Here is a 115,343-nt window from a genome sequence, read left to right as displayed (position 1 = left end):
TGGCCCGGCCCAGCTTCACCGCGGGCGCGCCCGCCCACCGCTGACCGGTCGTGACCTGCCCGGCGACCGCCGAACCCGGCGCCACCTCGGCGCGCTTGCCGACCCGGGCGCCGGGGAAGAGCGTGCTGCGCGTGCCGACGACGGCGTGCGCACCCACCTTGACCTGCCCTATCTCCAGCCGGTCCCCGTCCAGCCAGTACCCGGAGAGGTCCACCTCGGACTCCACGGCCGCGCCCCGCCCGAGCTTCAGCAGCCCGGTGACCGGCGGCAGCGCGTGCAGATCCACGTCGGGCCCGATCTTGGCGCCCAGGGCACGGGCGTAGCGCACCAGCCAGGAGCCGGTCAGCGAGGTCGCCCCGCTGAACTCGGCCAGCCGCTCCGCGGTCCACAGCCGCAGATGGACCGAGCCGCCCCGCGGATACCGGCCTGCCTTCACCCCGCGCAGCAGCAGCCGCGCCCCGCCCGCGCCCAGCGCGAGCCGCCCGGGCGGGCTGAAGAACAGCAGGGCCCCGGCGGCGACCAGCCACCAGGAGGCGGTCGGCAGCCAGCCGTAGGCGGGCAGGACGTTGCCCAGCGCGGCCAGCGCCACGCTCCAGCGCAGCCCGAGCAGCGTGAACAGGGGGAGGAGCAGAAGCAGCTGGATGATCTGCGCGCGCCGGGGAACCGGCGCGATCACACGGCTGCCGCCGTCGTCCTGCGCGGACTCCTCCAGCAGCCGGGCCAGCTTGCGCAGGGTCGGCTGCTGGTAGACGTCGAGGACGGCGGCGCTCGGGTAGCGGGTGCGCAGCCGGGTGGTGAGCTGGGCGGCGCCCAGGCTGCTGCCGCCGATCGCGAAGAAGTCGTCGGCGGCCGAGGCCACGGGGATGCCCAGGACCTCGGTCCACTGCTCGGCGAGCCAGGCCTCGGTGCCGTACAGCTGTTCGGTCTTGTGGCCGGTCTCCACGCCCTCCAGCGGCCAGGGCAGCGCGTTGCGGTCGACCTTCCCCGAGGTACGGGTCGGCAGGTCGTCCACCGGCGCGAGCAGCGGCACCAGCGCGGCCGGCAGCTCGGCGCGCAGCTTCTCCACGGCCGCCGCCTGGTCCCAGCCGTCCTGGGTGACGACGTACCCGACGAGCAGCTGATTGCCGCTGCGCGCCGTGCGCACGGCGGCCGCGGCCCCCGCCACGCCCGGCAGCGCCTGCAGCGCCGCGTCCACCTCGCCCAGCTCGATGCGCCGCCCGCCGAGCTTGATCTGCTCGTCGGCCCGCCCGAGGAAGACCAGCCCCTCGGCGTCGGCGCGCACCAGGTCACCGCTGCGGTACGCCCGCTCCCAGCCCAGGGACTCCAGCGGCGCGTACTTCTCCGCGTCCTTCTCGGCGTCGAGATACCGCGCGAGCCCCACGCCTCCGATGACCAGCTGGCCGCTGCCGCCCAGCGGCACCGGCTCCCCGGCCTCGTCCACGACGGCCAGCTCCCAGCCCCGCAGCGGCAGCCCGATCCGGATCGGCTCCTCGCCCGACATCAGCGAGGCACAGGCCACCACGGTCGCCTCGGTCGGCCCGTACGTGTTCCAGACCTCCCGCCCCTCCGTCACCAGCCGCTGCACCAGCTCGGGCGGACACGCCTCACCGCCGAAGATCAGCAGACGTACGTCGTTGAGGGTCTCGGGCTCCCAGAGCGCCGCCAGCGTCGGCACCGTGGAGACGACGCTGATGTCCTGCTCGACCAGCCAGGGCCCGAGGTCGGCGCCGCTCCTGACCTGCGAGCGCGGCACGGGCACCAGACAGGCGCCGTACCGCCAGGCCAGCCACATCTCCTCGCAGGACGCGTCGAAGGCCACCGACAGCCCGGCCAGCACCCGGTCGCCGGGCCCGATCGGGTCGTCGGTGAGGAACAGCGCGGCCTCGGCGTCCACGAACGCGGCGGCGCTGCGGTGACTGACCGCGACGCCCTTGGGCTTCCCGGTGGAGCCGGAGGTGAAGATGATCCACGCGTCGTGCTCCACACCGGGCCGGGCGGCGGGGCCGCCGCGCTCGCCGGGTACGGCGATCTCGTGCCCGGCGCCCACGACGGCCCGCACGTCCGCCTCGCCGAAGACCAGCTCGGCCCGCTCGTCGGGGTCCTCCGCGTCGACCGGGACATAGGCGGCGCCGGCCGCGAGGACGGCCAGGATCGCCACATAGAGGTCGTTGGTGCCGGACGGCACCCGCACGCCCACCCGGTCCCCGCGCCCCACCCCGGCGGCCGCCAGCCTGCGCCGCAGCCGCTCCACCTCGACGGCGAGGGCACGGTAGGTGAGAGGAGTCGCTCCGTCGTCCAGCGCGAGCTCGTCCGGGTACGACCGCACCGACGCGTCGAAGACGTCGACAAGGGTCCGTGGAGAGGCGGCGGCCCCGCCGGAGAAGCGTGCTCTGTCACCGAGTTGTACGCGGATTTCTTCGTCGAGCAGGCCGAGAGCGCTGCTCTCGTGTGTGGCTGCCATCGGTCCTCGCGTCTCGATCCGGAAGCCTCCGGGGAGCCGGCGGGCCCGCAGGTCTGCCTGGGGTTGTCCGGTCCAGCTCCGTAACAAGCCGGAAATTTTAGTACGACGCTATGGTCGTCCCCTTGCCTCGGCCACTGGGAAGGGCTGTTCAGGGGGGGGGCGGCGGACTCGGGGAGGGGCCGTGACCTGCGTGATCTTCGATCGGGGAGAGATGCCCCACACCACGAGCGAGGGCCGCGACCAGTGGTCGCGGCCCTCCCTTGTTACGCGTGTCCGAGGGGGGACTTGAACCCCCACGCCCGATAAAGGGCACTAGCACCTCAAGCTAGCGCGTCTGCCATTCCGCCACCCGGACAAGGTGTCTGTCGTGCGGGGTTTCCCCCGCGGCGACGACGTAAACATTACCAGGCTTTCCGGGGTGCCCGATCACGCCGCCGGTCCGCCTCGGGCCGTGACCGGCGTGAACGGCGTGTGACGGGCCGGGACCGGTCTTGGGCGGGGGCGGTGGGGCGAGGGAGGATGAACAGGACCCGGCCGCCCCGACCGCGCAGTGCGGGCCGCAGGGCCGGGAACCACCAGCAGTGACAGCGGGAGGAAGCAGCGTGAGCGCGACGGACACGGCCAGCAGCGTCACCGGCGAGGACGAGGTCGTGGACCTCTGCCGCGACCTGATCCGGATCGACACCAGCAACTACGGCGACCACTCGGGGCCCGGCGAGCGCAAGGCGGCCGAGTGGGTCGCCGAGAAGCTCGCCGAGGTCGGGCTCGAACCGAAGATCTTCGAGTCCCACCCGGGGCGCGCCTCCACGGTGGCCCGCATCGAGGGCGAGGACCCGTCCCGGCCCGCGCTGCTCATCCACGGCCACCTCGACGTCGTACCGGCCAACGCGGCCGACTGGACCCACGACCCGTTCTCCGGCGAGGTCGCCGACGGGTGTGTGTGGGGCCGGGGCGCGGTCGACATGAAGGACATGGACGCGATGACGCTGGCGGTCGTGCGCGACCGGCTGCGCAGCGGGCGCAGGCCCCCGCGCGACATCGTCCTCGCCTTCCTCGCCGACGAGGAGGCCGGCGGCCTCTACGGCGCCCGCCACCTCGTCGACCACCACCCCGACCTCTTCGAGGGCGTCACCGAGGCGATCAGCGAGGTGGGCGGCTTCTCGTTCACCGTGAGCGAGGAGCGGCGGCTCTATCTGATCCAGACGGCCGAGAAGGGCATGCACTGGATGAAGCTGACCGTCGCCGGCACCGCCGGGCACGGCTCGATGATCCACCGGGACAACGCGATCACCGAACTGTCCGAGGCCGTCGCCCGGCTCGGCCGGCACACCTTCCCCGTACGGGTCACCAAGACGACCCGGGCCTTCCTCGACGAGCTCGGCGACGCGCTCGGCACCCCGCTGGACCCCGAGGACATGCAGTCCACCCTCGCCCGGCTCGGCGGCATCGCCAAGCTCATCGGCGCGACCCTCAGCAACACCGCCAACCCCACCCAGCTCGGCGCCGGCTACAAGGTCAACGTCATCCCGGGCGAGGCCACCGCGCACGTCGACGGACGCTTCCTGCCGGGGCACGAGGAGGAGTTCCTCGCCGACCTCGACCGGATCCTCGGCCCGAAGGTGCGCCGTGAGGACGTGCACTCCGACAAGGCCCTGGAGACGTCCTTCGACGGCGCGCTGGTCGAGGCGATGCAGTCCTCGCTGCTCGCCGAGGACCCGACCGCGAAGGCGATCCCCTACATGCTCTCCGGCGGCACCGACGCCAAGTCCTTCGACGACCTCGGCATCCGCGGCTTCGGCTTCGCCCCGCTGAAGCTGCCGCCGGAGCTGGACTTCGCCGGCATGTTCCACGGCGTCGACGAGCGGGTGCCGGTGGACGGGCTGAAGTTCGGCGTGCGCGTGCTCGACCGGTTCATCGACGCGTCCTGAATTGTCCCGGTGAAACGAGGTCTCAGTAATCGGCCGCCTGTGCGGGCGCGACTGGGAAGAGTGAATGCGCCGATAAGCTCGTAGCCTCATTAATTCCCCCTCGTTACTGGTGATGCGATCCGCTGCTTGGGATCGCATTGCCAACAAGGAGGAATAATGATCAAGAAGGTCGTCGCTGCTGCGGCTGCCACTGGTGGGCTGGTTCTCGCGGGCGCGGGCCTGGCCGTCGCCGACGCCGGTGCCCAGGGTGCCGCGGTGCACTCCCCGGGCGTCGCGTCCGGCAACGTCATTCAGGTGCCCGTTCACGTCCCGGTGAACGTCTGCGGCAACACGATCTCGGTGATCGGGCTGCTGAACCCCGCCTTCGGCAACACCTGCATCAACAAGTGACGTCGACCCGCTGAGGGGTCGTCCACGCCGTCGGCCCCGGAGCGCACGCCATGCGCTCCGGGGCCGACCGGTCTTTTTCCGAAGGAATGCCCGAAGACATCGAGGAAAGCAGGGATTCAGTAATGCGACAGGTCACCCGCAAAGGCCTGATGACCGTGGCGGCGGCGACGGGCGTGATCGCCGCCGCGGGCGGCTACGCCCATGCCGACTCCGGCGCGTACGGGTCCGCCAAGGACTCGCCCGGCGTCCTGTCCGGCAACTCGGTGCAGGCGCCGGTGAACGTGCCGGTCAACGTCTGCGGCAACACCGTCGACGTCGTCGGCGTCCTCAACCCGGCGATCGGCAACTCCTGCGCCAACAAGGGCGGCGGCGCCCCGGCGGGCGGATACGGCGAGCACCGGGGCAACGGCGGGAGCCATGGCGGGAGTCACGGCGGGAGCCATGGCGGGAGTCACGGCGGGAGCCATGGCGGAAACCACAGCGGAACCCACAGCGGAAACCAGGGCGGCGGCCACGGCGGAAACCAGGGCGGCTCCGGCGAGCACGGGGGCCCCGGAGGCGCGCACGCGGGCGGGCACACCGGCGGTTCGCCCGGGGTCGGCTCCGGCAACCACGTCCAGGCGCCGATCGACGTGCCGGTGAACGTCTGCGGCAACAGCGTCGACGTCGTCGGGCTCCTCAACCCCACGACCGGCAACGACTGCGCCAACGACGACTCGGGCAGCCACTACGGCACGCCTCCGGGCCGCGGCCACGAGACGCCGGGCAAGCCCGGGCACCAGGGCCCCGGCAAGCCGGGCGAGCACGGACACTCCAGCCCCTCCGGACCCGAGGCCGCGCCGTCCGCCCCGGGTCGGGTGACGCCGGCCGGAGCCTCGTCCGTCCACCGGACCGGTTCCGCCTCCGCCGCGCAGCTCGCGCACACCGGCAGCGAACTGCCCATCGGGCTCGCCCTGCCGGTCGGCGCGGGCGCGCTGCTCGCGGGCGCGGTCCTCTACCGCAAGGCGCGCGCCACCGTGTGACGCACACCCCATGCGATGGAGCGGGCCCCGCCTATGCCCAGGCGGGGCCCGCTCCGTTTCCGTCGTCCCACCTCACCAGGTGGCCCGAACCTGGCGGATGATCCGCCGGCGCAGCCGCACCCTGCGACTGCCGTCGCGTAGGAGGCTCAGACGGTCCAACTCCCAGTGACCGTACTCGGCATGGTCCGTCAGCAGACGAGTCGCGTCCTTGCGGGAGACCCCGCGCGGTACGTACACGTCGACAAATTCGTATTCCGGCATCGCATCTATTGTGCGGGCTGGGGCCCGGTACGGATAGCGTCTGCACTATGTCTGATGCTGCGCAGCCCACCGCTGCCGAGGTACGCGCCGCCGCCGAGGCGGTCAAGACTGCGCTCGACCGCCACCTGGCGGCGGTCGAACGCAGGACTGGGGAGGACGACCCCGCCGTCTACGAGGCGTTCAACGAGCTGGCCGCGGCCGCCGAGGTCTACGACGAACTGCTCTACGACCGCTACGACGAGGTCACCCCTTTCGAGATTCCCGGCGCGGAGGACTCCCTGCCGCCGTACGAGGGCCCCGAGGAGCCGAACGCGCTGAGCGTGCTGATCCGTCGCGACTACGCCGTGGCGGAGCCGCAGCGGCTGCTGGCGCAGGCCCAGCGGGTCGAGGCGGCCGACGAGGAGAACGGGGGAGCGGGGATCTCCGGCACGGTGCACGGCGCGTTGGGCATCCTGTTCGGCGAGTTCGAAGCGGACGAGATCGCCTCCCGGCACAAGGAGTTCGGCCTGGAGGAGGGCGACTCCACGCTGTGGGTGCTGGCCGCCGACGAACCGGCCGACGCGGGCGAGTGGCTGGAGGCTCCGTTCGACCAGGCCGACCCGCAGCGGGTGGTGTGCCGCTTCGACGTCAGCGCGGTGTTCGACGAACTCGAGGACGGCGACGAGGACCTCGAGGACGACATCGAGGACGGTATCGAGGACGTCATCGAGGACGACGACCTGGAGCCGCTGGACGCGGACCGCTAGGTACTGTCCGGCGGCTCGGGCCGGCGGACGTCACGACGACGACGGCGGCGGTCACGGTGGGCTTCCCCACCGTGACCGCCGCCGTCGGCGTTCTCGCACTTCGGCGTGCGGCTATTCGGCCGCCGCGGGGACCTGGGTGCGCAGCAGGACCGGCAGCCGGGTCGTGCGGGGCTTCGCGGGGACCTCGGCGACGGCCCTCGGCAGCGCCTGCTCGACGCCGTGCACCACGGACAGATGCCGCTCCGCCCGGCCGAAGGCCGTGTACACCCAGGGGCGGGAGAGGGCCTGCGCCGCGTCGCCGGGCAGCACCACGACCGCCGCGGGCCACCGGCTGCCCACCGCCTGGTGCGCGGTCAACGCCCACCCGTGCCGCACGGACTGCTCCACCCGGTCCCTCGGTACGACGACGGAGGCGCCGGCGCAGGACAGGTGCAGCCCGTCCGCGTCGGCCGTCACCACCTGGCCCGGCGCCGTACGGCCCGGGGTGGGGGAGTACGCGATCCGGTCCCCGGGGTCGAAGCCGCCGAAGCGGCCGGGGCCGGGGTTGAGCCGCTCCTTGAGGGCGGCGTTCAGCGCGCGCGTGCCGGCCGCGCCGCCGTGGCCCGGGGTGATCACCACGGTCTGCCCGGGCGCGATGCCGAAGGCCCGCGGCACCGAGTCCGCGACGAGCTGCACGGTCCGGTGCACGGCCTCGCCCGCGTCCCGCACCGGCACGATCACCAGCTCCTTGCCGGGCGCCTCGACCTGGTTCAACTCGCCCACGCCGATTCCGGAGACGAGCTCGCCGAGCGGCCCGGGGTCGGGTGTGCGCGAGGCGATCTGCGGGCACACACGGGCCGCGAGCAGGTCGGCGAAGACCCGGCCCGGTCCGGCCGACCACAGCACCGCCGGGTCCCCGCAGAGCACCAGCCGGGCCCCGTCCGGCAGCGACTCCGCCACCATCGCGGCCGTCTCCACGTCGAGTTGCGGCGCGTCCGGAAGGACGAGCAGGTCGAGGGCCAGGGCGCCGTCGGCGTCCCGTCCGGGACCCTCGGCGCCGGCGAGGAGACCGGAGACGGTGACGACCCTCTCGTCCCTCTCGTCGCCTTCGGGTGTCTCCGTCCCTTCGGCCAGGAGCGCCGAGAAGCGGTCCCGTCCGTCCGGTGTGTGGCAGGCCGCCACCGTGCGCAGGCCCAGGGGCCGGGCGGCGGCGAGCAGGGCGGCCGGTTCGGCGCGGGCCGCCTCGCCGCCGGTGTGGAGCACCAGGCCGTGCCCGGCGACCGCGCGGATCAGCTCCGCCGCGCTGCCGGACGCCGAGGCCGCCGCCGGCTCCCAGGAGGGGGAGGCCTCCTTGGACAGGGAGTTCACGATCCGGGCCAGGGCGTCGGCGAAGCTCTCCTCCGCGAGCGCGTACCGCTCCAGACCGACGAGGACCCGGACCGGCCGCGCCTCTTCGCCGTCGCCCGCGTCCTCCTCTGATTCCCCGGATCCCCTGGGTTCCGCAGCCCGGCCCGCCCGCGCCGGGGCGGCTCCGGGCTCCTCCAGGGCGTCCTGGAAGACGAGGGCCTCGCCCTCCGCGAGCGTGCTCTGCACGGCCGCGTCCGGGTCCGGGACGGCACGCTGGGCGAGGGCCGCGGTGAGGGCGGTCAGCTCCAGGGCGGTGTGCCCGGCCAGGGCGGCCTGCTCCAGCAGCCAGACCGTCATCGCGCGGCCGCGCCGCTCGTCGTCCGGGGCGCACTCGGCGCCCAGCAGCGCCCGTGCGAAGCCGTCGGCCTGCTCGGGCCGCACACCGGCGACGCGCAGCAGCTGCCAGGGGTCCTCGCGCAGCAGCTCCTGCGCGCCCTCGCCGAGGGCGGCGGCGACCTGCGGCGCGAGCGCCTCGGGCGCACCGCCTTCGGCCAGCGCCCGCCGCACGGCCTCGACCGCGTCGGGCGCGGGCGCCGGGGGAGCGGCGGCCTCGGCGGCCACCGGCTGCGGGCGTCGGACGGGCTCGGGGGCCGGGCGGCGCGGGGCGGGCTCCGCAGGGCTGAACACGGCGGCCGCGGGCTTGGCGCCACTCTCCACGGCCCGTACGGCAGCAAGCAGGTCGGCCGCCTTCCCACTGAGCTTGGTCCCGCTGGCGATGGGCTCCGCCTTCTCGGCCTTCCGCCGCTCGATCCGCTCCCGCTCCACCTTCTGCGCGGCGAGCTCGGCCTCGGCCTCGGAAAGCTGCGCCGCCTTGCCGTCGCCGTCGGTCTCCGCGCCCGGCGTCCCGCCGTCGTCCCCGGATGCGGATGCGGACTCGTCCCCGGCCTCGGAGAGCCGGCCCGCGGTCTCGCTGTCGTCGTCGGTCTCCGCGCCCGGCGCACTGTCGGCGCCCTTCGCCGAGGGTGTCCCGGGGGCGTTCCCGACCTCCGAGTCGTCCCCGGAGGGGGAGGCTGCCGCGGGCGCCTGGCCTGAGGCGGTCTCCCCGCGAGGGGCGCCGACCCCGTCGTCGGAGGCGGTGTCGGCCGGGGCGGGGTCCGGTGTTCCCGGACCGGGGGTCTCCGGCTCCGTGCTCACAGCGTGCTCCAGTCGTGATCGGGATAGCGGTGCACGGGCGCCGACACATCGTCGAGGGCCCGGCAGATCTCGTCAGGAAGACTAAGGGCCTCCACTGACAATGCGGCCGTGAGCTGCTGCGCGTTGCGCGCGCCGACGATCGGGGCGGCCACCCCGGGTCGGTCGCGGATCCAGGCGAGGGCGACCTGGAGGGGGGTCACCGCCAGTCCGTCCGCCGCGGTCGCCACGGCGTCGACGATGCGGCTCGCCGTGTCGTCCAGGTACGGCTCGACGAAGGGCGCGAGGTGGTCCGAGGCCGCGCGCGAGTCGGGCGGCAGGGCGTCGCCCCGGTACTTGCCGGTGAGGACGCCCCGGCCCAGTGGAGAGGACGGCAGCAGGCCGATGCCCAGGTCCAGCGCGGCCGGCAGCACCTCGCGCTCCACCCCGCGCTGCAGCAGCGAGTACTCCAGCTGCGTCGACGCCAGCCGCGTACGCGTGCCGGGCGCGGCGAGCTGCCAGGTGGCGGCCTTGGCGAGCTGCCAGCCGCAGAAGTTGGAGACGCCGGCGTAGCGGGCGCGGCCGCTGGAGACCGCGATGTCGAGGGCCTGGAGGGTCTCCTCCAGCGGGGTGTCCGGGTCGAAGGCGTGGATGTGCCACACGTCGACGTAGTCCGTGCCGAGCCGGGCGAGCGAGGCGTCGAGGGCGGCGAGGAGATGGCCCCGCGAGCCGTCGAAGCGCCGGTCCGGATCGGGCACGCTGCCCGCCTTCGTGGAGATGATCAGATCCCGGCGCGGCACCAGGCCCTCGATGAGGCGTCCGAGCAGATACTCGGCCCCTCCGTCGCCGTACACGTCCGCCGTGTCGACGAGGGTGCCGCCCGCCTCCCAGAACGTCTTCATGAGGTCCGCGGCGTCGTGCTCGTCGGTGTCACGCCCCCAGGTCAGGGTGCCCAGCCCGATGCGGGACACGCGCAGGCCGGTGCGGCCGAGATGCCTCTGCTCCATGAACGCCGACATTACTGGCCAGAACTGAGCCGTGGGTTGCCTGTGGATAACCCAATCTCCGGCAAGCGCGGCCCGGTTCCCCGCAGGCCAAGAGCCCGGCGGAGGGACGCGACCCTCGCCACACCGCCCTCCCCGGACGGCGGCGCCCGCGCTACTGTCTCCGCAACAGCGTCGTTACTGATCAGTAAGGGGAATCGGCCATGCAGCTCGGTATCAACCTCGGCTACTGGGGCGCCGGAATGGACGGCGACAACCTCGCGGTGGCCCAGGAGGCCGACCGCCTCGGCTACTCCGTCTGCTGGGCCGCCGAGGCCTACGGGTCGGACGCCGCGACCGTGCTCACCTGGGTCGCCGCGAAGACCGAACGCATCGACGTCGGCTCGGCCATCTTCCAGATCCCGGCCCGTCAGCCCGCGATGACCGCGATGACCGCCGCCACCCTCGACTCCCTCTCCGGCGGCCGCTTCCGCCTGGGCCTCGGCGTCTCCGGACCGCAGGTCTCCGAGGGCTGGTACGGCGTCAAGTTCGACAAGCCGCTGGCACGCACACGTGAGTACGTCGAGATCGTCCGCAAGGCGATGACCCGGGAGCGGCTGTCCTACGAGGGCGAGCACTGGACGCTGCCGCTGCCGGGCGGCCCGGGCAAGCCGATCAAGCTCACCGTGCACCCGGAGCGCGAGCACATCCCGCTGTACATCGCCGCCATCGGGCCGAAGAACCTGGAGCAGACCGGCGAGATCGCCGACGGCGCGCTGCTGATCTTCCCGTCGGCCGACCACATCGAGGACACCGCGATCCAGTACCTGCGGGCCGGACGCGAGAAGGCCGGCAAGACGCTGGAGGGCTTCGACGTCTGCCCGACGCTGCCGCTGGCCGTGGGCGACGACAAGGACGTCGAGCGGCTCGCCGACACCTTCCGCCCCTACACCGCGCTGTACGTCGGCGGCATGGGCAGCCGTAAGCAGAACTTCTACAACCAGCTGGCCCGGCGCATGGGCTACGAGGAGGCGGCCGCCGAGATCCAGGACAAGTACCTGTCCGGCGACAAGCAGGGCGCCGCGGCCGCCGTACCGCACGAGCTGATCGACCGGACCACGCTGTTGGGCTCGGTGGAGCGGATCGCCGACCGGATGAAGGCCTACGCGGCCGCCGGGGTCACCACTCTGACCCTCGCCCCCGCGGGCTTCACCCTCGACGAGCGCCTCGCCTCGCTGCGGGCCGGTTCCGAGGCCCTGGAGCGCGCCGGCCTGGCGTGACGGGGGAGAGTGATTCCCGACGCGGATTCCCCACGCTGATTCTCAGCGCGGATTGACAGCGCGGGATTTCAGCGCCGAATTCCAGCCGGACACTTCAGCGGCCGTGGTGGGGGCTCGGGGGTCTTCCCCGCCACGGCCGTCACGCAGCACAACGCCCCGCACGCGCGCGGGTTACGCCTTTGCGGTGAGACGGCCCGTCCTTCGTTCGGCGGAGCCGTCCGGCACTGCTGTTGCGGCACTCCGCGTGTCGCATTTGACTCGTTCTCATGCTTTCGGCCAAGAGTCTGTTCCAGGAGATCCTCGACCACGACGCGTCGTTCGCGCTCTTCTGCTCCATCGCCGCCAGCGGGGAGTCGCAGGGTGGCTGGGAGAACGCCCGGATCGCGAGCCTCGTCCCGCACAGCGAACGCGACCTCGCGCCCAAGATCGCCCGTCACGGCGCCGACGAGGACAAGCACGGGCGGATCTTCAACGCCCTGCTGAGGAAGCGCGGCCTCCAGCCCGTCCCCGTGCCGGCCGACACCGACTACACGATGCTCCTGGAGCGGCACGGCATCGGCCTCGCCCACGCCAGGCTCAGGGTCGACCGGCCGCTGACCGTGCAGGACATCGTCACCTACCTCGCCCACAGCCGGGTCACCGAGCAGCGCGCCTCCGAGCAGATGGACCTGCTGCGCCGGCACTTCGCCGACCACCCCGACCTCGGCCGAGCGGTCAAGATGATCTCCCACGACGAGGACAACCACCTCGCCTACTGCCACGAGGAACTCCTGCGCTTCGCCCGCGCCGGCCACGGCCGCGCCATCCAGCGCACGCTGCGCGACTGCGCGCTCGCCGAGATCCGCGTCTACCGCGACGTCAGCCTCGCCGTCATGGCCCACATGGGCGACCTCCTCGGCTGGCCGAGGGCCAAGTCGGCCGTCCTCGCCGCCGGCATCCACGCCGTGTACGCGTGGGAGCGGTTCGCGGGCTGGCGGCGCATGGTGTCCCTGGAGCCTCCGGAGCGCCGCGACGCCCTGGGCGGATCACCCGCGCCGGCCCCCGAGTTCGCCTGAGCGCCACAGCCGACCCGCCGCCCCCCGGCCATCGTCACAGCCAGCCGCGCCGCTTGAACAGCCGGTACAGCAGCACCTCCAGTCCGGCCATCAGCGCGATCACCGCCGGGTACGACCACAGCCAGTGCAGCTCCGGCATGTGGTCGAAGTTCATGCCGTAGACGCCGGCGATCATCGTGGGGACGGCCGCCATCGCCGCCCACGCCGAGATCTTCCGCATGTCGTCGTTCTGCCGGACGCTCATCTGGGCCAGGTGCGCGGAGAGGATGTCGGAGACCAGCCGGTCCAGGCCCTCCACGGACTCGTTCACGCGCGCGAGATGGTCGTCGACGTCACGGAAGAAGGGCCGCGCGCTGTCGCTCACGAAGGGCACCTCCGAGCCGGGCATGCCGACGCCCGCCAGCCGGTTCACGGGCACCGCCAGCGGGCCGGTGGCCCGGCGGAACTCCAGGATCTGCCGCTTGAAGGCGTAGATCCGCGAGGCGGTGTGCCGTGAGCCGCCGCGGTCCGGCGAGAACACCTCCGCCTCCAGGCTCTCCAGGTCGGTCTGGAGCTCGGTCGCCACCTCCAGGTAGTGGTCCACGGTGGCGTCGGCGATCGCGTACACCACCGCCGTGGGCCCCTTCGCCAGCATCTCCGGCTCGTCCTCCAGCCGGTCGCGTACGGCCGTCAGCGGGGCGCCCTCGCCGTGCCGGACGGTGACCACGAAGCCGTCGCCGAGGAACACCATGACCTCCCCGGAGGAGACGGTGTCGCTCTCGGGCTCGTAGACGACCGGCTTGAGGACCAGGAACAGCGAGTCGTGGAAGATCTCCAGCTTGGGCCGCTGGTGGGCCTTGAGGGCGTCCTCCACCGCCAGCGGGTGCAGCCCGAACTCCCGGGTGACGAGGTCGAACTCCTTCTCGCTGGGCTCGTGCAGCCCGATCCAGACGAAGCCGCCCGCGGCGCGTGCCTCGTCCAGGGCGCCGGAGAAGTCCGCCGGGCCCTCGGTACGGCGCCCGTCACGGTAGACGGCGCAGTCGACGATCACGGAGCGCATTCTCCTCTCGGCGGCTGTCCGGCGCACGCGTGCGTACGCCTACGCTGGCCGCATGCCCACCCTGATTCTTCTTAGGCACGGCCGGTCCACCGCCAACACCTCCGGGGTGCTCGCCGGCTGGACGCCCGGCGTCGCCCTCGACGAGCGCGGCGTCTCCCAGGCGGCCGCGCTGCCCGGCAGACTGGAGGGTGTGCCGATCTCCGAGGTCGTCGCCAGCCCCCTGCAACGCTGCCAGGAGACGATCCGGCCGCTCCTGGACGCCCGCCCCGGCCTGTCCGTGCACACCGACGAACGGATCGGGGAGTGCCATTACGGCGACTGGTCCGGACGCAAGCTGGCAGAGCTGAAGGACGAGCCCCTGATGGAGGTCGTGCAGGCGCACCCCTCCGCGGCCGCCTTCCCCGGCGGGGAGTCCATGCGGGCCATGCAGACCCGTGCCGCCGAGGCGGTGCGCGAGTGGAACGCGCGCGTGGAGCGCGACCACGGCGCCGACGCCGTCTACCTGATGTGCTCGCACGGCGACATCGTCAAGTCGCTCGTGGCGGACGCCCTCGGACTTCATCTCGACCTCTTCCAGCGGATCTCCGTCGAGCCCTGTTCCGTCACCGTGATCCGGTACACCCGGCTGCGGCCCTTTCTCGTGCGCCTCGGGGACACCGGCGACTTCGCCTCTCTCACACCGCGCGAGGAGCCGCCGACCGGGGACGCCACGGTCGGGGGCGGTGCGGGCGCACCGTGATCGTCGGCCGCAGTAGGGTGAAGCGGTCCGCTCGCGCGCGCGTGCACGCATGGACGTTCCCCGACCCACGATGACCCACGACTCCCATGGAGACAGGACGTGTCCCGTCAGGTGTTCCTCTACGATCCACCGGACCGCTTCGTGGCCGGCACGGTCGGACTGCCCGGGCGCCGTACCTTCTTCCTCCAGGCCGTCGCCGGCGCCCGTGTGACCAGCGTGGCCCTGGAGAAGACCCAGGTCGCCGCGCTCGCCGAGCGTATGGACGAACTGCTGGACGAGGTCGTACGCCGTAGCGGCGGCAGCGCCTCCGTGCCCGCGATGTCACCCGCCGAGAACACCGACACGGCTCCCCTCGACAGTCCCGTCGAGGAGGAGTTCCGGGTCGGCACCATGGCCCTCGCCTGGGACGGCGAGGAGCAGCGCATGATCGTCGAGGCGCAGGCCCTCGTGGAGCTCGACGCCGACTCCGAGGAGGACCTGGCCGAGGCGGAGGAACGGCTCCTCCAGGACGAGGAGAACGGGCCCCCGATGCTGCGGGTCCGGCTCACCGGCGCGCAGGCGCGCGCCTTCGCCAAGCGGGCCCTCGACGTCGTCAACGCCGGCCGGCCCCCGTGCCCGTTGTGCAGTCTGCCGCTCGACCCGGAAGGACACGTATGTCCGCGCCAGAACGGATACCGCCGGGGGGCGTGACGACCACCGACCCGGCCTTCGCCGAGCTGCTCGCGCACGGTGAGCTGACCGTCCGCGGACGTATCCGCGACGCCTCCAACGCGGCCCTGTACTGCACCGTCGCGCACGAGGGCCGTGAGGCGGCCTGCGTCTACAAGCCCGTCGCCGGGGAGCGCCCCCTGTGGGACTTTCCCGACGGCACCCTCGCCCAGCGCGAGGTCGCCGCCTACGAGGTCTCCGCGGCGACCGGCTGGGGGTTCGTGCCGCCCACCGTGCTGCGGGAGGGCCCGTACGGCGAGGGCATGTGCCAGCTGTGGATCGAGGCGGCCCCGGAGGCGGAGCTGCTCGCCCTGGTCGACGCCGAGGAGCCGGAGCCGGGCTGGAAGGCGATCGGCTTCGCCGAGGTCGGCGAGGGCCGCACCGCGCTGCTGGTCCACGCCGACGACGAGCGACTGCGACGGCTCGCCGTCCTGGACGCGGTGATCAACAACGCCGACCGCAAGGGCGGCCACCTCCTGCCCACCGAGGACGGCCGCCTCTATGGCATCGATCACGGTGTCACCTTCAACGCCGAGAACAAGCTGCGCACGCTCCTGTGGGGCTGGGCGGGCGAGCCCCTGCCCCCGGAGGCGGTGGACGTCCTCAAGGCCCTCAGGACCCTCCTGGAGCCCGAAGGAGCCCTGTCAGCGACCCTCGCCCCCCTCATCACCCCCGCCGAACTCGCCGCCACCCGCACCCGCGTCGACGAGCTCCTCCGGTCCGGCAGACACCCGGACCCCAGCGGCGACTGGCCGGCCATCCCCTGGCCGCCGGTGTAGCCGGGGCAGGTCCTGCGAGCACACCGGCGGGGAGTGCGCAAGAGTGCCTTACCGGTCATCTGGCCTGCTCCGGTTCGTATACGCAAGTTCCGTCCGGTTAGGCTCATGACATGCATGCCTGGCCCGCTTCCGAGGTCCCCGCCCTGCCTGGTCAGGGCCGCGACCTGAGGATCCACGACACCGCGACCGGCGGCTTGGTCTCCCTCGACCCCGGTCCCGTCGCCCGTATCTACGTCTGTGGCATCACGCCGTACGACGCGACCCACATGGGGCACGCGGCCACCTACAACGCGTTCGACCTCGTGCAGCGCGTGTGGCTCGACACCAAGCGGCAGGTTCACTACGTCCAGAACGTCACCGACGTCGACGACCCGCTGCTGGAGCGGGCCGTGCGCGACGGCGTCGACTGGGTCGCCCTCGCCGAGAAGGAGACGGCCCTCTTCCGCGAGGACATGACCGCGCTGCGGATGCTTCCGCCGCGGCACTACATAGGCGCCGTCGAGGCCATACCCGGCATCGTCCCGCTCGTCGAACGGCTGCGCGACGCCGGCGCCGCCTACGAGCTCGAAGGGGACGTCTACTTCTCCGTCGGGTCCGACCCGAACTTCGGCAGGGTGTCCAACCTGGACGCCGCCGCCATGCGTCTGCTGTCCGCCGAGCGCGGCGGCGACCCCGACCGGGCGGGCAAGAAGAACCCGCTCGACCCGATGCTGTGGATGGCGGCCCGCGAGGGCGAGCCGAGCTGGGACGGCGGCTCGCTGGGCCGCGGCCGGCCCGGCTGGCACATCGAGTGCGTGGCCATCGCCCTGGACCATCTGGGCATGGGCTTCGACGTCCAGGGCGGCGGCTCCGACCTCGCCTTCCCGCACCACGAGATGGGCGCCTCCCACGCCCAGGTGCTGACCGGCGAGTTCCCCATGGCCAAGGCCTACGTCCACGCCGGCATGGTCGCTCTGGACGGCGAGAAGATGTCCAAGTCCAAGGGCAATCTCGTCTTCGTGTCCAGGCTCCGGCGCGACGGGGTCGACCCGGCCGCGATCCGGCTCACCCTGCTCGCCCACCACTACCGGGCCGACTGGGAGTGGACCGACCAGGTGCTGGCCGACGCCGTCGCCCGGCTCGGCCGCTGGCGCGCCGCCGTCTCCCGGCCCGACGGGCCGCCCGCCGAGGCCCTCGTCGAGGAGATCCGCGAGGCCCTCGCGCACGACCTCGACGCCCCCGCCGCCCTCGCCGCCGTGGACCGCTGGGCCGTGCTCCAGCAGGAGCGGGGCGGTACGGACATCGGCGCGCCCGGCGTCGTGTCACGGGCCGTGGACGCGCTGCTGGGCGTGGCCCTGTAGCCCACCGGGACCCATGAAAAGGGGCGGTACGTCTCCACGACGTACCGCCCCTTTTCGTGATGTACCGCCCCTTGTTCAGTCCTCCGACGAATCCTCGTCGTCCGTGCCGTCGGCGCTCTCGGCGCTCTCGGTGGTCCCGGTGCTCTCGGCGGTCGGCTTCTGCGGCTTGGGGGGCCGCGTCCGGTCGCCGGGGCTGTCGCGCAGATACGGCGGACCCTCGCCGCCGTCCGTCGCATGGCCGCCGCCGTCCCGGCGCCGCAGATAGCGCTCGAACTCACGGGCGATCGCCTCGCCCGACGCCTCCGGCAGCTCCGCGGTGTCGCGGGCCTCCTCCAGCGTCTGCACGTACTCGGCGACCTCGGTGTCCTCGGCGGCCAGCTGGTCCACGCCGACCTGCCAGGCGCGCGCGTCCTCGGGCAGCTCGCCCAGCGGGATGCGCACGTCGATCAGGTCCTCCAGCCGGTTGAGGAGGGCCAGCGTCGCCTTCGGGTTCGGCGGCTGCGAGACGTAGTGCGGCACGGCCGCCCAGAGGCTCACCGCGGGTACGCCCGCGTGCGTGCACGCCTCCTGGAGGACTCCGACGATGCCCGTGGGACCCTCGTACTTGGTCTCCTCCAGGTCCATCCGCTGGGCCAGGTCCGTGTCGGACGTCGTCCCGCTGATCGGCACCGGACGGGTGTGCGGGGTGTCGCCCAGCAGGGCGCCCAGGATGACCACCAGCTCCACGCCCAGCTCGTGCGCGAACCCCAGCAGCTCGTTGCAGAACGAGCGCCAGCGCATGGACGGTTCGATCCCCCGCACCAGCACCAGGTCGCGCGGCTTCTCGCCGCCGACCCGCACCACCGACAACCTTGTCGTCGGCCAGGTGATCTTGCGCACGCCGCCGTCCATGAACACCGTGGGGCGGTTCACCTGGAAGTCGTAGTAGTCCTCGGCGTCCAGCGCCGCGAACACATCGCCCTTCCACTCCCTCTCCAGATGCGCGACCGCGGTGGAGGCGGCGTCGCCGGCGTCGTTCCAGCCCTCGAACGCGGCCACCATGACCGGGTCGATCAGCTCGGGTACCCCCTCGAGCTCGATCACCCAGCGCCTCCTTCCGACGTGCCCTCGCTTGACCACCCAACCTTACGGCGTTCCGCAGGGGCGCCCGCAGCCCCCTTGCACGGGGGAGTGAACGGATCACTGCCCCGTTCGCCACCCCCGAACACCCCACGAGGGCCGCCGGTCAGAGAGTGGAGCGCAGCCACTGCTCCACGCTCGCGATGTGCACCGTCGCCCACGACCGGGCCGCCTCCGCGTCCCGGTCGCGCAGGGCCGCCAGGATCGCCCGGTGCTCGCGCAGGGTCCCGGAGACCGCGTCCTCCTGGGTCAGACCGCGCCAGATCCGGGCCCGGGTGGTGGGCCCGGACAGCCCGTCGAGCAGCGAGCACAGCACCGAGTTGCCGGCGCTCTGCACGATGCCCCGGTGGAACTCCAGGTCGCAGGCGACGAGTTCCTCCACCGACGGCGCCTCGCCCAGCTTGTCCAACTGGGCGTCCAACGCGTCCAGTTGCTGCTCGCTGATGCGCAGGGCGGCCATCGCGGTCGCGGCCGGCTCCAGGATCCGGCGCACGGCCAGGAACTCCAGGACCGTGTCGTCGCGGTGGAAGTCGACGACGAAACTCAGCGCCTCCAGCAGCAGTTGGGGATCGAGGCTCGTCACATACGTGCCGTCGCCCTGGCGCACGTCCAGGATCCGGATGAGCGACAGGGCCCGCACCGCCTCCCGCAGCGAGTTGCGGGACAGACCCAGCTCGGCGGCCAGCTCGCTCTCCTTGGGGAGCCGGTCCCCGGGGCGCAGCGCACCCGAGACGATCATGCCCTTGATCTTCTCGATCGCCTCGTCGGTGACTGCCATGACCGGCCTCCCTGTCGCTCTCGGACGCACCTGGACTCATGCGTGCTCAGCCACGCTCAGACATCCGATGTCTCAGGACATTATGAGCACCTGATCGCGTGGGTGGGGAGTGATCAGACGAGCGCGTCCAGCTCGGCGATCACCGCCGCCTCGTCCAGCGTCGTCAGCGTACGGCCGCGCATCAGCACCCGGCCCTCGACGACGGTGTCCCGCACGTCCGCCGAGTGCGCCGCGTAGGCGAGCGTCGCGTACGGGTCGTGCGCCGGCCGCAGATGCGGCGCGTTCAGGTCGAGCACGATCAGGTCGGCCCGCTTGCCCGCCTCCAGCGAGCCCAGCCGCTCCCCGAGGCCCAGCGCCCGCGCCCCCTCGATCGTCGCCATCCGTACGGCCTGCTCGGCGCCGACCGCCGTGGGGTCGCCGCCCGCCTTGTGCACCAGCGCCGCCTGCCGCACCGCCCCCAGCACGTCCAGCGAGTTGGAGCTGACGGCCCCGTCGGTGCCGAGGCCGACCGTCACGCCCGCGCTGAGCAGCCGCGGCACCGGCGCGATCCCGCAGCCCAGCTTCAGGTTCGACACCGGACAGTGGGCGACGGCCGTGCCCGTGCGGGCCAGCGCCGCGATCTCCGGCCCGGTGAGGTCGACGGCGTGCGCGAGCAGCACGTCGGGGCCGAGCAGCCCGAGGGAGTCCAGCAGCTCCACCGGACGCTTGCCGTACTTCACCTCCACCGTGGCGACCTCGGTGGCGTTCTCGGCCGCGTGGATGTGCACCAGCGCCCCGAACTCCCGGGCCAGCGCGAAGACCTCGGTGAGCTGCCCGGGGGAGAGGGTGTAGGCGGAGTGCGCGAAGACGACCGGCCGGGTGCCGTGCCGCGCCGTGCCGCGCGCCTCCAGGTCCCGCCGTGCCCACGCGAGCCGGTCCTCGTAGGCGATGCCGTCCGGCGGCTCGGGCACGTCCATGAAGGTCGGCCCGGTGTGCAGCCGCCAGCCCGCCTCGCGGGCCGCCTGCTCGGCCGCCTCGTGGAACCAGTACATGTCCAGCGCCGAGGTCACCCCGGCCCGTACGCTCTCCGCGACCGCCAGCCGCACCGCCGCCGCCACGTTCTTCGGCGCCAGCAGCTCCGCCTCCCACCTCAACACCCGCTCCAGGAAGCCCTGGAGGGTGACGTCGTCGGCGCGGCCGCGCAGCAGCGTCATCGCGAGGTGGGTGTGCGTGTTGATCAGCCCGGGCAGCACGAGACAGCCCTCGGCGTCGATCTCCTCGACGGCCGGGTAGCGCTCGCGCAGGTCGGCCGCGGGCCCCACGGCGAGGATCTCGCCCTCGTGGACCGCGACCGCCCCGTCCCGTACGACGGTCCCGGCGTCGTCGACCGTCAGGACGTCGCCGCCGTGCACCAACAGGTCGACGCTCACGCCTGCTCCTCCTCCGCCAGCAGCCGCAGCGCCTCCAGGGACACGACCGCGCCCCGTTCGACGCCGGCCGCGACGACGTCCCGGTGCGGGTCGTACCCGCCGGTGGCTTCCTGATCGACCAGCTCGTCGGCGTTCGCCCCGTCGATCACCAGCACCCCGCCCGCGACCAGTCCGCGCAGCGAGGCCGTCACCAGCAGCGCGGACAGCTCCATCTCGATGGCGGCGAGCCCGGCGCCGTCGTAGGAGAAGAGCGGGATCAGGCCGGGCTGGAAGGCCGCGCGGGTCCAGACGATGCCCCGGTGGTGCGGGGCGCCGGCCGTGCGGGCCGCCCGCTGGAGGGCGAGGACCGCCTCGGGCGCACAGACCGCCGGGTACTCCGGGGGCAGCAGCTGTTGGGTGACCCCGTCGTCGCGGACGGCCGCCTCCGCGATGACCAGGTCGCCGTCCCCGACGCCCGGCTTCATCGCGCCCGCCGTGCCGAACCGCACAAACGTGCGCACGCCCGCGTCCGCCAGCTCCTGGAACAGCAGGATCGCGCCCGGCCCGCCCACCCCGTGCGAGGCGACGACGACCGGCACCCCCTTCCAACTCCCGCTGAACACCCGGTACTCGCGGTGGTACGACACCTCCTGCGCGCCGTCCAGCAGCGCGGCGACGGCAGCGGCGCGCGCCGGGTCGCCGACGACCACGGCGTGCGCCGGCAGACCGGTGCGCGGGATACGGGTGACGGGCAGCAGGTCCTGGGTCAGGCCCTGGGCCAGGTCCTGGGTCATTGGACGGCTCCGGTGGTACGGGGGCGGCGACGGCGGCGGGCCGTCGTGAGGAACAGGGCGCCGAGGGTGACGACGTACGGCGCGGAGTCGGTCGCCTGCTGGGGCAGGCCGAGGCCCTGGAGGCGGAACCCGGCCGCCTCGGCGAGCCCGAACAGCAGCGCGGCGAGCAGCACGCCCAGGGGCGCGGCGCGGCCCAGCATGACGGCCACGACAGCGATCCAACCACGGCCCGCCGTCATGTTCTCCGTGAACAACGTGACGTTGCCCAGGGCGAGTTGGGCACCGGCGAGCCCGCACAGCACTCCGGACAGGAGGATCACGCCGTACTGGTACCTGGCCGGGCTGACCCCGAGCGTGGCCGCCGCGTCCGGGGCCTCGCCGACCCCGCGCAGCCGCAGCCCCCACACATGCCGGGACAGCAGCAGCGCGGCGACCGCGACCGCCGCCCACGAGAGATACGCGAGCGGCGAGAAGCCGCCGACCAGCGGGAGACCGGCGAGTGACGGGTCGTCGAACGTGCCCTGCACGCCGAAGACCGTGCGCAGCAGGAAGCTGGTCAGGCCGACGGCCAGGAGGTTCATGGCGATGCCGAGGACGACCGCGTCCCCGCGCAGGGTGACCGCGCCCACGGCCAGGATCAGCGAGTACGCGGCCGCCGCGAGGGCCGCCGCCAGAACGCCGAGCCAGGGGCTGCCGGTGAACCAGCTCGTGGCCACGGACGTGAAGCAGCCCATCAGCATCATGCCTTCGAGGCCGATGTTGAACACGCCCGCCCGCTCGCACAGGGCCCCGCCGAGGGCCGCCAGCAGGATCGGGGTCAGGGCCCGCAGCGCCGACATCAACAGGTCGGAGTCGAGGAACATCAGACCGTCTCCTTCTCCTTGCGGCGGATGGCCGAGCGGCCGAACCAGCGGCTCGGAAAGCGCAGTCGGGCCGCCAGGAACACGATCACGATCGCCTGCAGCACCTGCGTCAGCTCGCGCGGCACCTCGGTCGTGCGCTCCATCGCGAGGCCGCCGACCTGAAGGACGGCGAAGAAGAACGCGGCGATCACCGTGCCGAGCGGCGCGGCGGCGGCCAGCAGGGCCGCCGTCAGGCCGGTCCAGGTGTAGCCGGGCGCGGTGAGCGAGCCGTCCACGAAGCGGTAGGGAAAGCTCAACACCCCGATCGCGCCCACGAGTCCGGCGAGTCCTCCGGAGACGGACATCAACTTCAGGGTCAGGCCCCGGCGTTCGACGCCCGCGTACGCGGAGAAACGGGGGTTGAGGCCCGTCATGCGGATCTCGTACCCGACGGCGGTGCGCCGGTCGGTGAACCAGTACGCGGCGGCGGCGAGCGCGACGAGGACCAGCCCCAGGGTGACCGTCGAGTCGCCGAAGGCGGGCAGCGCCACCCCGTCCGGCAGCGCCCGGGTCTGCGGCAGGCTGGAGCCGGGCTCCTTGAGCGGGTAGCGCGCCAGATAGGAGGCGAGGGACACCGCCGGATAGCTCAGCAGCAGGCTGCTGACCAGCAGCGGGACCCCGAGGCGGTTCTCGCACAGGGCGGCGAGCACGGCGTACCCGGCGCCCGCCGCCATGCCGGCCAGCAGGGCCGCGGCGACGGTGAGGGGCGCGGGCAGCGGCGAGTAGAGACCGGTCACCGCGGCCGTGATCCCGCCGAGGACCATCTGTCCGTCGCCGCCGAGGTTGATCAGCCCGGCGCGCAGCGGGATCGCCAGGGCGAGCGCCAGACCGAGCACGCTGGTGGCGGTGGTCAGGGTCGAGCCGATGCCGTCGCCGCCGAGCGCGCCGGTCAGCACGGCCTCGTACGCGGTGACCGGGTCCGCGCCGGTGCCGAGCAGGATCAGGGCGCCGATGACCAGGCCCGCGAGCACGGAGAAGGCGAGGGGGGAGCGCAGGGCTCCGGATATGCGTGTCATGTCAGTGCGTGGCCTCCACCGGAGCGCCCGCCATGGCGAGGCCCAGCGTCCGTTCGTCCGCCTCGTCCTTCGTGTACGACGCCGCGAGGCGGCCCTCGTACATCACCAGGACCCGGTCCGCGAGCCCGCGGATCTCGCTCAGCTCGGCCGAGACGAGCAGCACGGCGTGACCGGCGTCGCGGTAGGCGATCAGCTGGTCGTGGATGTTCTGGATGGCACCGATGTCGACCCCGCGCGTCGGCTGCTCGACGAGCAACAGCGGTGCGTCATGGGCGAGTTCGCGGCCGATCAGCAGTTTCTGCAGGTTTCCGCCGGACAGCGCGGAGGCGGGCGTCTCGGGGGAGGACGCCTTGATGCCGAAGCGCTCCACGAGCCGTGCCGCGTGGGCGCGCACCGCCGCGGGCGGCAGCAGGCCGCGGGAGGAGAGGGAGGTGCGGTGATGTCCCATCGCCAGGTTGTCCGCGACCGACGCGGCGGGCGCCGTGCCGACGGCGTGCCGGTCCTCGGGGACGTACGCCAGCCCCCGCGCCCGGCGTTCGGTGGCCGAGGCGTGGGTGATGTCGTCGCCGGCGAGGGCGACCCGGCCCGCGGTGACCGGTCGCAGCCCGGCCAGCGCCTCGACCAGCTCGCTCTGTCCGTTTCCCGCGACGCCCGCGATGCCGACGATCTCGCCGGCGTGGACGGTGAGGTCCACGTCGTGGACGGAATCGGTGCTGAAACCGGTGACGCGCAGCACCGCCTCGCCGGGCGTGCCGGGTGCGTGGACCCGGTCCAGCTCCACCGCGCGACCGGTCATCGCGGCGGCGATCTCGTCGGCCGTGGTGTCGGCGGTCACCAGCCGGGCGACCACCCGGCCGTCCCGCAGGACCGTCACCCGGTCGCTGCCCTCCAGCACCTCGCGCAGCTTGTGCGTGACGAGGATCACCGCACGGCCCTGTCCGGCCAGCGACTTGAGGACGGCGAACAGGGCGTCCGCCTCGGCCGGCGTGAGCACGGCCGTCGGCTCGTCGAGGATGAACGTGCGGGCGCCCCGGTGCAGCAGCTTGAGGATCTCCACACGCTGCCGCAGACCCACCGGCAGGTCGCCGACCCGGGCGTCCGGGTCGACGGCCAGGCCGTGCTCCTCGGCCAGCTCACGCACCCGGCGACGGGCCGCGGCCCGGTCCACCAGGCCGAAGCGGCGCGGCTCGGCGGCGTACACGACGTTCTCGGCGACCGTCAGCGAGTCGAACAGCTTGAAGCTCTGGTGGACCATGCCGAGCCCGGCGGCCATGGCGTCGGACGGGCTGGCGAAGCTCACCTCACGCCCGCCGACGACGACGGTCCCGGCGTCGGGCCGCTCCATGCCGTACAGGACCGACATCAGCGTGGACTTGCCCGCGCCGTTCTCGCCCATCAGCGCGTGGATCTCGCCGTGGCGGACGGTCAGGTCGACCGCGTCGTTGGCGAGCGTGCCGGGGAACCGCTTGGTGATCCCCCGGAGCTCGACGGCGACGTCGGCGACGCCCTCGGTGTCAGCTTGCGGCCGGGTCATCGACCTTCAGCTCTCCGGAGACGATCTGGTCGCGCAGCGCCTCGACCTTCGTCAGGACGTCCTTGTGGTCGGCGATCACGCACTTCGACGTGTCCACGCCGTCCTCGAGACCGGTCAGGCTGATGCCGCCCTCCTTCAGGCCGTACGACACCGTGGCGCCCGTCGTGCCGGTCAGGACCGACTCGATGCCCTTCTGGACGGCGACGTCGGTGCGCTTGATCACGTTGTCGACGACCGTGCCGGGCGCCGAGGGGCACTGGTTGACGTCGACGCCGTACGCGTACGCGCCCTTGGCCTTGGCGGCCTCGAAGACGCCGTAGTTGCCGGCCGCGGCGGCTGCCATGATCTGGTCGTAGCCCTTGGCGAGCAGGGTGTTCGCCTGCTCCTTGGCGCGGGCCGAGTCGTCGAACGGGGACTGGCCGCCGACGAAGCGGGTCGACGTCTCGGTCTTGGCGGCGACCTTCTTCGCGCCGGCCGCGAACGGGTCGCTGTAGCGGCGGAACTGGGGCGTGTCGAGCACGTCGACCGCGCCCACCTTGCCGCTCTTGCTCAGCAGGCCCGCCTCCGCGCCCGCGAGGTACACGCCCTCGTGCTCCCGGAAGACCGCGCAGCTGACGTTCTTGAACGTCTTCGTCGTGCACGCGTCGACGATCAGGAACTGCTGCTTCGGGTTCTTCGCGGCCTGCTGTGCGACGAGGTCGGCGAACTCGAAGCCCACCAGCACGATGACGTCCGGCTTCGCGTCCACCGCGGCGGCCACGTGCTGCTGCTGGGAGGCGGTGTCGGTGGACTCGTAGACCTTCGCGGTCCCGTCGTGCTGCTTCGCCGCGGCCTTCACGCCGGTGACGGCGAGCTTCAGGAACTCGTTCTGGCCGACGGCGTCGGGGGTGACGAGCGTGAAGGACTTGCCGCTGCTCCCGGCGGAGGCCGACGTGTCGTCGTCCTTCTTCGCGGCGGCGTTGCAGGCGGTGGCGAGGAGCGCGGTGCCGGCCGCGAGCGCGGCGAACTGCACGGAGCGGCGGTGTCTGCGGGGCATCGGGGGACCTTCCGGATATGCCGAAGAGCGCTCACGGGGAGCGCGCACAGGGCGTGTGTACGGCGGGGGTGAGGTGAGCGGCGGTGCTCGGTGCGCGGCTGCGCAGGGTCGGTGCGGGGCTGTGCGGGGAGGGCTGAGGGGACGGACTCAGCCGCGACAGCCGTCGCCGGAGCATCGGCCGAAGTCGAGGAAACGGCGCCGGGTGAGCAGCGGCATCTTTCCTCCTTCGTCTCGGCCTGCGGGATGCTGGTATCGACCTGCGGATGCGGGTGCTGGACTGTAACACTCGTTTCCGGACATCCGCCCGGCTGTCTCGAACTGTGGTTCGCCACCGGCCGGTAGCCGGTTCGTATCCGGTCCGGCGACGGTTCTTCCAGGTCATGTACGGTATTGGGCACCATAGGATCATCAGGAGCGTCCCGTTATGTCCCAGGAACTGCGCGCCGTCGAGTGGACCGGAACCGGCCTCGCGCTGATCGACCAGACCGTCCTCCCGCACCGCACCGAGACCGTGGACGTCCACGATGTGGACACCCTGGTCGACGCCATCCAGCGGCTCGTCGTGCGCGGCGCCCCCGCGATCGGCGCGGCCGGCGGGTACGGCGTCGCCATCGCGCTGCTCCAGGGCGAGCGGGAGGGCTGGTCCGAGGGCGAGGTCCGCGCGGCCGTCGCCCGGGTCCGCGCGGCGCGCCCGACCGCCGTGAACCTCATGGTGTGCGTGGACCGGGTCATGACCCGCTTCGACGAGGGACTCGACGCGGTCCTGAAGGAGGCCGCCGCGGTCCAGCGCGAGGACGTCGAGGCGAACCGCGCGATGGGCGCCTTCGGCGCGGACTGGCTGCTCGGGAAGGTCGGCGAGGACCGGCCGCTGCGCATCCTCACCCACTGCAACACCGGCGCCCTCGCGACCGCCGGCTGGGGCACCGCCCTCGGCGTCATCCGCGAACTCCACGCGCGCGGCCGCCTCGAGGTCGTCTACGCCGACGAGACCCGCCCCCTGCTCCAGGGATCCCGCCTGACCGCCTGGGAGTTGGTCCAGGAAGGCATCCCGCACTACGTCCAGGCCGACGGGGCCGCCGCCGGCGTCATTCTGCGCGGCGAGGTCGACGCGGCGATCGTCGGCGCCGACCGCATCGCGGCCAACGGCGACACCGCCAACAAGGTCGGCACGGTCGGCGTGGCCCTCGCCTGCGCCTATGCGGGCATCCCGTTCCTGGTGGCCGCGCCCACCACCACGGTGGACCTCGCGACGGCCACCGGCGACGCCATCCACATCGAACTCCGCGGCGAGGACGAGGTGGTGGAGTGGGGCGGCGTCCGCACGGCCCCCGCCGAGTCGCGCGGACACAACCCGGCCTTCGACGTCACCCCGGGCCGACTGGTCACCGGACTGGTCACCGAGCGAGGCGTGTTGGAAGTAGCGTCGGGCCAACTGCCCGGCGAGCACCTGAAGTAGCCGAGAAGCAGCCGAAAAGCAGCTGAGAAAAGCAGAGAAGAAGAGAAGAAGCAGAGAGGGGATCCCCGGGCGGGGATCCCCTCTTCTCCACTGCTCCACATCTCTACTGCCCGCCGGCGTCAGCGCCGCGTCAGCTCCAACTCCAGCAGCCACTCCACGACTTCGGTGTGGTGGCGGGCCTGACGCGGATCGGCGCCCCACACATAGAGGCCGTGCCCCGCGACCACCACGGCGGGCATCTGCGGATTGCGCGCTGCTTCCAGCCGGTCCCCGAGGACCTTCATGTCCTGGCTGTTGGCGATGACCGGCAGCGTCACCTCGACGTCGTGCGCGGGCTGTCCGACGCCCTTCAGCATCTCCACGTCCTTGAAGACGATTCCCCCCGGGTGCCGGTGGCCGAGTGCCACCGACGCCACCGTGTGGACGTGGACGACCGCGCCCGCACCGGTCAGCGCGGCCACGCGCGCGTGCAGTTCGGCCTCGGCGGACGGTTTGCCGTCGCTCACCGCCGCGCCCTGTCCGTCCACGACCACCACGTCCGAGGGCGTCAGCTCGCCCTTGTCATGGCCGCTCGCGGTGACCGCGAGGCGCAGCGGATCACGGGAGAGCACCGTCGAGAGGTTGCCGGAGGTGCCGCGCATCCAGCCGAAGGACGCGAAGCGGGCGGACTCGGCGGCGAGCACCGCCCCCGCCTCCTCCAGATCGAGTGCGCTGATGTCGACGGTCATGAAGTGCTCCTGGAAGTGCTGATGTCGATCTCGTCGAACGTCCCCGCCTGCGCGTGGTCGCCGACGCCCTGCTCGAAGTACGGCTCCCCGGGCCGCCGGATCCCGACCGCCCGCCAGCCCGCGGCCCGCGCCGCGTCCAGCTCGCCCGGCCGGTCGGAGAGGAAGAGCAGCCGGTCGGGGGCGATGCCCGTGGCCTGCGCGATACGGCGGTACGACTCCGGCTCCTGCTTCGGCCCCGCGTTCTCCGTGTCGTACAGCCCCGAGACCAGCGGCAGCAGATCGCCCTCCGGGCTCGACGCGAACCACGCCCGCTGCGCCGCCACCGACCCGGACGAGTAGACGTACAGCGCGAGGCCCGCCGTATGCCAGGCGCGCAGGGCCGGGACGACGTCGTCGTAGAAGTGCGAGACGAGGTCGCCGCGTGCGAAGCCCTCCGCCCAGACGACGCCCTGGAGGGTCTTGAGCGGGGTGGCCTTGCGGTCGTCGTCGAGCCAGGCGTTCAGCGTCTTCTCGACGGCGGCCGCGTCGGCGTCCGCCTCGCCCGTCAGCTCCCGCACCTGTGCGATCGCCCGGGCCACCGCGGGCTCGTCGGCCCGCTCGGTGAGCAGCTCGGCGAAGCGGGCGCGGGAGTACGGGTACAGCACGTCCACGACGAAGCCCGTGGCGCTCGTGGTGCCCTCGATGTCGAGCACCACGGCGTCCACGTCGAAGGCGTCGAAGGCGTCGAAGGCGTCGGGGGCGTCGGGGGCGTCGGAGGCGCCGAGGGTCGGGTGCGGCTCGCTCACGCGGCGGCCCTGTCCGCCTCGTAGCCGGCCGCGATCGTGTCGTAGTCCGGGAAGCGGGCGGCGATGGGGGAGCCGGTGAAGGCGCCGATCCAGCCGTCCTCCTCGTGGAAGAAGCGGATCGCGGTGAACGACGGGTTCGTGCCCATGTCGAACCAGTGGGTGGTGCCGCGCGGCACGCCCAGCAGGTCGCCCTTCTCGCAGAAGACCGCGTGCACCTCGCCGTTCACGTGCAGATAGAAGATGCCGGAGCCGGAGACGAAGAAGCGGACCTCGTCATCGTCGTCGTGCGTGTGCTCCTGGAGGAACTTCTCGCGGGCCGCCTTCGCCTTCGCCGGGAACTCCGGGTCGTCGCTGGGGTGCAGACCGAGGACGTCGACGGTGGTGAAGCCCTCCTCGGCGTTCAGCTTCTCGATCTCCGGGCCGTACGCCGCGAACACCGTCTCGCTGCCGGCGTCGAACGGCACGTCCTCGCGGATCGGCCACTGCTCGTAGCGCACGCCGAGCGGCTTGAGGGCCGCGGCGATCTCGGCGGGGTCGGAGGTGCGGCGGACCAGGGTCTCCGGGCCGGACTCGGGCCAGGTCGTCAGCAGCGTCATGGGAGCAACTCCAGGAGTCTGAAAGGGATGTCCGAATACCGAGACGAGTATCGGACGCGGGAGCAGGGCGAGCGGGGGGTGGAGCGAGTGGCGAAGCGAGGGGGAGGCGGATGGCGCGAGCGGCGGCGGACGGCTGCTCAGCCGCGACACGCGGCGCCGGTACAGCGGCGCATGCAGGGCATACGCATCGCCGTCGCGCGGAGTGTCGTCATGGGAGCCTCACTGTGCCGGGTCGGGGTGCCGGTTCTGTGATGGTAACTCCCGGCGGCGCGGTCACCGCGTGTGACCTAATCGTTGTCTCATCATTCGAGATACGATGTCCATTCCTTTGACGGGTGGCTGAAAACGTTCCCATGATCTCCGTATGAAGACGCTGCTGCTCGTGCGGCGGCTGTACGTGGACTTGCTCCGGTCGACCACAGCCAGCTGTCGCTGACACCTCCCGGAGCTCCGACGCGCCCCCGCTTCCCGGGGCGTTCCCCGCCGTATGCGCGGTGACACGTTTCCGTCCCCCGGCTCCGGGCTCCTCCATCCCTGTCTCGTCGCCCCTTCGCATCGCCCGCAATGCCTCGCATCGCCCGCAATGCATCGCCTCGCCTCGCACTGCCTCGCACCTGGAGCTCCTCATGTCCCGTCTCCGTCTGCCCGTCGCCGCGCTCTCGCTGGCCTCCGTCTCCGCGCTCGTCCTCTCCGGCTGCGCCCAGTCGACCGACGCCTCCAAGAACACCGGCGACACCGCCGCCTCGGCCTCCGCCGCCACCGGCAAGAAGCCCGCCCCCTTCAGTGCGGGCGCGGTCAAGGTGGCCCTGGTCCGCCAGAGCGGCGCCGGCGACTACTTCGAGCAGTGGGGCAACGGCGCCAAGGCCCAGGCCAAGGCCCTCGGCATCGACCTGACCGTGTACGACGCCCAGGCCGACAACGCCAAGCAGGCCACCGACCTCTCCTCGGCCATCAACTCCGGCGCGAAGGCGATCATCATCGACCACGGCTTCCCGGCGACGATCCAGCCGGAGATCGACAAGGCCGTGAAGAAGGGCATCAAGGTCGTCGTCTACGACGTCGACACCGCCACCAAGGGCGTCGTCTCCACCGAGCAGGACGACGCGAGCATGGCCAAGGCCGTCCTCGACGTGATGGCCAAGGAGGTCGGCAAGGACGCCAAGGTCGGCTATGTCAACGTCGCCGGCTACGCCGCTCTCGACAAGCGCGACACCGTCTGGAAGTCCACGGTGACCTCCGAGGCCTGGAAGCAGGAGTTCAAGGTCGGCAAGGTCACCGACTCCACGGCCACTGACAACGTTCCCCTGGTGTCCGCCGCGCTCACCCAGCACTCCGACGTGGCCGGCGTCTTCGCCCCCTACGACGAGCTCGCCAAGGGCGCCGTCCTCGCCGTGCAGAACAAGAAGCTCCAGGACAAGGTGAAGGTCTTCGGCGCGGACGTCTCCAACGCCGACATCCAGCAGATGACCGCCGCCGACAGCCCCTGGGTCGCCACCGCCGGCACCGACCCCTCCGCCGTCGGCGCGGCCGTCGTGCGCACCACCGCCCTGGAGCTGGCCGGCCAGCTGAACAAGACCTCCGTGGAGTTCCCGGCCGTCGCCATCACCCAGGACTTCCTGCGCGAGAAGAAGATCGAGAACATGGACCAGCTGCGGGAGGCGCTGCCCGCGCTGAACCTGTCGCAGGTCTCCACCGCCGACTGGATCTCGAATGTCGCCCACTGAGCGTCTTGAGCCCGGCGGGGCGGCTCCGGCGGTCGGGGCGGCTCCGGCCGTCGGCCTGACCGACGTCAGCATGGCCTTCGGAGGCAAGACGGTCCTCGCCTCCGTCACGCTCGACATCGCCCCGGGCAGCGTGGTCGCGCTGCTCGGCGCGAACGGCGCCGGCAAGTCCACACTGATCAAGATCCTGTCCGGCGTCCACACCGACCACGGGGGAGAGGTACGGGTCGACGGCTCACCGGTCACTCTCAACTCCCCCCTGGCCGCACGTCAGTTGGGCATCCAGACGGTGCACCAGCGGATCGGCGAGGGCATCGTGCCCGGCCTCACGGTCGCCGAGAACCTGGTCTTCGAGGAGCTGGCGCAAAAGCGCGGAAACCCGTTTCTCAACGGCCGCGGCACGCTGGCCCGCGCCCGCGAGATCCAGGCCGGCCTCGGACTGGACTGGACCGACGCCGTCCTGAAGCAGGACGTCACCGAACTCGGCATCTCCGACCGGCAGTTGCTGATCCTGGCCCGCGCCCTCGCCACCCGCCCCCGGCTGCTCGTCCTCGACGAGCCGACCTCCGCGCTCTCCGCCGCCGAGGCCCAGCGGCTGTTCGCGCTCGTGGAGAAGATGCGCGAGGACGGCATCGCCGTGCTCTACGTCTCCCACCGGCTCGGCGAGATCGACGCGCTCGCCGACCGGCTCGTCGTCCTGCGCGACGGCCTCCTCACCGAGGACCAGGCCAGGCCCTTCGACTGGGACGCGGCCCTGCGCGCGATGCTCGCCCAGGCCCAGGAGGCGACGACCGCCCGTCCCGTCCGCGAGGGCGACCAGGGCGAGGTCCTCCTCTCCCTGCGCGGGGTGCGCCTCTTCGAGGGCCGGGCTCCGCTCGACCTCGACCTGCGCGGCGGCGAAGTCACCGGCGTGGTGGGCCTGTTGGGCGCCGGCAAGACCGAGCTGGCCCGCGGCCTGTTCGGCGCCGAGCCGTTCGCCACGGGCACGGCCGAGCTGGCCGGGGCGGCGTACGCGCCCCGCCGGCCCTCCGACGCCATCCGGGCCGGTGTCCACCTGGTCCCCGAGGACCGGCACGCCGACGCCCTCGTGCCGGGCTGGTCGGTGGCGCAGAACATCTCCCTGCCGTTCCTGAAGTCCCTGTCCTGGGGCGGGCTGGTGAGCCGCTCCCGCGAGGACGCCCTGGGCCGCGAGGCCATCGACGCGCTCGGCGTCGTCACCCGCGACGAGCACAGCGCCGTAGAGGAGCTGTCCGGCGGCAACCAGCAGAAGGTCGTCGTCGGCCGCTGGCTCGCCGAGACACCGCGTGTCCTCATCCTGGACGAGCCGTTCCGAGGCGTGGACATCGGGGCCCGGCGCGACATCGGCCGCCGGGCCCGCGCCCTGGCCGCCGAGGGCGCGGCCGTCCTGGTCCTGTCCGCCGACGTCGACGAGGTCCTCGAGATCGCCGACCGGGTCGTCGTCCTCGCGGCCGGCGAGGTCCACCTCGACGCGTACGGGGAGGACGCGGAGCGCGACCGCGTGATCCAGACCATCTCCGCGTCCGTCTAGGTCTCCCCAGCGTCTCCCCGGCGTCTGTCCGACGCCGCCCGCCCGCCGGCCGCACGCCCGAAGGAAGCACCCCATGACCACCACCCAGAGCACCGAGGCCCCCACGAAGGCGGCGATCCCGCCCGCGGCCTCCACCGCGGTGCGCGTCCAGAACGCCGTGATCAAGTACGGCTTCCTCTTCGTCACGGTCGCGCTGTTCCTGTACTTCGCGCTGAGCGAGGGCTCCTTCCGCGAGTCGGCGACCCTCCTCGACACCCTGCGGTACGTCTCCGTCGCCGCCATCCTCGGCCTCGGCGTCACGCTCACCATGGCCGTCGGCGGGATGGACATGTCCGTCGGCGCGGTCGCCGGCCTCGGCGTCTCCGTCGCCGCCCAGACGATGGTCGTCCACAACCAGGTCACCCCGGTCGCGATCCTCGCGGTCCTGGTGGCGGGCGCGCTCGCGGGCCTGCTCAACGCCCTGCTGATCGTCGTACTGAAGATCCCCGACATGCTCGCCACCCTCGGCACCATGTTCGTCATCCAGGGCGGCAAGCTCATCCTCGTCGACGGCCAGTCGATCACCCCGGGCATGACGATGTCCGACGGCACGACCGCGCCCGGCAAGTTCACCGACGGCTTTCTGAAGATCGACCGCGGAACGGTCCTCGGCATCCCGATCTCCGTGCTGATCTTCGGCGGACTCACCGTCGCCGCCTGGGTCTTCCTCGCCCGCACCCGCTGGGGCCGCGTCCTGTACGCCATCGGCGCCAACCCCGAGGCCTCCCGCCTGGCCGGCATCCGCGTCGGCGCCTACCGCGCGCTGGCCTACGTCATCTCCGGCGTCCTCGCCTCCGTCGGCGGCCTGATCCTGGCCTCCCGCATCGGCCAGGGCGACGTGTCCGCCGGAACCTCCCAGCTCCTGGAGGCGGTGGCCGTCGCGCTGGTGGGCACGTCGGTCCTCGGCCGCGGCCGCCCGAACGTCTGGGGCACCGCCCTCGGCGCGGTCCTCATCGGCATCATCACCACCGGCCTGACCATCAAGGGCCTGCCGTACTACACCCAGGACGTCGTCGAGGGCGCGGTGCTGATCCTCGCCCTGGTCTTCAGCTTCACCCTGTCCAAGCGCCGCACCGCATAAGGGAGTTCAGAGCCGATGGGCTACCGCATCCTGGAGACCGACGACATCCCCGCGTACCTGCACGAGCGGGGACACTGGGCGGACCCGGCGGACATCGCCGTCCGCGAGGTGTCGGACGGCAACATGAACCGCGTGTTCCTCGCGTCCAGCGCCGACGGCACACGCAGCCTCGCCGTCAAGCAGGCCCTGCCCTGGGTCCGCGTCGCCGGCCCCTCCTGGCCGATGAACGCCGACCGCGCCGACGCCGAGGCCCGCGCCTACGAGCAGGTCGCCAAGGTCGCCCCGGACAAGATCCCGGCGATCCACGGCTACGACCCCGAGAACTACGCCCTCGTCATGGAGGACATGTCCGACCTCGAGGTCCTGCGCACACTGCTCAACGAGGGCGCGGCCTACGGCCCGCACACCTCGGCCCGCATCGGCGAGTTCGTCGCCCAGTTCGCCTTCGCCACCAGCGACTTCGGGATGCCGTCCGCCGAACGCAAGGCCCTGATCGCGGCCTCCGTCAGCCCCGAGCTCTGCAAGATCACCGAGGACGTCGTCCTCTCCGAGCCCTACATCGAGCACGAGCACAACCACTGGCACCCCGGGCTGGACGACCTGGCGTCCGCCTTCCGCGCCGACACCCGCCTGCGCACCGAGGTCGCCGACCTCCGCCACACCTTCATGACCAGCGCCCAGGCCCTCCTCCACGGCGACCTGCACACCGGCAGCGTCATGGTCGGCGACCGCGAAGGCGCCCCCGTCGTCCGGGTCTTCGACCCCGAGTTCTCCTTCGTCGGCCCCATCGGCTACGACCTCGGCCTGTACTGGGCCAACGCGCTGGTCTCCGAGGAACGGGCCCGCGCGCTGGGCGCCCTGTCCGACCACGCCGACCAGCTCCGCCTCTCCTGGGAGGCGTTCGAGGCCGAGTTCCGCCGGCTGTGGCCGACCCGCGTCGACGCCTTCTTCGACGACGCCTACCTCGACCGCTTCCTGCGCCGCGTCCGGACCGACTCCGTCGGCTACGCCGGCGCCGAGATCGTCCGCCGCATCATCGGCTTCGCCCACCTGACCGACCTGACGACCCTCCCCGACCCGGTCCCGGCCTCCCGGCGCGCACTGCTCCTGGGGCGCGAACTGATCGTACGCCGCGAGGAGTTGACGGACGTCGACGCCGTACGGGCGGTCGTGGACTCGCTCGACTGAGGCCAGGCGAAAGGGGCGGCTCCCGTGGTGGGAGCCGCCCCTTTCGCGTCGTACGGACTGCTTCTCGCCGGCTACTTCTTGTCGAGCAGGTCCTGCACCTTGCCCCGGACCTCGTCCGTGGCCAGGCCGCGGATCGTCAGGGTGGTGCGGCGGCGCAGGACGTCGTCCGCCGTCTCGGCCCACTCGTTGTCGCGGGCGTAGACGACCTGCGCCCAGATCTCGGGGGCGTCGGGGTGGACGCGCTCGCGCAGCTCCGGGTCGTCGTTGGCCAGGCGGGCGATGTCGAAGGCCAGCGAGCCGTAGTGGGTGGCCAGGTGCCTGGCGGTGTCGGCCGCCATGCGCGGGCCGGGCGCCGGGTTGTCGACGAGCAGCCGGTGGGCGACCGCGCGCGGGTTGGCGACGCCGGGCAGCGGCAGCTTCTTCGGCAGCGAGGAGATCGGCTCGAAGTCGTCGCCCAGCGGGTGGCCCGGCAGCGCCTCCAGCTTCTGCATCACCGTACGGCCGATGTGGCGGAAGGTCGTCCACTTGCCGCCCGCGACGGACAGCATGCCGCCACGGCCTTCCGTGACCACGGTCTCGCGCTTGGCCTTCGCGGTGTCGCCGGGACTGCCCGGCAGCACCCGCAGACCCGCGAAGGAGTACGTGATCAGGTCACGGGACAGCTGCTGGTCCCGGATCGAGAACGCGGCCTCGTCCAGGATCTGCGCTATGTCCTTCTCGTTGACCGCGACGTCCGCCGGGTCGCCCTCGAACTCCTCGTCGGTCGTGCCGAGCAGCAGCATGTCCTCCCATGGGAGGGCGAAGGTGATCCGGTACTTGTCGATCGGGGTCGCCAGCGCGGCCTTCCAGGGCGCGGTCCGCTTCAGGACCAGGTGCGCGCCCTTGGAGAGGCGGATGGACGGCGCAGCGTTCGGGTCCTCCATCTTGCGCAGGTGGTCGACCCAGGGGCCGGTCGCGTTCAGCACCAGACGGGCGCTCACGCCGAACTCGTCGCCGGAGAGCCGGTCGCGCAGTTCGGCGCCCGTCACCCGGCCCTTGGTGAAGCGCAGGCCGGAGACCTCGGCGTGGTTGAGGACGACCGCGCCCGCCTCGACGGCCGCACGGACCGTCATCAGCGCCATGCGCGCGTCGTTCATCTGGTCGTCGCCGTACACGGCCACGGCCTTGAGGTTGTCGGTGCGCAGCTCGGGCACGTCCTGCGCGGCCTTCGCCGGGGACAGCAGATGACCGACGCCGTCGCCGAACGCCGACAGCGCGGAGTAGGCGAACACGCCCGCCCCGAGCTTCGCCGCGCCGTGCGGCCCGCCCTTGTACACGGGGAGGTAGAACGTGAGCGGGTTCGCCAGGTGGGGGGCCACCTGGCGAGACACCGCACGGCGCTCGAAGTGGTTCTCCGCCACCAGCTTCACCGCGCCGGTCTGCAGGTAGCGCAGACCGCCGTGGAGCAGCTTGGAGGAGGCGGAGGAGGTGGCGCCGGCGAAGTCGCCGGCGTCGACCAGGGCCACCCTGAGGCCGGACTGCGCGGCGTGCCAGGCGGTGGAGATGCCCAGGATGCCGCCGCCGATGACGAGGAGGTCGTACGACGCCTTGGAGAGCTGCTCCCGGGTCTCGGCGCGGCTCGGGTTGGAGCCGGAGGCCGGGTGGCTTCCGAGGGCAGGCACGGACTGCAGGGTGGACTGACTGGTCATGTGGGGTTCTTACTCCTCGTCCTCGAGCCAGCCCATGGTCCGCTCGACGGCCTTGAGCCAGCTCTTGTACTCACGGTCGCGGGTCTCCGCGTCCATGCGGGGGGTCCACTCGGCGGCCCGACGCCAGTTGGCGCGCAGGTCGTCGGTGCTGGTCCAGAAGCCGACGGCGAGACCGGCGGCGTAGGCGGCGCCGAGGCAGGTGGTCTCGGCGACCATCGGGCGCACCACGGGGGCGTCCAGGAAGTCCGAGAGGGTCTGCATCAGCAGGTTGTTGGAGGTCATGCCGCCGTCGACCTTGAGGGCCGCGAGCTCGACGCCGGAGTCCTTCGTCATGGCGTCGGTGATCTCACGGGTCTGCCAGGCCGTGGCCTCCAGGACGGCGCGCGCGAGGTGCGCCTTGGTGACGTACCGGGTGAGGCCGGCGATCACACCGCGGGCGTCGGAGCGCCAGTACGGGGCGAACAGACCGGAGAAGGCCGGCACGAAGTAGGCGCCGCCGTTGTCCTCGACCGAGAGCGCGAGCGTCTCGATCTCGGCGGCGGTGGAGATCAGGCCCATCTGGTCGCGCATCCACTGCACCAGCGAACCGGTGACGGCGATCGAGCCCTCGAGGGCGTAGACCGGAGCGGCGTCGCCGATGCGGTAGCCGACCGTGGTCAGCAGGCCCGAGTACGAGTTGATGATCTTCTCGCCGGTGTTCATCAGCATGAACGTGCCGGTGCCGTACGTCGACTTGGCCTCGCCCTCCGCGAAACAGGTCTGGCCGAACAGGGCCGCCTGCTGGTCGCCGAGCGCCGAGGCGACCGGGATGCCGCCGAGCAGCTCGCCGAGGCGGCCGCCGGTGACCTCGCCGTAGACCTCGGCGGAGGAGCGGATCTCGGGGAGCACGTTCAGCGGGACGCCGATGGACTCGGCGATCTTCTCGTCCCACTCCAGGGTGTGCAGGTTCATCAGCATGGTGCGGGAGGCGTTGGTGACGTCGGTGTAGTGCTTGCCGCCGTCGACGCCGCCCGTCAGGTTCCAGATGACCCAGGTGTCCATGGTGCCGAAGAGGATGTCGCCCGCCTCGGCGCGCTCGCGCAGCCCCTCGACGTTGTCGAGCAGCCAGCGGGCCTTGGGGCCGGCGAAGTACGAGGCCAGCGGCAGGCCGGTCTCGCGGCGGAAGCGGTCCTGGCCGACGTTGCGGCCGAGCTCGCGGCAGAGGGCGTCGGTGCGGGTGTCCTGCCAGACGATGGCGTTGTGGACGGGCTCACCGGTGTTCTTGTCCCACAGCAGCGTGGTCTCACGCTGGTTGGTGATGCCGATGGCCTTGATGTCGTCGCGGGTGATGCCGGCCTTCTCGATGGCTCCGGCGACGACTTCCTGGACGTTGGTCCAGATCTCGTTGGCGTCGTGCTCGACCCAGCCCGGCTTCGGGAAGATCTGCTCGTGCTCCTTCTGGTCGACGGAGACGATCCGGCCGTCCCGGTCGAAGACGATGCAGCGCGAGGACGTGGTGCCCTGGTCGATGGCGGCGATGAAGGGGCCGGCGGTGTGCGCGTCGGTCACTGTGTGCTCCTGGGGTTCCGTGGATAAGGGGGCTGTCACGACTGTCTGTACGGCGCGGTGCTGGTCAAGCGCGATGAAGGCCGAGGTTCCTCGTGGATCGCGTGGTTCTCGCGGTGCTCGCGGTTTCCATGGCCTTCATGCTCTACGTGCTCTTAAGCAAAGGCGACGTTGTAGATGCCTGCAGCGATCGCGCCGCCGATCAGCGGACCGACCACCGGGATCCAGGCGTAGCTCCAGTCGGAGCCGCCCTTGTTGGGCAGGGGCAGGAGGGCGTGCACGATGCGCGGACCGAGGTCACGGGCCGGGTTGATCGCGTAGCCGGTCGGGCCGCCGAGGGAGAGACCGATCGAGACGACCACGAGCGCGGTGATCAGGGCGCCCAGGTTGCCCAGGCCGTTGCCCTTGTCGTTCAGTCCCTGCGTGAGGACGGCGAGCACCAGTACGACGGTGCCGATGATCTCCGTGGCGAGGTTCTGCCAGACGACCCGGATCTCCGGGCCGGTGGAGAAGATGCCCAGAACGGGGCCCGCGCCCTGCTCCTGGGCCTCGACGGCCTTGGTCTTCGTGGCCTGCGCGCCCGGACCGCCGACGATCTCCTTGTCGGTGAGGTGCGCCTGGAACTGGCCGTAGTAGGCCACCCAGACCAGGGACGCGCCGATCGCGGCGCCGAGGAGCTGACCGGCCCAGTACACCGGGACGTTGCTCCAGTCGCCGTCCTTGATCGCGAGTGCGAGGGTCACGGCCGGGTTCAGATGGGCGCCGGAGAGAGGCGCCGAGGTGTAGACCGCCGTGAGTACCGCGAAGCCCCACCCGAAGGTGATGGCGAGCCAGCCGGCGTTACGGGCCTTGGAGGCCTTCAGCGTGACAGCGGCGCAGACGCCGCCGCCGAGCAGGATGAGTATGGCGGTACCGATGGTCTCGCCGATGAAGATGTCGGAGCTGGACACCCGCGACTCCTTTGTCCTTCGTCCAGGGAAGCCGAACCCCGGTCCCACCGGGGGTTCGAGCGCCCTCGGGGGTGAGAGCGATGCCGGCCTTTGGCGTTGTCACACTCTAGCGCGTATTGCCGGTAGGTGTTCGACAATGCCGACCGATGGACGGGAGTCTTGCCCCGGTGTTACGTGTGCGTCAAGAGTTCGGTTCTCGAAAACGCGATCGTTATTGTTCGCTGCGAGTTATCGATCTTCGGGCGGTGCGCCCACTCTCGCCCTCTTTGGGGGCTGTTCGCCCGTTTTCGGGCATGGCGAAGGGCCGGAACGCCGTACGACGTCCCGGTGCGCTTCTTACCTACTTCTCAGGGGGGAGCGGCTGCTCAGGAGGGCCTGGGGCCCGGAGCCGGCCTGCTGCCCGGAGCCGGCCTGCTGCCCGGAGCCGGCCTGCTGCTCAGAACCGTCCGGCGCCCAGGTCGCGGGAGACCGCGCGGGCGCAGTCCCGCACCGCCGCGATCAGCTCGGGGCGCAGCTCGCCGTCCCGGCCCAGCCGTTCCACGGCGCCGGTGATGCCGACCGCGCCCACGGGCATGCGCCGCCGGTCGTGGATGGGCGCGGCGATGGAGGCCACGCCCTCCCAGGTCTCCTCGACGTCCGCCGCGTACCCACGCGCGCGCGTGACGTCGAGGATGTGCTCGAAGTCCGCGAGCTCGCACACCGTGCGGTCCGTGAACGGCTTGCGGTCGGCCTCCAGCGCCTCGCTGTGCGCGACCGGGTCGTACGCCGACAGCACCTTGCCCAGGGCCGTGGAGTGCAGCGGCTGCATGGCGCCGATCTCCAGCACCTGCCGGCTGTCGTCGGGCCGGAAGACGTGGTGCACGATCAGCACGCCGTGCTGGTGCAGCACCCCCAGATGGACGCTCTCGCCGCTGGAACGGGCCAGGTCGTCCGTCCACACCAGGGCGCGTGCCCGCAGCTCGTGCACATCGAGATAGGTGGTGCCCAGCCGCAGCAGCTCCGCGCCCAGCTGGTAACGCCCGGAGGCGTCGTCCTGTTCGACGAAGCCCTCCTGCTGGAGGGTGCGCAGGATGCCGTGCGCGGTGCCCTTGGCCAGGCCCAGCGACGAGGCGATGTCCGACAGTCCCAGCCGACGCTCGCCGCCCCCGAGCAGCCGCAGCATCGCGGCCGCACGTTCCAGCGACTGGATGTTCCGTGCCATCGCCGTCCTGCCTCCGTCCCCTCAACCGTCCACGCGCGGCATTCCCTGCCGCCGTTCGGCAATGTCGAACACTACCGGTCCATGTCGACCTCCCGCTAATGGTCGGTCGATATGTGTTACGCCATCCGTCCCCGCGGAGTCACCCGGCCGTTCGCGCCGCCGTCCTCGTCCGTCCCGTGGACGCCCCTGACCATAAGTCCCCCGTCCCGGCTACCCTGACGGCGTGCGCACTCCCCGGGAAGTCGTCCCGCACGCATCCTGGGAGTGACGCAAAGCCGACAGCCGTCGCATCCGAGGGAGCCCTTTCATGGCCTCTGTGCCGCCGACCCCTTCCGCCGACAGCCGGACCCGTGTGTCCGCGCTCCGAGAGGCCCTGGCCACCCGGGTGGTGGTGGCCGACGGAGCGATGGGCACCATGCTCCAGGCCCAGGAGCCCACCCTGGAGGACTTCGAGAACCTCGAGGGCTGCAACGAGATCCTCAACATCACCCGGCCCGACATCGTGCGCTCCGTGCACGAGGAGTACTTCGCCGCGGGCGTCGACTGCGTCGAGACGAACACGTTCGGCGCAAACCACTCCGCCATGGCCGAGTACGACATCGCCGAACGCGTGTACGAACTCTCCGAGTCGGGCGCCCGCATCGCCCGCGAGACGGCCGACGAGTTCGGCGCCCGTGACGGCCGCCAGCGCTGGGTGCTCGGCTCCATCGGCCCCGGCACGAAGCTGCCGACCCTCGGCCACATCGGCTACGGCACCCTGCGCGACGGCTTCCAGGCGAACGCCGAGGGCCTGCTCGCCGGCGGCGCGGACGCCCTGATCGTGGAGACCACCCAGGACCTCCTGCAGACGAAGTCGTCGATCCTCGGCGCCCGCCGCGCGATGGAGGCGACCGGCGCCGACGTGCCGCTGCTCGTCTCCATGGCGTTCGAGACGACCGGCACCATGCTGCTGGGCTCCGAGATCGGCGCCGCGCTGACCGCGCTGGAACCCCTCGGCATCGACATGATCGGCCTGAACTGCTCGACCGGCCCGGCCGAGATGAGCGAGCACCTGCGCTACCTCGCCCGCCACTCCCGCACCCCGCTGCTGTGCATGCCGAACGCCGGCCTGCCGATCCTCACCAGGGACGGCGCGCACTTCCCGCTCGACCCCGAGGGCCTGGCCGACGCGCAGGAGACCTTCGTACGCGACTACGGGCTGAACCTGATCGGCGGCTGTTGCGGCACGACGCCCGAGCATCTGCGACAGCTCGTGCAGCGGGTCCACGGGGCCACGCCCGTCGAGCGCCACCCCCAGCCCGAGCCCGGCGCCGCCTCCCTCTACCAGACCGTCCCGTTCCGCCAGGACACCGCGTACATGGCGATCGGCGAGCGGACCAACGCCAACGGCTCGAAGAAGTTCCGCGAGGCCATGCTGGACGGCCGCTGGGACGACTGCGTGGAGATGGCCCGCGACCAGATCCGCGAGGGCGCCCACATGCTGGACCTGTGCGTCGACTACGTCGGCCGTGACGGCGTCGCCGACATGGAGGAGCTGGCCGGACGCTTCGCCACCGCCTCCACGCTGCCCATCGTCCTCGACTCCACCGAGGTCGAGGTCCTGCGCGCCGGACTGGAGAAGCTCGGCGGCCGGGCCGTCATCAACTCCGTCAACTACGAGGACGGCGACGGCCCGGAGTCCCGGTTCGCGAAGGTCACCCGCCTCGCCCAGGAGCACGGCGCCGCGCTGATCGCGCTGACCATCGACGAGGAGGGCCAGGCCCGCACCGTCGAGACCAAGGTCGCCATCGCCGAACGGCTCATCGAGGACCTGACGACGAACTGGGGCATCCTCGAGTCGGACATCCTCATCGACACCCTGACCTTCACCATCTGCACCGGCCAGGAGGAGTCCCGGGGCGACGGCATCGCCACCATCGAGGCGATCCGCGAACTCAAGCGCCGTCACCCGGACGTGCAGACGACCCTGGGCCTGTCGAACATCTCCTTCGGCCTCAACCCGGCCGCCCGCATCCTCCTGAACTCGGTCTTCCTCGACGAGTGCGTCAAGGCGGGCCTCGACTCCGCGATCGTGCACGCGTCGAAGATCCTGCCGATCGCCCGCTTCGACGACGAACAGGTCAAGACCGCCCTCGACCTGGTCTACGACCGGCGCGCCGAGGGCTACGACCCCCTCCAGAAGCTCATGCAGCTCTTCGAGGGCGCCACCACGAAGTCCCTCAAGGCCGGCAAGGCCGAGGAACTGGCCGCGCTGCCGCTGGACGAGCGCCTCAAGCGCCGCATCATCGACGGCGAGAAGAACGGACTGGAGTCCGACCTCGCCGAGGCGCTGCAGTCCCGCCCCGCCCTCGACATCGTCAACGAGACCCTCCTGGACGGCATGAAGGTCGTCGGCGAACTGTTCGGCTCCGGCCAGATGCAGCTGCCGTTCGTCCTGCAGTCCGCCGAGGTCATGAAGACCGCGGTCGCCTACCTCGAACCGCACATGGAGAAGACCGACGCCGACGGCAAGGGCACCATCGTCCTGGCCACCGTCCGCGGCGACGTCCACGACATCGGCAAGAACCTCGTCGACATCATCCTGTCCAACAACGGCTACAACGTCGTCAACCTCGGCATCAAGCAGCCGGTCTCCGCGATCCTGGACGCCGCCGCCGAACACCGGGCCGACGTCATCGGCATGTCCGGGCTCCTGGTCAAGTCCACGGTGATCATGAAGGAGAACCTCCAGGAGCTCAACCAGCGCGGCCTGGCCGCCGACTACCCGGTCATCCTCGGCGGCGCCGCCCTCACCCGCGCCTACGTCGAGCAGGACCTGCACGAGATCTACGAGGGCGAGGTCCGCTACGCCCGCGACGCCTTCGAGGGCCTGCGCCTCATGGACGCCCTCATCGGCGTCAAGCGGGGCGTGCCCGGCGCGAAGCTGCCCGAGCTGAAGCAGCGCCGGGTCCGGGCGGGCGCCGCGGCCGTCGAGGTCGAGGAGCACCCCGAGGAGGGGCACGTCCGCTCCGACGTCGCCGTCGACAACCCCGTCCCCAAGCCCCCGTTCGACGGCACCCGCGTCATCAAGGGCATCCAGCTCAAGGAGTACGCCTCCTGGCTGGACGAGGGCGCCCTCTTCAAGGGCCAGTGGGGCCTGAAGCAGGCCCGCACCGGTGAGGGACCGACGTACGAGGAACTCGTCGAGACCGAGGGCCGGCCCCGGCTGCGCGGCCTGCTGGACAAGCTCCAGACCGACAACCTCCTCGAAGCGGCCGTCGTCTACGGCTACTTCCCCTGCGTGTCCAAGGACGACGACCTGATCATCCTGGACGAGCAGGGCAACGAACGCACCCGCTTCACCTTCCCCCGCCAGCGCCGCGGCCGCCGCCTGTGCCTGGCCGACTTCTTCCGCCCGGAGGAGTCGGGGGAGCGGGACGTCGTGGGCCTCCAGGTCGTCACCATGGGCTCCCGCATCGGCGAGGAGACCGCCAAGCTCTTCGAGTCCAACTCCTACCGCGACTACCTCGAACTGCACGGCCTGTCCGTGCAGCTGGCCGAGGCGCTCGCCGAGTACTGGCACGCGCGCGTACGGTCCGAACTCGGCTTCGCCGGCGAGGACCCCGCCGACGTCGAGGACATGTTCGCCCTCAAGTACCGCGGCGCCCGCTTCTCCCTCGGCTACGGCGCCTGCCCCAACCTGGAGGACCGCGCCAAGATCGCCGACCTGCTCCAGCCCGAGCGGATCGGGGTGCACCTCTCCGAGGAGTTCCAGCTGCACCCCGAGCAGTCCACCGACGCGATCGTCATCCACCACCCCGAGGCGAAGTACTTCAACGCACGGTGAGCGCACGGCGCGTCCACGGCGAGCCCCGTGCCCGCCCGCGCCGCGCGGTGCGACGCGGGCCACTCCGTGCGGTGCGACGCGTCCCACTCGCATGGTGCGACGCGTCCCACTGAGCACACTGATCCGATAGGTCGTACACTGGTCGGTCCACTGCAGGCCGGTTCCCCGCGCGGGAACCGGCCTGCTCGTCCCCCCCAGGAGGTACGTGGATGACCAGCACGGTTCCCGCGCCAGTGACCCGCACGGCCCAAGGCTCGGCCCTGCAGGCCGTGCTCCTCGACATGGACGGCACCCTGGTGGACACCGAGGGCTTCTGGTGGGACGTCGAGGTCGAGATCTTCGCCGGCCTCGGCCACACCCTCGACGACTCCTGGCGCCATGTCGTGGTCGGCGGCCCGATGAGCCGCAGTGCCGGGTTCCTCATCGAGGCGACCGGAGCCGACATCACCTTCCCCGAACTCGCCGTCCTGCTCAACGACGGCTTCGAGGACCGCATCACCCGCGCCCTGCCCCTGATGCCGGGAGCCGCCCGGCTGCTCGCCGAGCTGGCCGAGCACCAGGTCCCCACGGCCCTCGTCTCCGCCTCGCACCGGCGCATCATCGACCGCGTCCTGGCCTCGCTCGGCGCCCAGCACTTCACCCTGACCGTGGCCGGCGACGAGGTCCCGCGCACCAAGCCCCACCCCGACCCCTATCTGCTCGCGGCCGCCGGACTCGGCGCGGAGCCGGCCAGATGCGCCGTCATCGAGGACACCGCGACCGGGGTCGCCTCGGCGGAGGCGGCCGGCTGCCACGTCGTGGCCGTGCCCTCCGTGGCGCCGATCTCCCCGGCCGCCCGACGCACCGTCGTGCCCTCGCTGGAACAGGTCGACCTGACATTTCTGCGCGGGCTGATCACGTACTGACCTCACGTACTGACCTCACGTAAGAACATCAGGTCCTGAACATCAGTCATGAACACATCGTTGAACATCACGTACGGAACGCGCTCCGATGATCGCGACGGCGATCAACTGTGATCGGTCGATGACGGAAATGCGATAGGGGTCACCCAGCGTGCACCGCCGATAACAAGAGAAATTCGGCGGGTGTACGCGCAGTGGAATTCCGATCTTCACCGACGGCCGAATTCCGTTCCCTGCGAGCATGGTCGGCCTTGTGATGTTCCCCACGTCACAAGGGGTCGACAGGGGTCCTTCCGTGTGCCGTAACCCTTGAATCCAGGGGTTCGGACGTTCCTTTGTGTCCCGATTGATGGACTGCTGCACGAATCCTTCCGCTGACGCTTGTTCAGTGCGTCCACAGCCGGTTTCGCTGCGTGATGAGGATTCAACTCCGGTGGCCGCGAACCCTCGTGCTGGTGCGGACTAATCTCGACGCGAGAACATCGACCTCACCCCGTGATCCGCCGCGACACCCCTGCATGCCGGATACACGGACCTGACAGCTCTGGAGAAACTCGAGCATGAACCGCAAGACTTTGGTGCTGCCGGCCGTGGTCGGTCTGCTCGCGCCCGTACTCGCCGCCTGCGGCGGGGCCGACAGCGGGAGCGGCGGCGGCGACGCCATCGTCGTGGGCACCACCGACCGGTTCACCGCCACCAAGGACGCCCCGGCGCCGCTCGACCCGGCCTACGCCTACGACGTCGGCACCTGGAACATCCTGCGCCAGACCGTGCAGACCCTGATGATCCAGCCCAAGGGCGAGGGCGACCCCGTCCCGGAGGCGGCCAAGAGCTGCAGCTTCACCGACAGCGGCAACGAGCGCTACGCCTGCAAGCTCCGCGACGGTCTGAAGTTCTCCAACGGCGACGCCATCACCGCCGAGGACGTGAAGTTCTCCATCGACCGCGCCCGCGCGATCAAGTCCGACTCCGGCGTGTTCGCCCTGCTGTCGACCATCGACACCGTCGAGACGCAGGGTGACAACGAAGTCATCTTCCACCTCAAGACCGCGGACGCCACCTTCCCGTTCAAGCTGTCGACCCCCGTCGCCGGCATCGTCAACCCCGACGACTACGAGAAGGACAAGCTGCGCGAGGGCTTCGCGGTCGACGGCTCCGGCCCGTACACCCTGAAGGCCGACACCGACGGCGACGACATGACCAAGGCCGTGTTCACCAAGAACCCCAACTACAAGGGGACGCTCAAGGTGAACAACGACGAGGTCGACATGGTCTCCTACGACGACGCCGACGCGATGGGCAAAGCCCTCGACAAGGGCGACATCGACCTCATGACCCGCAGCATGTCCCCGGAGCAGATCCAGAAGCTCTCCGACGCAACCGGCTCCAGCGACACCGACCTGGTCGAGCTCGCCGGCCTCGAGATCCGCTACCTCGCCTTCAACACCACCGCCCCCGCGGTGAAGTCGAAGGCCGTGCGCCAGGCGATGGCCCAGGTCATCGACCGCGACGGACTCGTCTCCGAGGTCTACGGCTCCCAGGCCGAGCCCCTCTACTCGCTGGTCCCGGCCTCCATCACCGGCCACTCCAACTCCTTCTTCAACACCTACGGCGACCCCAGCGTCACCAAGGCCAAGGCCCTGCTGACCGCCGCCAACATCACCACGCCGGTGAAGCTGACGCTGAACTACACGACCGACCACTACGGCCCGGCCACGAAGCAGGAGTTCGAGGTGCTGAAGAAGCAGCTCGACGACAGCGGCCTGTTCGACGTCACCATCAAGGGCGCCCCCTGGGAGACGTTCGTCCCCGCCGAGCGCAAGGGCGAGTACGCCGTCTACGGCATGGGCTGGTTCCCCGACTTCCCCGACGCCGACAACTTCGTCGCACCGTTCCTCGACAAGGACAACTTCCTCAAGTCCCCGTACGCGAACAGCGACATCATCGACAAGCTGATCCCCGAGTCCCGCCGCGAGGCCGACCGGGTCACCGCCGGCCAGAGCCTCACGGAGATCCAGGACATCGTCGCCGATGACGTCCCGATCCTGCCCCTGTGGCAGGGCAAGCAGTACGTCGCCGCCAACAACGAGATCACCGGCACCGCGTACGTGCTGAACTCCTCCGCCACCCTTCAGCTGTGGGAGCTCGGCCGCGGCGCGAGCAACTGACGCACCCCTGAAGGTCCGGGGCCCGGGACGGCGGCCCCGGTGTGACGAGAAACGACGACAAGGCATTTCGTGAACCTGCGCAACCAGTGGCCAGTCCTGCCGATCGTGGCGGGGCTGGCCTCCGGCCTGTTGACCGGCTGCGGCACCCAGAGCGGGGGCTCCGGAGGCGACGGCTCCTCCGTGGTCCTGGGAATGTCCGACGACGTCCTGGCCACGGACCCGGCGTCCGGCTACGACCCCGGCTCCTGGCTGTTGTTCAACAACGTGTTCCAGTCACTGCTCAGCTTCCCCAAGGGCGCCACGGAACCCGAGCCGGACGCGGCGAAGGACTGCTCCTTCACCGACGCCGACACCCAGGTCTACGAGTGCACCCTGAAGGACGGCCTGAAGTTCAGCAACGGTGACGCCCTCACCTCCGAGGACGTCAAGTTCTCCTTCGACCGCATGCTGAAGATCGACGACGACGCCGGCCCCGCGATCATGTTCCCCATGCTCGACAAGGTCGAGACGCCCGACGACAAGACCGTCGTCTTCAAGCTGAAGGTCCCCGACGCCACCTTCCCCAGCAAGATCGCGTCGGGCGCCGGCTCCATCGTCGACCACAAGGAGTACGACGCCGACGGTCTGTGCGAGGACGGCGGCGCCATCGGCTCCGGCCCCTACAAGCTGGACTCCTTCGGCGACGACGAAGCCGTCTTCTCCGTCAACGAGAACTACCGGGGCACCGCCGACGTCCAGAACAACGGCGTCACCCTGAAGTTCTTCAGCGGCGACCAGAAGGCCCTCAAGCAGGCCGTCCTCGACCACGAGATCGACATCGCCTACCGAGGCCTCACCGCCACCGACATCTCCGACATCGAGCAGAGCACCGACTCGGGCGCCGAGGTCGTCGAGGGCAGCAGCGCCGAGGTCCAGCACCTGGTCTTCAACATGGACGACCCGGTCGCCGGCAAGCTCGGCGTACGCCAGGCCATCGCCTATCTCCTCGACCGCGAAGCCCTCGCCGAAGGCGTCTACCAGGGCACCGCCGACCCCCTGTACTCGATCATCCCGGCCGGCATCGCGGGCCACAACACCGCCTTCTTCGACCGCTACGGCGCCCGCCCCTCCCCGGCCAAGGCCGCCGCCGCACTCCAGGACGACGGCATCACCGGCAAGGTGAAGCTCACCCTCTGGTCCACCCCGTCCCGCTACGGCCCCGCCACCGACCAGGAACTCAAGGCCATCGCAGGCCAGCTCAACGCCAGCGGCCTGTTCGACGCCGACGTCAAGTCCGTCGCCTACAGCCAGTACGAGAAGGACATCGCCGACGGCAAGTACGGCGTCTACGTCAAGGGCTGGGTGCCCGACTACCCGGACGCCGACAACTTCACCGCCCCCTTCTTCGGCGCCGGCAACGTCCTGGACAACCGCTACACCAACAGCACGATCACCGACACCCTGATCCCGCGCACCGCCGCCCAGAGCGACCGCGCCGCCACCGACGCGGACTACGGCCGGATCCAGGACCTCGTCGCCGAACAGCTGCCCGTCATCCCGGTCTGGCAGGCCAAGCAGTACGCGGTCGTCGGCGAGAACGTCTACGGCCTGGAGAACTGCCTCGACGCCTCCACGGTCTTCCGCTTCTGGGAACTCAGCAAGAGCTGACCCCTCGAGAAGAGCTGACCCCGACACACACCACACAGGCCAGACGGCACGACAGAAGGGCGCCCCCGATGAGGAGGCGCCCTTCTGTCGTCCTGCGTCCTGTCCTGCGTCCCGTCCGGCCGACTGCGTCCCGTCCGGCCGACTGCGTCCCGTCCGGACGGGACGTAGGCCTACTGCGCAGGCCTACTGCGCGCCGGGACGCACCAACCCGCTCTCGTACGCGTACACCGCGGCCTGCACCCGATCCCGCAGCCCCAACTTGGTCAACACATGCCCGACATGCGTCTTCACGGTGGTCTCGCTGACGAACAGGTCGGCCGCGATCTCCGCGTTCGACAGCCCCCGCGCCACCAGCTTCAGCACCTCCACCTCACGATCGGTCAGCGTGTGCAGGGTGTCCGGCACCGGCTCGTCGCCCGACGGCAGATGCGTGGCGTACTTGTCGAGCAGCCGCCGCGTGATGCTCGGCGCCAGCATCGCCTCGCCGGCCGCCACCACCCGGATCGCCTGCACCAGCTCGTTGGCGGGCGCGTCCTTCAACAGGAACCCGCTCGCCCCCGCCCGCAGCGCCTCCACGACGTACTCGTCGAGGTCGAAGGTGGTCAGCACCAGCACCTTCGCCGGCCCGTCCCGACCAGGCCCGGTGATCTGCCGAGTCGCCTCCACGCCGTCCATCCGGGGCATACGGATGTCCATCAGAACCACATCGGGCTGCAACGCCCGTACCTGGTCGAGGGCCTGAAGCCCGTCTCCGGCCTCGCCGACGACCGCGATGTCCTGCTCGGCCTCCAGGATCATCCGGAAGCCGGTGCGCAGCAGCGGCTGGTCGTCGACCAATAGGACGCGGATGGCCACGTGAGTCTCCTTCGCTAGTCCGGCCCCATTCTGCCCTGCTCCCCGCCCTCGGACTCGGCCGCCCTCACCGGCGGCTCTCCCTGCACCGGCAGCGGATACGGCGGGGGAGTGCCGCCGAACTCCGGGCAGTGCGCCTGGTGGTCGCACCAGCCGCACAGCTTCGTCGGCCGCGGCCGCCACTCACCCGTCTCCGTCGCCAGCCGGATCGCCTCCCACAACGCGAGCAGCTTGCGCTCCACCCGCTCCAGATCGGCGAGCACCGGGTCGTACGTCAGCACGTCGCCGCTGCCCAGATACACCAGCTGCAGCCGCCGCGGCACCACGTTCTTCAGCCGCCAGACGACCAGGGCGTAGAACTTCATCTGGAACAGCGCGCTCTCGGCATACTCCGGCCGGGGCGCCTTCCCCGTCTTGTAGTCGACGATCCGCACCTCACCGGTGGGCGCCACGTCCACCCGGTCGATGATCCCGCGCAGCCGCAGACCCGAATCCAGCTCCGCCTCGACGAACAGCTCCCGCTCGGCCGGCTCCAGCCGCGTCGGATCCTCCAGCGTGAACCAGCGCTCCACCAGCCGCTCCGCCTCCGACAGCCAGCCCGCCAGCCGCTCGCCCTCCGGATCGTCCGCGAACAGCTCCACCACCTCGGGCCTCGACTCGCGCAACCGGTCCCACTGACCCGGGATCAACGACTTGGCCCCCGCCGCGGTCCGCTCGGCCGCCGGCGCGTCGAACAACCGCTCGAGCACCGCGTGCACCAGCGTCCCCTTCGTCGCCGCCGGACTCGGCTTCTCCGGCAGCCGGTCGATCACCCGGAACCGGTACAGCAGCGGGCACTGCATGAAGTCACCGGCGCGCGACGGCGACAGCGAGGCCGGCGCCGTGGCCACGACCGCCGCCCTCTCCCGTACCCCCGCGGTCGGCTCGGCCGCCACCCCACCGCCGTCGCCCGCCCGCGCGACATCCTCGCTGCTGCTCTCCATGACCACAGACCATACGGCCCACCACTGACAGTCACCCAGTCGCGCCCCGCGGTCGCCTCCCGAACCCCGGCGACGGCCGCGCAAACACAGGGGGTGCCGGGGCGGAACGCGTCACGACAGCCGCATACCATCGGTCCCAGACCCTTCCGCCCGCCAGGAGCGGAAGACGCTTCGATCGAGGGGACACCGTGGTGGAAAGCGGCGGGAGCGGGCGGCCGCGGCCGGACAACGAAGAGTCGGCCGAGCACCCCCTGACACCTGCGCCCCAGGCCACCGCACCCGCGCAGCCCCCGGGCCCCGGCACACAGCCGGGGGAGCGGCCCGACACCCCCAACCCCACGCCGACCCCGAAACCGACCGAACACCCCACCCCCGAGCCCCCGGCAGCCAAGCCGGAACCCGCTTCCACGCCGGAGACCGGTGCGGAACCCGCGTCGGGCGCCGAGCCCGAGCCCGAGCCCACGCCCGCGTCGGCGAACGAGCCCAAGGTGGCATCGGCGACCGAGCCGGAGCCCACGCCCTCGTCGGCAACCGAGCCGCGACCCGCCTCCAGGCCGGAGACCGGCGCGGAGACCGCGCCCGCGACCGGCCCGGAGTCCGTCTCCGCCTCCGCGACCGACCCGGAACCCGCCTCTCCACCGGAAACCGGTTCGGAACCCTCCGCTATGCCCGAGACCGGACCGGAACCCGCGTCGGGCACCGAGCCCACCCCCATCCCCGCCTCGGCGACCGAGCCGGACCCCTCTCCCGCTGCCGCCCCCGCGACGCACCAGGAGCCCCCTCCCGCCCCCACGGGGGAGCCGACCGCCCGCACCCCCGCCCTCACCAAGGGCCCCCCGCCCCAGCGCCCCCCGGAGCAGCCCCGGGGCGGGCTGCTGATGGGACGGCCCTTCGGCGTGCCCGTCTACGTGGCCCCCAGCTGGTTCCTCGTCGCCGCGCTGATCACCTGGGTCTTCGGCGGACAGCTCGACCGCGTGCTCCCCGACCTCGGATTCGCCCGCTACCTCGTCGCCCTCTTCTTCGCGGTCGCCTTCTACGCCTCCGTCCTCATCCACGAACTGGCCCACACCATCGCGGCCCTCCGCTTCAAACTCCCGGTCCGCCGCATCCAGCTCCAGTTCTTCGGCGGCGTCTCCGAGATCGAGAAGGAAGCCGAGACCCCCGGCCGCGAGTTCTGGCTGGCCTTCGTCGGCCCCCTGCTCTCCCTCGCCCTCGCCGGCGTCTTCTACCTCGCCATGCAGCCCGTCGAGCCCGGCACCGTCCCCGGCGTCCTGCTGGCCGGCCTGATGATCTCCAACCTCATCGTGGCGATCTTCAACCTCCTGCCCGGCCTCCCCCTCGACGGCGGCCGCATGCTCCGCGCCGTCGTCTGGAAGATCACCGGCAAGCCCATGAGCGGCACCATCGCCGCCGCCTGGGTCGGCCGCGCCCTCGCCGTCTCCGTCCTCGTCGGCCTCCCGCTCCTCACCCAGACCGGCGCCCTCGGCTCCACCGCCGAGGACAGCGTCGGCATGGACACCGTCACCGACGCCCTGCTCGCCGCCATCCTCGCCGCGATCATCTGGACCGGCGCCGGCAACAGCCTGCGCATGGCCCGCCTGCGCGAACACCTCCCCGACCTGCGCGCCCGCACCCTCACCCGCCGCGCCGTCCCCGTCGAGACCAACACCCCCCTCTCCGAGGCCCTGCGCCGCGCCAACGACGCCGGCGCCCGCGCACTCGTCGTCGTCGACGCCCACGGCGAACCCCTCTCCCTCGTCCGCGAGGCCGCCATCGTCGGCGTACCCGAACACCGCCGCCCCTGGGTCGCCGTCAGCGGCCTCGCCCAGGACCTCACCGACGGCATGCGCGTCTCCGCCGAACTCGCCGGCGAGGACCTCCTCGACGTCCTGCGCGCCACCCCCGCCACCGAATACCTCGTCGTCGAGGAGACCGGCGAGATCTACGGCGTCCTGTCCGCCGCCGACGTCGAACGCGCCTTCGTCAAGGCCATGGCCCGCCCCAACTGACAAGCCCCCCGAAGCAGTGGTCGGCGGCCCGCGCAATCGCCGGTAGGCTGTTCACATGTCCGAACCGACCGGTGCCGCCCGCAGGCGCGGGCCCTTCAAGGTCGGGGACCAGGTTCAGCTGACCGACCCCAAGGGCCGCCACTACACGTTCACGCTCGAAGCCGGGAAGAATTTTCACACCCACAAGGGTTCCTTCCCGCACGACGAACTGATCGGCGCACCCGAGGGCAGCGTTGTCCGCACCACCGGGAACGTCGCCTACCTCGCGCTGCGCCCCCTGCTCCCCGACTACGTCCTGTCCATGCCCCGCGGGGCAGCCGTCGTCTACCCCAAGGACGCGGGGCAGATCCTCGCCTTCGCCGACATCTTTCCCGGCGCACGCGTAGTCGAAGCCGGCGTCGGCTCCGGCTCGCTCAGCAGCTTCCTGCTGCGCGCCATCGGCGACCAGGGCATGCTGCACTCCTACGAGCGCCGCGAGGACTTCGCCGAGATCGCCCAGCAGAACGTGGAGCGCTACTTCGGCGGCCCCCACCCCGCCTGGCAGCTCACCGTCGGCGACCTCCAGGACAACCTCTCCGACACCGACGTGGACCGCGTCATCCTCGACATGCTCGCCCCCTGGGAATGCCTCGAGGCCGTCTCCAAGGCCCTCGTCCCCGGCGGCATCGTCTGCTGCTACGTGGCGACCACCACCCAGCTCGCCCGGACCGTCGAGTCCATCCGCGAGATCGGCTGCTTCAACGAGCCGAGCGCCTGGGAATCGATGATCCGCAACTGGCACATCGAGGGCCTGGCCGTCCGCCCGGACCACCGCATGATCGGCCACACCGGCTTCCTCCTCACCGCCCGCCGCCTCGCCGACGGCGTCGAGCCACCCATGCGCCGCCGCCGCCCCGCCAAGGGCGCCTACGGCGAGGACTACAGCGGCCCCAACGCCGACGCAGGCGCCGGCCGCTGACACGACCCCCGCACAGCGCTCAACGACACCACGCCGTGGCCGAGTTCCCGGGACACCCCGGAACTCGGCCACGGCGCCTTCATGTTGAGGCCCGCCACACCCCCGTACCCCCACGCGGAGCCAGGTGCGCGCAGCCGCCCGCCGCCCTGCGAACCAGGCGTCCGAGATCCCGCACCCCGCCGTTCCCCCACCCTGTGACGTGTGGCACGATGCTGGCCAATCCCCCACCCCCACCGGCACAGCCACCCCAGGAGACGCTCCTAGTGCAGCAATCCGCCGTCCCGGAACTCGCGCACACGCACACCCGGCCCATCCACTGGGTCGCCACCGCCGCAGCGGTGGCCGGCGTCGTGGCCTTCTCCTCGGTCGTGCAGCCCAAACCGGCGACCGCGGCCCAGGCCACCGGCCAAGGCGCCAAACCCGCCACCGTCGCCGCCCCCTCCACCACCGGCGTCGACTTCCCCCTCGACTGCGGCCCCGTGAAGACCCTCGTCATGAAGAAGGCCACCGGAGACCTGGACGGCGACGGCAGGCCCGAGACCGTCGCCGCGGTCCACTGCGACGCCCCCATGGGCACCCCGCCCGACGGCCTCTACGTCCTCGCCCGCAGCGACGGAGCCGTCCACGCGCGCGTGGTCGCCACCCTCGTCGACCCCAAGGACCGCACCAACGTCACCGGCCTCGCCATCACCGACGGCGCCGTCCTCGCCACCCTGCTCGGCTACTCGACGCCGAACGTGCCCAGTTGCTGCCCCGACATCAAGGACAGCGCGAAATGGCAGTGGAAGGACGACAGGTTCATCCGCTCCACACCCGCCGGCGCCCACAGCGTCTGAATCACGCCACTTCAGGCTGTGAGAAATCAGACAACCGTCACCCGGCGCACACGCCCGCTCACTCGGCGTCCGGCCCGAACACCTCGACCCTGTCCGAAACCCGCCGCACATGAATACAGTCGCCCGGACACTCCCGCGCCGAGTCCACCACGTCCGTCAACAGCGGCAACGGCACCGGCACCGTCGCCCCCTTGTCCTGCAACAGCTCGTCCTCCGCGCTCTTGACATACGCCAAACCATCGATGTCCAGCTCGAACACCTCAGGCGCGTACTGAGCGCAGATACCGTCGCCGGTACAGAGATCCTGGTCGATCCAGACCTCCAGAGCCTCGCCGCCGACACCGGCCTCCTGCTGCACGCTCACATCTCCTGCCGTTTACGGTCGAGCCCCATGGGAACGATGCAGGCTCTGACGGGTGTTGAACACTTCGACCCTACCCTCGGCCGCTTTCCAATCATGTTCGGTGGGTATTCCCCTGGCGTGAGGGAGAGCGCAAGGGTGAAGATCGGACACACCCCGACAGTCTTTGTGATCTAGGGGTTTCAATCGACACCCACCCAGGTAGGGTCTGGAAGCGTCCAGCTCCCCTTGGAGGAGGTGAGGACCGTGGCAGCCCACGACGACGACATGAACCGCGGCATCCGCCCGGGACGAGGGTCCGACGACCCGGCCGGGCAGATTGCCTACCTTGAGCAGGAGATCGCCGTCCTGCGACGTAAGCTCGCCGACTCTCCGCGACACACGAGGATTCTCGAAGAGCGGATCGTCGAGCTGCAGACCAACCTGGCCGGCGTGTCCGCCCAGAACGAGCGACTCGCCAACACGCTCCGTGAGGCCCGCGACCAGATCGTGGCCCTCAAGGAGGAAGTCGACCGGCTCGCACAGCCCCCGGCCGGCTTCGGAGTCTTCCTCGCGGCGAACGAGGACGGCACAGCCGACATCTTCACCGGAGGCCGCAAACTCCGCGTGAACGTCAGCCCCAGCGTCGAGCTCGACGAGCTCCGACGCGGCCAGGAACTGATGCTCAACGAAGCGCTCAACGTGGTCGAGGCCATGGCCTTCGAACGCGTAGGCGAGATCGTCACCCTCAAGGAGATCCTCGAGGACGGCGAGCGCGCCCTGGTCCAGGGACACACCGACGAAGAAAAAGTGGTACGGCTCGCCGAACCACTCCTCGACGTCGTCATCCGCCCTGGCGACGCCCTCCTGCTCGAGCCCCGCTCCGGCTACGTCTACGAGGTCGTCCCCAAGAGCGAGGTCGAGGAACTCGTCCTCGAAGAGGTCCCCGACATCGGCTACGAGCAGATCGGCGGCCTCGGCGGACAGATCGAGGCCATCCGCGACGCGGTCGAGCTCCCCTACCTCTACCCCGACCTCTTCAAGGAGCACGAGCTGCGCCCGCCCAAGGGCGTCCTGCTCTACGGGCCCCCCGGATGCGGCAAGACGCTCATCGCCAAGGCCGTCGCCAACTCGCTGGCCAAGAAGGTCGCCGAGGTCACCGGCCAGGCCACCGGCAAGAGCTTCTTCCTCAACATCAAGGGCCCCGAGCTCCTCAACAAGTACGTCGGCGAGACCGAGCGACAGATCCGCCTCGTCTTCCAGCGCGCCCGGGAGAAGGCCAGCGAGGGCACCCCCGTCATCGTCTTCTTCGACGAGATGGAATCCCTCTTCCGCACCCGCGGCTCGGGCGTCAGCTCGGACGTGGAGAACACCATCGTCCCGCAGCTCCTCGCCGAGATCGACGGCGTCGAAGGCCTGCAGAACGTGGTCGTCATCGGCGCCTCCAACCGCGAGGACATGATCGACCCCGCCATCCTGCGCCCCGGCCGCCTCGACGTGAAGATCAAGATCGAGCGCCCGGACGCCGAAGCGGCCAAGGACATCTTCCAGAAGTACCTCACCGAACGGCTCCCGCTGCACGCCGAGGACGTGGGCGAGCACGGCGGCGACAAGACCACGACCGTCCAGAGCATGATCCAGACGGCAGTGGAACACATGTACGCCGAATCCGAGGAAAACCGCTTCCTGGAAGTCACCTACGCCAACGGCGACAAGGAAGTCCTCTACTTCAAGGACTTCAACTCCGGCGCCATGATCGAGAACATCGTGGGCCGCGCCAAGAAAATGGCGATCAAGGACTTCCTCGAAAAGAACCAGAAGGGCCTCCGCGTCTCCCACCTCCTCCAGGCATGCGTGGACGAGTTCAAGGAGAACGAGGACCTTCCCAACACCACCAACCCCGACGACTGGGCCCGAATCTCCGGAAAGAAGGGCGAACGGATCGTCTATATCCGTACCCTCATCACCGGAAAGCAGGGCGCCGACACCGGACGCTCCATCGACACGGTGGCGAACACCGGACAGTACCTGTAAGAACAGGGCGGCTGCGGGTGCCCACCACGGGCACCCGCAGCCGACTGCTTTTCAGGCCACGGCTGGAGCAAGGCAATGACGCAAATGATCTCCCCACCAGCGCAGAGGCGTTCTAGGCTCTTCCGTACCGCCGGGTCGCGCAGTGCGGGGACGGGCACCGCACACGCACCGGAGCACCACCGGTATCTGAGCGGCGCCCACGACCGAGGGTGCCGCCGGGCAAGGAGGGCCGCATGACCGTACGGCGAGTAATGGGCATCGAGACGGAGTACGGCATCTCCGTCCCCGGCCACCCCAACGCCAATGCCATGCTCACCTCGTCCCAGATCGTCAACGCCTACGCGGCGGCGATGCACCGGGCCCGGCGGGCCCGCTGGGACTTCGAGGAGGAGAACCCGCTGCGCGACGCGCGAGGCTTCGACCTCGCCCGCGAGGTCGCCGACTCCAGCCAGCTCACCGACGAGGACATCGGCCTCGCCAACGTCATCCTCACCAACGGCGCCCGCCTCTACGTCGACCACGCACACCCCGAATACAGCGCCCCCGAGGTCACCAACCCCCGCGACGCCGTCCTCTGGGACAAGGCCGGCGAGCGGATCATGGCCGAGGCGGCGGAACGGGCCGCCCAGCTGCCCGGCGCACAGCCCATCCACCTTTACAAGAACAACACCGACAACAAGGGCGCCTCCTACGGCACCCACGAGAACTACCTGATGAAGCGGGAAACCGCCTTCTCCGACATCGTGCGCCACCTCACGCCCTTCTTCGTCTCCCGCCAGGTCTTCGCCGGAGCGGGCCGCGTCGGCATCGGCCAGGACGGCCACGAACACGGCTTCCAGCTCAGCCAGCGCGCCGACTACTTCGAGGTCGAGGTCGGCCTGGAGACGACGCTGAAGCGCCCGATCATCAACACCCGCGACGAGCCGCACGCGGACGCCGAGAAGTACCGCCGCCTGCACGTGATCATCGGCGACGCGAACCTCTCCGAGATCTCCACCTATCTCAAGCTGGGCACGACGGCCCTGGTCCTGTCCATGATCGAGGACGGCTTCATCGCCGTCGACCTGGCCGTGGACCAGCCCGTCCGCACCCTCCACCAGGTCTCCCACGACCCGACCCTCAAGCGCCTGGTCACCCTCCGCAGCGGCCGCACACTCACCGCGGTCCAGCTGCAGATGGAGTACTTCGAACTGTCGCGCAAGTACGTCGAGGAGCGGTACGGCGCCGACGCCGACGACCAGACCAAGGACGTCCTCGCCCGCTGGGAGGACACCCTGAACCGCCTGGAGAACGACCCCATGAGCCTCGCCGGCGAACTGGACTGGGTCGCCAAGCGCGAACTCATGGAGGGCTACCGGCGCCGCGACGGCCTCGACTGGGACGCCGCCCGCCTCCACCTCGTCGACCTCCAGTACGCCGACGTACGGGCCGAGAAGGGCCTCTACAACCGTCTCGTGGCCCGCGGCCGCATGAAGCGACTCCTGGACGAGACGGACGTCGAGCGGGCCAAGAGCCAGCCCCCTGAGGACACCCGCGCGTACTTCCGCGGCCGCTGCCTCGAGCAGTACGCCGACGACGTCGCCGCGGCCTCCTGGGACTCGGTGATCTTCGATCTGCCGGGCCGCGACTCGCTCCAGCGCGTCCCAACCCTGGAACCGCTTCGCGGAACGCGAAATCACGTCAAGGAGCTCCTGGACCGCTGCCGCACGGCAGAAGACCTGGTCAGGGTCCTCTCCGGCGGCTGAACGGACCCCCGGACCCAACCGGCCGGACAGGGTGGAAACCCCGCCGTCCGGGAATCATCGAGGTGGCCCCCGTACGTTGTGGCAACTACGGGGCCGATGTCAGACCCGGCTTGTAGGGTCTGATCATCACCGATCGGCAGGAAAGCCGACCTGTCGACCATGTCGGGCGAACTGAGCGGGGTGAGGGTTATGGCGACCAAGGACACCGGCGGCGGCCAGCAGAAGGCGACGCGCTCCACGGAGGAGGTCGAAGAGCAGGCGGCGGAGACGCAGGCCTCCGAGGACCTCAAGGAGCGACAGGAGAAGCTGAGCGACGACGTGGACTCGGTTCTTGACGAAATTGACGATGTACTCGAAGAGAACGCGGAGGACTTCGTTCGAAGTTTCGTTCAGAAGGGCGGCGAGTAGCCTTCGAATTGAAGGCCTCGGGGGATCTTGTGGCGCTAATCGGAGGCGGGGTGAAGTGTTGCTCGCGGTGCAAGCAATCCAAGCCGCGGGCGGCCTTCGCAAGTAACAAGTCCATGCGTGATGGTCTCCAGGCGTACTGCCGGGAGTGCTCGGCGGAGTGCTACCGGCAGCGCCAGGAGGCAAAGGGGCGGTCGGCGCGTGAGAAGGTGCACGTCCCGCCCGGGCACAAACACTGCCGGGGCTGCGGTGAGGTGAAGCCCCATGGCGATTGGCATCGTAAGAACAGCGTGCCTGATGGCCTTGCAAGCCGTTGCAAGGCATGCAAGGCGGCTAGTGAACCAGCTGGTCATCTTCGTCGGAAGTACGGCATCACCGAAGCCGACCGTGGTGAGCTGATCGCTTCACAGATGGGTGTCTGCTGTATCTGTCTGGCGGCACCGGCCACGCAGGTTGATCACTGTCATGAGACGGGTAGGGTCCGTGGCGTACTGTGCTTCAACTGCAATTCCGGCCTCGGCCTGTTGAGGGATGACCCCGCAGCTGCGTACCGAGCGGCCGATTACCTGGAAGGAAACGCGTGGAAGCCAACACTCGTAGCACCGGGCGTCTACCAGCTGCCTTCCTGACGCCTGGGTCGTCCTCCTTCATGGACTTTCTCTCCGATCACCAGCCGGAGATGCTGCCCGGCAACCGGCAGCTGCCCCCGATGCAGGGTGTGATCGAGGCGCCGCACGGCACGACGATCGTGGCCGTGACGTTCCCGGGCGGGGTCGTGCTCGCGGGTGACCGGCGGGCCACCATGGGCAACGTCATCGCGCAGCGGGACATCGAGAAGGTCTTCCCGGCGGACGAGTACTCGGCCGTCGGCATCGCCGGCACCGCCGGTCTGGCCGTGGAGATGGTGAAGCTGTTCCAGCTGGAGCTGGAGCACTTCGAGAAGGTCGAGGGGGCGCAGCTCTCGCTGGAGGGCAAGGCGAACCGGTTGTCGACGATGATCCGTTCGAATCTGGGCATGGCGATGCAGGGTCTGGCGGTGGTGCCGTTGTTCGCGGGGTTCGACGTGGACCGGGGCAAGGGGCGGATCTTCTCCTACGACGTCACGGGCGGTCGTTCCGAGGAGCATCACTACGCGGCGACGGGTTCGGGCTCGGTGTTCGCGCGGGGTGCGATGAAGAAGCTGTTCCGTGGTGATCTGAGTGAGTCCGAGGCCACGACGCTCGTGGTGCAGGCTCTGTATGACGCGGCGGACGACGATTCGGCGACCGGTGGTCCCGATGTCGCGCGCCGGATCTATCCGATCGTCACTGTGATCACCGACGACGGTTTCCGTCGGCTGACGGACGGGGAGTCCTCCGAGATCGCGCGGTCGATCCTGGAGCGTCGTCTGGAGCAGCCGGACGGTCCGCGCGCCGCGCTGCTGTAGTCGGTCGTCTGTTGTGTTTGCCCAGGTGATCCAGGTGATCCAGGTGATCCAGTGACTTTGACAGAAAGGGACGGATAACCGGTGTCGACGCCGTTCTATGTCTCACCCCAGCAGGCGATGGCGGATCGCGCGGAGTACGCGCGTAAGGGCATCGCTCGTGGCCGCAGCCTGGTCGTGCTGCAGTATGCCGACGGCATTGTGTTCGTCGGCGAGAACCCGTCCCGTGCGCTGCACAAGTTCAGCGAGATCTACGACCGGATCGGCTTCGCGGCCGCCGGTAAGTACAACGAGTACGAGAATCTGCGGATCGGTGGTGTCCGGTACGCCGATCTGCGTGGTTACACCTATGACCGGGACGATGTGACCGCGCGTGGTCTGGCCAACGTCTATGCGCAGACGCTGGGCACGATCTTCTCCTCGGCGGGTGAGAAGCCGTATGAGGTGGAGCTGGTCGTGGCCGAGGTCGGTGAGACGCCGGACGGGGATCAGATCTATCGGTTGCCGCATGACGGGTCGATCGTGGACGAGCACGGTTCGGTGGCGGTGGGCGGTAATGCGGAGCAGATCGGCAGTTATCTGGATCAGCGTCATCAGGACGGTATGAGTCTTGCGGAGGCGCTGAAGCTGGCGGTGCAGGCGCTGTCCCGTGACACCAACGGCACGCAGCGGGAGATTCCGGCGGAGCGGCTGGAGGTGGCGGTGCTGGATCGTACGCGGCCGCAGCAGCGGAAGTTCAAGCGGATCGTGGGTCGTCAGCTGGGTCGGTTGCTGGAGGTCGACGGTGCGTCCACGGAGGCGGAGAGCTCTGACGAGGAGTAGGGCCGTCGGTCTTCGTTCGTAGTCGCTGTGATCCCTGTTTGTGCCCCGGTCGGTGTCTCGGCCGGGGCACAGGGTGTCTCAGGAGGCGTTCGGTGGCGCTGTGGAGCCTCGTACGACGAGTTGGACGGGGATGTCCCCGTCGTCCGGTGTGCGGCCTTCCAGGACGGCCAGGAGGGCCTGCATGCCGCGTTCGCCGAAGAGCTCGGCGTCGAGTCGTACGGTGGTGAGCTCGGGGTCGAGGGCGGTGGCGAGGGCGAGGTCGTCGAGGCCGGTGACGGAGACGTCGTCGGGGACGCGCAGGCCGAGTCGGCGTAGGGCTTTGTAGGCGCCGGCGGCGAGTTTGTCGTCGTCGCAGACGAGGGCGGTGGGGTGGGGGCCCGGGGTGCTGAGCGCGGCTGAGGCGGCGGCCAGGGCGCCGTCGATGGAGATCGGGGCGGGTGCCGTGCGCAGGGTTGTCCCGGGCGTGGCGGCGATGCGTGCGGCGAGTTCACGGGCGCGTACGTCGAAGGTCCAGGAGGGCACGTCTGCGGCGAGGTGCAGGAAGCGGCGGTGGCCGAGGTCGAGGAGGTGGTCGGCGATCTGGCGTACGCCGTCGGCGATGTCGAGGTTGACGGTGGCCGCGCCGAGGCTTCCGGAGGGGTCGCTGTCGAGCATGACGAGGGGGAGTTGGTCGCCGCGGATGGCGGTGAGGGCGTCGGCGGCCATGGAGGAGGCGAGGACGCCGTCGAGGGCGGCCTGGGCGGAGGCGAAGGGGTCGCGGGCGGGGCCGACGCCTTCGGGGGAGGGGTAGAGGACGACGCCGAAGCCGTGTTCGGCCGCTACTCGTGCGGCGCCCGTGTACACCCCGGCGAAGAATTCCGTGGTGAGGGCGGGGACCACCAGCAGGACGGTGCGGGTGTGGCCGAGGCGGAGGTTGCGGGCGGCGAGGTTGGGTCGGTAGCCGAGGTCGTGGGCGGCCTGGCGGACGCGTTGGGCGGTGGTCTCGGAGACGCGGCCGCGCCATTTGTCTCCCAGGACCAGGGAGACGGCGGCCTGGGAGACTCCTGCGGCCTGGGCGACGTCACGGCTCGTCGGGCGCGTGCTGGCTCGTGCCACCGTGGGTCTGCTCCTTCGTCTGGACTGGTGAACAGCGCACATGGTACGTATGACAAGAGACGTTATACGTAAAACTTCGGGGTGGCTCATCGCCTCGGGCGAGCCGACGGAGGCGGGACATTGGCCGCGGGATACCTGGAGATCCTCAGGGCGAGGCATGCCGCCCGGCTGCTGACGGGCACCCTGGTCGGCCGGCTGCCGAACGCGACGGCCGCGATCGCCATCGTGCTGTTCGTGCGGGCCGAGGGCGGCACGTACAGCCTCGCGGGGGTGCTGGCGGCGGTGTACGGCATCGCCAACGCCGTCGGGCAGCCCCTGCTGGGGCGGCTGGTCGATCTGCGCGGGCAGCCGCGGGTCCAGCTGCCCGCCGCGCTGGCCTCGGCGCTCGCCATGGCGGTGTTCGCCTTCGCGGGCACGGATCCGCTTGCGCTGGCGTACGCCGCGGTGGCGGCCGCCGGACTGTTCACCCCGCCGCTGGAGGGCGGTCTGCGGGCCCTGTGGCCGTCGGTGCTGCGCCGCGAGGACCAGGTCCACACGGCGTACGCCATGGACGCCGTCGCGCAGGAGGTGATGTTCACGGTCGGCCCGCTGCTGGTGACCCTGTGCACGTCGCTGTGGTCGGCGCGGGCTGCGCTGCTGGTGCTGAACGCCGTGGGGGTGCTGGGGGCGCTGTCCGTGGTGGTGTCGGCCCCTTCGCGCGCGTGGCGGTCGGATCCGCGCGAGGCGCACTGGCTGGGCGCGCTGCGTTCGCCGGGGCTGCTCGCGATGCTGGGCTCGTTCCTGTTCGTCGGCATCGCGATGGGGTCGATCACGGTGGCCTCCGTGCCGTACGCGGACGAGCACGGCGGTGACGCGGTGTACGGCTGGCTCATGGCCGCGCTGGGGCTGGGGGCGCTGCTGGGCGGTGTGGTGTACGGGGCGCGGCGGTGGGCGGGTGCTCCGGAGCGGCGACTGCGGGTCCTGGTGGCGTTTTTGGCGGTGTGTTATCTGCCGTTGACGGCGATGCCGGGCGCGGTGGCGATGGTGGGGCTTGCGGCGCTGGCGGGGGTGTTCCTGGCGCCGGTGCTGGCCTGTGCGTTCGTGCTGGTGGACCGGCATGCGCCGCGGGGGACGGTGACGGAGGCGTTCTCGTGGCTGGTGACGACGTTCACGGTGGGGGCGTCGGTCGGGACGGGTGTGGCGGGGCCGGTCGTCGAGGCGGGCGGGGCGCTGTGGGGGTTCGCGGTGCCGGGTGCGGCGGGGGCCGTGGCGCTCTTGGTTTTGCTGGCCACGGGGCGGGTACTTGCAGTTCCCGCTGGGAGTGGGGTGGTTGCGGCTTCATCGGAAAATGATCCAAACCGTGCTGCCGAACCCCGTTTCAGTTCAGGGGATCGGGCGTAATGTTCACTCATGGACCGCCGCATTTTCGGGCTGGAGAACGAGTACGGCGTCACATGTACGTTCAGGGGACAGCGGCGCCTGTCTCCCGACGAGGTGGCGCGGTACCTCTTCCGCCGTGTCGTGTCATGGGGCCGAAGCAGCAATGTCTTTCTGCGGAACGGCGCCCGCCTCTATCTCGACGTGGGATCGCATCCGGAATACGCGACACCGGAATGTGACAATGTGACCGAACTGGTCACCCACGACAAGGCCGGCGAGCGCATTCTCGAGGGACTCCTGGTGGACGCGGAACGACGCCTGCACGAGGAAGGAATCGCGGGCGACGTCTACCTCTTCAAGAACAACACCGACTCGGCGGGCAACTCTTATGGTTGCCACGAGAACTACCTGGTGGCCCGGCACGGGGAGTTCTCCCGGCTCGCGGACATCCTGATCCCGTTCCTGGTGACCCGGCAGCTGCTGTGCGGCGCGGGCAAGGTGCTGCAGACGCCCCGTGGGGCGGTCTACTGCGTCAGCCAGCGGGCCGAGCACATCTGGGAGGGCGTCTCCTCGGCGACGACCCGCTCGCGGCCCATCATCAACACGCGTGACGAGCCGCACGCGGACGCGGAGCGTTACCGTCGGCTGCACGTCATCGTGGGCGACTCGAACATGTCCGAGACGACGATGCTGCTGAAGGTCGGCGCGACGGACCTGGTGCTGCGCATGATCGAGGCGGGCACGGTGATGCGTGATCTGACCCTGGAGAACCCGATCCGGGCGATCCGCGAGGTCAGCCATGACATCACGGGCCGGCGCAAGGTGCGGCTGGCCAGCGGTCGGGAGGCGTCCGCGCTGGAGGTGCAGCGCGAGTACTACGAGAAGGCCGTGGACTTCTGCGAGCGTCGTGGGATTCGCACGGGCACCGTCGAGCAGGTCCTGGAGCTGTGGGGCCGCACGCTGGACGCGATCGAGGCGGAGGACCTCGACCGGATCGGGACCGAGATCGACTGGGTGATGAAGTATCAGCTCATCGAGCGGTACCGGGCCAAGCACAACATGACCATGTCGCATCCGCGTGTGGCGCAGATAGACCTCGCTTATCACGACATTCACCGTCGTCGTGGTTTGTACTACCTGTTGGAGCGGAAGGGACAAGCCGCCCGGATCTGCAACGACTTGAAGATCTTCGAGGGCAAGTCGGTTCCGCCGCAGACCACTCGGGCGCGGTTGCGCGGCGACTTCATTCGGCGGGCTCAGGAGCAGCGCCGGGACTTCACGGTCGACTGGGTGCATCTGAAGCTGAACGACCAGGCGCAGCGCACCGTGTTGTGCAAGGACCCGTTCCGTTCGGTGGACGATCGGGTGGAGAAGCTGATCGCCGGTATGTGAGCAGCGCGTTGCGCACCAGGAGTGGAACGCAACACGGGCGCCGTACGTTTTCCGTACGGCGCCCTTCTCACGCCGTAGAGTTGCGCGCACGCCATCACAAGATCGACCGATTACGAGGCCTTCACCGTGCGCCGACGCTCACTCATCCTTGCCGCCGTACCCGTAGGACTGGTCACGCTCTCCGGGTGCGGGGACGAGAAGTCCGACTCGAGCAAGGCGAGCGACAGTGCGTCGTCTGCGGCCTCGCCGTCAGCCTCGGCGACGTCGGCGGCGCCTCCGCCGAAGATCGTCGACGGTCCGTTGCCGGCCATCACCGCGGGTGTGAAGTTCGACGAGAAGCCGACGGTCGCCAAGGGCAGCGGGGATCCGTCGTCGCAGCTGGCGGTGAAGACGGTGATCGCGGGCGGTGGGAAGGTCGTGGCGGAGGGCGACTACATCCAGGCGAACTACCTGGGTCAGATCTGGGACACGGCGAAGGTCTTCGACAACTCCTACGACCGTAAGACGCCGCTGGTCATCCAGCTTGCCGAGGGCAGCATCATCGACGGCTGGCGGTATGCGCTGACGGGTAAGAAGACCGACAGCCGGGTGGAGTTCTCGGTGCCGCCGACCTGGGGTTACGGCAAGGAGGGGAACTCGCAGGCGGGTATCAAGGGCACCGACACGCTGGTGTTCGTGGTCGATGTGCAGGCGACGTTCGACGCCAAGAGCTCGGCCGAGGGCACGGACGTGGCGCAGTCGGACGCGAAGCTGCCGAAGGTGAGCACGAACACCGACGGCAAGGCGCCCAAGATCGAGATCCCCAAGGTCGACCCGCCGAGCAAGCTCGTGGCGAACTACGTCATCGAGGGCGACGGCGACGAGGTCGCGGCGGACAGCAGTCTGCTGGTGCAGTACGAGGGCGTGGTCTGGGACACCGGCAAGGAGTTCGACTCGACGTACAGCCGTAGCGCGCTGACGTCGTTCTCGTTGTCGCAGGTCGTCAAGGGGTGGGCGCAGGGGCTGACGGGGAAGAAGGTCGGCAGCCGGGTGGTCATCGTGATTCCTCCGTCGCTGGGGTACGGCGACAGCCCGCCGAGCGGCAGCGGCATCGAGAAGGACTCCACGATGGTGTTCACCGTGGACATCCTCGCGAAGATGTGACGCCCCGAGGGGTGTAAGACTGTGTGTGTTGCCTTTTCGAGAACAAGCAGGAGCGAGTGACGTGAGCATCGACAAGCCCGAGATCGACTTCCCGGGCGGCGAGCCCCCGGCGGACCTCGAGATCAAGGACATCTGGGAGGGCGACGGGGAGGTGGCCCAGGCGGGTCACAACGTCTCCGTGCACTACGTGGGTGTCGCCTTCAGCACCGGCGAGGAGTTCGACGCCAGCTGGAACCGTGGTACGCCGTTCCGCTTCCCGCTCGGCGGTGGCCGGGTCATCAAGGGCTGGGACCAGGGCGTGCAGGGCATGAAGGTCGGCGGCCGTCGCCAGCTGACCATCCCGGCCCACCTCGCCTACGGCAACCAGAGCCCGACCCCGGCGATCAAGCCCGGCGAGACGCTGATCTTCGTGGTGGACCTGCTCGGGGTCTGATCGTCCGACGATCGGTCTCGACCGCCTGGGGTCCATGCCTGTCCGGGCATGGGCCCTCGGCTTTTGTCGGGGCCCTGCTGAGCGGTACGGTCGTCGATCGTAAGCACCAAAAGGGGAGGCGAAGGGCGTCGATGGCCATTGCCAAGGCCGAGCGGCTGATGAACCTCGCGCTGTGCCTGCTCGGGACGCGCAGGCCATTGAGCAAGCGAGAGCTGCGCGAGTCCATTGAGGCCTACCTCGAGGCGGGCTCCGACGACTCCTTCAACAGGATGTTCGAGCGGGACAAGGACGATCTGCGCGAGCTCGGTCTGGTGATCGAGACCGTGGAGAACCTCGACGGCGAGGTCGGGTATCTGGCCCGCCGGGACAGCAACCGGCTGCCGCCCATCACGCTGGACGCCGAGGAGGCCGCCGCCCTGGGCCTGGCGGCCAAGGTGTGGCAGCAGGCCCGGCTGGCCGGCGCCGCCAGCGGCGCCCTGCAGAAGCTGCGCGCCGCGGGTCTCCCGGAGGACGTCGACCCGTACGAGGCGCACGGCGCCCTCGAGCCCCGTATCCCGGTGCACGAGGCGGCGTTCGAGCCGCTGATGCTGGCCTGCCGCGACCGCCGCCCCGTCGTCTTCGACTACCGCAAGGCCACCGCGGCCCGCCCCGAGCCCCGGCATGTCGAGCCGTGGGCGCTGGAGTGCTGGCGCGGGCACTGGTATCTGGCCGGGTTCGACCGCGACCGGGGCGCCGAGCGCGTGTTCCGGCTGTCGCGGATCACCGGCAAGGTCCGCTCCCGCGGCGCCCGCTTCGCCGCGGACGTCCCCGACGTGGTGACCGTGCGCGAGACCGTGGCGAGCTGGGCGGGGGAGACCGCCGACCGCAGCGCGCTGATCCGGCTGCGCAAGGGCGCCGGTTACCCCTTGCGGGCGAAGGCGACGGCGGAGCGGGAACTCGGCGACGGCTGGGACGAGTTGGAGATTCCGTACGGGCACGGGCTGGACGCCTGGCTGGTGGAGTTCGGGCCGGACGTGGTGGTCCTGGACCCCGCCGAGCTGCGGGCCGACGTGCTGGACCGGCTGCGCGCCGTGGCCAAGGGCTGAGGGGGAGCGAGCAACACAGTGGCAGGCAAACCGGTCAGGCCGACGAACGCCATCGACCAGACCCGGCGGATGCTCTCCCTGGTGACGTATCTCAGGGAGCGTCCCGGGGCGCGGATCGAGGACGTGGCGCGCGCCTTCGGCATCACCGAGGACGAGCTGGTCTCGGACCTCGATGTGCTGCCCATGTGCGGCACCAGCTTCCGCGGCGGCGACCTCCTCGACATCGACACCGACGGCGAGCGCATCTGGTGGCACAACCCGGCCGCGCTGGGCGCGGAGGCCGCGGAGCCGCTGCGGCTGGCCGCCGACGAGGCGACGGCGCTGCTGGTGGCGGCCCGCGCGGTGTCCACGCTGCCGGGTCTGCGCGAGGGCGACCGGCAGGCGCTGCTGCGGGCGACGGCCAAGGTGGAGGCCGCGGCGGGCGAGGCGGCCGGGGCCAGTGCGCGGCTGTCGGTGACCTTCGAGTCCGAGGGCGGTGTCTTCGCGGACGTCGACCGGGCGATCTCCGAGCGCCGCCGGCTGTGGATCCGCTACTACTCGCCCGCCCGCGACGAGGTCACCGAGCGCGAGATCGACCCCATCCGGCTGGTCAGCGTCGGGCACACGTATGTGGAGGCCTGGTGCCGCCGCTCCGAGGCCCGGCGCACCTTCCGGCTGGACCGGGTCGCCGAGATCCGCATCCTCGACGAGCCGTCCGCGCCGCCCGAGATCGAGCTGCGGGATCTGTCGGAGGCGCTGGTGCAGCCGGCCGCCGAGGACCCGGAGGTCGTCGTCGAGGTCGGCCCCGGCGGCCGCTGGGTCGCCGAGTACTACCCGCACGACAGCGCCGATGAACTTCCCGACGGCGGACTGCGTATCACTCTGCGCACGCCCGAACCGGCCTCGCTGCGGCGCCTGGCCCTGCGGCTGGGCCGCGACGGCCGGATCGTCTCGCCGCCGGACCTCGCCGACAGCGCCCGCCGGGCCGCCCGCGAGGCGCTGGCGGCGTACGACGGGATCGAGGCCCAGGCGGAGGCTGTGGGGCCGACCGCCGGACGCGCGGCTTCCGGCGGGGCGCCCGGCCGGCGGGCGCCCGGGCAGGACGGCGTGCGGCGTGACGGGCAGGACGACGTACAGGGCGACGGGCGGGAGCAGGGGCTTTGAACGAGTCGGTGACGACGACGGGTGTGCGGGACGTCTCGGTGGCCACCGCGTTCGCGGGCATGCGCAGCGTGGCCCCGGTGACGTTCAGAGCCGGCTGCCCGGACTGCCGTGGGGCCTTCGAGCTCGCCGCGAGCGCGCTGCGCCTGGCCATCGGTGCCACCAGCCGCACCACCTTCTACTCCTTCACCTGCCCCGACTGCGGCGCGGCCGTGCGCAAGCCGGCCGGCGAGCGGATCGTGGAGCTGCTCACCGGCGGCGGGGTCAGGACCCTGCGGCTGCACACGCCGTAGGACGGTCTAGGCTCGGCCCCATGTTCTGGCCGATGTGCGCGGTAGCCGTGGGTTTTGTGGGTCTCGTCGTTCTCGCCGTGTTCGTGGCGCGGGTCTTCGTGGAGGCGCAGCGCCTGGGACGGCAGGTCACGGAGTCCGCGCGCCGCATCGACCGGGCGGCCCAGGATCTGGAGCGGGCGGCCGTGAGCGCGGCCCGTGCTGTGGACACCTTGTGACGGCTGCTGTCGTGACCCTTGCGGGTCGCTGTGGCCGTCCTGTGAGTCCTTCCCTGAATGCGTTATGTGCCACTTCGCCCTCCCGCCCCGGCGGGACGGGCAGGTACGCTGCTGATCGCGGCTCGGAGAACGAGGCCCGGACCGCGGACCGGGAGTACGCACGGGGATTGCCTCACGTTCACCCCCGAGCGTTACGATCGCTGTCAACACGATCGTTCGGACAAGCGTCCGATCGGTCGGACGGCAACCCACCCCCGCAGCCTCGGTGAGAAGGTAAAGACTTATGTTCGGAAGGCTCGGCGCCCCCGAGATCATTCTCATCCTCGTCGTCGTCATCCTGCTGTTCGGCGCCAAGAAGCTTCCCGACATGGCGCGCTCGCTCGGCAAGTCCGCTCGCATTCTCAAGAGCGAGGCGAAGGCGATGAAGGAAGAGGGCAGCAGCACGGCCACCCCGGCCGGCCCGCCCAACAACGACGAGCAGCCCCCGGCGCAGCGCACCATCCAGGCCGCCCCCGGCGACGTGACCAGCTCCCGCCCGGTCACCGAGCCGACGGACACGACCAAGCGCTGACGCAGGGCCGGTGACCTCCGGCCCGCTGCACGAGATGGGAACGTGGGTTGCTGAAGTCTGCCCGCAAGCAGGAGAAGGATCCCGAGGGGCGGATGCCCCTCGCGGAGCACCTTCGTGAGCTCCGCAACCGGCTCACGAAGGCGATGCTGGCCATCGTCGTCGTGACGGTGGTCGCCGCCTTCTTCTACAACGACATCATCAACTTCCTCACCAAGCCGATCCTCGACTCGGTCGGCTGCGGGAAGACTTTTGAGCAGATCGCGAGCCAGCTGAAGTCGGCGGACGCCACCAACAAGTGCGCGAGCATCACGATCAACGGTCTGCTCGCACCCTTCACACTGGCCCTGCAGGTCTCCCTGATGGCCGGTGTCGTGTTCGCCTCGCCGGTCTGGCTCTACCAGCTGTGGGCCTTCATCGCGCCGGGGCTGCACAAGCACGAGCGCAGGTACGCCTACGGCTTCGTCGGCACGGGCGTCCCGCTGTTCCTCGGCGGCGGCTACTTCGCCTACCGGGTGCTGCCGACCACCGCCAAGGTGCTGATCGACTTCACCCCCGGCGGGGTCAACAACCTGTTGCCGCTGGACGATCTGCTGCAGCTCGTCACGCGCATGGTGGTCGTCTTCGGCCTCTCCTTCGAGCTGCCGCTGCTGCTGATCTTCCTCAACCTCACCGGGATGATCACGGGCAAGCGCATGCTCGGCTGGTGGCGAGGCATGATCATCGGCATCACGGTGTTCGCCGCCGTCGCCACCCCCAGCACCGACCCCATCTCGATGCTGGCGCTCGCCGGCCCGATCTGGATCCTGTACTTCGGCGCGGTGGCCTTCTCCCTGCTGAACGACCGGCGCAGGCGCCGGCGTGACGCCGCCGGACCGGCCGACGACGAGGCCTCCGACCTCGACCTCACCCCCGAGGACATCGGCGACGTCGAGACTGTGACCACTCCTGCCGCGCTGCCGGAACAGGCGACCGCGGACCGGGTCAACGGCTACGACGACGTGACGTGACGTGCGCCGATCTGACCTGACCTGATGTGACCCCGAACCGGCTGGTCTGGCTGAACTGACTGATCTGGCTGATCTGGTTGATCAGACCTCACCGCAGGCCGCGGCCGGGGCGCCCGAACGGCGCCGCCGGCCGCTTCCGCGTTTGCGGGCCGGCCGCCGCGTGCGCCCGTGAGCTGGGTGGGCCGAGGTTTCGCAAGACGAGATCCGGATAATGATCGTCCTGTTGTCAGTGCGGCCCGGTACGGTGGAAAGCACGATGACAGAGGACCTCTCACCGGCCGAGCGGTACGCGGCAGCCCGTAAGCGTGCTGTCGAGCAGGCCACCGCGCTCGCGCCTTTCCGCGAGATGTACGACTTCGGCCTCGACCCCTTCCAGATCGAGGCCTGCCAGGCACTCGAGGCGGGCAAGGGCGTCCTGGTGGCCGCCCCCACCGGCTCGGGCAAGACGATCGTGGGCGAGTTCGCCGTCCACCTCGCCCTCCAGCAGGGCAAGAAGTGCTTCTACACGACACCCATCAAGGCGCTGTCCAACCAGAAGTACTCCGACCTGTGCCGACGCTACGGCAGCGACAAGGTCGGCCTGCTCACCGGCGACAACAGCGTCAACTCCGACGCCCCGGTGGTCGTGATGACCACCGAGGTCCTGCGGAACATGCTGTACGCCGGTTCGCAGACCCTCCTCGGCCTCGGGTACGTGGTGATGGACGAGGTGCATTACCTCTCCGACCGCTTCCGGGGCGCGGTGTGGGAAGAGGTGATCATCCACCTCCCCGAGTCGGTCACCCTCGTCTCCCTCTCGGCGACCGTGTCCAACGCCGAGGAGTTCGGCGACTGGCTCGACACCGTCCGCGGCGACACCGAGGTGATCGTCTCCGAACACCGGCCCGTGCCGCTGTTCCAGCACGTGCTCGCCGGCCGGCGGATGTACGACCTGTTCGAGGAGGGCGAGGGCCACCGCAGGGCCGTCAACCCCGACCTCGCCCGCCTGGCCCGCATGGAGGCCAGCCGGCCGTCGTACCAGGACCGCAGACGCGGCCGCACCAACCTGCGCGAGGCCGACCGCGAGCGCGAGCGAAGGCAGCGCTCACGGGTGTGGACGCCCGGGCGGCCGGAGGTCATCGAGCGGCTCGACGCCGAGGGCCTGCTGCCCGCGATCACGTTCATCTTCAGCCGCGCCGCCTGCGAGGCCGCCGTCCAGCAGTGCCTGCACGCCGGCCTGCGGCTCAACGACGAGGACGCACGGGCGGAGGTCCGCGCCCTCGTCGAGGAGCGCACCGCCGCCATCCCCCACGAGGACCTGCACGTCCTGGGCTACTACGAGTGGCTGGAGGGCCTGGAGCGAGGCATCGCCGCCCACCACGCCGGCATGCTGCCGACCTTCAAGGAGGTCGTCGAGGAACTGTTCGTGCGCGGCCTGGTCAAGGCCGTCTTCGCGACCGAGACCCTCGCCCTCGGCATCAACATGCCCGCCCGCTCGGTGGTCCTGGAGAAGCTCGTCAAGTGGAACGGCGAGCAGCACGCCGACATCACCCCCGGCGAGTACACCCAGCTGACCGGGCGGGCCGGCCGCCGCGGCATCGACGTGGAGGGCCACGCCGTCGTGCTGTGGCAGCGCGCCATGAGCCCCGAGCACCTCGCGGGACTGGCGGGCACGCGCACGTACCCGCTGCGCTCCAGCTTCAAGCCGTCGTACAACATGGCGGTCAATCTGGTCGAGCAGTTCGGGCGGCACCGCTCGCGCGAGCTCCTCGAGACGTCGTTCGCGCAGTTCCAGGCCGACCGGTCGGTCGTCGGGATCTCCCGGCAGGTGCAGCGCAACGAGGAGGGACTCGACGGCTACAAGGAGTCCATGACCTGCCACCTCGGCGACTTCGAGGAGTACGCGCGGCTGCGCCGCGAGCTCAAGGACCGCGAGACCGAGCTGGCCAAGCAGGGAGTCTCCCAGCGGCGCGCCGAGGCGGCGGTGGCGCTGGAGAAGCTGAAGCCGGGGGACGTCATCCATGTGCCCACCGGCAAGTACGCCGGACTGGCGCTGGTCCTCGACCCCGGCCTGCCCGCCGGGCGGGCCAACGGGCACCGCGGCTTCGACCACCACGACGGGCCCCGCCCCCTAGTCCTCACCGCGGAGCGGCAGGTCAAGCGGCTGGCCTCGATGGACTTCCCGATCCCGGTCGAGGCGCTGGACCGGATGCGGATCCCGAAGACGTTCAACCCGCGCTCGCCGCAGTCCCGCCGCGACCTCGCCTCCGCGCTGCGCACCAAGGCCGGGCACATCCCGCCGGAGCGCGCCCGCAAGCAGCGCTCGCAGGCCGCCGACGACCGCGAGATCGCCCGGCTGCGCACCGAGATCCGCGCGCACCCCTGCCACGGCTGCACCGACCGCGAGGACCACGCCCGCTGGGCCGAGCGCTACTACCGGCTGCTGCGCGACACCTCGCAGCTGGAACGGCGGATCGAGGGGCGTACCAACACGATCGCTCGCACGTTTGACCGGATCGTGGCGTTGCTGACCGAGCTCGACTATCTGCGGGGCGACGAGGTCACCGAGCACGGCAAGCGGCTCGCCCGGCTCTACGGCGAACTCGACCTGCTGGCCAGCGAATGCGTGCGGGCCGGCATCTGGGAGGGGCTCGCCCCTGCCGAACTCGCCGCCTGCGTCTCCGCGTTGGTGTACGAGGCCCGGGCCGCCGACGATGCGATGGCGCCGAAGCTGCCCGCGGGCGGGGCGAAGGCCGCGCTCGGCGAGATGGTGCGGATCTGGGGGCGGCTGGACGCGCTGGAGGAGGACTTCCGGATCAGCCAGACCGAGGGCGTCGGGCAGCGTGAGCCCGATCTCGGGTTCGCCTGGGCCGCGTACATGTGGGCCTCGGGGAAGGGGCTCGACGAGGTGCTGCGGGAGGTGGAGATGCCGGCCGGCGACTTTGTGCGGTGGTGCAAGCAGGTGATCGACGTGCTGGGGCAGGTTGCGGCTGCCGCGCCTTCTTCTGCGGAGGGCTCGACGGTGGCGCGGAACGCGCGTAAGGCTGTTGACCAGTTGCTGCGGGGGGTTGTCGCCTATTCGTCTGTGGGGTGACAGGGCGTCTGGCGGGTGCGGGTCGTCCGTGGCTGGTCGCGACCACGCGGCGGAGCCGCATCTCGATGCAGCCCCGCGCCTCTGCGGTGACCTGCCCTAGCGTTCTTTCAGATATGAGCGCCAGCTGCCGTGTCGCGTGATGTCCTCGGCGTCTTCCAACGCGCTCGGTTCGCACAGGAAGCCCGGGACCCTGCTTCCGTCCGACAGTTCTACGCTGCCCAGGGTCATCGGGTGGGGGAGGGACGACAGCAGGCGGCCCAAGCCCTCTGCCGGGAGGCGCCAGATTTCTGTTTCGATCTTTGCGCCGCCCTTGTTCTCGCCCACGTACACCAGGCCCGGCTTGGGTAGCGTCGTGTGCAGGGCGTGGAGGCGGTAGGAGGGGGAGGTGGTGGTCGTGCGGTCCATTACCGCCCCCAGGGACAGGAGTTGGGGGTTCAGGGGCTGGCCGGTGAGGTGGGCGCCGACCACGGCGAGGTAGGTCTGCGGTGGGAGCAGGGCCGCGATTCCTGCCAGGCGTTCGTCGGTGAAGGCCGGGCCGATCAGCATGACGCCGAAGGGGAGGCCGTTCACCTCGCCGGCCGGGGCGGCCACCGAGGCCAGGTCGAAGAGGTTCGTGGAGTTGGTGAAGCGGCCCAGGCGGGCGTTGGCGCCCAGGGGGTCTGCGGCGACCTCGGCGAGGGTGGGGTGACCGGGGGCGGTGGGCAGCAACAGGGCGTCCGCGTCGGCCAGTTCGGCCAGGGCTCGGGCGCGCAGGGTCGCCAGGCGCTCGGTGTCGGAGTAGAGACGGTGGGCGGGGATGTCGCGGGCTCGGGTGATGATGCCGGCGACGGTGGGGTCCAGACCCGCGCCGCCCTCCGCGAGCAGCTTGTCGACGAAGGCGCCCACGGCCGTGTAGCGCTCGGCGACGAACGCGCCTTCGTAGAGCATCGCCGCGGCCTCGGTGAAGGGGGTGAGGTCGAGGGTGCGGATCTCGGCCCCGGCTGCCGCGACGTGGGCCACGGCCGCCTCGTAGGCCTGCGCCCAGCCCTTGTCCAGTTCGCCGAGCTGCGAGAGGGGCGGGACCGCGATGCGCCAGGGGCCGGGGGCGCGGGCGGGGAGGGGCGGGAGGGTGCGGGCGGCCGGCGATGCCATGAACGCCAGCGCCTGCTCGGCGTCGGGGAGGGTGCGGGCGAACACCGTCACGCAGTCGAGTGAGGCGCAGGCCGGGACGACGCCCTCGGTGGGGACCAGGCCGCGGGTGGGCTTGAGGCCGACGATGCCGTTGAAGGCGGCCGGGACCCGGCCCGAGCCCGCGGTGTCCGTGCCGAGGGCGAGATCGACGATGCCGAGCGCCACCGCGACGGCGGAGCCGGAGCTGGAGCCGCCGCTGATGCGCGCCGGGTCGTGGGCGCCGCGGACCGCGCCGTGCGGGGAGCGGGTGCCGACCAGGCCCGTCGCGAACTGGTCGAGGTTCGTGGTGCCCAGGACCAGCGCCCCGGCCGCGCGCAGCCGGGCGACCGCCGGGGCGTCGGCGGCGGGCTCGTAGGCGTACGCCGGGCAGCCCGCGGTGGTGGGCAGGCCGGCCACGTCGATGTTGCCCTTGACGGCGAGCAGCCGGCCGGCGAGCGGGAGGCGTTCGCCGCGTGCCAGCCGCTCGTCGAGGGTGCGGGCCTCCGCCTCGACGTCCTGTCGTGGCCGCAGATCGATCCAGATCTCCGGGCGGTCCACGGCCTCGATGCGGGCGTAGGCGGCGCGGACGCGGGAGACGGTTCGGGAATCGGTGCGGGACTCGGTGGGGGACATGTGCGTGCTCCTCGGGGGTGTTTCAGCTCGTCGCGGGGGCCAGTACGAGCAGTGCCGTGCCCGCCTCGACCTGGTCGCCGGGCCGGGCCAGGACCTGCGCGACCACGCCGTCGACCGGCGCGTGCACGCGGGACTCCATCTTCATCGCCTCCAGGGCGAGCAGCGGCTGTCCCGCCGTCACCTCGTCCCCGGGAGCCACGTTCAACTGCCATACGGACGCGGCGAATTCGGCCTCCACCAAGCGGCCGCCGGTCGGCACGGTCACCTCGGCCGGGGGTGCGGGCGGCGCTGCCGCCGCCTCCGCCCGGGTGAACTCGCCCGCCGCCTCCCACGCGTCCCGCTCCGCCGCGAACGCGGTCTGCTGGCGTTGTCTGAACTCCGCGATCGAGTCGGCGTGTTCGGCCAGGAAGGTCTCGTACTCGGCGAGCGAGAAGGCGCCCTCCTCGATGCGCGGCACGAAGCGGCCCGAGGTGATGTCGGCCCGCAGGTCGAGGAGTTCGTCGGCGTCGACCGGGTACCAGCGGATCCGGTCGAAGAAGCGCAGTAGCCAGGGCGAGCCCGGCTCGAACGCGCCGCGCTGCTGCCAGGGCGACCACACCTGGGTGGTGCGGCCCACGAACTGGTAGCCGCCGGGGCCCTCCATGCCGTAGATGCACAGGTACGCGCCGCCGATGCCGACCGAGTTCTCGGCCGTCCAGGTGCGGGCCGGGTTGTACTTCGTGGTCACCAGCCGGTGGCGGGGGTCGAGGGGAGTGGCGACCGGGGCGCCCAGGTAGACGTCGCCGAGGCCCAGGACCAGGTACTCCGCGTCGAAGACCGTGTCGTAGACGTCCGCCACCGACTCCAGGCCGTTGACCCGGCGGATGAACTCGATGTTCCACGGGCACCAGGGCGCGTCGTCGCGGACCCCCGCCATGTAGCGGGCGATCGCCTCGCGGGTCGCCGGGTCGTCCCAGGAGAGCGGGAGGTGCACGGTGCGGGAGGGGACGACCAGGGCGTCGGTGGGCGGGAGGGCGGCCGTCATCTCCCGTACCACCGCGAGGAGTTCGGGCTGGGGCAGACGATCCGGGTCGGTCTGGATCTGGAGCGAGCGGATGCCGGGGGTGAGGTCGGTGACCCCGTCCAGGCCGGCGGCGACCACCGCCTCCATCAGGGCGTGCACCCGCATGCGCAACGCCAGGTCGAGCTGCATGGGGCCGAACTCGACCAGCAGGTTGTCGTCGCCGCTGCGCCGGTACGTCACGTCGCCGTCCCGGGCCAGTACGCCCCCGTCGACGATGTCGGGGCGCGGGGCGCCGGCCGTGTCCACCGGCTGGAAGCGCACCGTGTCGCCCGGGCGCAGCTGGCCCAGCTTCCAGCGCTCCGAGCTGAGGACCGTCGCCGGGCACACGAACCCGCCGAGCGAGGGACCGTCCGGGCCGAGCAGCACCGGCATGTCGCCGGTGTAGTCGACGGCGCCGACGGAGTACGGGGTGTCGTGGATGTTGGACGGGTGCAGGCCCGCCTCGCCGCCGTCGGTGCGCGCCCAGCGCGGCTTCGGCCCGATCAGACGGACGCCGGTGCGCGCCGAGTTGAAATGGACCTTCCAGTCGGCGGCGTAGAAGTCGCGGATGTCGTCCTCGGTGAAGAACTCCGGCGCCGCGTGCGGGCCTTCGACCGCGCCGATGTGCCAGACGGAGCCGAGGTCCGGGCGGTCGGCCACCGGCACGGCCTCGGTCTCGGCCTCGCCTCCGGCGACCGTCCCGCCGTGCAGGACGTCGCCCGTGCGCAGGGCCCGTCCGCCGTGCCCGCCGAACCGGCCCAGCGTGAAGGTGCTCGCGCTGCCCAGGAAGGCGGGGACGTCCAGGCCGCCCGCGAACAGGACGTACGTCCGCAGCCCGTGCTCGCCGGGCGCGCCGACCTCCAGCAGCGCCCCGGCCGGCACGGTCACCGGCGTCCACGGGGCCACCGGCGTGCCGTCCACGGCGATCGCCGCGGGGGCGCCCGTCACGCACACCGTGGTGGGGTGGGTGAAGCGCAGCGTCGGGCCCTGGAGGGTGCACTCCAGGCCCGGGGCGCCCTCCGGGTTGCCGAGCGCCCGGTTGCCCAGGCGGAAGGAGTGGTCGTCCATCGGGCCGGACGGCGGTACCCCGACCTGCCAGTGGCCGGTGCGGCCGGGCCAGTCCTGCACGGTGGTGAGCGTGCCGCCGGAGACCACCTCGATGCGCGGGGTCGGGTCGACGACGGTGGCCAGGGTCGCCGTGGAGTGCGCCGCCGTCACGAAACGCGAGTCCGCCAGCGCCGCCCGCACCAGCCCCAGGTTCGTCTCGATGCCGTCGACGCGGGTGCGGGAGAGCGCGTCGTCGAGCCGGGCCAGGGCGTGGGCGCGGTCGGAGCCGTAGGCGATCACCTTGGCGAGCATCGGGTCGTACGACGTCGTCACCTCGGTGCCGGTCTCCACCCAGCCGTCCACGCGCACCCCGCCGGGGAACTCGACCCGGGTCAACAGGCCCGCGCTGGGACGGTGTTCGCGGCTGGGATCCTCCGCGTAGAGGCGTGCCTCGACGGCGTGGCCGCGCGGGGCGCCGGGGTCGCGTACGACGTCCCGCTCGCCGCGGGCCAGGCGCAGCATCCAGGCGACCAGGTCGACGCCGTAGATCTCCTCGGTGACCGGATGCTCCACCTGCAGGCGGGTGTTGACCTCCAGGAAGTAGGCCTGTTCGCGGGCCGCGTCGTAGACGAACTCGACGGTGCCGGCGGAGCGGTAGCCGACGGAGGCGCACAAGTCACGGGCGGAAACGGCGAGTTGTCGGCGTATGCGGTCCGGGAGACCGGGGGCGGGGGCCTCCTCGAGGACCTTTTGGTTGCGGCGCTGGAGCGAGCAGTCGCGGTCGCCGAAGGTGACGACCCTGCCCTCGCCGTCGCCGAAGACCTGCACCTCGACATGGCGGGCGTGCTCCACGAGCCGTTCCAGGAAGACGCCGGCCGAGGAGAAGGAGGCGGCCGCGACGCGCTGGACGCGCTCCCAGGCGTCGGTGAGCTCGGCGGAGGAGTGGCAGGCCGACATGCCGATGCCGCCGCCTCCGCCGGTCGCCTTGAGCATGACCGGGTAGCCGATGACCTGGGCTTTCTCCAGTGCTTCGGCGAGGGAGGCCAGCAGTCCGGTCCCCGGGGCCAGGGCCACGCCCGCCGCCTCGGCCGCAGCCCGGGCCGTGTGCTTGGCGCCGAACAGCTCCAGCTGCTCGGGCGTCGGGCCCACGAACACGATCCCCGCGTCGGCGCAGCGGCGGGCGAAGGACGCGTCCTCCGAGAGGAAGCCGTAGCCCGGGTGGATCGCGCCCGCGCCGGTGTCCTTGGCCGCCTTCAGGACGAGGTCGGCGTCGAGGTAGGACTCCTTGGCGGGCGCCGGGCCGAGCCGTACCGCCTCGTCGGCGAGCCGGACGTGGGGGGCCGAGCGGTCGGGGTCGGAGTACACGGCGACCGTGCGCAGGCCCAGTTCGCGGGCGGTGCGGATGATCCGTACGGCTATCTCGCCCCGGTTGGCGATCAGCAGCTTGTCGAAGGCGGAGGCGGAGGCGGAGGAGAGGCTCATGCCGGTTCCCCGGTGATCGTCATCTCGACCGCCGTCGGGTCGAAGCCGTTGCAGGGGTTGTTGATCTGGGGGCAGTTGGAGACGAGGACGAGGACGTCGCGGTCGGCGCGCAGGGTGAGGGAGAGGCCCGGCGCGGAGAGGCCGTCGACGATGCCGAGGGTGCCGTCCCGCTCGACGGGCACGTTCATGTACCAGTTGATGTTGGAGACGAGGTCGCGCTTGCCGAGGCCGTGCTTCGCGCCCTCGGCGAGGAAGTTGTCCACGCACGCGTGCTGCGCATAGGTGTGGTGGCCGTAGCGCAGGGTGTTGGACTCCTTGGAGCAGGCGCCCCCGACGGTGTCGTGGCGGCCCACGGCGTCGGCGGTCACCGTCATCAGCGGGGTGTGCTCGTTGGACATCAGCACGCTGCCCGTGGTGAGGAAGATGCCGCCCTGCGCCTGGATCGTGTCGGGCGCGCTGTAGCGCACGGACGGGTCGTGGGCGTCGTACACGAGGAAGTCGACGGCCTGGTTGCCGTGCAGGTCGGTGATGGTGAGCGTCTCGTCGGTGCGCACGACGGACGACCAGGCGGCGCGTGCCTGGACCACGGTCTTCGTGCTCATGCGAGCCCCCTCGCGGTGAGGAATTCGGCGGTGTTGAGGAAGGCGCGGCGGCCCTCGGGAGTGGCCTCCCACAGCGGGTCGCCCGGTGACGTCGGCGCCGCGCGCCAGGCGAGGACCTCCAGCGGGGTGCTGACGTAGTCGGGGCGAGGGTCGGAGGGGTGCGGCACGTTGGCGATCAGCACGGTCACGTCCTGCTCGGCGCGCAGGGTGACGCTTCCGCCCGGTCCTGCCGAGCCGGTGAAGTCGAGCGTGCCGTCCTCGCGGACCTCCACGCCCTGGAAGAACGACAGGGAGGGCGGCAGGTCGCGCGGCTCCAGACCGTTCTTGGCGGCGGCCAGCTTGAACAGCTCACGGCCGGCGGGGGAGGCGGACTGCGGGGTTCCGTCGCCGTAGCGCGCGGTGTTGCGTACGAGGGTGGAGGTGCCGCACAGCGCGTCGTGCCGTCCGGAGGCGTCGGCGACGAGCGAGGCGAGGACGCGGCCCTGGTCGGAGAGGAGCAGGACGCCCTCGCCCAGGTAGGCGTTCCACTGGACCTTGACCGTGTCGGCGACGTTGAGCCGCTCCCAGGGGCGGCCGTCGGCGTACAGCAGCAGGTGGGCGCAGGCGTCGCCGCGCAGGTCGGTCAGGCGCAGCTCGGTGCCGCGCGCGAGGACCCGGTGGGTGTAGTTGCCGCCCGCCACCGTCTCCGCCCACACCAGGTGGCCGGCCTCGCAGGGCGGGTTCTGCCAGTCCCGGGCCGGGACGACCGGCATGGCCTCGGCCCGGGCGCCCTCCTGGGCCCGGGCGTGGGCACGTGCTCCGTACGTGGTCGCTGTCGCCATCGCGGGACCTCCTCAGCTGGGGGTTGTCGCTGTCGTTCGTGTCTGCGGCGTTCGTATTTCTGTCGCTTGACAGAAATTAGGGGCGGGCCGGGTCGGCGCCGTTGCTCTCGGGTTGCGGGGCGGTTACCGAGTCCTCACCGGAGTCGGCCGTCGGCCCTTCGCGGAGACCGCCCGGGGCCAAGGGAAGATCGTGGTCCGTCGTCGTGTGCGAGGATCGAACGCATGGGGACGAGCAGCGCGGGCAACGGACGCCGGGTCGGCCGGCCGCGCGCCGCGCAGCGCCCGGACAGCGGGCTCACGCCGCGCGCCGAACTGCTCGCGGCCGCCGCGGAGTTGTTCACCACCCGCGGCTACGCTGCCACCACCACCCGGGCCGTGGCCGAGCGGGCGGGCATGCGCCAGGCGTCGATGTACCACTACGTCTCCGGCAAGGAGGAGCTGCTCGCCGCGCTGCTGGAGTCCACCGTGACGCCCTCGCTGGCGTACGCCCGTGAGCTGCTCGCACAGGACGCGCGGCCCGCCGAGGACCGGCTGTGGGAGCTGTGCCGCACGGACGTGGAGCTGCTGTGCGGCGGGTCGCACAACCTCGGCGGCCTCTATCTGCTGCCCGAGGTGCGCACCGAGCGGTTCGCCGGCTTCCATGCGGTCCGCGCCGAGCTCAAGGACGCCTACCGCCAGTTGCTGGCCTCCACGGCCGCGGGCGGGGCGCTCGTCAAGAGCGAGCTCGATCTGCGCACCGATCTCGTCTTCGGGCTGATCGAGGGCGTCATCCTCGTCCACCGCTCGGAACCCGACCGCCCCGTCTCGGAGTTCGCCCGCGCCACCGCGGACGCGGCCCTGCGCATCACGGGGGTCTGAGCGGCGCGGAGGTCAGGGCGTCAGGGTCTGACCGCCCGACGTCGGCAGGCGCGGAAACCCTCGTCTCACCCGTCACGGTGAACTCTTTCGCACACCCGTACGCCGTTACGGAGTGTGTGCGAATGATGTCAGAGTGTGCAAATGGGCCTGACGTTACTGCACGTACGGAGTCGGTTTCAGGCGGTTGCCGAATATGACACGGCGATGATCCTGTCGGACTAAGCTCGCCCGCGGCGCACCGAGTTGAGATGTAATCGTGCGCTTGTTCCCAAATGTTCCGAAGATACCGACAGATCCCTACAGAGGGTGCCCACATGGTGAGTGTTCAGTCCCCACCCGGTCGCCGAGAACTTCCCTACGTGCGTGTGCTGTTGCTGCCGTCGATACTGATGGCCGCGGCGACCGGAGCCGCCGTCGCCCTCGTGGCGGGGCAGGCCCGGCTCGTCGTCGGCGTCTGCGGGGCCGTGGCCACCCTTTTGTTGACCGCCGTGGGGACCGGTGGGCTGCGCCGGGAGCGACGGCTGCGCGAACAGTGCGCGCAGAACGACCGGCGCGTCGCCTACCTGGAGCGGCGGGTCGCCGCCCACCAGGAGGAGAACCTCCGGCTCGCCGAGGACCATGTGCCCACCGCCGTGGAGTGGCTGCGCCGCGGAAGTTCCCCCGGGGAGGTGATGCTCCGCCTGGGTGAATACGATGCGTCCTTCCTGGAACTCGACGACGCGCAGCGCGCGGTGGTCAAGAAGATCCTGGACATCGTCGACTACGAGGACGCCCTGCGCGACTCCGCCCAGCGCGCGTTCGTCAGCGTCGCCCGCCGCGTCCAGGCGATCGTCCACCAGCAGTCCGCGGAACTGCGGGAGATGGAGGAGGACCACGGCCGCAACCCCGAGGTCTTCGACGACCTGCTGCGCATCGACCACGGCACCTCGCTGATCGGCCGCCTCGCCGACTCCATCGGCGTGCTCGGCGGCGGCCGCCCCGGCCGCAGCTGGCCCCAGCCGGTCCCGCTGTACAGCGTGCTGCGCGGCGCCATGTCCCGGATCCTGGAGTACCGGCGCATCCAGCTGAACTCCATCGCCAAGGTCAACATCCGCGGCATCTCCGTCGAGCCGCTCATCCACGCGCTCGCCGAACTCCTCGACAACGCCACCCGCTTCTCGCCCCCGCAGACCAAGGTGCACGTCAACGCCGTCGAGGTGCAGACCGGCATCGCCATCGAGATCGAGGACGCGGGCGTCAGCCTCAGCGAGGAGAGCCGCGCCAAGACCGAGCGGATGCTGGAGAACGCCATGCGCGGCGCCACCATCCAGGACCTCGGAGGCGCCCCGCGCCTGGGCCTGGCGGTCGTCGGCCGACTGTGCACGTCGTTCAACCTGCAGGTCTCCCTGCGTACTTCGGCGTACGGCGGCGTCCGCGCGGTCCTCATCGTGCCCAGCGAGATGATGACCTCCGACCCCGCCCCCGGCTACGCCCACGGCATCGGCGCCACCGCCGTGCCGCAGATCGACCTGGGCGCGCTCGAGGGCCCCAAGCGCCCGCCCAAGAAGCGCCGCCCCACCAACCCGAAGATCCCGGCCAACGTCTCGCTGGAAGACGACGTGCCCGTGGTCACCGAGTGGACCGAACAGGGCCTTCCGCAGCGCCGCAGCAAGACGACGGTCTCGATCAGTCAGCGCTACCGGGAGGCGTACGCGGCCCAGGAGGCCGCGCGCCAGGGCAAGCCCGACCCGTTCGCGCAGCCCAAGCCGGAGCCCCAGCGGGAGAAGAAGAAGCCCGAGCCCGGACTGGCGTTCGAGGCCTTCTGGGAGGGGCTGAAGAAGGACACCCCGCCGGGCGTCCACCCCACCGACTTCACCCGCAATCCCACCGCATACCTGCATCTGATCGAAGACAAGGCCAAGTCCGAGGCCGACGATGAAGGGGACCTCACGTGATCCAGCAGCGCCAAAACTTCGACTGGCTGCTCAAGGAGCTCTACAACGGCGTTCCGGGCATCGAGATGATCGTCGTGCTCTCGGCCGACGGACTGCGCATCGCCCGCTACGCCGGCGACCCCGACGCCGCGGACCGCGTCGCCGCCGCCTGCGCGGGCCTGCAGAGCCTGGCCGGCGCCGTCGCCCAGGAGATCCCCAGCGTCGACGGCGAGATGAACCTCGTCATGATCGAGATGGACGGCGGCTACTTCTACCTGATGTCCGCCGGCGCCAACGCCTACCTCGCGGTCCTCGCCGACGTACGCTGCGAACCCGGCCGGATGAGCGCCTCGATGCGCGACCTGGTGGTCCGGATCGGCGCCCATCTGACCAGCCCGCCCCGCCGCAACGGGCAGACCGTATGACGCCTCCCCAACGTCGACGGCGACATCCCCTACCGCCTCCGCTTCCGCCCCCGGCTTCGGCTTCGGCCTCGGATTCGCAGCCTCAGGAGGAGGGGGAGAAGAAGAAACCCGAGCGGCTGTACGTCATCACGGGACCCGACGGGGAGCGGGCCCCCCTCGACCTGGTGACGTTAGTCGTGGCGTGCGCCGAACCGCCCTCGTCCGCCACCCCGGAACAGACGGCGGTGCTGCGGATGTGCAGCGCCCCGCTGTCGGTGGCCGAGGTGTCGGCCTATCTCGGTCTGCCGTTCAGCGTGATCACGGTGCTGCTCACCGAGATGCTGGCGGCGGAACTCGTACAGGCGCGCGCCCCGATCGTCCGGCAGGAGCTCCCCGACCGTTCCCTTCTCGAAGCGGTGATGCATGGACTTCAAAGGCTCTGACACGATTCCCGGCCCACGCGCCGAGGACTGTCTGCCGCACACCACCACGGCCGCGGCGAAGATCGTCATCGTGGGCGGCTTCGGGGTCGGCAAGACCACCATGGTCGGTTCCGTCAGCGAGATCAGGCCGCTGACCACCGAGGAGACCATGACCCAGGCGGGCATCGGAGTCGACGACGACTACGGCTCCGATTCGAAGACCGCCACGACCGTCGCGATGGACTTCGGGCGGATCCGCATCACGGAGCAGGTGGTGCTCTACCTCTTCGGCACGCCCGGCCAGGAGCGCTTCTGGTTCCTGTGGAACGGACTGTTCGAGGGCGCGCTCGGCGCGGTCGTCCTGGTCGACACCCGGCGCCTCGAGGTCAGCTTCGAGGTCATGGGCCGGCTGGAGGAGGGCGGAGTGCCCTTCGTCGTCGCCGTCAACACCTTCCCCGACGGGCCCCGGTACCCCCTGGACGACCTGCGCTCCGCCCTCGACCTGCCGCCCGAGATCCCGATCGTGGAGTGCGACGTCCGCCGCCGCGCCTCCAGCCGGGACGTCCTGGTGACCCTGATGCGCTTCCTGCACACCCTGTCGCTGAGCGGCGCCCTCACCTGACCCCTTCGCCCTCCGCACCCCGCACATCCCCGGCCCTCCCGGGACATCCACCCCCGTACCCCCCCGACACCGGATCCACCACAGCTTCGGAGCGACGCCTGTGACCCCTGAACACCCCACCACGACCGGACCGCACGACCTCGCCCTGGACCCGCCCCCCGGCTGCCCCGCACACAGCCGCGGCCCCGGCGGACTGCAACGGCTCTACGGCCCCGGCGCGGAGGACCTGGGCGCGCTGTACGAGCAACTCCGCGAGGAGTACGGCCCCGTGGCGCCGGTCCTGATCCACGACGACCTGCCGATGTGGGTGGTCCTCGGGCACGCCGAGAACCTGCAGATGGCGCGCACGCCCTCACAGTTCACCAAGGACACCCGCATCTGGTCGCCGCAACGGGACGGCAAGGTCAGGCCCGACCACCCGCTCATGCCGCACATCGCCTGGCAGCCCATCTGCGCGCACGCCGAGGGCGACGAGCACAAGCGGCTGCGGGCCGCGGTCACCGCGGCCATGGAGACCCTCGAAGAGCGCAGTGTGCGCCGGTACATCTACCGAGCCACGCAGGCTCTGGTCAACCGCTTCTGCGAGGAGGGCCGGGCCGAGCTGGTCGGTCAGTTCGCCGAGCACCTTCCGATGGCGGTGATGTGCCAGATCCTCGGCATGCCCGACGAGTACAACGACCGGATGGTCGCCGCCGCCCGGGACGCGCTCAAGGGCAGCGAGACCGCCGTCGCCAGCCACGAGTACGTCGTGGGCGCGCTGAGCCGGCTCACCGCCCGCCGCCGCGCCCAGCCCGCCGAGGACTTCACCAGTCACCTCATCACCCACCCGGCCGGACTGACCGACGACGAGGTCCGCGAACACCTGCGCCTGGTGCTCTTCGCCGCCTACGAGGCCACGGTCAACCTCCTGTCCAACGTGCTGCGCATGGTCCTCACCGACCCGCGTTTCCTCGCCCGGCTCAACGGCGGCGAGATGACGGTGCCGGAGGCGGTCGAGCAGTCCCTGTGGGACGAACCGCCGTTCAGCACGATCTTCGGCTACATGGCCAAGCAGGACACCGAGTTGGGCGGCCAGCGCATCCGCAAGGGCGACGGTCTGTTCTTCGCGCCCGCCCCCGGCAACCTCGATCCCCGGGTGCGCCCCGACCTCTCCGCCCACATGCGGGGCAACCGCTCCCACCTCGCCTTCGGCGGCGGCCCGCACGAGTGCCCCGGCCAGGACATCGGCCGCGCCATCGCCGACGTCGGCGTCGACGCGCTCCTGTCGCGGCTGCCGGACGTGCAACTCGACTGCGATGAGGACGAGTTGTCCTGGACCACGTCGATCGCCTCGCGGCACCTGGTGGCGCTGCCGGTCCACTTCGAGCCGAAGCCTCAGCAGGACGTCACGCTCAGGCCCAGCCACGCCCCGGTACCGCCGCAGCGGGTCGTCCGGCCGCTGAACATCGACCCGCAGCCCGCGCCGCCCGCCCCCGAGCCGGTGGCCGCGCCGCAGCCCGCGCCGCCCGCCCCCGAGCCGCCGGCCCGCCGGCCCAACGCCTGGCGGCGCTTCCTGGCCTGGTGCCGCGGCTACTGAGCCCGACTGGCTACTGAGCCCAACGGTCGTACGACGCCCAGGCCTCGAGCGTTCGCCGGCTGTGCAGCCGGTGCTCCGCCCCCGTGACCGGATCGGTGAACTCCAGCTCCCGCGCCAGCAGTTGCAGCGGTCGCCGGAAGTCGTCGGGCGGTACGGGGGCGGTCACCTCGGGGTAGAGCGGGTCGCCGAGGATCGGCACGCCCAACGTGGTCATGTGCACCCGCAGTTGATGGGTCTGCCCGGTCTCGGGGACGAGCCGGTAGCGGGCGAGGCCGTCGGGGCGGTGCTCGACGGGCTCGACGCGGCTGACCGCGTTCGGCTCGCCGGGCACCTCCCGGGCGGCCAGGATCCCGCGCTCCTTCAGGATCCGGCTGCGCACGGTCACCGGCCACACGAGCGAGGGAGCGTACGGGGCGACGGCCTCGTACACCTTGCGGACCAGGCGGTCGCGGAACAGCGCCTGGTACGCGCCGCGCTCCTCGGGCCGGACGGTGAACAGCACGAGGCCGGCGGTGAGCCGGTCGAGGCGGTGGGCCGCGCCGAGCGCGGGGAGGCCCAGTTCCCGCCGCAGCCGGGCCAGCGCGGTCTCGGTGACATGGCTGCCGCGCGGAGTGGTGGCCAGGAAGTGCGGCTTGTCGACGACGACGATGTGCTCGTCGCGGTGCACGATCTCCAGCGGGAACGGCACCGGCGTCTCCGCGGGCAGGTCCCGGTGGAACCAGACGAACATCCCGGGCACGTACGGCGCGTCCGACGCCACCGGCCGCCCGTCGGCGCCGACGACCAGCCCCGCCGCCAGCATTCCGTCGACGACCCCCGCGCGCGCCTGGCCGACCCGCGCCACCAGATGCTCCCGCACGGTGGCCCAGGACCCCACGCCCGGCAGCCGCACCCGCACCGCGTCGATCCCGTCGCGCTGCGGCAGCGGGGAGGGCGGGGGAGGGGTACGGCGTCTCATCGGAACCAAGCCTACGGGGGGGCTTACGGCCCGGGCGTACGGCCCGGGCGTACGGCGAGGGCGTACAGCGACGGTCGACGGCTGACGGCTGCCCCCTGACGGCTGAGGCTGCCCCCGACCCCCGACCTCCGACCCCCGGCCCCTGACAGCCGACGTCGACGGCCAGGGCTTGTGGCGAGATGAAAACCCGTTGGTCGGCTCGCGCCCCGTCGGCAGGATGCGGATCATGCCCGATCTCACCGGCCCCGTCCTGCCCGCCGGAACCCTCGCCGGCCGCCCGCAGCCCGTGCTCCCCACCGGCGACGGGCTGGTCCTGCGCCCCTGGCGGGCCGAGGACGCGCCCGCCGTCCACGCGGCCTTCCAGGACCCGCTCATCCACCAGTGGCACGTCCGCTCCGCCGACTCCGTGGCGGAGGTCGCCGGCTGGATCGAGGAGTGGACGGCGGGCTGGGCGGGGGAGCGCATCGCCCAGTGGGCCGTCGCCGACGCGGACACCGACCGGCTGCTGGGGCGGGCGGCCCTGCGCGAGATCCATCTCGGCGACGGCATGGCCGAGGTCGCCTACTGGACGACGGCCGCGGCCCGGGGCCGGGGCGTCGCCGCCCGCGCCACGACCGCCCTCGCCCGCTGGGCCCTCGACGAGATCGGCCTCCACCGCCTGGAGCTGCTGCACGCCACCGCCAACCAGGCCTCCTGCCGCGTCGCCGCGAAGGCCGGCTTCACCCTGGAAGGCACCAAGCGCAGCGCCCTCCTGCACGTGGACGGCTGGCACGACATGCACCTGCACGCGCGCGTACGGGGCGACTGAGCGCTCCGCTGAAGGCGCCGCGACCGGCCGTCGGTCCGCTGCGGCGCCTTCGTGGCCGGTCGCCCAGTTCCCCGCGCCCCCTCAGGGCGCCGTCGAACCGTACGTCCGGAACTTCCGGAACATCCGAAACGCCGCGCCCGCCGCGATCGTGCCGCCGAGGAACAGCACCGTGAACCACTGGAAGTACCAGTGGCCGCCCGCCGGGTCGTAGACCGCCGCCCGCGGCCAGGCCAGGTTGATCGTCATCAGCAGGCCGTAGAGCAGGGCGAGGGCGTTGACGGGGACGCCCCAGCGGCCGAGGGAGAACAGACGCGCGCCGGTCTCGTCGACGCCGGCCGACGAGAACTGGCCGCGCAGCCGGCGCACCAGCAGCGGCCCGGTGACCATGGCGTACGCCAGGTAGAGCATCACGATGCAGGTCGTGCCGATGGCCAGGAACGCCTCCGGGGAGGCGAAGTTGAGCAGCAGCAGTGCGCCGGCCAGGCCGCCGACCACCAGCGCCGGGGCGCTCGGCATGCCCGTACGCGGGTTCACGCGCGCGAGGCGGCCGGAGAAGGGCAGCTGTCCGTCGCGGGCCATGGAGAACAGCATCCGGCAGGCAGCCGTCTGGATGGCGAGCGTCGCGACCGCGATCGCGACCACCACGTCCGCGAGCAGCGCCTTGCCGACGCCGTCGCCGAGGCTGCTGGTGAGGACGTAGCTGAGCCCGTCGACGCCCAGCCGTCCGTCGGTGAGGCTGGGCGCGGCGAGCAGTCCGCCCAGCACGATCAGACCGCCTAGCAGTCCGGCCGCGCCGAGCGCGGTGAGGATGGTGCGGGGCGCGGTACGGCGTGGATGGTGCGTCTCCTCGCTCATCTCGCCCGCGCTGTCGAAGCCGATCATCACGTAGGCGGCCGTGAACGAGCCGACGAGCAGCGCCCCGAACAGCCCGTTCTGCGCGGCCCCCTCGGTGTGGAAGGTGATGCTGGGCGTGCGCTCGGAGTGGGTGAGCAGCAGGACGACGATGAGGACCGCGCCGATGATCTCGGCGGTGACGCCGACCCGGTTGATCACGGACATCACGCGGTTGTCCAGGACGTTCACCAGCGTCGTCAGCACGAGCAGGATCACGCCGAGGAGGGCCGCGTTGGCCGCGCCGTCCGAGGAGGTGGGCGCGGGGTCGGTGCCGATCAGCTGGAAGCCGGACCAGATCGCGGGCAGCACCATCTGCAGGGCGAGCGCGGCCGCGGCGACCACCACGACCTGCCCGATCACCATGATCCAGCCGGCGAACCAGCCGAACGAGGGCGTCGACAGCCGCGACGACCACTGGTAGATCGCGCCGGAGATCGGATAGCGCGCCGCCAGCTCCGCGAAGCACGCGGCCACCAGCAGCTGTCCGACCAGCACGACGGGCCAGGCCCAGAAGAAGACGGGGCCGCCGAAGGCGTACCCGAAGGCGAAGAACTGGAAGACGGTCGTCAGGACGGAGATGAAGGAGAACCCGGCGGCGAACGAGGCGTACCGGCCCAGGCTGCGGTGCAGCTCCTGGCGGTAGCCGAACTCCGCGAGGGAGCCGTCGGCGGACTCGGTCGGGTGCGGCGGGTCGGGGCGTACGTCGGAGGGTGTCGTTGTCGTCACTGCGGAACCTGCCTTGGGCCCAGGGGGAAGCGGAATTCCTGTCGGGCGACAGAAATTAGGGACGCGCTGTTTCATGCGCGTCACGCGACCGTGTCCGGGGCGGGCCCAAGTCCTCACGTTCTCGCCGAGGTCACTCGATCGCGTTACATCGCGTCTCTGGACAGGGTGTGCTGACTCGCGATATGTTCGGTTGCGGATATTCGGGTGCGAGGTGGAGGTGACGGTCGTGACGAGGAAGCACCGCAAGCTCAGGAACCCGCTGGCGCTCGCCGTCCTGACGACGCTCCTGCAGAAGCCGATGCACCCGTACGAGATCGCCCAGACCCTGCGCAACCAGGGCAAGGACACCAGCACGAAGACCAACTACGGCTCGCTCTACACCGTCGTGCAGAACCTCGAGAAGTACGGCTTCGTCGAGGTGACCGGTGTGGAGCGCCAGGGCAACCGCCCCGAGCGCACGGTCTACGGGCTCACCGGGGAGGGGCGCGAGGAGATGGCCGAGTGGCTGTCCGACCTGCTCGCCATCCCGGCGAAGGAGTACCCGATCTTCGAGACGGCGCTCTCGCTGATGGCCGCGCTGCCGCCCGACGACGTGGTGAGCCTGCTGCAGACGCGGCTCAGCTCGCTCGAAGTGCAGGTGGCGAGCGGCCGGGGCGCTCTCGAGAAGCTCTCCAAGACGCTGCCGAGGCTGTTCCTCGTCGAGGTCGAGTACCAACTGCACATGGTCGAGGCGCAGGCGGAGTGGGTCGCCGGCTTCATCGAGGAGCTCACGCACGGTTCGCTGCCCGGCGTCGACCAGTGGCAGCGGTTCCATGAGACGGGGGAGATGCCCACCGAGTCCAGACCGTGAGAGACGACCCCGGCAGCGCTGTTCCAGCAGCCCCGCCGGGGTCTCGAACCCCGAACCGAACCCGCCGTGAGGCAGCTCCGGGCGATCGAGGTGCGGCACACCCAGGATAGCCCGGTGCTCTTCACGTGGATCACTTCACGCACACCAGGAGAGCTCCGTCATGAGCGCAACACGCGCGCCTGCCGTCGAGGCACGGCGACTCGTCAAGACCTACCGCGGAGACGTCACCGCCCTCAACGGCCTGGACATCACCGTCGAGCCCGGCACGGTCTTCGGACTCCTCGGCCCCAACGGCGCCGGCAAGTCCACCACCGTCAAGATCCTCACCACCCTGGCCCGCCCCGACTCCGGCTCGGCCGCCGTCGCCGGCCACGACGTGCTGCGCCACCCGGACCGGGTGCGCCGAGCCATCGGCGTGGTCGCCCAGAAGTCCGGCGCCGACCCGGTCGCCACCGGCCGCGAGAACCTCCGCCTGCAGGGCAGGCTCTACGGCATGAAGGGCGCCGCGCTCGACCGCCGCGTCGACGAGCTGCTCGACCGCTTCACGCTCGCCGAAGCCGCCCGACGCCCCGTCAGGGGCTACTCCGGCGGCATGCTGCGCCGCCTCGACGTCGCGCTCGGCCTGGTGCACCGCCCCGAGGTGCTCTTCCTCGACGAGCCCACCACCGGCCTCGACCCCGAGGCCCGCGGCGCGATGTGGGACGAGATCGGCCGGCTGGCCGGCGAGGAGGGCCTGACGATCCTGCTCACCACGCACTATCTGGAGGAGGCCGACCGGCTCGCCGAGCGCGTCGCCATCGTCGACCGCGGCCGGATCGTCGTCACGGGCACGCCCGACTCCCTCAAGGGCGAACTCCGCGGCGACGCCGTGCACATGGAACTGCGCAGGGCCCCCGGCGACGCCGGCCGCACCCTGCTGGAGGACGCCCTGGGCGCGGTGCCGGGCGTGCACGAGGTGCTGTGCGAAGGCCGCCGGGTCAGCGTCCGCGCCGACGACGGAGCGGCCGCCGTGCCCGCGCTGCTCGGCGCGCTGGAGCGGGCCGGCGTCGGCGTCGCCACGGCGACCGTCGCCCGCCCCTCCCTCGACGACGTCTATCTGCGGTACGCGGGCCGCAGGTACGCGGAGGCCGGAACCGACGCCGGCGCCGGCTCCCTCGTCCTCGCGGGAGGTGCGCGATGAGCACCGCCGTCACCCAGACCTGGTACATGACACAGCGTCAGCTGATGGTCTTCGCCCGCCAGCCCGCCTTCGCGGTCATCACCCTGGTCCAGCCGGTCATCTGGCTGTTCCTCTTCGGCGGCCTGTTCAGGAACGTCGTCGAACTGGGCGGCTTCGGCACGACGTCGTATCTCGACTACCTGGTGCCGGGCGTGGTCGTGATGAGCGCGCTGAGCGCCAACATGTGGGCGGGCATGGGCACGCTGGAGGAGATCCAGCGCGGCGCCCTGGACCGCTTCCTGACGACCCCGGCCAGCCGGGCCGCGCTGATGAACGGCAACGTGGTGCACAACGGCATCGTCACCGCCCTGCAGTCGGCGGTCATCGTGCTGCTCGGTCTGCTGGGCGGCGCGGACTATCCCGGCGGGTTCACCGGCGCCGCGGTTCTGGTCGTGGCGTCGGTGCTGCTGGGCACGGTGTTCGGGGCGCTGTCCAACGCCCTCGGCATGCTGGTGCGGGAGCGGGAGTCGATCATCGGCATCAACACGTTCCTGCTGCTGCCGCTGACGTTCCTGTCCTCGGCCTTCATGGCGCCGGCCCAGATGCCGTCGTGGATGCGGCACATAGCCGACTTCAACCCGTTGAACTGGGCGATGACGGCAGGCCGTTCGGCGCTGACCGCCGACCCCGACTGGGGTGCGGTACTGCTGCGCTGCGGCTGGCTGCTCGCCCTCGCCATGGCGGCGGTGTGGCTGTCGATCCGGACGTTCAGGTCGTACCAGCGGTCGGTGTGACCGGTACGGCTCGATCAGCGGCCCGCGCCCGGTGTGCGGGCCGCCTCCGCAGGGCTAGGCGGCCGGGGCCGTACCCTCCTGATCCTCCTGCTCCGCCTCCACACGCGCGTTCCACTCCCGCTTCGAGGCCTGCCAGCCGTCCTCGTTGTGGCCGAGCCGCCAGTAGCCGGAGATCGACAGGTCCTCGCGGGGGATCTCCAGCTCGACCCGCAGCGTCCGGCGCAGCTCCTTCACGGCCGCGGCCTCGCCGTGCACGAAGGCGTGGACGCGGCCCTCGGGGAAGCGCAGCGCCCGGACCGCCTCGACGAGTCGCTCGCCGACGGGCCGGTCGCCGCGGTGCAGCCAGACGACCTCCACCTCGGAGTCGATCTTCTGCTCCTCCTCCGGCCCGGCCACCTCCACGAAGGCGTGGGCCACCGCGCCGGACGGCAGTCCCTCCAGGGCGGCCGCGATGGCGGGCAGGGCGCTCTCGTCACCGGCGAGCAGATGCCAGTCGGCGGCCGGGTCGGGCGCGTAGGCCCCGCCGGGTCCCATGAAGCGGACGGTCTCGCCCGGCTGGACGCGCGCCGCCCACGGCCCGGCCAGGCCCTCGTCGCCGTGGATCACGAAGTCCAGGGTCAGCTCGCGGTGTTCGGCGTTCCAGTGCCGCACGGTGTACGTCCGGGTCACGGGCCACTGCTCGCGCGGGAACTCGGCGCGGATGCGCTCCATGTCGAAGGGCTCCGGGTAGGTCACGCCCTCGGGCCCGAAGAGGAGTTTGACGTAGTGGTCGGTGCAGGAGCCCACGGTGAACTCGGCCAGACCCTCGCCGCCCAGGACCACGCGCTGCATGTGCGGGGTCAGCCGTTCGGTGCGGACGACCTGCGCGGAGTGGGGCTTCCGCGGCTTCCGTGCCGGACGTTCTGCCATGACGGCCTCCCATGTTCTATGGTTAGGTTTACCTAAGTTAGCATCTCTCCCCCGGTGATGCCCCCCTGTTCAGATGCTTTGCTCACCTCTCATGTAGAGAATGACTCTCCCAGGGCGGGAATGTCATTCCCTGGCACGAGAACAATGTTCACGCGTTCAGCGTGGTCAGCAGTCGTTGCAGCGACCCTCCGAGCCCCCAGCGCTGTCCCAGCGCTTCCAGTGTCGCCCCGTCGCGCGCCGCCCGTGGAAGCACCCGGTCCACGTCCGGCAGCGGCACGTCGCCGGCGACCCGGACGACCGTCGGCGCGACGGCGACGTAGGGCCGCGACTCGTCCAGCCGCCTGCGCTGCGACGGCGTGAGCTTCGCCTTCGGGTCGTCCACCGCCGCCATGATCCCGGCCAGGTCGCCGAACTCGGCCAGCAGCTTGGCCGCGGTCTTCTCCCCGATGCCCGGGACGCCCGGCAGGCCGTCGCTCGGATCGCCGCGCAGCAGCGCCAGATCCGCGTACCCCGGCCCGTCGACCCCGTACTTCTCGCGCAGCCAGGCCTCGTCCGTCAGCTGCAGCGTGGCCACGCCCTTGAGCGGGTAGAGCACGCGCACTCCGCGCACGTCGTTCACCAGCTGGTAGAGGTCGCGGTCGCCGGTGACGATGTCGACCGGGCCCTTCGCCCGGGCGGTGAACGTGCCGATCACGTCGTCCGCCTCGTACCCCGCGACGCCCACGCGCGCGATGCCGAGCGCGTCCAGGACCGCCTCGATGATCGGCACCTGCGGCGACAGCGTGTCCGGCACCTCCTCCGCGTCCGGGCCCTCATCGCGCTCCTCAGCGACCCGGTGCGCCTTGTAGGAGGGGATCAGGTCCACCCGCCACCGGGGCCGCCAGTCGGCGTCCATGCACGCGACCAACTCGTCGGGCCGGTGGTCCTTGACCAGCCGGTCGATGAAGTCGAGCAGTCCGCGCACGGCGTTCACCGGCGTGCCGTCCGGCGCCCTCACGGAGTCCGGGACGCCGAAGTAGGCGCGGAAGTACAGCGAGGCGGTGTCGAGGAGCATCAGTCGTCCGGTCACGTCTCGCATCATGCCGCACGGCCACCCAGGTGACCGGTGGGTATTCACTCACGTGGCACACGTGAACCTTCTGTCGCACCGCCTGTGAACTGAACCACTCGTACGTTTGCACGCCAGGGGCCAGGGCAGGCGCGCGTCGGAGCGATGCCGTTCGCATATGCATCCGTCGCTCCGTTTCTGTTCCCGACTTCTGTTCCCGACCGAGAGGTACGCGTGTCATCCAGGCTTGAGGCCGAACATCTCTACAAGGTGTTCGGCAGACGACAGGACCAGGCGGTCGAGCGGCTCCGGGGCGGAGCCGACCGGGAGGAGCTGCGCGCCGACGGCACCACCGCCGCCGTCATCGACGCCTCCTTCACCGTGGACCCCGGCCAGATCTTCGTCGTCATGGGCCTGTCCGGCTCCGGGAAGTCCACGCTTCTGCGCATGCTCAACGGACTGCTGGAGCCCACCGCCGGCCGCGTCCTCTTCGACGGCCAGGACCTCACCGCGCTCGCCGGCCGCGAGCTGCGCGAGGTCCGGGCGCGGAAGATCAGCATGGTCTTCCAGCACTTCGCGCTCTTCCCGCACCGCAGCGTCCTCGACAACGCCGCCTACGGCCTCGCGGTCCAGGGCGTCCCCCGCGCCGAGCGCGACCGGCGCGCCGCCGAGGCGCTGCGGCTGTGCGGGCTGGCCGGCTGGGAGACCTCCTGGCCGGACGAGCTGTCCGGCGGCATGCAGCAGCGCGTGGGCCTGGCCCGCGCCCTGGCCACCGACGCCGACCTGCTGCTGATGGACGAGTCCTTCAGCGCGCTGGACCCGCTGATCCGCCGTGACATGCAGGACCAGCTCCTCACGCTCCAGCAGACCCTGAAGAAGACGATCGTCTTCATCACCCACGACCTCAACGAGGCCATGCGCCTGGGCGACCGCATCGCCGTCATGCGCGACGGCCGCATCGTGCAGACGGGCACGGCGGAGGACATCCTGATCCGTCCCGAGAACGAGTACGTCGCCTCCTTCATCCAGGACGTCGACCGCACCCGCGTCCTGACCGCCGGAGCCGTCATGGACACCCACGTCCGCGGCGACGAGGCCGACTGCGGCTGCGACACCGCGACCCCCGAGACCCCGTTCACCGCGCTGTGCGCGCTCAGCGCCCGCCTCACCCACCCGGTCGCCGTCCTGGACGGCGAACACGGGCTCGTCGGCGTCGTGCCCAGACGCCGCCTGGTGGCCTTCCTCGGCGACGCACAGGACGCACAGGACGCCCGGGACGCCCAAGGGGACGCCGCGCCCTGCGACGCCCCGCGCGACGGCGGGAAGAAGGTGACCGCCCGTGCCTAGGCTCAACCTCGGCGACTGGGTCGACTCCGGCGTCGACTGGCTCGTCACCCACATGTCCTGGCTCTTCGACGCGATCAAGACGGTCGTCGAAGGCATGTACGACGGTCTCGACGCCGTTCTCGCCGCCCCCGAGCCCCTGCTTCTCGCGGGCATCCTCGCGGTGCTCGCCTGGTGGCTGCGCGGCCTGGTCGCGGGCGTCCTCGCCTTCGCCGGGTTCGCCCTCATCGACTCGCTCGCCCTGTGGGACGAGGCGATGTCCACGCTGTCCCTGGTGCTCGTCGCCACGGTGATCGCCCTGGTGCTCTCCGTCCCGCTGGGCATCTGGGCCGCCCGCTCCAAGGCCGTCAGCGCGACCGTCCGCCCCGTCCTGGACCTCCTGCAGACGATGCCGTCGATGGTCCTGCTCATCCCGGCGATCCTGTTCTTCGGCATGGGCGTGCCCGCCGGCGTCGTGGCCACCCTGATCTTCGCGCTCGCCCCGGGCGTGCGCATGACCGAGCTCGGCATCCGCCAGGTCGACCCCGACCTCGTCGAGGCGGCCGAGGCGTTCGGCACCCCGCCCCGCGACACCCTGCTGCGCGTGCAGCTCCCGCTCGCCCTGCCGACCATCATGGCGGGCGTCAACCAGGTCATCATGCTGGGCCTGTCGATGGTCGTCATCGCCGGCATGGTCGGCACCGGCGGCCTCGGCGGGGCCGTCAACGAGGCCATCGGCCAGCTCGACATCGGCCTCGGCTTCGAGGCGGGCCTGGGCATCGTCGTCCTCGCCGTCTACCTGGACCGCATGACCGGCGCCCTCGGCGCCCGCATCTCCCCGCTCGGCCGGCGCGCCGCCGCGAAGGCCCGCAGCACCGTGTGGTCGTACCGCCCGCGCCCGGCCGTCGCCGTGGTCGGCGTGGTCGTCCTGGCGCTGGTCGCCGGCGGCATGGGCGTCTTCGGCCCGTCCTCCTCCACCGCCGAGGCCTCCGCCACGGACGTCGGCAAGGGCCAGGAGATCAAGATCGGCTACATCCCCTGGGACGAGGGCATCGCCTCCACCTACCTCTGGAAGGAACTCCTGGAGGAACGCGGCTTCGACGTGACCACCTCCCAGTACGCCGCCGCGCCCCTGTACACGGGCGTCGCCACCGGCCAGATCGACTTCCAGACCGACGCCTGGCTGCCCACCACCCACGCCGAGTACTGGAAGAAGTACGGCGACCAGCTCGACGACCTCGGCCAGTGGTACGGCCCGACCTCCCTGGAGCTCTCCGTCCCCTCGTACATGAAGGACGTGAACTCCCTCGCGGACCTGAAGGCCCACGCCTCCGAGTTCGGCGGGAAGATCACCGGCATCGAGCCCAGCGCCGGAATGATGGGCCTGCTCAAGGACAAGGTCCTCGAGGAGTACGGCCTCGACGGCGCGTACAAGGTCGTCGACGGCTCCACCCCGGCGATGCTCGCCGAGCTCAAGCGCGCGTACGCCAAGAAGGAGCCGATCGCCGTCACGCTCTGGTCGCCGCACTGGGCGTACAGCGAGTACGACCTGAAGAAGCTCAAGGATCCCGAGGGCGCCTGGGGGAAGGGCGACGGCGTGCACACCCTCTCCCGCAAGGGCTTCGCCGCCGACCACCCCGAGGTCGGCAAGTGGCTGAAGGACTTCAAGATGACCGAGGGTCAGCTCACCGGTCTGGAGGCGCAGATCCAGAAGTCCGGCAAGGGCGAGGAGCAGGCCGCCGTCCGCACCTGGCTCGAGCAGCACCCCGGACTCGTCGACGCATGGGCGCCCGTGGCCGACGCGGGCAAGAAGGCGAGCGAGTAGGCGAGCGAGACGGCGAGCGAGAAGGCGGGGGATCAGAACCGGGCGGCCGGGTGGCCTGACAGCCCCGCAACCGCCTGTCGAGGGGCGGGCTCCGATGTACGCCGTGCGCGTACGCCGGGGCCCGCCCCTCGTGCCGTCGGCCTCGCGTTTCCCACCGTAAGGATCCGGCCAACCACGCAGAGCTACGCTCCTGCCCGAGCCGAAGCCCTTGCGGGGCCGGGGACGAGCGGGAACACTCACGGCCGTTCGCGCATTGAACCGGAAAACCCTCGGATGCGTCGGGACAGGGCGCGTCCGGGGCCCGATCCGCTGGCGTGAACTGTGAGGTCGGGCGTCACACCGTGTGTCCTGCATGTGACGGCCGCATGAAACGGTTTGCCGAACATGCATAGGGTGCAGAGAACTCATCAGAAGGACTGCGCCCGGGACCGGGCGCAGAGGTGATCCGAACAACCGCGGCGACGAGCGAAGGAGGGAGCCGGAGCGATGGGCGACCACAAAGAACAACCCCTGCGAGTGGGCGCGGCCGTGCGGCGACGGCGCCGGTCCCTGGAGCTCACCCTCGCCGTCGTGGCCGAGCGCAGCGGCCTGTCGGTCCCGTTCCTGAGCCAGATCGAGAACGACCGGGCACGGCCCAGCACCAGCTCCCTGGAGAAGGTCGCCGACGCCCTGCGCACCACCGCCGTGGAACTCCTGGCCGCCGCCGACCCCGCGTGCAGCGTCGACGTCGTACGCGCCGAGATCGCCGAGCCCGGCCCCGAGCCGCGCTCCCGCTCCCTGGTGCGCGGCCACCACCAGATGCACGCCACGGAGTTCACCGGCGACCATGACGCCGGCCGCGAATTCCAGTACCGCAACGACCAGTTGATGTACGTCGCCGACGGCGCCGTGGAGATCGAGGCGGAGGGACGGGCGTACCGTCTGGGCCGCGGCGACACCCTCTATCTCACCGGCGGGGTCCGCCATCGCTGGCGGGCGACCGTGCCGGACACCCGGATCGTCGTCGTGGCGGTCGCCGAGCACATCGAGGCGGTCCGGGACCGGGGCCGGAAGCGGTAGTGCGGGCCGTGGCGCGGGTCGTCTCGCTGGTCCCGTCGCTGACGGAGGCGGTGGCGTCGTCCGTGCCCGGCGCGTTGGTCGGCGCCACCGACTGGTGCACCCACCCGGCGGAGCTCGACGTCCCCCGGATCGGAGGCACCAAGAACCCCGACGTCGAACGGATCATCGACCTCGCCCCCGATCTGGTGATCGCCAACGAGGAGGAGAACCGGGAGCCCGACCTGGCCGCACTGCGGGCGGCGGGCCTGAACGTGCTGGTCACCGAGGTCCGGGACGTGCCCCAGGCCTTCCGGGAACTGACCCGGGTGATTCAGGCGTGCGGGGGACGATCCCGGCCGGACTGGCTGGACAAGGCCGAGGCCGCGTGGCAGGCGGCGCCACCGCTTCCCGGGTCCCGTCCGACGACGGCCGTCGTACCGATCTGGCGCCGCCCCTGGATGGTGCTGGGCCGGGACACGTTCGCCGGGGACGTCCTGGCCCGCCTGGGCGTCCACCACCTGTACGCCGGGCACGCGCAGCGGTATCCGCGGATTCCGCTCGAGGAACTGCGGGCCGTCGGTCCTGACCTGGTCGTCCTGCCCGACGAGCCCTACCGCTTCGCCGCGGACGACGGCCCCGAGGCCTTCCCCGGCCTGCCCTGCGCGCTCGTCAGCGGACGGCTGCTGACCTGGTACGGACCGTCGCTCGCCGAAGCGCCGCAGGTGCTGGGCGAGGCCCTGCGAGCAGCGCTCCGCTGAGCAGCCCGCGCACCGTGTGCACGGCGGCGACGGACCAGGCGGCGACGAGGCCGACGTACAGGACGCAGGCGAGCACGGCGTAGGCGGTCAGCCCCGTGTGCCGGGCCAGGGTCGCGGCCCCGGTCACACAGGTGCCCACGGGGAAGGTGAACGCCCACCACGTCATCGCGAAGCCCATCCCCTGCCGACGGGCGCGCACCACCTGGGCGGTCGCCAGACACAGCCACAGCAGCGCGAAGCCCATGACCGGCGCCCCGTACAGCACGGCGAACACCGTGAAGCCCCTGCTCTCCGGGCCGGCCACGACCCCCGGAGCGACCTGCGCGAACTGCCCGACGGCCGTGGTGGACTGCCCGAGCGGCCCCAGGACCAGGAACAGGGTCGGCGTCAGGACGAGCGGCAGCGGCTCCTCGCCCGCGACCAGCCGGCCGAACACCATCGGCAGCATGACGAGCGTGCCCAGCAGACTCAGCCCGAACAACGCGAAGCACGCCAGCAGAAGGGCCTGCCGCGGCTGCCCGGCAGGCAGGTGCGGCACGAGAAGCGGCCCCGACGCGGCGGCCACCATCGGCGCGACGACCGGCAGCAGCCACACCGGAGTGGCCTCGGAGGCCACGACCCGATGGCGTACGGCCATGAGGTACGGGACGGCCACGGCGGCCGTGAGCGCCACGACCGTACCGGCGGTGAACAGCACGGCGTCGAGCGCGACCGCGGCTTCGGCGCCGATCACGTCCGCGCCGACGGTGAGGGCGCCGCCGCCGACCGCGAGCAGCGCCATCGCCAGGCAGCCGTAGAACGGGGCCGTCGCCGGGTCGAGGAGATGGGCGCGGGCCTGGTCGCGATGGTGGCGCCAGTGCACGGCGCGCGCGGCGAGCAGGGCCGCCAGCAGGGCCAGGGAGAGGGCCCAGACGGCCGTGCACACCGGGCGCAGCCCTGGGACGCGGGCGGGCAGCGCGGCCCCGGCGGTGGCGACGGCGGCGGTGCCCATGACCGTGGCGTACCAGTTGGGGCCGAGGTGGCGGACAGCGGCGGTGACCATGGCTTCACCGTCGCGCGGGCTCGGGGGCGCGGCCAGGGACCATGGCTCTATGGGGGCATAAGCTGGGTTTATGGGCGGTGTGGAGCGACAGGCGGAGGGTGCGGGCCCGGGCAGCGGCGCCAGCGCCGGTGGCGGTGCGAGCGGCGGGTCGATCGCGCATCGGGTGCCGGATCTCGGGGCGCTGGAGCTGCTGCTCGCCGTGGCGCGGCTGGGCAGTCTGGGGGCCGCCGCACGCGAGCTCGGCATCACGCAGCCGGCCGCGAGCAGCCGGGTCCGTTCCATGGAACGGCAGCTGGGCGTGGCGCTCGTGGACCGTTCGCCGCGCGGATCCCGGCTCACGGACGCCGGTGCGCTGGTGACGGACTGGGCGCGCCGGATCGTGGAGGCGGCGGCCGCGTTCGACGCGGGGGCGCAGGCGCTGCGCGACCGGCGGGACTCGCGGCTGCGGGTGGCGGCGAGCATGACGATCGCCGAGTATCTGCTGCCCGGCTGGCTTCTCGCGCTGCGCGCGCAGCGGCCGGACACCGCGGTGTCGCTGCTCGCGGGCAACTCGGCGGCGGTGGCGGAGCGGTTGCTGGCGGGGGAGGCGGATCTGGGGTTCGTGGAGGGGCTCACGGCGCCGCCGGGGCTGGACTCGGCCGTGATCGCCCACGACCAGTTGATCGTCGTCGTCGCCCCCGGGCATCCCTGGGCCCGGCGGAGGCGGGCGCTGCCCGCGGCCGAGTTGGCGGCCACGCCGTTGATCCTGCGGGAGAAGGGGTCGGGGACTCGCCAGGTGCTGGACAGCGCGCTCGGCGGGCTGGCCCGGCCGTTGATCGAGCTGTCCTCGACCACGGCGGTGAAGGCGGCCGTGGTGAGCGGGGCGGGGCCGGCGGTGCTGAGCGAACTGGCGGTGGGGGAGGAGTTGGCACTGCGGCGGCTGGTGGGGATTCCGGTGGAGGGGGTGTCGCTGGCCCGGGATCTGCGGGCCGTGTGGCCCACCGGGCATCGGCCTACCGGGCCGGCTCGGGAGTTGCTGGCGTTGACGCGGGGGTGAGCCTCCGGGGGGTTTCGCCCCCGCCTCCCCTTCCCGATCCCGTCCCCGGGGAGGGGCTGGGAGGAGGGGGGCTGCCGCCCCCCGGCCCCCGCTTCGGCCCCGAAAGGGCCTCGTCCTCAGACTCCCCCGGAGGGGGGACCCCCGGACGGGCTGAAAGTCCTCGCCGCCTCCACCAGGGCCTGCATCACCCGCACGTCCGCCCCCATCTCCGGATGCCACTGCACCCCCAACACCCAACCCGCCGAAGGCAGTTCGATCGCCTCCACGGTGCCGTCCGCCGCGTGGGCCGAGGGGACGAGGGCCTTGCCCAGACGGTCGACCGCCTGGTGGTGGTAGGTCGGTACGGACGTCTCCTCCTGGACCACGTCGGCGTAGAGCGTGCCGGGGACCGGCTTGACCGGGTGGTGGCCGAAGACGCCCACGACCTCCGCGTGGCCGTCCACGTGCTGTGTCAGGGTGCCGCCCAGGGCCACGTTCAGCAGCTGCATGCCCCGGCAGATGCCCAGGAGCGGGACGTCGGCCGCCAGCGCCGCGTCGATGAGGGCCAGCTCCCACGCGTCCCGTTCCCGGGCCGGGGGGCCGGTGCGGGGGTCGGGCTCGGCGCCGTAACGGACCGGCTCCACGTCGGGGCCGCCCGCGATCACCAGACCGTCGAGCCGGGCCACGGCCGCCGCCGCGTGCTCGGGGGAGTCCGGCGGGAGCATCGCCGCCAGCCCCCCGGCCCGCTGCACCAGCCGCGGATAGCCGGCCGGCAGCAGCGCCGCCTCCAGCTCCCACACGCCCCAGCGCGCCCCGGACTCCAGATACGTGCTCACGCCGATCAACGGCCTGCCGCCCGACATACGCCCTCCCGTCCCCTCGATCCCCTCAATGGACTGTCCGCGCACCTTTTCATGCCCATCTGCGCGCTGTGTTCATGCCAGGAAGCCCCTGAGCAGTGCCGCCGTGCCCGCGCAGTGCTCCCGCATCATCTCCCGCGCCCCGTCCGCGTCCCCGTCCAGCACCGCCTCCACCAGCGCGGTGTGCTGGCGCTGCGAGTGCTCCAGGTTGCGCACGAGGAGCGGGATGCAGTCGAGGAGGTCGTTCACCGTCGCCCGTACCGCCGCGTACTGCGCCGTCAGGGACGGGGAGCCGCAGAGTTCGGCCAGGGTGAGGTGCAGGAGGGTGTCCAGCCGGCGGTAGTCGGTCAGCGGGGCGTCCTCGGTGCGGGCCAGCGCCTCCCGCAGACGGTGCGCCTGCTCGCCGGTGAGGCCGTGCGCCGCGCACAGGCCCGCCGCCCCCACCTCCAGCACCTCGCGGAAGCGCAGCACGTCCTCTATGTCGACCTCGGCGATCCGGCGCCGTAGCTCGTCCTCGCCGCCGGCGTCCGCGCGCGGCAGGACGAACGTTCCTCCATAGCGCCCTCGCCGGGACTCGACCAGCCCCTGGTCCTGCAGCACCTTCAGCACCTCGCGCAGCGTCACCCGGCTGATCCCGAGCCGCTCCGCCAGCTCCCGTTCCGCGGGCAGCCGCTCGCCGCCCGGCACCAGGCCCAGCCGTACGACCTGGAGGATCTGTTCCAGCGCCTCCTCGAAGCCGTTGCCCGCCCGCACCGGCCGCAGCACCGGCGTGAGCCGGTCGCCCAGTTCCGTCAGTTCCGCCGGACCGTCCTCAGGACCCGCCTGCGTCATCTGGCCGTGCCCCCTTCCCAAGCAATGGTTCTCCGAAATACCTTATGGCTCCCGGCTGACCGAAAGAAGCCGAAGGAGGCTTTCCCGTGGCAGACCGCACACCCCCGCTGAGCGTCGAGGAGCTGCACACCCTCGTCGCCGCCGGTGAGATCGACACTGTCGTCCTGGCCTTCCCCGACATGCAAGGGCGGCTCCAGGGCAAGCGGTTCGCCGCCCGTTTCTTCCTCGACGACGTCCTGGAGCACGGCACGGAAGGCTGCAACTACCTCCTCGCCGTCGACACCGAGATGAACACGGTCGAGGGCTACGCCATGTCCTCCTGGGAGCGGGGGTACGGCGACTTCGCCATGCATCCGGATCTCAGCACCCTGCGCCGCCTGCCCTGGAACGCAGGCACCGCCATGCTCGTCGCCGACCTCGCCTGGAACGACGGGTCCCCGGTCGTCGCCGCCCCACGGCAGATCCTGCGCCGCCAGCTGGAGCGGCTCGCCGAGCACGGGTTCACGGCGAAGGTCGGCACCGAGCTGGAGTTCATCGTCTTCAAGGACACCTACGAGGCCGCCTGGGACGCGAACTACCGGGGGCTGACCCCGGCGAACCAGTACAACATCGACTACTCGGTGCTCGGGACCGGCCGCATCGAGCCGCTGCTGCGCCGCATCCGCAACGAGATGACCGGCGCCGGGCTGACCGTCGAGTCCGCCAAGGGCGAGTGCAACCCCGGACAGCACGAGATCGCGTTCAAGTACGACGACGCCCTCGTCACCTGCGACCAGCACTCCGTCTACAAGACCGGCGCCAAGGAGATCGCCTCCCAGGAGGGCGTCTCGCTCACCTTCATGGCCAAGTACAACGAGCGCGAGGGCAACTCCTGCCACATCCACCTCTCGCTCGCCGACGCCGACGGCGCCAACGTCATGGCCGGCGACGGGCCGGGCGGCATGTCCGAGGTCATGCGGCACTTCCTCGCCGGGCAACTGGCCGCGCTGCGCGACTTCTCGCTGCTGTACGCGCCCAACATCAACTCGTACAAGAGATTCCAGCCGGGCTCCTTCGCCCCGACCGCCGTCGCCTGGGGGTACGACAACCGCACCTGCGCGCTGCGGATCGTCGGCCACGGACGCTCCATGCGGTTCGAGAACCGCCTTCCCGGCGGCGACGTCAATCCGTATCTCGCCGTGGCCGGGCTGATCGCCGCCGGGCTCCACGGCATCGAGCAGAAGCTGGAGCTGCCCGAGGCGTGTGTGGGCAACGCCTACACCGGTGAGTACGAGCACGTCCCGACCACCCTGCGCGAGGCCGCCGAGCTGTGGGAGAACAGCCCGATCGCCCAGGCCGCCTTCGGCGACGAGGTGGTCGCCCACTACCGCAACATGGCCCGCGTCGAACTGGACGCCTTCGACGCCGCGGTGACCGACTGGGAGCTGCGTCGCTCCTTCGAACGCATGTGAGGCACCCGTTGTCAGACGAGGACAAGCGCGAACGCGAGCACGCGTACGAGTTGGAAGTACTGAACCCCGCGACCGAGGAGGTCGTCGCCACCGTCCCCGGCGCCACCGCGGCCGACGTGGACGCGGCCGTCGTACGGGCCGCGCGGGCACAGACCCGGTGGGCGGCGCTCGCGCCGGGCGAACGGGCGCGGCTGCTACGGCGGTTCGCCGTCGCCGTCGACGAACACCTCGAAGAGCTGGCCCGGTTGGAGGTGCGAGAGGCCGGGCACGTCATCGGCAACGCCCGCTGGGAGGCCGGCAACGTCCGTGACCTGCTGGACTACGCGGCCGGGGGAGTGGAACGGCTGACCGGCCGTCAGATCCCGGTGTCCGGCGGCCTGGACGTCACGATCCTGGAGCCGCTGGGCGTCGTGGGCGTCATCGCGCCCTGGAACTTCCCCATGCCGATCGCCGCCTGGGGCACGGCTCCCGCGCTCGCCGCCGGCAACGCCGTGATCCTGAAGCCCGCCGAGACGACCCCGCTGACCGCCCTGCGGCTCGCCGAACTCGCCCTGGAGGCGGGCCTGCCGGAAGGGCTGTTCCAGGTCCTCCCCGGGCACGGCCCGGTCGCGGGCAACGCCCTCGTCGAGCACCCGGGAGTCGCGAAGATCGTCTTCACCGGGTCGACGGCCGTGGGCAAGCAGGTGCTGGCCAAGGGCTCCGCCCTGCTCAAGCGCGTCACCCTCGAACTCGGCGGCAAGAGCCCCAACATCGTCTTCGCCGACGCCGACATCGAGGCCGCCGCCGCAGCGGCTCCCATGGCCTTCCTCGACAACTCTGGCCAGGACTGCTGCGCCCGCACCCGCATCCTCGTCCAGCGCAGCGCCTACGACCGGTTCCTGGAGCTGCTGGGCCCCGCGATCGAGGCGGTGACCGTCGGCGACCCTGCCGACGAGAAGACGGACATGGGCCCGCTGATCTCCCAGGTCCAGCTGGAGCGCGTCCGTTCGTACGCCACGGACGGGCTGGAAGGCATCCGCGGCAAGGCCCCCGAAGGCCCCGGCTTCTGGTTCCCGCCGACCGTCCTCACCGGCGTCGACCCCCACGCGCGCGTGGCCGTCGAGGAGGTCTTCGGACCGGTCGCCGTCGTACTCCCCTTCGAGGACGAGGCGGAGGCCGTGACCCTGGCCAACGCCACCGACTACGGCCTCTCCGGCTCCATCTGGACCCGTGACATCGGCCGCGCCCTGCGCGTCTCGCAGGCCGTCCGCGCGGGCAACCTGTCCGTCAACTCCCACTCCAGCGTCCGCTACTGGACGCCCTTCGGCGGCTTCAAACAGTCCGGCATCGGCCGCGAACTCGGCCCCGAAGCCCTGACCGCCTTCACCGAGACCAAGAACGTCTTCATCAGCACGGAGGGCCCCGCACAGTGACCGAAACCACCGAGACCACCGAAGGCGTCGTCTGCCGTCGTCTCGTCGGCCGTACGGCCGTCATCACCGGAGCCGGCAGCGGCATCGGCCTCGCCACCGCGCGCCGGCTCGCCTCCGAGGGCGCGCACGTCGTCTGCGGCGACGTCGACGAGGCCCGCGGCAAGGCGGCCGCCGAGGAGGTCGGCGGCACCTTCGTGAAGGTCGACGTCACCGACCCCGAGCAGGTCGAAGCCCTCTTCAAGACGGCCTACGACACCTACGGCAGCGTCGACATCGCCTTCAACAACGCCGGCATCTCACCGCCCGACGACGACTCCATCCTGGAGACCGGCCTGGACGCCTGGAAGCGCGTCCAGGAGGTCAACCTCACCTCCGTCTACCTGTGCTGCAAGGCCGCCCTGCCGTACATGCGGCGCCAGGGCAAGGGCTCCATCATCAACACCGCGTCCTTCGTGGCCCGGATGGGCGCGGCCACCTCGCAGATCTCGTACACGGCGTCCAAGGGCGGTGTGCTGGCCATGTCCCGTGAACTGGGCGTGCAGTTCGCCCGGGAGGGCATCCGGGTCAACGCCCTGTGCCCCGGGCCGGTCAACACGCCCCTGCTGCAGGAGCTGTTCGCCAAGGACCCCGAGCGGGCCGCGCGCCGGCTCGTGCACATCCCGCTGGGCCGGTTCGCCGAGGCCGAGGAGATCGCCGCCGCCGTCGCCTTCCTGGCCAGCGACGACTCCTCGTTCGTCAACGCCAGCGACTTCCTGGTGGACGGCGGGATCTCGGGCGCCTACGTCACCCCGCTGTAGGCCCGCGGGTCTCGGCAGACCTCGTCAGGGTCTCGTCAGAGGTCAGAGGAAAGTGTGGCCCTCGCCCCGGTACGTCGGGGCGGTCGCCGTCACCCTGTCCCCCTCGACGAGGTGCAGCACCTCGAACCGCTCGCACAGCTCACCGGCCTTCGCGTGCCGGAACCACACCTTGTCGCCGATCAGCAGATCGTCGGCGGGGGAGCCGAGCAGCGGGGTCTGCACCTCGCCCGGGCCCTCCTGAGGGTCGTAGCGCAGCCCCTCCGGCAGATACGGCACGGGCAGCCGGTCCGGGCCGGGCGCGCCCGAGGCCGGGTAGCCGCCGCCCAGCACCGTCACCACGCCCACTCCGGGCCGCCGTACGACGGGCTGGGCGAACAGGGCGGCCGGACGCCCGCTGAACGACGTGTAGTTGTCGAACAGGCGCGGCACATACAGTCCCGACCCCGCGGCGATCTCCGTGACCGCGTCCTCGGCGGCGGTGTGCTGCACACTGCCGGTGCCGCCGCCGTTGACGAACTCCAGGTCGGGCGCCACGGCCCGGACCGCCCGCACCACCGCGGCGCGGCGCTCGGCGAGTTCGCGGCGGGCGGTGGCCTGCATCAGCCGGATCGCCCGCGAGCGCAGCGGCCGCCCGGCCACCGCGTCGCCGACCCCGGCGATGTGGCCTTCGTACGCCATGATCCCCACCAGCCGGAAACCCGGCCGACGGGCCACCGCCCGTGCCACGTCGGCGAGTTGGTCGGGGGAGCGCAGCGGCGAGCGCAGGGCGCCGATCCGGACCCGGCCGCCGAGCAGCTGCAGCGAGGTGTCCAACTCCAGGCAGACACGCACGACTTCGCCGCCCCCGGCCCGGGAGGCGTCGATCAGGTCGAGCTGGGCGACGTCGTCGACCATGACGGTCACGGCGGCGGCGAGCTTGGGGTCGGAGGCCAGCTCGGCGAAGGCGGTGCGGTCGGCCGAGGGGTAGGCGAGCAGGATGTCCTCGAACCCGGACCGCGCCAGCCACAGCGACTCGGCGAGGGTGAAGGACATGATGCCCGCGAAACCGTCCTTCGCCAGGACACGTTCCAGCAGGGCTCGGCAGCGTACGGACTTGCTGGCGACGCGGACGGGTTTCCCTGCCGCCCGGCGGACCAGGTCCTGCGCGTTGGCGTCGAAGGCGTCGAGGTCCACGATCGCCACAGGGGCGTCGAGATGGGCGGTGGCCCGGTCGTAACGGGCCCGGTCGGCGGCTTGCGCAGTCATGAACGAAGCCTGCCAGACAGGATTACCGCAGGGTAGGGGGACGATCCGGGCAGATGCCCCGGGGTCGCGGACTGGTTCCCGTTCGGTCGCTGACAAGCCGTAGAGTGACGCGCACGTACGGAGGACGGCTCCGGCCGGGCAAGGTGTGTCGGGATGCCGGTCCGCTCGTGCGGGTATGCGTGCCCAGGACGGACCAGCGCGTCCGCCGGGGCAGGGGAACGACGGCCCGCGTAGGAGAACGACGGCCCGGGCACGAGGAAACGGGGGGTGCATGAGTACGGAAGCACGCCGCGCCTCGATCCCCCCGCGCCCGGACGTGCCTCCCCACCCAGGCGTCCCCCCACGCCCGACGACGCCCCCGGGCCCACCGGAGACCGAGCCCGACGGGGACGGCAACGGGTCCGCTCCGACGCAGGCACCGGGTGACCGGGGTACGGAGCCGGAGGACGCCCCCGGGCGGGCCGGGCCGGCCGAGCCTGTCGAGAGCGCCGTGTCGTGGGCCTTCGGGGGCGGCCCTGCCAGGAGGGTCCCGGGAGAAGCGTCCGAGGACTCCGGCACCGGCACCGGTAACGCGACCTCGGCCTCGCCCACGGCCCCCCAGGGCCCGCGCACCCCGCGTACCTCGCCGCCCCGCACCCCCAGCCTGCGGCCACCGTCCTCCCCCCAGCACACGGACGCCATGAACCCGCCCCCGCCGCCCGCCTCGGCACGCTTCCCGGACACCCCGCCCCCACGAGGCGACGAACGCCCGCCTGCCCCCACCGACTCCGGTGCGGACAGTCCCCGTCCCGGCGGCACGGCCGGCTCCGGCGCCCGCCCCGGCGGCACGAGCCTCACCCGGCCCGTCCGTCTGGACGGCTACCGCGGCCCGGGTCCGGCCGGTCCGCGTCCTGGCGGTACAGGCGTCTCGCGCCCTGCGGGGTCGGACGGCTCCCGCGGCGCCGGCTCGCCCGGTTCGCCTCCTGGCGGCGCGGCCGCGCCCCGCCCGGCCGGTCCGGACGGCTCCCGAGCCACAGGCTCGCCCGCCTCACGCCCAGGCGGCACGACGACGCCCCCTCCCGCCGCCCCTTCCCGTCCCGCGGGTCCGGCCGCCTCTCGGCCTGTTGACACGACGGCTCCCCGCTCGGCGGGAGCGACTTCTCCTCGTCCTGCGGGTCCGGCTGGTTTCCGCCCGGCTGAGGCGACGACGCCCCCTCCCGCCGCCCCTTCCCGTCCCGCGGGTCCGGCCGCCTCTCGGCCTGTTGACACGACGGCTCCCCGCTCGGCGGGAGCGACTTCTCCTCGTCCTGCGGGTCCGGCTGGTTTCCGCCCGGCTGAGGCGACGACGCCCCCTCCCGCCGCCCCTTCCCGTCCCGCGGGTCCGGCCGCCTCTCGGCCTGCTGACACGACGGCTCCCCGCCCGGCGGGAGCGACTCCTCCTCGTCCCGCCGGTCCGGCTGGTTTCCGCCCGGCTGACGCGACAACCCCGCGTCCCGCCGGCACGACTCCTCCTCGTCCCGTCGGCGCCGACGCTTCCCGTCCCGCCGACCCGGCTGCCCCGCGCCCCGCCGACCCGGCCGGTCCCCGCACCGTCGGCGCAGTTCCCCCGCGTCCCACCGTCCCGCCCGCTTCCCGCCCCGCCGGTGGAACGGCCCCTCGCCCCGACGCCCCCAGTTCAGCCGACACCGCCTGGACCCCCCTGCCCCGCAGCTGGGTGCCCTCGCCCGGGCCTGTTCGGCAGGATGCCGACGGGGCCGGTTCGCGGTCCTTCGTGCCGTCGCAGGCGCCGGGGGAGCCGGAGGGGCGGCCGGCGTGGAGTCCCGCTTCCGGGGCGTCCTTTCACACCGACTTCGCTGCGCCCGAGACCGCCGCGGAGCCGTCCGGGCGGGCCGTGGACGCTGCCGAGCAGGGAGGCGGTGGCGGGCTCTCGCCCGATCCGGCGCTTTCCTGGAGCGCTCCCATGTCGCCGGGCGGCACCCTGGGGGCCACCCGGCCCGTGGTGACGTTCGCGCAGCCCGAGGGGTTCGGCGACGCGCGGCGCTTCGGCGGGACGCGAGGGCGGGCCGTCGCGGCCGCCGCCTGCGTCGTGCTCGGGCTGGGCCTCATCGGCGGGGCCGTCACCGGCAGCTGGCTCGTCGGCGACCCGGCCGAGGCCGGTGAGCCCAGCACGTACACCACCGCCGGAAGCCTCTGGCACAACGTCCCCGTTGACCAGCTGTTCCCGCCCACGGTGGACGGCCAGGGCGCGGGCCCCGGCGGCGCCGACCGCACCTGGACGCGCATCGCCGTCGCCCCCGACAGCGGTTGCGCCGACGCCTTCGACCCGCTGCTGCGCAAGGTCCTCGCCCCCGTCGGCTGCGCCCGCCTGCTGCGCGCCACCTACATCGACGCCACCGAGAGCTACGTGACCACCGTCGGCCTGCTGTTCACCAACGCAGACGCGGCCGCGATGCGCTCCCTCGACACCCGGTTCGCGAAGGAGGGCCTCGCCCGCCGCACCGACCTGATGCCCCGCCCGTACGCAGCGAAGGACACCCTCGCCGTCGGCTTCGGCGACAAGCAGCGCGCCTCGTGGACGATCTCCGTACTGACCGACGCCCCCGTCGTCGTCTACGCCGTCTCCGGCTGGGCCGACGGCCGCACCGTCGACACCCCGCAGGGCGCCGCCGAGGCCACGGCGTCCGGTGCGACCACGGCCCCCGCCCAGGCCGGCCTCGGCAACGAGAGCAAGGGCCTCGCCGACCGCATCGAGCGCAGCCTGCGCAAGACCGCCGTCTCGCCCTCGGAGCAGCCCTCATGAGCCGCAGCCGCAGCCGTACGACCGGCAGAACAGTGACCGGCAGAACAGTGACCGGCAGGACAGCGACCGGCAGAACGGCCTGCCGGGTCGGGGTCCTGAGCTGTCTGCTGGCCGCCGCCGTCGCCCTCGTGCCGCCCGCCACCGCGTACGCCGACGGCATCCGCGCCCAGCAGTGGGCCCTCGACGCGCTGCACACGCAGGCGGCCTGGCAGACGACCAAGGGCAAGGGCATCACCGTCGCCGTCCTGGACACCGGCGTCGAGGCCGATCACCCCGACCTCGCCGGCAACGTCCTCACCGGCAAGGACATGGTGGGCTTCGGGGCCGTGCAGGGGGACCGCGCCTGGGCCCGGCACGGCACCGCGATGGCCAGCATCATCGCCGGCCACGGACACGGCTACGCCAACGACGACGGCGTCCTCGGCATCGCCCCCGAGGCGAAGATCCTCCCTGTCCGGGTGATCCTCGAGGACGGCGACCCACAGCGCACCAAGGCCCGCAACACCCGCGGCAACGCCCTCGCCGAGGGCATCCGCTGGGCCGCCGACCAGGGCGCCGACGTCATCAACCTCTCCCTGGGCGACGACTCCGCCTCCGCCCACCCCGAACCCGCCGAGGACGAGGCCGTCCAGTACGCGCTGAAGAAGGGCTCCGTCGTCGTCGCCTCGGCCGGCAACGGCGGCGACAAGGGCGACCACATCTCCTACCCGGCCGCCTACCCGGGCGTCATCGCCGCGACCGCCGTCGACCGCTACGGCACCCGCGCCTCCTTCTCCACCCGCCGCTGGTACGCGACGGTCAGCGCGCCCGGCGTCGACGTCGTCATCGCCGACCCGGACCACAAGTACTACCAGGGCTGGGGTACGTCCGCGGCCTCCGCGTTCGTCTCCGGAGCCGTCGCGCTCGTCAAGGCCGCCCACCCGGGCCTGACCCCGGCGCAGATCAAGAAGCTCCTGGAGGACACCGCCCGCAACGCCCCCACCGGCGGCCGCGACGACTCCCGCGGCTACGGCTTCATCGACCCGGCCGCCGCGATCAAGGCCGCCGCCGACCTCAAGACCGAGGGCCTGCAGTCGGCGGCGTACGGCGACAAGTACTTCGGCTCCGGTCCGGACCCGGCCCCCTCCGACGACGACACGTCCAGCTGGGCCGGGACCCTCGCGGGCGGTGCCGGAGTGGTGCTCCTGGGCACGTCGGTCGTCCTGTGGCGCAGCCGCCGCGAACGCTACGAGAGCCTGTAGTTATGGCTGTAGTTGTAGCTACGGCTATAACTACAGCTACTTGGTCGCCGAATCGGCCGCGGAGGCGGCTGTCGTGGACGCCGACGCGCTGTCGCCCGCGAACACCGACACCGCCGCCTTGGCCGCCGCCTCGACCAGCGAGACGCCCTTCGCCTGCGTCGTGTTGCCGTTCGACAGCACCGCCACCAGGTAGTCGTGACCGTCGACGGTCACCCGCCCGATGCTGTTGATGTCCCACAGCCCGGTCGTGCTGCGCGCCAGCCAGCCGTTCTTCAGCGCCCACGAGGAGCCGTCGGCGGCGGCCGAGACACCCCAGTGCTGGTCGGCGGCTATCTGCCCCATCAACCCCTGGACGTACGTCCGCGAGGCCTCGCTCAGCTTCGAGTCGTCCCCGAAGACCTGCTGGAGCAGGGTGAGCTGGTCGGCGGCCGTGGTCTGGGTCAGCCCCCACAGCATGTCGTCGCCGCCCGCGGTGTCCGCGAGCCCGAACCGCTCGTTCGCCGCGTCGAGGCCCTTCGCCTTCCCGATGATCCGCCACAGCGCCGACGCCGAGTCGTTGTCGCTGTTCTCGATCATCGCGGTGGCGTACGACTTCTCGGTCGCGGTGAGATGCCGTCCCGCGTCCTGCGCCTGGAGCAGCAGTGTCGCCAGGATGTCGACCTTGACGATGCTCGCCGTGTCGAAGGCCCCCTCGCCGTAGGCGGCGCCGTCCCCGGAGTCCAGGTCGAGGACGGCCGCGGAGACGTCCGCGTCACCGGACACGGTGACCGCCTTCATCGCGGTGCGCAGCAGGGCGTCGTAGTCCACCTCGGGATCCGCCACGGGCTCCACCGATGTCCCCCCGTCCGTCGACTCGGACTCGGACTCGGACGCCGAGGCCGACGGCGCCGTCGACGACGATGCGGGCCCCGTACCGGAGTGCGCCTGCGCCTTCACGTACGCGGTGCCGCCCGCCGTCGCGCCCAGGACGGCGACGGCGGCGAGCGCGGTGTAGAGGAGAGGGCGGCGCCGGGACGGCCGAGCGCGGCGGCTGCGACGTGCTCTGGAAGACTCCATGCAGGCGATGGTCGGGGCGGCGACTGTGCGCTTCGTAAGACGCACGTTAGAGGTGTGTCAGCGAACTCTGAGAAACCCGTGAAAGTGGTGACCGCCGTGTTTCCGGCCCCGCACAAGCCCAGCAGCATCCCCCCGATAAGGTCGGTCACCGTGGCGAACAAGAACATTCCCGACTCCGGCTTCTCCGACGACGACGGCACCGCCGACCCCCGGCTGAGCGCCGCGCTCGCCGCCTGGGCCGAGGACCGCACCGCCGTGGGACCCGTCCTGGCGGCTCTCAAGGGGGCCCGGCTGCTCGTCCCGGTGGTGGCCGTGCTCGGCGAGGTCGAGGAGGACGAGAAGGGGCTGCGCCGCGAGAAGACCAGCGACATGGCCGTCCCCACCCTGAAGGCGGGGGCCCGCACCGCCCTGCCGGCCTTCACGTCCACCGACTCCCTGGCCCGCTGGGATCCGGCGGCCCGCCCCGTCGCCGTGCCCCTGCACCAGGCGTTGCAGGCCGCCGCGCACGAGAAGGCCGACACGGTCGTGCTGGATCTGGCCGGGCCGGTGGCCTTCGAGCTGACGGGGCCGGCGCTGCTGGCGCTCGCCGAGGGGCGTACGACGACGGATCCGCTCGCCGATCCGGCGGTCCGGGACGCGGTACGGGACGCGGTGGCCGCCGAGCCCGACGTGGTCAGCGCCCACCTGGGGCCGGGCCAGGCCGACGGCACCCTCGCCCTGGTCCTCGACCCGGCCGCCGTGCCCGCGGAGGCCGCACGGGCGGTGGCGCGGCGGCTGGCCGCCGACGAGACGCTGAGGGCCCGCCTGGTGCGCGGCCTCGACCTGGCACTGCTGCCGGCCGGGACGACGCCTCCGGGCGAGCCCCTGTACGTAAGAGACCGAGCGACGAGGTCGAGCTAGCCGTAGATGGGGCCCGTGTACTTCTCGCCCGGGCCCTGGCCCGGCTCGTCCGGGACTAGGGACGCCTCGCGGAAGGCCAGCTGCAGCGACTTCAGGCCGTCGCGCAGCGGGGCCGCGTGGAAGGAGCTGATCTCGGTCGCGCTCGCGTCCAGCAGACCGGCGAGGGCGTGCACCAGCTTGCGGGCCTCGTCCAGGTCCTTGTACTTGTCGCCCTCCTCGGTCAGCCCGAGCTTCACGGCCGCGGCGCTCAGCAGGTTGACGGCGACCGTCACGATCACCTCGACGGCCGGGACCTCGGCGATGTCACGGGTCATCTCGTCGTAGTCGGGGGTGCCGGGGCCCGCGGTCTCGGGGTTCTGCTCGGGGTTCTGCGAGGGGGAGGTCTCACTCATGCCCCACACGATAGGCGCAGGGCGGGCCGACCCCGTATCGAGGCTCGATTGGCCGTTCCTGGCGCAGGCTGCTAATCTCGTGTACAGACCGGTCGGACACGCGTGCCCCTCAGCAGGCGGGCCCGGCCCACAAGTGGAGGCTCCGATCTCCCACCCGACTGTCCCCCAGGGACGGCGGGTCACCCCGGTCAGGCGATCACCATCGTTCCGTACGGACGATGGAGTCGCCCGGTAGTGCGCCCCGCGATCCCTCGCGTCGGTGCTCCGGTAGTGCTTGGAGCCCCGCATGTGATCGTTCGGGGCATTTTTTGTGCTTCGACGTGGTTGTGAGACTACCGAACACAGACGTTACGCGGCCGTCCGCCAGACCGCCGTGTGGTGCTACCAAGGAGGATCCATCAGCACCGAGCCCCGCATCAACGACCGGATTCGCGTCCCCGAAGTGCGACTTGTCGGTCCCAGTGGCGAGCAGGTGGGCATCGTCCCCCTGGCCAAGGCACTGGAGCTTGCGCAGGAGTACGACCTCGACCTGGTCGAGGTGGCGGCGAGCGCCCGCCCGCCGGTCTGCAAGCTCATGGACT

99 protein-coding genes and 1 tRNA gene (2 of these 100 cut by a window edge) are annotated in these 115,343 nt (G+C 71.5%); 61 read left to right on the top strand and 39 right to left on the bottom strand.

What is annotated here, in order from left to right:
- Both OG562_RS07565 and OG562_RS07560 read right to left on the bottom strand, forming a co-directional pair.
- Window positions 1-2,461 carry the 5' portion of a Pls/PosA family non-ribosomal peptide synthetase gene (locus tag OG562_RS07565; RefSeq protein WP_266395133.1) on the bottom strand. It extends 1,406 nt beyond the left edge of the window, so the window shows 2,461 of its 3,867 coding nt (coding positions 1-2,461); the start codon lies at window positions 2,459-2,461; its stop codon lies beyond the left edge, outside the window.
- Window positions 2,462-2,731: 270 nt separating this feature from the next.
- A tRNA-Leu gene (locus OG562_RS07560) sits at window positions 2,732-2,816 on the bottom strand.
- 247 nt (window positions 2,817-3,063) lie between these two features.
- Here OG562_RS07560 and OG562_RS07555 point away from each other — a divergent pair.
- The 3 genes from OG562_RS07555 (at window position 3,064) to OG562_RS45985 (ending at window position 5,801) form a co-directional block, all read left to right on the top strand.
- The gene (locus OG562_RS07555) at window positions 3,064-4,389 is read left to right on the top strand and encodes a M20/M25/M40 family metallo-hydrolase (protein WP_266395130.1); all 1,326 of its coding nucleotides are present in this window, start codon (window positions 3,064-3,066) and stop codon (window positions 4,387-4,389) included.
- Between the two features lie 156 nt (window positions 4,390-4,545).
- Window positions 4,546-4,779, top strand: a complete 234-nt coding sequence (gene chpH / locus OG562_RS07550) for a chaplin ChpH (protein ID WP_028806602.1) — start codon at window positions 4,546-4,548, stop codon at window positions 4,777-4,779.
- Window positions 4,780-4,901: 122 nt separating this feature from the next.
- Complete coding sequence (locus tag OG562_RS45985) at window positions 4,902-5,801, top strand: chaplin (protein ID WP_323187492.1); 900 nt, start codon at window positions 4,902-4,904, stop codon at window positions 5,799-5,801.
- A gap of 72 nt (window positions 5,802-5,873) precedes the next feature.
- Here the strand turns inward: OG562_RS45985 and OG562_RS07535 are convergent, their stop codons facing one another.
- The gene (locus OG562_RS07535; RefSeq protein WP_005485166.1) at window positions 5,874-6,062 is read right to left on the bottom strand and encodes a DUF5703 family protein; all 189 of its coding nucleotides are present in this window, start codon (window positions 6,060-6,062) and stop codon (window positions 5,874-5,876) included.
- Between the two features lie 47 nt (window positions 6,063-6,109).
- Here OG562_RS07535 and OG562_RS07530 point away from each other — a divergent pair, with 47 nt between their 5' ends.
- Entirely contained in the window at window positions 6,110-6,808 is a 699-nt protein-coding gene (locus OG562_RS07530) for a hypothetical protein (protein WP_266395099.1), read from the top strand.
- Between the two features lie 111 nt (window positions 6,809-6,919).
- On the opposite strand, the gene OG562_RS07525 is transcribed toward OG562_RS07530, so the two are convergent.
- Both OG562_RS07525 and OG562_RS07520 read right to left on the bottom strand, forming a co-directional pair.
- Window positions 6,920-9,328, bottom strand: coding sequence for a helix-hairpin-helix domain-containing protein (locus OG562_RS07525; RefSeq protein WP_266395097.1), 2,409 nt, complete (start codon window positions 9,326-9,328; stop codon window positions 6,920-6,922).
- Window positions 9,325-10,311, bottom strand: a complete 987-nt coding sequence (locus tag OG562_RS07520) for an aldo/keto reductase (RefSeq protein WP_266395095.1) — start codon at window positions 10,309-10,311, stop codon at window positions 9,325-9,327. The genes OG562_RS07525 and OG562_RS07520 overlap by 4 nt, the downstream gene beginning before the upstream one ends.
- Window positions 10,312-10,511: 200 nt before the next feature.
- On the opposite strand from OG562_RS07520, the gene OG562_RS07515 reads away from it, so the two are divergent.
- Complete coding sequence (locus OG562_RS07515; RefSeq protein WP_266395093.1) at window positions 10,512-11,567, top strand: LLM class F420-dependent oxidoreductase; 1,056 nt, start codon at window positions 10,512-10,514, stop codon at window positions 11,565-11,567.
- A gap of 266 nt (window positions 11,568-11,833) precedes the next feature.
- On the top strand, window positions 11,834-12,622 hold the full coding sequence (locus OG562_RS07510; protein WP_266395090.1) for a ferritin-like domain-containing protein: 789 nt from the start codon (window positions 11,834-11,836) through the stop codon (window positions 12,620-12,622).
- A gap of 34 nt (window positions 12,623-12,656) precedes the next feature.
- Here OG562_RS07510 and corA read toward each other — a convergent pair whose 3' ends face one another.
- Window positions 12,657-13,652: a magnesium/cobalt transporter CorA gene (corA, locus tag OG562_RS07505; RefSeq protein ID WP_266395087.1), complete on the bottom strand. Its 996-nt coding sequence runs from the start codon at window positions 13,650-13,652 to the stop codon at window positions 12,657-12,659.
- 61 nt (window positions 13,653-13,713) lie between these two features.
- Here corA and OG562_RS07500 point away from each other — a divergent pair, with 61 nt between their 5' ends.
- From OG562_RS07500 to mshC, 4 genes are all read left to right on the top strand, one after another.
- Window positions 13,714-14,400, top strand: a complete 687-nt coding sequence (locus tag OG562_RS07500) for a histidine phosphatase family protein (protein WP_266395084.1) — start codon at window positions 13,714-13,716, stop codon at window positions 14,398-14,400.
- A gap of 99 nt (window positions 14,401-14,499) precedes the next feature.
- Window positions 14,500-15,090, top strand: a complete 591-nt coding sequence (locus OG562_RS07495) for a DUF3090 domain-containing protein (protein ID WP_266395082.1) — start codon at window positions 14,500-14,502, stop codon at window positions 15,088-15,090.
- Entirely contained in the window at window positions 15,054-15,887 is an 834-nt protein-coding gene (locus tag OG562_RS07490; protein ID WP_266395079.1) for an SCO1664 family protein, read from the top strand. The genes OG562_RS07495 and OG562_RS07490 overlap by 37 nt, the downstream gene beginning before the upstream one ends.
- A 110-nt stretch (window positions 15,888-15,997) precedes the next feature.
- On the top strand, window positions 15,998-17,227 hold the full coding sequence (gene mshC, locus OG562_RS07485) for a cysteine--1-D-myo-inosityl 2-amino-2-deoxy-alpha-D-glucopyranoside ligase (protein WP_266395076.1): 1,230 nt from the start codon (window positions 15,998-16,000) through the stop codon (window positions 17,225-17,227).
- A gap of 75 nt (window positions 17,228-17,302) precedes the next feature.
- Here the strand turns inward: mshC and OG562_RS07480 are convergent, their stop codons facing one another.
- From OG562_RS07480 to OG562_RS07445, 8 genes are all read right to left on the bottom strand, one after another.
- Window positions 17,303-18,310: a PAC2 family protein gene (locus tag OG562_RS07480; RefSeq protein ID WP_266395073.1), complete on the bottom strand. Its 1,008-nt coding sequence runs from the start codon at window positions 18,308-18,310 to the stop codon at window positions 17,303-17,305.
- Between the two features lie 142 nt (window positions 18,311-18,452).
- Complete coding sequence (locus tag OG562_RS07475) at window positions 18,453-19,124, bottom strand: FadR/GntR family transcriptional regulator (RefSeq protein WP_266395070.1); 672 nt, start codon at window positions 19,122-19,124, stop codon at window positions 18,453-18,455.
- Window positions 19,125-19,237: 113 nt separating this feature from the next.
- Window positions 19,238-20,533 carry an amidohydrolase gene (locus tag OG562_RS07470; RefSeq protein ID WP_266395068.1) on the bottom strand — a complete coding sequence of 432 codons (1,296 nt, stop codon included), beginning with the start codon at window positions 20,531-20,533 and terminating at the stop codon, window positions 19,238-19,240.
- Window positions 20,530-21,282, bottom strand: a complete 753-nt coding sequence (locus OG562_RS07465; RefSeq protein WP_266409091.1) for a nucleoside phosphorylase — start codon at window positions 21,280-21,282, stop codon at window positions 20,530-20,532. The genes OG562_RS07470 and OG562_RS07465 overlap by 4 nt, the downstream gene beginning before the upstream one ends.
- 20 nt (window positions 21,283-21,302) lie before the next feature.
- The gene (locus tag OG562_RS07460; RefSeq protein ID WP_266395066.1) at window positions 21,303-22,169 is read right to left on the bottom strand and encodes an ABC transporter permease; all 867 of its coding nucleotides are present in this window, start codon (window positions 22,167-22,169) and stop codon (window positions 21,303-21,305) included.
- Window positions 22,169-23,224: an ABC transporter permease gene (locus OG562_RS07455; protein WP_266395064.1), complete on the bottom strand. Its 1,056-nt coding sequence runs from the start codon at window positions 23,222-23,224 to the stop codon at window positions 22,169-22,171. The genes OG562_RS07460 and OG562_RS07455 overlap by 1 nt, the downstream gene beginning before the upstream one ends.
- Window position 23,225: 1 nt before the next feature.
- Complete coding sequence (locus tag OG562_RS07450) at window positions 23,226-24,758, bottom strand: ABC transporter ATP-binding protein (protein ID WP_266395062.1); 1,533 nt, start codon at window positions 24,756-24,758, stop codon at window positions 23,226-23,228.
- Entirely contained in the window at window positions 24,739-25,794 is a 1,056-nt protein-coding gene (locus tag OG562_RS07445; RefSeq protein WP_266395060.1) for a BMP family ABC transporter substrate-binding protein, read from the bottom strand. Before OG562_RS07445 ends, OG562_RS07450 begins: the two co-directional genes overlap by 20 nt.
- A gap of 424 nt (window positions 25,795-26,218) precedes the next feature.
- Here OG562_RS07445 and mtnA point away from each other — a divergent pair, with 424 nt between their 5' ends.
- Complete coding sequence (gene mtnA / locus OG562_RS07440; RefSeq protein ID WP_266395057.1) at window positions 26,219-27,250, top strand: S-methyl-5-thioribose-1-phosphate isomerase; 1,032 nt, start codon at window positions 26,219-26,221, stop codon at window positions 27,248-27,250.
- 119 nt (window positions 27,251-27,369) lie between these two features.
- Here the strand turns inward: mtnA and mtnB are convergent, their stop codons facing one another.
- From mtnB to OG562_RS07425, 3 genes are all read right to left on the bottom strand, one after another.
- On the bottom strand, window positions 27,370-27,978 hold the full coding sequence (gene mtnB / locus OG562_RS07435; RefSeq protein WP_266395056.1) for a methylthioribulose 1-phosphate dehydratase: 609 nt from the start codon (window positions 27,976-27,978) through the stop codon (window positions 27,370-27,372).
- Window positions 27,975-28,682, bottom strand: a complete 708-nt coding sequence (mtnC, locus tag OG562_RS07430; protein WP_266409088.1) for an acireductone synthase — start codon at window positions 28,680-28,682, stop codon at window positions 27,975-27,977. The genes mtnB and mtnC overlap by 4 nt, the downstream gene beginning before the upstream one ends.
- Before the next feature lie 77 nt (window positions 28,683-28,759).
- Window positions 28,760-29,359, bottom strand: coding sequence for an acireductone dioxygenase (locus tag OG562_RS07425; RefSeq protein ID WP_266395055.1), 600 nt, complete (start codon window positions 29,357-29,359; stop codon window positions 28,760-28,762).
- Window positions 29,360-29,985: 626 nt separating this feature from the next.
- Between OG562_RS07425 and OG562_RS07420 the strand changes: the two genes are divergently transcribed.
- From OG562_RS07420 to mtnK, 4 genes are all read left to right on the top strand, one after another.
- On the top strand, window positions 29,986-31,083 hold the full coding sequence (locus OG562_RS07420; RefSeq protein ID WP_266395053.1) for a substrate-binding domain-containing protein: 1,098 nt from the start codon (window positions 29,986-29,988) through the stop codon (window positions 31,081-31,083).
- Window positions 31,070-32,629 carry a sugar ABC transporter ATP-binding protein gene (locus OG562_RS07415; RefSeq protein WP_266395051.1) on the top strand — a complete coding sequence of 520 codons (1,560 nt, stop codon included), beginning with the start codon at window positions 31,070-31,072 and terminating at the stop codon, window positions 32,627-32,629. Before OG562_RS07420 ends, OG562_RS07415 begins: the two co-directional genes overlap by 14 nt.
- Window positions 32,630-32,702: 73 nt before the next feature.
- Window positions 32,703-33,749: an ABC transporter permease gene (locus OG562_RS07410; RefSeq protein WP_266395049.1), complete on the top strand. Its 1,047-nt coding sequence runs from the start codon at window positions 32,703-32,705 to the stop codon at window positions 33,747-33,749.
- Window positions 33,750-33,764: 15 nt separating this feature from the next.
- Entirely contained in the window at window positions 33,765-34,937 is a 1,173-nt protein-coding gene (gene mtnK, locus OG562_RS07405; protein ID WP_266395046.1) for an S-methyl-5-thioribose kinase, read from the top strand.
- A 71-nt stretch (window positions 34,938-35,008) separates the two neighbouring features.
- On the opposite strand, the gene OG562_RS07400 is transcribed toward mtnK, so the two are convergent.
- The 4 genes from OG562_RS07400 to OG562_RS07385 form a co-directional block, all read right to left on the bottom strand.
- Window positions 35,009-36,625: a glycerol-3-phosphate dehydrogenase/oxidase gene (locus tag OG562_RS07400; RefSeq protein WP_266395044.1), complete on the bottom strand. Its 1,617-nt coding sequence runs from the start codon at window positions 36,623-36,625 to the stop codon at window positions 35,009-35,011.
- Between the two features lie 9 nt (window positions 36,626-36,634).
- On the bottom strand, window positions 36,635-38,173 hold the full coding sequence (gene glpK / locus OG562_RS07395) for a glycerol kinase GlpK (protein WP_266395042.1): 1,539 nt from the start codon (window positions 38,171-38,173) through the stop codon (window positions 36,635-36,637).
- A gap of 152 nt (window positions 38,174-38,325) precedes the next feature.
- Entirely contained in the window at window positions 38,326-39,120 is a 795-nt protein-coding gene (locus OG562_RS07390) for an MIP/aquaporin family protein (RefSeq protein ID WP_266395041.1), read from the bottom strand.
- 436 nt (window positions 39,121-39,556) lie between these two features.
- A complete protein-coding gene (locus OG562_RS07385; protein WP_266395038.1) occupies window positions 39,557-40,321 on the bottom strand; it encodes an IclR family transcriptional regulator in 765 nt (254 codons plus the stop codon).
- Window positions 40,322-40,628: 307 nt separating this feature from the next.
- Here OG562_RS07385 and metH point away from each other — a divergent pair, with 307 nt between their 5' ends.
- The 4 genes from metH (at window position 40,629) to OG562_RS07365 (ending at window position 48,867) form a co-directional block, all read left to right on the top strand.
- Window positions 40,629-44,147, top strand: a complete 3,519-nt coding sequence (gene metH, locus OG562_RS07380; RefSeq protein ID WP_266395036.1) for a methionine synthase — start codon at window positions 40,629-40,631, stop codon at window positions 44,145-44,147.
- 209 nt (window positions 44,148-44,356) lie between these two features.
- Complete coding sequence (locus OG562_RS07375) at window positions 44,357-45,052, top strand: HAD family phosphatase (RefSeq protein ID WP_266395033.1); 696 nt, start codon at window positions 44,357-44,359, stop codon at window positions 45,050-45,052.
- Window positions 45,053-45,612: 560 nt separating this feature from the next.
- Window positions 45,613-47,220, top strand: a complete 1,608-nt coding sequence (locus tag OG562_RS07370; RefSeq protein ID WP_266395030.1) for an ABC transporter substrate-binding protein — start codon at window positions 45,613-45,615, stop codon at window positions 47,218-47,220.
- Window positions 47,221-47,289: 69 nt separating this feature from the next.
- Entirely contained in the window at window positions 47,290-48,867 is a 1,578-nt protein-coding gene (locus OG562_RS07365; protein ID WP_266395028.1) for an ABC transporter substrate-binding protein, read from the top strand.
- A gap of 183 nt (window positions 48,868-49,050) precedes the next feature.
- On the opposite strand, the gene OG562_RS07360 is transcribed toward OG562_RS07365, so the two are convergent.
- Together OG562_RS07360 and OG562_RS07355 are read right to left on the bottom strand one after the other, a co-directional pair.
- On the bottom strand, window positions 49,051-49,722 hold the full coding sequence (locus tag OG562_RS07360) for a response regulator transcription factor (protein ID WP_020141342.1): 672 nt from the start codon (window positions 49,720-49,722) through the stop codon (window positions 49,051-49,053).
- Between the two features lie 14 nt (window positions 49,723-49,736).
- Window positions 49,737-50,702: a RecB family exonuclease gene (locus OG562_RS07355; RefSeq protein ID WP_266395025.1), complete on the bottom strand. Its 966-nt coding sequence runs from the start codon at window positions 50,700-50,702 to the stop codon at window positions 49,737-49,739.
- Window positions 50,703-50,890: 188 nt separating this feature from the next.
- Between OG562_RS07355 and OG562_RS07350 the strand changes: the two genes are divergently transcribed.
- The 3 genes from OG562_RS07350 to OG562_RS07340 all read left to right on the top strand — a co-directional run bounded on the left by OG562_RS07350 (window position 50,891) and on the right by OG562_RS07340 (window position 54,505).
- Window positions 50,891-52,711, top strand: coding sequence for a site-2 protease family protein (locus OG562_RS07350; protein ID WP_266395022.1), 1,821 nt, complete (start codon window positions 50,891-50,893; stop codon window positions 52,709-52,711).
- Window positions 52,712-52,766: 55 nt separating this feature from the next.
- A complete protein-coding gene (locus OG562_RS07345) occupies window positions 52,767-53,669 on the top strand; it encodes a tRNA (adenine-N1)-methyltransferase (protein ID WP_266395020.1) in 903 nt (300 codons plus the stop codon).
- A 263-nt stretch (window positions 53,670-53,932) separates the two neighbouring features.
- A complete protein-coding gene (locus OG562_RS07340) occupies window positions 53,933-54,505 on the top strand; it encodes a hypothetical protein (RefSeq protein ID WP_266395017.1) in 573 nt (190 codons plus the stop codon).
- A 58-nt stretch (window positions 54,506-54,563) separates the two neighbouring features.
- Here OG562_RS07340 and OG562_RS07335 read toward each other — a convergent pair whose 3' ends face one another.
- A complete protein-coding gene (locus OG562_RS07335; RefSeq protein WP_266395015.1) occupies window positions 54,564-54,869 on the bottom strand; it encodes a ferredoxin in 306 nt (101 codons plus the stop codon).
- A 243-nt stretch (window positions 54,870-55,112) separates the two neighbouring features.
- On the opposite strand from OG562_RS07335, the gene arc reads away from it, so the two are divergent.
- From arc to prcA, 6 genes are all read left to right on the top strand, one after another.
- On the top strand, window positions 55,113-56,879 hold the full coding sequence (gene arc / locus OG562_RS07330) for a proteasome ATPase (protein ID WP_266395012.1): 1,767 nt from the start codon (window positions 55,113-55,115) through the stop codon (window positions 56,877-56,879).
- Window positions 56,880-57,112: 233 nt separating this feature from the next.
- The gene (gene dop, locus OG562_RS07325) at window positions 57,113-58,624 is read left to right on the top strand and encodes a depupylase/deamidase Dop (RefSeq protein ID WP_353962836.1); all 1,512 of its coding nucleotides are present in this window, start codon (window positions 57,113-57,115) and stop codon (window positions 58,622-58,624) included.
- Window positions 58,625-58,813: 189 nt separating this feature from the next.
- A complete protein-coding gene (locus tag OG562_RS07320) occupies window positions 58,814-59,032 on the top strand; it encodes a ubiquitin-like protein Pup (protein ID WP_030955201.1) in 219 nt (72 codons plus the stop codon).
- Window positions 59,033-59,145: 113 nt separating this feature from the next.
- Complete coding sequence (locus OG562_RS07315; protein WP_266395001.1) at window positions 59,146-59,658, top strand: endonuclease VII domain-containing protein; 513 nt, start codon at window positions 59,146-59,148, stop codon at window positions 59,656-59,658.
- Window positions 59,610-60,455 carry a proteasome subunit beta gene (gene prcB, locus OG562_RS07310; RefSeq protein WP_266394999.1) on the top strand — a complete coding sequence of 282 codons (846 nt, stop codon included), beginning with the start codon at window positions 59,610-59,612 and terminating at the stop codon, window positions 60,453-60,455. Before OG562_RS07315 ends, prcB begins: the two co-directional genes overlap by 49 nt.
- A gap of 81 nt (window positions 60,456-60,536) precedes the next feature.
- Window positions 60,537-61,274, top strand: coding sequence for a proteasome subunit alpha (prcA, locus tag OG562_RS07305; RefSeq protein ID WP_266394997.1), 738 nt, complete (start codon window positions 60,537-60,539; stop codon window positions 61,272-61,274).
- A gap of 78 nt (window positions 61,275-61,352) precedes the next feature.
- Here prcA and OG562_RS07300 read toward each other — a convergent pair whose 3' ends face one another.
- On the bottom strand, window positions 61,353-62,369 hold the full coding sequence (locus OG562_RS07300; RefSeq protein WP_266394995.1) for a LacI family DNA-binding transcriptional regulator: 1,017 nt from the start codon (window positions 62,367-62,369) through the stop codon (window positions 61,353-61,355).
- 120 nt (window positions 62,370-62,489) lie between these two features.
- On the opposite strand from OG562_RS07300, the gene OG562_RS07295 reads away from it, so the two are divergent.
- From OG562_RS07295 to OG562_RS07245, 11 genes are all read left to right on the top strand, one after another.
- Window positions 62,490-63,749 carry an MFS transporter gene (locus OG562_RS07295; protein WP_266394993.1) on the top strand — a complete coding sequence of 420 codons (1,260 nt, stop codon included), beginning with the start codon at window positions 62,490-62,492 and terminating at the stop codon, window positions 63,747-63,749.
- A gap of 9 nt (window positions 63,750-63,758) precedes the next feature.
- A complete protein-coding gene (gene pafA, locus OG562_RS07290; RefSeq protein ID WP_007499792.1) occupies window positions 63,759-65,120 on the top strand; it encodes a Pup--protein ligase in 1,362 nt (453 codons plus the stop codon).
- Window positions 65,121-65,246: 126 nt separating this feature from the next.
- Window positions 65,247-66,263 (top strand): FKBP-type peptidyl-prolyl cis-trans isomerase, encoded by a 1,017-nt coding sequence (locus tag OG562_RS07285; protein WP_266394989.1) that lies wholly within the window; start codon window positions 65,247-65,249, stop codon window positions 66,261-66,263.
- Window positions 66,264-66,324: 61 nt separating this feature from the next.
- Window positions 66,325-66,696: an FKBP-type peptidyl-prolyl cis-trans isomerase gene (locus tag OG562_RS07280; protein WP_020128331.1), complete on the top strand. Its 372-nt coding sequence runs from the start codon at window positions 66,325-66,327 to the stop codon at window positions 66,694-66,696.
- 131 nt (window positions 66,697-66,827) lie between these two features.
- Window positions 66,828-67,781, top strand: coding sequence for a YafY family protein (locus tag OG562_RS07275; RefSeq protein ID WP_266394985.1), 954 nt, complete (start codon window positions 66,828-66,830; stop codon window positions 67,779-67,781).
- An 18-nt stretch (window positions 67,782-67,799) separates the two neighbouring features.
- Window positions 67,800-68,924: a YafY family protein gene (locus OG562_RS07270; protein WP_266394983.1), complete on the top strand. Its 1,125-nt coding sequence runs from the start codon at window positions 67,800-67,802 to the stop codon at window positions 68,922-68,924.
- Window positions 68,921-69,214, top strand: a complete 294-nt coding sequence (locus OG562_RS07265; RefSeq protein ID WP_266394979.1) for a hypothetical protein — start codon at window positions 68,921-68,923, stop codon at window positions 69,212-69,214. Before OG562_RS07270 ends, OG562_RS07265 begins: the two co-directional genes overlap by 4 nt.
- Window positions 69,215-69,234: 20 nt before the next feature.
- On the top strand, window positions 69,235-69,429 hold the full coding sequence (locus OG562_RS07260; RefSeq protein WP_266394977.1) for a hypothetical protein: 195 nt from the start codon (window positions 69,235-69,237) through the stop codon (window positions 69,427-69,429).
- Between the two features lie 283 nt (window positions 69,430-69,712).
- A complete protein-coding gene (gene tatA / locus OG562_RS07255; protein ID WP_093774479.1) occupies window positions 69,713-70,000 on the top strand; it encodes a Sec-independent protein translocase subunit TatA in 288 nt (95 codons plus the stop codon).
- Window positions 70,001-70,047: 47 nt separating this feature from the next.
- Window positions 70,048-71,007 (top strand): twin-arginine translocase subunit TatC, encoded by a 960-nt coding sequence (gene tatC, locus OG562_RS07250; protein ID WP_266394971.1) that lies wholly within the window; start codon window positions 70,048-70,050, stop codon window positions 71,005-71,007.
- Between the two features lie 211 nt (window positions 71,008-71,218).
- Window positions 71,219-74,080 carry an RNA helicase gene (locus OG562_RS07245; RefSeq protein ID WP_266394968.1) on the top strand — a complete coding sequence of 954 codons (2,862 nt, stop codon included), beginning with the start codon at window positions 71,219-71,221 and terminating at the stop codon, window positions 74,078-74,080.
- A 96-nt stretch (window positions 74,081-74,176) separates the two neighbouring features.
- Here the strand turns inward: OG562_RS07245 and atzF are convergent, their stop codons facing one another.
- Genes atzF through OG562_RS07225 form a run of 4 tightly spaced genes read right to left on the bottom strand, consistent with a single transcriptional unit; the run spans window position 74,177 to window position 80,856 of the window.
- Complete coding sequence (gene atzF / locus OG562_RS07240; RefSeq protein ID WP_266394966.1) at window positions 74,177-75,862, bottom strand: allophanate hydrolase; 1,686 nt, start codon at window positions 75,860-75,862, stop codon at window positions 74,177-74,179.
- Window positions 75,863-75,884: 22 nt separating this feature from the next.
- Entirely contained in the window at window positions 75,885-79,433 is a 3,549-nt protein-coding gene (locus OG562_RS07235; RefSeq protein WP_266394963.1) for a 5-oxoprolinase/urea amidolyase family protein, read from the bottom strand.
- Entirely contained in the window at window positions 79,430-80,035 is a 606-nt protein-coding gene (locus tag OG562_RS07230; protein WP_266394961.1) for an urea amidolyase associated protein UAAP2, read from the bottom strand. Before OG562_RS07230 ends, OG562_RS07235 begins: the two co-directional genes overlap by 4 nt.
- Window positions 80,032-80,856 (bottom strand): urea amidolyase associated protein UAAP1, encoded by an 825-nt coding sequence (locus tag OG562_RS07225; RefSeq protein ID WP_266394958.1) that lies wholly within the window; start codon window positions 80,854-80,856, stop codon window positions 80,032-80,034. Before OG562_RS07225 ends, OG562_RS07230 begins: the two co-directional genes overlap by 4 nt.
- A 222-nt stretch (window positions 80,857-81,078) precedes the next feature.
- Between OG562_RS07225 and OG562_RS07220 the strand changes: the two genes are divergently transcribed.
- The 6 genes from OG562_RS07220 to OG562_RS07195 all read left to right on the top strand — a co-directional run bounded on the left by OG562_RS07220 (window position 81,079) and on the right by OG562_RS07195 (window position 86,651).
- Window positions 81,079-81,714 (top strand): TetR/AcrR family transcriptional regulator, encoded by a 636-nt coding sequence (locus OG562_RS07220; protein WP_266394955.1) that lies wholly within the window; start codon window positions 81,079-81,081, stop codon window positions 81,712-81,714.
- 314 nt (window positions 81,715-82,028) lie between these two features.
- Window positions 82,029-83,648: a sensor histidine kinase KdpD gene (locus OG562_RS07215; protein WP_266394953.1), complete on the top strand. Its 1,620-nt coding sequence runs from the start codon at window positions 82,029-82,031 to the stop codon at window positions 83,646-83,648.
- Window positions 83,645-84,052 (top strand): roadblock/LC7 domain-containing protein, encoded by a 408-nt coding sequence (locus OG562_RS07210; protein WP_266394950.1) that lies wholly within the window; start codon window positions 83,645-83,647, stop codon window positions 84,050-84,052. Before OG562_RS07215 ends, OG562_RS07210 begins: the two co-directional genes overlap by 4 nt.
- A complete protein-coding gene (locus tag OG562_RS07205; protein WP_266394948.1) occupies window positions 84,049-84,474 on the top strand; it encodes a DUF742 domain-containing protein in 426 nt (141 codons plus the stop codon). Before OG562_RS07210 ends, OG562_RS07205 begins: the two co-directional genes overlap by 4 nt.
- Window positions 84,455-85,075, top strand: coding sequence for an ATP/GTP-binding protein (locus OG562_RS07200; RefSeq protein ID WP_266394946.1), 621 nt, complete (start codon window positions 84,455-84,457; stop codon window positions 85,073-85,075). The genes OG562_RS07205 and OG562_RS07200 overlap by 20 nt, the downstream gene beginning before the upstream one ends.
- Window positions 85,076-85,175: 100 nt before the next feature.
- Window positions 85,176-86,651, top strand: coding sequence for a cytochrome P450 (locus tag OG562_RS07195; protein ID WP_266394944.1), 1,476 nt, complete (start codon window positions 85,176-85,178; stop codon window positions 86,649-86,651).
- Window positions 86,652-86,661: 10 nt separating this feature from the next.
- On the opposite strand, the gene OG562_RS07190 is transcribed toward OG562_RS07195, so the two are convergent.
- Window positions 86,662-87,609 carry an RluA family pseudouridine synthase gene (locus OG562_RS07190; protein ID WP_266394941.1) on the bottom strand — a complete coding sequence of 316 codons (948 nt, stop codon included), beginning with the start codon at window positions 87,607-87,609 and terminating at the stop codon, window positions 86,662-86,664.
- Window positions 87,610-87,835: 226 nt separating this feature from the next.
- On the opposite strand from OG562_RS07190, the gene OG562_RS07185 reads away from it, so the two are divergent.
- Window positions 87,836-88,417, top strand: coding sequence for a GNAT family N-acetyltransferase (locus OG562_RS07185; protein ID WP_266394938.1), 582 nt, complete (start codon window positions 87,836-87,838; stop codon window positions 88,415-88,417).
- Window positions 88,418-88,498: 81 nt separating this feature from the next.
- Here OG562_RS07185 and OG562_RS07180 read toward each other — a convergent pair whose 3' ends face one another.
- Entirely contained in the window at window positions 88,499-90,037 is a 1,539-nt protein-coding gene (locus OG562_RS07180) for an amino acid permease (protein WP_266394935.1), read from the bottom strand.
- A 226-nt stretch (window positions 90,038-90,263) separates the two neighbouring features.
- Here OG562_RS07180 and OG562_RS07175 point away from each other — a divergent pair, with 226 nt between their 5' ends.
- From OG562_RS07175 to OG562_RS07165, 3 genes are all read left to right on the top strand, one after another.
- A complete protein-coding gene (locus OG562_RS07175; protein ID WP_266394933.1) occupies window positions 90,264-90,887 on the top strand; it encodes a PadR family transcriptional regulator in 624 nt (207 codons plus the stop codon).
- 160 nt (window positions 90,888-91,047) lie between these two features.
- Window positions 91,048-92,067, top strand: coding sequence for an ATP-binding cassette domain-containing protein (locus OG562_RS07170; RefSeq protein ID WP_266394930.1), 1,020 nt, complete (start codon window positions 91,048-91,050; stop codon window positions 92,065-92,067).
- On the top strand, window positions 92,064-92,840 hold the full coding sequence (locus OG562_RS07165; protein WP_266394927.1) for an ABC transporter permease: 777 nt from the start codon (window positions 92,064-92,066) through the stop codon (window positions 92,838-92,840). The genes OG562_RS07170 and OG562_RS07165 overlap by 4 nt, the downstream gene beginning before the upstream one ends.
- Before the next feature lie 54 nt (window positions 92,841-92,894).
- On the opposite strand, the gene OG562_RS07160 is transcribed toward OG562_RS07165, so the two are convergent.
- Complete coding sequence (locus OG562_RS07160; RefSeq protein WP_266394925.1) at window positions 92,895-93,749, bottom strand: siderophore-interacting protein; 855 nt, start codon at window positions 93,747-93,749, stop codon at window positions 92,895-92,897.
- A 148-nt stretch (window positions 93,750-93,897) separates the two neighbouring features.
- Complete coding sequence (locus OG562_RS07155) at window positions 93,898-94,827, bottom strand: 5'-3' exonuclease (protein ID WP_266409083.1); 930 nt, start codon at window positions 94,825-94,827, stop codon at window positions 93,898-93,900.
- 204 nt (window positions 94,828-95,031) lie between these two features.
- Here OG562_RS07155 and OG562_RS07150 point away from each other — a divergent pair, with 204 nt between their 5' ends.
- The 4 genes from OG562_RS07150 (at window position 95,032) to OG562_RS07135 (ending at window position 99,741) form a co-directional block, all read left to right on the top strand.
- Window positions 95,032-96,144, top strand: coding sequence for a glycine betaine/L-proline ABC transporter ATP-binding protein (locus OG562_RS07150; protein ID WP_266394923.1), 1,113 nt, complete (start codon window positions 95,032-95,034; stop codon window positions 96,142-96,144).
- Entirely contained in the window at window positions 96,137-97,945 is a 1,809-nt protein-coding gene (locus OG562_RS07145) for an ABC transporter permease/substrate binding protein (protein ID WP_266394920.1), read from the top strand. The genes OG562_RS07150 and OG562_RS07145 overlap by 8 nt, the downstream gene beginning before the upstream one ends.
- Before the next feature lie 486 nt (window positions 97,946-98,431).
- The gene (locus OG562_RS07140; protein ID WP_266394917.1) at window positions 98,432-99,004 is read left to right on the top strand and encodes a helix-turn-helix domain-containing protein; all 573 of its coding nucleotides are present in this window, start codon (window positions 98,432-98,434) and stop codon (window positions 99,002-99,004) included.
- Window positions 99,004-99,741 carry a helical backbone metal receptor gene (locus tag OG562_RS07135; protein WP_266394914.1) on the top strand — a complete coding sequence of 246 codons (738 nt, stop codon included), beginning with the start codon at window positions 99,004-99,006 and terminating at the stop codon, window positions 99,739-99,741. The genes OG562_RS07140 and OG562_RS07135 overlap by 1 nt, the downstream gene beginning before the upstream one ends.
- On the opposite strand, the gene OG562_RS07130 is transcribed toward OG562_RS07135, so the two are convergent.
- Window positions 99,653-100,783 carry a TDT family transporter gene (locus OG562_RS07130; RefSeq protein WP_266394911.1) on the bottom strand — a complete coding sequence of 377 codons (1,131 nt, stop codon included), beginning with the start codon at window positions 100,781-100,783 and terminating at the stop codon, window positions 99,653-99,655. The two genes, OG562_RS07135 and OG562_RS07130, sit on opposite strands and share 89 nt — an antisense overlap.
- Before the next feature lie 70 nt (window positions 100,784-100,853).
- Between OG562_RS07130 and OG562_RS07125 the strand changes: the two genes are divergently transcribed.
- Complete coding sequence (locus OG562_RS07125) at window positions 100,854-101,819, top strand: LysR family transcriptional regulator (protein WP_266394908.1); 966 nt, start codon at window positions 100,854-100,856, stop codon at window positions 101,817-101,819.
- A 116-nt stretch (window positions 101,820-101,935) separates the two neighbouring features.
- On the opposite strand, the gene OG562_RS07120 is transcribed toward OG562_RS07125, so the two are convergent.
- Together OG562_RS07120 and OG562_RS07115 are read right to left on the bottom strand one after the other, a co-directional pair.
- Window positions 101,936-102,661, bottom strand: coding sequence for a gamma-glutamyl-gamma-aminobutyrate hydrolase family protein (locus OG562_RS07120; RefSeq protein ID WP_266394906.1), 726 nt, complete (start codon window positions 102,659-102,661; stop codon window positions 101,936-101,938).
- A gap of 72 nt (window positions 102,662-102,733) precedes the next feature.
- Entirely contained in the window at window positions 102,734-103,489 is a 756-nt protein-coding gene (locus OG562_RS07115) for a FadR/GntR family transcriptional regulator (RefSeq protein ID WP_266394904.1), read from the bottom strand.
- An 86-nt stretch (window positions 103,490-103,575) separates the two neighbouring features.
- On the opposite strand from OG562_RS07115, the gene OG562_RS07110 reads away from it, so the two are divergent.
- From OG562_RS07110 to OG562_RS07100, 3 genes are read left to right on the top strand one after another with little or no spacing between them, the layout of a single operon-like run.
- On the top strand, window positions 103,576-104,940 hold the full coding sequence (locus tag OG562_RS07110) for a glutamine synthetase family protein (RefSeq protein ID WP_266394901.1): 1,365 nt from the start codon (window positions 103,576-103,578) through the stop codon (window positions 104,938-104,940).
- Between the two features lie 8 nt (window positions 104,941-104,948).
- Window positions 104,949-106,352: an aldehyde dehydrogenase gene (locus tag OG562_RS07105; protein WP_266394899.1), complete on the top strand. Its 1,404-nt coding sequence runs from the start codon at window positions 104,949-104,951 to the stop codon at window positions 106,350-106,352.
- The gene (locus OG562_RS07100; protein ID WP_266394896.1) at window positions 106,349-107,149 is read left to right on the top strand and encodes a 3-oxoacyl-ACP reductase; all 801 of its coding nucleotides are present in this window, start codon (window positions 106,349-106,351) and stop codon (window positions 107,147-107,149) included. The genes OG562_RS07105 and OG562_RS07100 overlap by 4 nt, the downstream gene beginning before the upstream one ends.
- 42 nt (window positions 107,150-107,191) lie before the next feature.
- Here the strand turns inward: OG562_RS07100 and OG562_RS07095 are convergent, their stop codons facing one another.
- On the bottom strand, window positions 107,192-108,394 hold the full coding sequence (locus tag OG562_RS07095) for an amino acid deaminase/aldolase (protein WP_266394894.1): 1,203 nt from the start codon (window positions 108,392-108,394) through the stop codon (window positions 107,192-107,194).
- Between the two features lie 1,939 nt (window positions 108,395-110,333).
- Here OG562_RS07095 and OG562_RS07090 point away from each other — a divergent pair.
- Both OG562_RS07090 and mycP read left to right on the top strand, forming a co-directional pair.
- Entirely contained in the window at window positions 110,334-111,173 is an 840-nt protein-coding gene (locus tag OG562_RS07090) for a hypothetical protein (protein ID WP_266394893.1), read from the top strand.
- Window positions 111,170-112,414 (top strand): type VII secretion-associated serine protease mycosin, encoded by a 1,245-nt coding sequence (mycP, locus tag OG562_RS07085; protein WP_266394891.1) that lies wholly within the window; start codon window positions 111,170-111,172, stop codon window positions 112,412-112,414. Before OG562_RS07090 ends, mycP begins: the two co-directional genes overlap by 4 nt.
- Before the next feature lie 36 nt (window positions 112,415-112,450).
- On the opposite strand, the gene OG562_RS07080 is transcribed toward mycP, so the two are convergent.
- A complete protein-coding gene (locus OG562_RS07080; protein ID WP_266394888.1) occupies window positions 112,451-113,470 on the bottom strand; it encodes a serine hydrolase in 1,020 nt (339 codons plus the stop codon).
- 150 nt (window positions 113,471-113,620) lie between these two features.
- Between OG562_RS07080 and OG562_RS07075 the strand changes: the two genes are divergently transcribed.
- Window positions 113,621-114,370: an SseB family protein gene (locus OG562_RS07075; protein WP_266394886.1), complete on the top strand. Its 750-nt coding sequence runs from the start codon at window positions 113,621-113,623 to the stop codon at window positions 114,368-114,370.
- On the opposite strand, the gene OG562_RS07070 is transcribed toward OG562_RS07075, so the two are convergent.
- A complete protein-coding gene (locus tag OG562_RS07070; protein WP_266394885.1) occupies window positions 114,367-114,762 on the bottom strand; it encodes a DUF1844 domain-containing protein in 396 nt (131 codons plus the stop codon). The two genes, OG562_RS07075 and OG562_RS07070, sit on opposite strands and share 4 nt — an antisense overlap.
- A 373-nt stretch (window positions 114,763-115,135) precedes the next feature.
- Between OG562_RS07070 and infC the strand changes: the two genes are divergently transcribed.
- Window positions 115,136-115,343: the 5' portion of a translation initiation factor IF-3 gene (gene infC, locus OG562_RS07065; protein WP_266394883.1), read on the top strand. Its footprint extends 518 nt past the window's final position; only the first 208 of its 726 coding nucleotides appear in the window; its start codon is at window positions 115,136-115,138; its stop codon lies off the right edge, out of view.

The sequence above is a fragment of the Streptomyces sp. NBC_01275 genome, assembly GCF_026340655.1.
In the GTDB taxonomy this organism is placed as follows: Bacteria; Actinomycetota; Actinomycetes; order Streptomycetales; family Streptomycetaceae; genus Streptomyces.
This window is presented reverse-complemented; position numbering and strand designations above follow the sequence as displayed.

Coding starts and splice junctions, on each gene's coding strand:
- metH (WP_266395036.1), top strand. CDS start 40,629: ATGGCCTCTGTGCCGCCGACCCCTTCCGCCGACAGCCGGACCCGTGTG.
- OG562_RS07245 (WP_266394968.1), top strand. CDS start 71,219: ATGATCGTCCTGTTGTCAGTGCGGCCCGGTACGGTGGAAAGCACGATG.
- OG562_RS07230 (WP_266394961.1), bottom strand. CDS start 80,035: ATGAGCACGAAGACCGTGGTCCAGGCACGCGCCGCCTGGTCGTCCGTC.
- OG562_RS07455 (WP_266395064.1), bottom strand. CDS start 23,224: ATGACACGCATATCCGGAGCCCTGCGCTCCCCCCTCGCCTTCTCCGTG.
- OG562_RS45985 (WP_323187492.1), top strand. CDS start 4,902: ATGCGACAGGTCACCCGCAAAGGCCTGATGACCGTGGCGGCGGCGACG.
- OG562_RS07500 (WP_266395084.1), top strand. CDS start 13,714: ATGCCCACCCTGATTCTTCTTAGGCACGGCCGGTCCACCGCCAACACC.
- OG562_RS07220 (WP_266394955.1), top strand. CDS start 81,079: ATGGGGACGAGCAGCGCGGGCAACGGACGCCGGGTCGGCCGGCCGCGC.
- OG562_RS07130 (WP_266394911.1), bottom strand. CDS start 100,783: ATGGTCACCGCCGCTGTCCGCCACCTCGGCCCCAACTGGTACGCCACG.
- OG562_RS07400 (WP_266395044.1), bottom strand. CDS start 36,625: ATGACCAGTCAGTCCACCCTGCAGTCCGTGCCTGCCCTCGGAAGCCAC.
- dop (WP_353962836.1), top strand. CDS start 57,113: ATGACCGTACGGCGAGTAATGGGCATCGAGACGGAGTACGGCATCTCC.
- OG562_RS07355 (WP_266395025.1), bottom strand. CDS start 50,702: ATGGAGAGCAGCAGCGAGGATGTCGCGCGGGCGGGCGACGGCGGTGGG.
- mtnA (WP_266395057.1), top strand. CDS start 26,219: ATGTCCCAGGAACTGCGCGCCGTCGAGTGGACCGGAACCGGCCTCGCG.
- OG562_RS07115 (WP_266394904.1), bottom strand. CDS start 103,489: ATGACGCAGGCGGGTCCTGAGGACGGTCCGGCGGAACTGACGGAACTG.
- OG562_RS07200 (WP_266394946.1), top strand. CDS start 84,455: ATGGACTTCAAAGGCTCTGACACGATTCCCGGCCCACGCGCCGAGGAC.
- OG562_RS07520 (WP_266395095.1), bottom strand. CDS start 10,311: ATGGAGCAGAGGCATCTCGGCCGCACCGGCCTGCGCGTGTCCCGCATC.
- mshC (WP_266395076.1), top strand. CDS start 15,998: ATGCATGCCTGGCCCGCTTCCGAGGTCCCCGCCCTGCCTGGTCAGGGC.
- pafA (WP_007499792.1), top strand. CDS start 63,759: ATGGACCGCCGCATTTTCGGGCTGGAGAACGAGTACGGCGTCACATGT.
- OG562_RS07170 (WP_266394930.1), top strand. CDS start 91,048: ATGAGCGCAACACGCGCGCCTGCCGTCGAGGCACGGCGACTCGTCAAG.
- OG562_RS07475 (WP_266395070.1), bottom strand. CDS start 19,124: ATGGCAGTCACCGACGAGGCGATCGAGAAGATCAAGGGCATGATCGTC.
- OG562_RS07205 (WP_266394948.1), top strand. CDS start 84,049: ATGACGCCTCCCCAACGTCGACGGCGACATCCCCTACCGCCTCCGCTT.
- OG562_RS07415 (WP_266395051.1), top strand. CDS start 31,070: ATGTCGCCCACTGAGCGTCTTGAGCCCGGCGGGGCGGCTCCGGCGGTC.
- OG562_RS07225 (WP_266394958.1), bottom strand. CDS start 80,856: ATGGCGACAGCGACCACGTACGGAGCACGTGCCCACGCCCGGGCCCAG.
- OG562_RS07410 (WP_266395049.1), top strand. CDS start 32,703: ATGACCACCACCCAGAGCACCGAGGCCCCCACGAAGGCGGCGATCCCG.
- OG562_RS07450 (WP_266395062.1), bottom strand. CDS start 24,758: ATGACCCGGCCGCAAGCTGACACCGAGGGCGTCGCCGACGTCGCCGTC.
- OG562_RS07490 (WP_266395079.1), top strand. CDS start 15,054: ATGTCCGCGCCAGAACGGATACCGCCGGGGGGCGTGACGACCACCGAC.
- OG562_RS07215 (WP_266394953.1), top strand. CDS start 82,029: ATGGTGAGTGTTCAGTCCCCACCCGGTCGCCGAGAACTTCCCTACGTG.
- OG562_RS07345 (WP_266395020.1), top strand. CDS start 52,767: ATGTCCGAACCGACCGGTGCCGCCCGCAGGCGCGGGCCCTTCAAGGTC.
- OG562_RS07125 (WP_266394908.1), top strand. CDS start 100,854: ATGGGCGGTGTGGAGCGACAGGCGGAGGGTGCGGGCCCGGGCAGCGGC.
- atzF (WP_266394966.1), bottom strand. CDS start 75,862: ATGTCCCCCACCGAGTCCCGCACCGATTCCCGAACCGTCTCCCGCGTC.
- OG562_RS07235 (WP_266394963.1), bottom strand. CDS start 79,433: ATGAGCCTCTCCTCCGCCTCCGCCTCCGCCTTCGACAAGCTGCTGATC.
- OG562_RS07535 (WP_005485166.1), bottom strand. CDS start 6,062: ATGCCGGAATACGAATTTGTCGACGTGTACGTACCGCGCGGGGTCTCC.
- OG562_RS07190 (WP_266394941.1), bottom strand. CDS start 87,609: ATGAGACGCCGTACCCCTCCCCCGCCCTCCCCGCTGCCGCAGCGCGAC.
- chpH (WP_028806602.1), top strand. CDS start 4,546: ATGATCAAGAAGGTCGTCGCTGCTGCGGCTGCCACTGGTGGGCTGGTT.
- OG562_RS07155 (WP_266409083.1), bottom strand. CDS start 94,827: ATGCGAGACGTGACCGGACGACTGATGCTCCTCGACACCGCCTCGCTG.
- OG562_RS07070 (WP_266394885.1), bottom strand. CDS start 114,762: ATGAGTGAGACCTCCCCCTCGCAGAACCCCGAGCAGAACCCCGAGACC.
- mycP (WP_266394891.1), top strand. CDS start 111,170: ATGAGCCGCAGCCGCAGCCGTACGACCGGCAGAACAGTGACCGGCAGA.
- OG562_RS07515 (WP_266395093.1), top strand. CDS start 10,512: ATGCAGCTCGGTATCAACCTCGGCTACTGGGGCGCCGGAATGGACGGC.
- OG562_RS07095 (WP_266394894.1), bottom strand. CDS start 108,394: ATGACTGCGCAAGCCGCCGACCGGGCCCGTTACGACCGGGCCACCGCC.
- OG562_RS07160 (WP_266394925.1), bottom strand. CDS start 93,749: ATGGCAGAACGTCCGGCACGGAAGCCGCGGAAGCCCCACTCCGCGCAG.
- mtnK (WP_266395046.1), top strand. CDS start 33,765: ATGGGCTACCGCATCCTGGAGACCGACGACATCCCCGCGTACCTGCAC.
- OG562_RS07460 (WP_266395066.1), bottom strand. CDS start 22,169: ATGTTCCTCGACTCCGACCTGTTGATGTCGGCGCTGCGGGCCCTGACC.
- OG562_RS07275 (WP_266394985.1), top strand. CDS start 66,828: ATGGCCATTGCCAAGGCCGAGCGGCTGATGAACCTCGCGCTGTGCCTG.
- OG562_RS07445 (WP_266395060.1), bottom strand. CDS start 25,794: ATGCCCCGCAGACACCGCCGCTCCGTGCAGTTCGCCGCGCTCGCGGCC.
- OG562_RS07090 (WP_266394893.1), top strand. CDS start 110,334: ATGTCGCCGGGCGGCACCCTGGGGGCCACCCGGCCCGTGGTGACGTTC.
- OG562_RS07320 (WP_030955201.1), top strand. CDS start 58,814: ATGGCGACCAAGGACACCGGCGGCGGCCAGCAGAAGGCGACGCGCTCC.
- OG562_RS07080 (WP_266394888.1), bottom strand. CDS start 113,470: ATGGAGTCTTCCAGAGCACGTCGCAGCCGCCGCGCTCGGCCGTCCCGG.
- OG562_RS07420 (WP_266395053.1), top strand. CDS start 29,986: ATGTCCCGTCTCCGTCTGCCCGTCGCCGCGCTCTCGCTGGCCTCCGTC.
- OG562_RS07165 (WP_266394927.1), top strand. CDS start 92,064: ATGAGCACCGCCGTCACCCAGACCTGGTACATGACACAGCGTCAGCTG.
- OG562_RS07425 (WP_266395055.1), bottom strand. CDS start 29,359: ATGACGCTGCTGACGACCTGGCCCGAGTCCGGCCCGGAGACCCTGGTC.
- mtnB (WP_266395056.1), bottom strand. CDS start 27,978: ATGACCGTCGACATCAGCGCACTCGATCTGGAGGAGGCGGGGGCGGTG.
- OG562_RS07260 (WP_266394977.1), top strand. CDS start 69,235: ATGTTCTGGCCGATGTGCGCGGTAGCCGTGGGTTTTGTGGGTCTCGTC.
- OG562_RS07530 (WP_266395099.1), top strand. CDS start 6,110: ATGTCTGATGCTGCGCAGCCCACCGCTGCCGAGGTACGCGCCGCCGCC.
- OG562_RS07375 (WP_266395033.1), top strand. CDS start 44,357: ATGACCAGCACGGTTCCCGCGCCAGTGACCCGCACGGCCCAAGGCTCG.
- OG562_RS07385 (WP_266395038.1), bottom strand. CDS start 40,321: ATGGCACGGAACATCCAGTCGCTGGAACGTGCGGCCGCGATGCTGCGG.
- OG562_RS07140 (WP_266394917.1), top strand. CDS start 98,432: ATGGGCGACCACAAAGAACAACCCCTGCGAGTGGGCGCGGCCGTGCGG.
- OG562_RS07315 (WP_266395001.1), top strand. CDS start 59,146: ATGCGTGATGGTCTCCAGGCGTACTGCCGGGAGTGCTCGGCGGAGTGC.
- OG562_RS07510 (WP_266395090.1), top strand. CDS start 11,834: ATGCTTTCGGCCAAGAGTCTGTTCCAGGAGATCCTCGACCACGACGCG.
- OG562_RS07120 (WP_266394906.1), bottom strand. CDS start 102,661: ATGTCGGGCGGCAGGCCGTTGATCGGCGTGAGCACGTATCTGGAGTCC.
- OG562_RS07185 (WP_266394938.1), top strand. CDS start 87,836: ATGCCCGATCTCACCGGCCCCGTCCTGCCCGCCGGAACCCTCGCCGGC.
- tatA (WP_093774479.1), top strand. CDS start 69,713: ATGTTCGGAAGGCTCGGCGCCCCCGAGATCATTCTCATCCTCGTCGTC.
- OG562_RS07370 (WP_266395030.1), top strand. CDS start 45,613: ATGAACCGCAAGACTTTGGTGCTGCCGGCCGTGGTCGGTCTGCTCGCG.